The 115,343-nt window shown below is 44.8% G+C and carries 103 protein-coding genes (2 of these 103 only partly in view); 96 read left to right on the top strand and 7 right to left on the bottom strand.

Features of this window, described 5'->3' with window-relative positions:
- Positions 1–824, bottom strand: the 5' portion of a protein-coding gene (gene ychF / locus BMW45_RS26600; RefSeq protein WP_092250964.1) for a redox-regulated ATPase YchF. The gene continues 274 nt to the left of window position 1, outside the view; the window shows 824 of its 1,098 coding nt (coding positions 1–824); the start codon lies at positions 822–824; its stop codon lies off the left edge, out of view.
- 205 nt (positions 825–1,029) lie between these two features.
- On the opposite strand from ychF, the gene lgt reads away from it, so the two are divergent.
- The 30 genes from lgt (at position 1,030) to BMW45_RS26450 (ending at position 35,452) form a co-directional block, all read left to right on the top strand.
- Positions 1,030–1,914 carry a prolipoprotein diacylglyceryl transferase gene (gene lgt / locus BMW45_RS26595; RefSeq protein WP_092250962.1) on the top strand — a complete coding sequence of 295 codons (885 nt, stop codon included), beginning with the start codon at positions 1,030–1,032 and terminating at the stop codon, positions 1,912–1,914.
- On the top strand, positions 1,911–2,063 hold the full coding sequence (locus BMW45_RS26590; protein WP_207649158.1) for an aspartyl-phosphate phosphatase Spo0E family protein: 153 nt from the start codon (positions 1,911–1,913) through the stop codon (positions 2,061–2,063). The genes lgt and BMW45_RS26590 overlap by 4 nt, the downstream gene beginning before the upstream one ends.
- A 195-nt stretch (positions 2,064–2,258) precedes the next feature.
- Positions 2,259–4,079: a cache domain-containing sensor histidine kinase gene (locus BMW45_RS26585; RefSeq protein ID WP_092250960.1), complete on the top strand. Its 1,821-nt coding sequence runs from the start codon at positions 2,259–2,261 to the stop codon at positions 4,077–4,079.
- Positions 4,057–4,815, top strand: a complete 759-nt coding sequence (locus BMW45_RS26580; protein ID WP_025233643.1) for a response regulator transcription factor — start codon at positions 4,057–4,059, stop codon at positions 4,813–4,815. Before BMW45_RS26585 ends, BMW45_RS26580 begins: the two co-directional genes overlap by 23 nt.
- Positions 4,816–5,049: 234 nt before the next feature.
- Positions 5,050–6,093: a BMP family protein gene (locus BMW45_RS26575; RefSeq protein ID WP_092250958.1), complete on the top strand. Its 1,044-nt coding sequence runs from the start codon at positions 5,050–5,052 to the stop codon at positions 6,091–6,093.
- Positions 6,094–6,175: 82 nt separating this feature from the next.
- On the top strand, positions 6,176–7,696 hold the full coding sequence (locus tag BMW45_RS26570; RefSeq protein WP_092250956.1) for an ABC transporter ATP-binding protein: 1,521 nt from the start codon (positions 6,176–6,178) through the stop codon (positions 7,694–7,696).
- A 3-nt stretch (positions 7,697–7,699) separates the two neighbouring features.
- A complete protein-coding gene (locus tag BMW45_RS26565; protein WP_092250954.1) occupies positions 7,700–8,764 on the top strand; it encodes an ABC transporter permease in 1,065 nt (354 codons plus the stop codon).
- An 8-nt stretch (positions 8,765–8,772) separates the two neighbouring features.
- Positions 8,773–9,690 (top strand): ABC transporter permease, encoded by a 918-nt coding sequence (locus tag BMW45_RS26560; RefSeq protein WP_092251203.1) that lies wholly within the window; start codon positions 8,773–8,775, stop codon positions 9,688–9,690.
- 269 nt (positions 9,691–9,959) lie between these two features.
- Positions 9,960–10,385 (top strand): division/cell wall cluster transcriptional repressor MraZ, encoded by a 426-nt coding sequence (mraZ, locus tag BMW45_RS26555; protein ID WP_025233638.1) that lies wholly within the window; start codon positions 9,960–9,962, stop codon positions 10,383–10,385.
- Positions 10,382–11,320, top strand: coding sequence for a 16S rRNA (cytosine(1402)-N(4))-methyltransferase RsmH (rsmH, locus tag BMW45_RS26550; protein ID WP_092250952.1), 939 nt, complete (start codon positions 10,382–10,384; stop codon positions 11,318–11,320). Before mraZ ends, rsmH begins: the two co-directional genes overlap by 4 nt.
- A 17-nt stretch (positions 11,321–11,337) precedes the next feature.
- Positions 11,338–11,820, top strand: a complete 483-nt coding sequence (locus BMW45_RS26545; RefSeq protein WP_025233636.1) for a hypothetical protein — start codon at positions 11,338–11,340, stop codon at positions 11,818–11,820.
- A 40-nt stretch (positions 11,821–11,860) separates the two neighbouring features.
- Complete coding sequence (locus BMW45_RS26540) at positions 11,861–14,017, top strand: peptidoglycan D,D-transpeptidase FtsI family protein (protein WP_092250950.1); 2,157 nt, start codon at positions 11,861–11,863, stop codon at positions 14,015–14,017.
- 73 nt (positions 14,018–14,090) lie between these two features.
- Positions 14,091–15,851, top strand: a complete 1,761-nt coding sequence (locus BMW45_RS26535) for a peptidoglycan D,D-transpeptidase FtsI family protein (RefSeq protein WP_092250948.1) — start codon at positions 14,091–14,093, stop codon at positions 15,849–15,851.
- A 75-nt stretch (positions 15,852–15,926) separates the two neighbouring features.
- Positions 15,927–16,895: a phospho-N-acetylmuramoyl-pentapeptide-transferase gene (gene mraY / locus BMW45_RS26530; RefSeq protein WP_092250946.1), complete on the top strand. Its 969-nt coding sequence runs from the start codon at positions 15,927–15,929 to the stop codon at positions 16,893–16,895.
- A 12-nt stretch (positions 16,896–16,907) separates the two neighbouring features.
- Entirely contained in the window at positions 16,908–18,254 is a 1,347-nt protein-coding gene (gene murD, locus BMW45_RS26525; RefSeq protein WP_092250944.1) for a UDP-N-acetylmuramoyl-L-alanine--D-glutamate ligase, read from the top strand.
- Between the two features lie 100 nt (positions 18,255–18,354).
- Entirely contained in the window at positions 18,355–19,506 is a 1,152-nt protein-coding gene (locus tag BMW45_RS26520; RefSeq protein ID WP_025233631.1) for an FtsW/RodA/SpoVE family cell cycle protein, read from the top strand.
- Between the two features lie 68 nt (positions 19,507–19,574).
- A complete protein-coding gene (gene murA / locus BMW45_RS26515) occupies positions 19,575–20,825 on the top strand; it encodes a UDP-N-acetylglucosamine 1-carboxyvinyltransferase (RefSeq protein ID WP_092250942.1) in 1,251 nt (416 codons plus the stop codon).
- Positions 20,822–21,547: a cell division protein FtsQ/DivIB gene (locus tag BMW45_RS26510; RefSeq protein ID WP_025233629.1), complete on the top strand. Its 726-nt coding sequence runs from the start codon at positions 20,822–20,824 to the stop codon at positions 21,545–21,547. Before murA ends, BMW45_RS26510 begins: the two co-directional genes overlap by 4 nt.
- A 121-nt stretch (positions 21,548–21,668) precedes the next feature.
- Entirely contained in the window at positions 21,669–23,009 is a 1,341-nt protein-coding gene (ftsZ, locus tag BMW45_RS26505; protein WP_092250940.1) for a cell division protein FtsZ, read from the top strand.
- A gap of 145 nt (positions 23,010–23,154) precedes the next feature.
- Positions 23,155–23,481 (top strand): hypothetical protein, encoded by a 327-nt coding sequence (locus BMW45_RS26500; RefSeq protein WP_092250938.1) that lies wholly within the window; start codon positions 23,155–23,157, stop codon positions 23,479–23,481.
- A 15-nt stretch (positions 23,482–23,496) separates the two neighbouring features.
- On the top strand, positions 23,497–24,561 hold the full coding sequence (locus tag BMW45_RS26495; protein ID WP_092250936.1) for a hypothetical protein: 1,065 nt from the start codon (positions 23,497–23,499) through the stop codon (positions 24,559–24,561).
- A gap of 200 nt (positions 24,562–24,761) precedes the next feature.
- A complete protein-coding gene (gene metF, locus BMW45_RS26490; protein ID WP_025233625.1) occupies positions 24,762–25,619 on the top strand; it encodes a methylenetetrahydrofolate reductase [NAD(P)H] in 858 nt (285 codons plus the stop codon).
- 73 nt (positions 25,620–25,692) lie between these two features.
- Positions 25,693–26,337, top strand: a complete 645-nt coding sequence (locus BMW45_RS26485) for a vitamin B12 dependent-methionine synthase activation domain-containing protein (protein ID WP_092250934.1) — start codon at positions 25,693–25,695, stop codon at positions 26,335–26,337.
- Positions 26,338–26,365: 28 nt separating this feature from the next.
- Entirely contained in the window at positions 26,366–28,804 is a 2,439-nt protein-coding gene (locus BMW45_RS26480; RefSeq protein ID WP_092250932.1) for a homocysteine S-methyltransferase family protein, read from the top strand.
- Between the two features lie 212 nt (positions 28,805–29,016).
- Positions 29,017–30,108 carry a tryptophan--tRNA ligase gene (trpS, locus tag BMW45_RS26475; protein ID WP_092250930.1) on the top strand — a complete coding sequence of 364 codons (1,092 nt, stop codon included), beginning with the start codon at positions 29,017–29,019 and terminating at the stop codon, positions 30,106–30,108.
- Positions 30,109–30,116: 8 nt separating this feature from the next.
- Positions 30,117–30,359, top strand: coding sequence for an RDAC family protein (locus BMW45_RS26470; RefSeq protein ID WP_092250928.1), 243 nt, complete (start codon positions 30,117–30,119; stop codon positions 30,357–30,359).
- A 376-nt stretch (positions 30,360–30,735) separates the two neighbouring features.
- Complete coding sequence (locus tag BMW45_RS26465) at positions 30,736–32,091, top strand: NCS2 family permease (protein WP_092250926.1); 1,356 nt, start codon at positions 30,736–30,738, stop codon at positions 32,089–32,091.
- Positions 32,092–32,475: 384 nt separating this feature from the next.
- The gene (gene eno / locus BMW45_RS26460; protein ID WP_092250924.1) at positions 32,476–33,774 is read left to right on the top strand and encodes a phosphopyruvate hydratase; all 1,299 of its coding nucleotides are present in this window, start codon (positions 32,476–32,478) and stop codon (positions 33,772–33,774) included.
- A gap of 370 nt (positions 33,775–34,144) precedes the next feature.
- Positions 34,145–34,792 (top strand): MBL fold metallo-hydrolase, encoded by a 648-nt coding sequence (locus BMW45_RS26455; RefSeq protein ID WP_092251202.1) that lies wholly within the window; start codon positions 34,145–34,147, stop codon positions 34,790–34,792.
- An 18-nt stretch (positions 34,793–34,810) separates the two neighbouring features.
- The gene (locus tag BMW45_RS26450; RefSeq protein ID WP_092250922.1) at positions 34,811–35,452 is read left to right on the top strand and encodes a 4'-phosphopantetheinyl transferase family protein; all 642 of its coding nucleotides are present in this window, start codon (positions 34,811–34,813) and stop codon (positions 35,450–35,452) included.
- On the opposite strand, the gene BMW45_RS26445 is transcribed toward BMW45_RS26450, so the two are convergent.
- Positions 35,376–36,308, bottom strand: a complete 933-nt coding sequence (locus tag BMW45_RS26445; protein WP_092250920.1) for a DMT family transporter — start codon at positions 36,306–36,308, stop codon at positions 35,376–35,378. The genes BMW45_RS26450 and BMW45_RS26445 overlap by 77 nt on opposite strands.
- A 174-nt stretch (positions 36,309–36,482) precedes the next feature.
- Here BMW45_RS26445 and BMW45_RS26440 point away from each other — a divergent pair, with 174 nt between their 5' ends.
- From BMW45_RS26440 to BMW45_RS26375, 14 genes are all read left to right on the top strand, one after another.
- Positions 36,483–37,655, top strand: coding sequence for an SAM-dependent methyltransferase (locus BMW45_RS26440; protein WP_092250918.1), 1,173 nt, complete (start codon positions 36,483–36,485; stop codon positions 37,653–37,655).
- Between the two features lie 124 nt (positions 37,656–37,779).
- Positions 37,780–39,324 carry a metallophosphoesterase gene (locus tag BMW45_RS26435; RefSeq protein WP_092250916.1) on the top strand — a complete coding sequence of 515 codons (1,545 nt, stop codon included), beginning with the start codon at positions 37,780–37,782 and terminating at the stop codon, positions 39,322–39,324.
- Between the two features lie 109 nt (positions 39,325–39,433).
- On the top strand, positions 39,434–40,288 hold the full coding sequence (locus tag BMW45_RS26430; RefSeq protein WP_092250914.1) for a MurR/RpiR family transcriptional regulator: 855 nt from the start codon (positions 39,434–39,436) through the stop codon (positions 40,286–40,288).
- Positions 40,289–40,589: 301 nt separating this feature from the next.
- Complete coding sequence (locus BMW45_RS26425; RefSeq protein ID WP_092250912.1) at positions 40,590–42,656, top strand: methyl-accepting chemotaxis protein; 2,067 nt, start codon at positions 40,590–40,592, stop codon at positions 42,654–42,656.
- 327 nt (positions 42,657–42,983) lie between these two features.
- Positions 42,984–43,901 (top strand): 1-phosphofructokinase, encoded by a 918-nt coding sequence (gene pfkB, locus BMW45_RS26420; RefSeq protein ID WP_092250910.1) that lies wholly within the window; start codon positions 42,984–42,986, stop codon positions 43,899–43,901.
- A complete protein-coding gene (locus tag BMW45_RS26415; protein WP_092250909.1) occupies positions 43,901–45,820 on the top strand; it encodes a PTS fructose transporter subunit IIABC in 1,920 nt (639 codons plus the stop codon). Before pfkB ends, BMW45_RS26415 begins: the two co-directional genes overlap by 1 nt.
- A gap of 145 nt (positions 45,821–45,965) precedes the next feature.
- Positions 45,966–46,619 carry an HAD family hydrolase gene (locus tag BMW45_RS26410; RefSeq protein WP_092250908.1) on the top strand — a complete coding sequence of 218 codons (654 nt, stop codon included), beginning with the start codon at positions 45,966–45,968 and terminating at the stop codon, positions 46,617–46,619.
- Positions 46,620–46,651: 32 nt separating this feature from the next.
- Positions 46,652–47,719 (top strand): LCP family protein, encoded by a 1,068-nt coding sequence (locus tag BMW45_RS26405; RefSeq protein ID WP_242883257.1) that lies wholly within the window; start codon positions 46,652–46,654, stop codon positions 47,717–47,719.
- A 120-nt stretch (positions 47,720–47,839) separates the two neighbouring features.
- Positions 47,840–48,847, top strand: coding sequence for a metal ABC transporter substrate-binding protein (locus tag BMW45_RS26400; protein ID WP_416388676.1), 1,008 nt, complete (start codon positions 47,840–47,842; stop codon positions 48,845–48,847).
- Entirely contained in the window at positions 48,844–49,548 is a 705-nt protein-coding gene (locus BMW45_RS26395) for a metal ABC transporter ATP-binding protein (protein ID WP_025233606.1), read from the top strand. Before BMW45_RS26400 ends, BMW45_RS26395 begins: the two co-directional genes overlap by 4 nt.
- 2 nt (positions 49,549–49,550) lie before the next feature.
- The gene (locus BMW45_RS26390) at positions 49,551–50,414 is read left to right on the top strand and encodes a metal ABC transporter permease (protein WP_092250906.1); all 864 of its coding nucleotides are present in this window, start codon (positions 49,551–49,553) and stop codon (positions 50,412–50,414) included.
- Positions 50,415–50,421: 7 nt separating this feature from the next.
- Positions 50,422–51,783: a TrkH family potassium uptake protein gene (locus BMW45_RS26385; RefSeq protein ID WP_092250905.1), complete on the top strand. Its 1,362-nt coding sequence runs from the start codon at positions 50,422–50,424 to the stop codon at positions 51,781–51,783.
- 18 nt (positions 51,784–51,801) lie between these two features.
- On the top strand, positions 51,802–52,455 hold the full coding sequence (locus tag BMW45_RS26380; protein ID WP_025233603.1) for a potassium channel family protein: 654 nt from the start codon (positions 51,802–51,804) through the stop codon (positions 52,453–52,455).
- 21 nt (positions 52,456–52,476) lie between these two features.
- Complete coding sequence (locus BMW45_RS26375) at positions 52,477–52,677, top strand: FeoB-associated Cys-rich membrane protein (RefSeq protein WP_092250904.1); 201 nt, start codon at positions 52,477–52,479, stop codon at positions 52,675–52,677.
- Between the two features lie 65 nt (positions 52,678–52,742).
- Here the strand turns inward: BMW45_RS26375 and BMW45_RS26370 are convergent, their stop codons facing one another.
- Entirely contained in the window at positions 52,743–53,768 is a 1,026-nt protein-coding gene (locus tag BMW45_RS26370; protein ID WP_092250902.1) for a PTS sugar transporter subunit IIC, read from the bottom strand.
- 247 nt (positions 53,769–54,015) lie between these two features.
- Here BMW45_RS26370 and BMW45_RS26365 point away from each other — a divergent pair, with 247 nt between their 5' ends.
- Together BMW45_RS26365 and BMW45_RS26360 are read left to right on the top strand one after the other, a co-directional pair.
- On the top strand, positions 54,016–55,296 hold the full coding sequence (locus BMW45_RS26365; RefSeq protein ID WP_092250900.1) for a CobW family GTP-binding protein: 1,281 nt from the start codon (positions 54,016–54,018) through the stop codon (positions 55,294–55,296).
- A 68-nt stretch (positions 55,297–55,364) separates the two neighbouring features.
- Positions 55,365–56,318 carry a TIGR03943 family putative permease subunit gene (locus tag BMW45_RS26360; protein ID WP_242883254.1) on the top strand — a complete coding sequence of 318 codons (954 nt, stop codon included), beginning with the start codon at positions 55,365–55,367 and terminating at the stop codon, positions 56,316–56,318.
- Positions 56,319–56,432: 114 nt separating this feature from the next.
- Here BMW45_RS26360 and BMW45_RS26355 read toward each other — a convergent pair whose 3' ends face one another.
- Complete coding sequence (locus tag BMW45_RS26355) at positions 56,433–56,819, bottom strand: VOC family protein (RefSeq protein WP_092250898.1); 387 nt, start codon at positions 56,817–56,819, stop codon at positions 56,433–56,435.
- A gap of 131 nt (positions 56,820–56,950) precedes the next feature.
- Positions 56,951–58,360 carry a polysaccharide deacetylase family protein gene (locus tag BMW45_RS26350; protein WP_092250896.1) on the bottom strand — a complete coding sequence of 470 codons (1,410 nt, stop codon included), beginning with the start codon at positions 58,358–58,360 and terminating at the stop codon, positions 56,951–56,953.
- Positions 58,361–58,548: 188 nt separating this feature from the next.
- On the opposite strand from BMW45_RS26350, the gene BMW45_RS26345 reads away from it, so the two are divergent.
- The 44 genes from BMW45_RS26345 (at position 58,549) to BMW45_RS26140 (ending at position 106,300) form a co-directional block, all read left to right on the top strand.
- Positions 58,549–59,784 carry a D-alanyl-D-alanine carboxypeptidase family protein gene (locus BMW45_RS26345; RefSeq protein WP_092250894.1) on the top strand — a complete coding sequence of 412 codons (1,236 nt, stop codon included), beginning with the start codon at positions 58,549–58,551 and terminating at the stop codon, positions 59,782–59,784.
- Positions 59,785–59,932: 148 nt separating this feature from the next.
- On the top strand, positions 59,933–61,450 hold the full coding sequence (locus BMW45_RS26340) for a sensor histidine kinase (protein WP_092250892.1): 1,518 nt from the start codon (positions 59,933–59,935) through the stop codon (positions 61,448–61,450).
- Positions 61,422–62,231, top strand: coding sequence for a response regulator transcription factor (locus BMW45_RS26335; RefSeq protein ID WP_092250890.1), 810 nt, complete (start codon positions 61,422–61,424; stop codon positions 62,229–62,231). Before BMW45_RS26340 ends, BMW45_RS26335 begins: the two co-directional genes overlap by 29 nt.
- 177 nt (positions 62,232–62,408) lie before the next feature.
- Positions 62,409–63,953, top strand: a complete 1,545-nt coding sequence (locus tag BMW45_RS26330; protein ID WP_025233593.1) for a sugar ABC transporter ATP-binding protein — start codon at positions 62,409–62,411, stop codon at positions 63,951–63,953.
- Between the two features lie 2 nt (positions 63,954–63,955).
- On the top strand, positions 63,956–65,005 hold the full coding sequence (locus BMW45_RS26325) for an ABC transporter permease (protein ID WP_092250887.1): 1,050 nt from the start codon (positions 63,956–63,958) through the stop codon (positions 65,003–65,005).
- Between the two features lie 27 nt (positions 65,006–65,032).
- On the top strand, positions 65,033–66,109 hold the full coding sequence (locus tag BMW45_RS26320; RefSeq protein ID WP_092250884.1) for an ABC transporter substrate-binding protein: 1,077 nt from the start codon (positions 65,033–65,035) through the stop codon (positions 66,107–66,109).
- Positions 66,110–66,175: 66 nt separating this feature from the next.
- Positions 66,176–67,216 (top strand): TRAP transporter substrate-binding protein, encoded by a 1,041-nt coding sequence (locus tag BMW45_RS26315; RefSeq protein WP_092251200.1) that lies wholly within the window; start codon positions 66,176–66,178, stop codon positions 67,214–67,216.
- A 196-nt stretch (positions 67,217–67,412) separates the two neighbouring features.
- Positions 67,413–67,661: a PspC domain-containing protein gene (locus BMW45_RS26310; RefSeq protein ID WP_025233589.1), complete on the top strand. Its 249-nt coding sequence runs from the start codon at positions 67,413–67,415 to the stop codon at positions 67,659–67,661.
- 189 nt (positions 67,662–67,850) lie between these two features.
- A complete protein-coding gene (locus BMW45_RS26305) occupies positions 67,851–68,171 on the top strand; it encodes a PadR family transcriptional regulator (RefSeq protein ID WP_025233588.1) in 321 nt (106 codons plus the stop codon).
- Entirely contained in the window at positions 68,168–68,911 is a 744-nt protein-coding gene (locus tag BMW45_RS26300; protein ID WP_092250881.1) for a DUF1700 domain-containing protein, read from the top strand. The genes BMW45_RS26305 and BMW45_RS26300 overlap by 4 nt, the downstream gene beginning before the upstream one ends.
- Positions 68,908–69,810, top strand: a complete 903-nt coding sequence (locus tag BMW45_RS26295) for a DUF4097 family beta strand repeat-containing protein (RefSeq protein ID WP_092250878.1) — start codon at positions 68,908–68,910, stop codon at positions 69,808–69,810. Before BMW45_RS26300 ends, BMW45_RS26295 begins: the two co-directional genes overlap by 4 nt.
- A gap of 158 nt (positions 69,811–69,968) precedes the next feature.
- Positions 69,969–70,157: a PspC domain-containing protein gene (locus tag BMW45_RS26290; RefSeq protein ID WP_025233585.1), complete on the top strand. Its 189-nt coding sequence runs from the start codon at positions 69,969–69,971 to the stop codon at positions 70,155–70,157.
- A 157-nt stretch (positions 70,158–70,314) separates the two neighbouring features.
- Complete coding sequence (locus BMW45_RS26285; RefSeq protein WP_092250875.1) at positions 70,315–70,536, top strand: small, acid-soluble spore protein, alpha/beta type; 222 nt, start codon at positions 70,315–70,317, stop codon at positions 70,534–70,536.
- A 144-nt stretch (positions 70,537–70,680) separates the two neighbouring features.
- The gene (gene cbiD / locus BMW45_RS26280; protein ID WP_242883253.1) at positions 70,681–72,000 is read left to right on the top strand and encodes a cobalt-precorrin-5B (C(1))-methyltransferase CbiD; all 1,320 of its coding nucleotides are present in this window, start codon (positions 70,681–70,683) and stop codon (positions 71,998–72,000) included.
- A 3-nt stretch (positions 72,001–72,003) separates the two neighbouring features.
- On the top strand, positions 72,004–72,681 hold the full coding sequence (gene cobI / locus BMW45_RS26275) for a precorrin-2 C(20)-methyltransferase (protein WP_092250873.1): 678 nt from the start codon (positions 72,004–72,006) through the stop codon (positions 72,679–72,681).
- Between the two features lie 2 nt (positions 72,682–72,683).
- On the top strand, positions 72,684–73,448 hold the full coding sequence (gene cobM / locus BMW45_RS26270; protein ID WP_092250870.1) for a precorrin-4 C(11)-methyltransferase: 765 nt from the start codon (positions 72,684–72,686) through the stop codon (positions 73,446–73,448).
- Positions 73,445–74,539 (top strand): cobalt-precorrin 5A hydrolase, encoded by a 1,095-nt coding sequence (locus BMW45_RS26265; protein ID WP_242883252.1) that lies wholly within the window; start codon positions 73,445–73,447, stop codon positions 74,537–74,539. The genes cobM and BMW45_RS26265 overlap by 4 nt, the downstream gene beginning before the upstream one ends.
- Positions 74,536–75,276: a precorrin-3B C(17)-methyltransferase gene (cobJ, locus tag BMW45_RS26260; RefSeq protein ID WP_092250864.1), complete on the top strand. Its 741-nt coding sequence runs from the start codon at positions 74,536–74,538 to the stop codon at positions 75,274–75,276. Before BMW45_RS26265 ends, cobJ begins: the two co-directional genes overlap by 4 nt.
- Entirely contained in the window at positions 75,269–76,729 is a 1,461-nt protein-coding gene (gene cobK, locus BMW45_RS26255; protein WP_092250861.1) for a precorrin-6A reductase, read from the top strand. The genes cobJ and cobK overlap by 8 nt, the downstream gene beginning before the upstream one ends.
- 61 nt (positions 76,730–76,790) lie before the next feature.
- Positions 76,791–77,363, top strand: a complete 573-nt coding sequence (cbiT, locus tag BMW45_RS28645) for a precorrin-6Y C5,15-methyltransferase (decarboxylating) subunit CbiT (RefSeq protein WP_242883251.1) — start codon at positions 76,791–76,793, stop codon at positions 77,361–77,363.
- Entirely contained in the window at positions 77,356–78,744 is a 1,389-nt protein-coding gene (locus BMW45_RS26250; RefSeq protein ID WP_242883250.1) for a cobyrinate a,c-diamide synthase, read from the top strand. Before cbiT ends, BMW45_RS26250 begins: the two co-directional genes overlap by 8 nt.
- Before the next feature lie 38 nt (positions 78,745–78,782).
- Positions 78,783–79,862: a nicotinate-nucleotide--dimethylbenzimidazole phosphoribosyltransferase gene (cobT, locus tag BMW45_RS26245; protein WP_092250858.1), complete on the top strand. Its 1,080-nt coding sequence runs from the start codon at positions 78,783–78,785 to the stop codon at positions 79,860–79,862.
- Positions 79,862–80,437, top strand: coding sequence for a bifunctional adenosylcobinamide kinase/adenosylcobinamide-phosphate guanylyltransferase (locus BMW45_RS26240; protein ID WP_092250855.1), 576 nt, complete (start codon positions 79,862–79,864; stop codon positions 80,435–80,437). Before cobT ends, BMW45_RS26240 begins: the two co-directional genes overlap by 1 nt.
- Positions 80,438–80,674: 237 nt before the next feature.
- Entirely contained in the window at positions 80,675–82,312 is a 1,638-nt protein-coding gene (locus tag BMW45_RS26235) for a response regulator transcription factor (protein ID WP_092250852.1), read from the top strand.
- A complete protein-coding gene (locus BMW45_RS28640; protein ID WP_242883249.1) occupies positions 82,299–84,176 on the top strand; it encodes a sensor histidine kinase in 1,878 nt (625 codons plus the stop codon). The genes BMW45_RS26235 and BMW45_RS28640 overlap by 14 nt, the downstream gene beginning before the upstream one ends.
- Before the next feature lie 146 nt (positions 84,177–84,322).
- Positions 84,323–85,246, top strand: a complete 924-nt coding sequence (locus BMW45_RS26225; RefSeq protein ID WP_025233572.1) for a carbohydrate ABC transporter permease — start codon at positions 84,323–84,325, stop codon at positions 85,244–85,246.
- 14 nt (positions 85,247–85,260) lie between these two features.
- On the top strand, positions 85,261–86,094 hold the full coding sequence (locus tag BMW45_RS26220) for a carbohydrate ABC transporter permease (protein ID WP_092250849.1): 834 nt from the start codon (positions 85,261–85,263) through the stop codon (positions 86,092–86,094).
- A 68-nt stretch (positions 86,095–86,162) separates the two neighbouring features.
- Positions 86,163–88,328 carry a 1,3-beta-galactosyl-N-acetylhexosamine phosphorylase gene (gene gnpA / locus BMW45_RS26215; protein ID WP_092250846.1) on the top strand — a complete coding sequence of 722 codons (2,166 nt, stop codon included), beginning with the start codon at positions 86,163–86,165 and terminating at the stop codon, positions 88,326–88,328.
- 92 nt (positions 88,329–88,420) lie between these two features.
- On the top strand, positions 88,421–89,596 hold the full coding sequence (locus BMW45_RS26210) for a glycoside hydrolase family 88 protein (protein ID WP_092250843.1): 1,176 nt from the start codon (positions 88,421–88,423) through the stop codon (positions 89,594–89,596).
- A gap of 13 nt (positions 89,597–89,609) precedes the next feature.
- A complete protein-coding gene (locus BMW45_RS26205) occupies positions 89,610–91,019 on the top strand; it encodes an alpha-L-fucosidase (RefSeq protein WP_092250840.1) in 1,410 nt (469 codons plus the stop codon).
- Between the two features lie 129 nt (positions 91,020–91,148).
- Positions 91,149–92,531 carry an ABC transporter substrate-binding protein gene (locus tag BMW45_RS26200; RefSeq protein WP_092250837.1) on the top strand — a complete coding sequence of 461 codons (1,383 nt, stop codon included), beginning with the start codon at positions 91,149–91,151 and terminating at the stop codon, positions 92,529–92,531.
- 78 nt (positions 92,532–92,609) lie between these two features.
- The gene (locus BMW45_RS26195) at positions 92,610–93,608 is read left to right on the top strand and encodes a PHP domain-containing protein (protein ID WP_092250835.1); all 999 of its coding nucleotides are present in this window, start codon (positions 92,610–92,612) and stop codon (positions 93,606–93,608) included.
- Positions 93,609–93,619: 11 nt separating this feature from the next.
- Positions 93,620–94,879 carry an MFS transporter gene (locus tag BMW45_RS26190; RefSeq protein ID WP_242883328.1) on the top strand — a complete coding sequence of 420 codons (1,260 nt, stop codon included), beginning with the start codon at positions 93,620–93,622 and terminating at the stop codon, positions 94,877–94,879.
- Between the two features lie 19 nt (positions 94,880–94,898).
- The gene (locus BMW45_RS26185; protein ID WP_092250829.1) at positions 94,899–95,870 is read left to right on the top strand and encodes a PHP domain-containing protein; all 972 of its coding nucleotides are present in this window, start codon (positions 94,899–94,901) and stop codon (positions 95,868–95,870) included.
- 324 nt (positions 95,871–96,194) lie between these two features.
- Positions 96,195–96,635: an OsmC family protein gene (locus BMW45_RS26180; RefSeq protein ID WP_092250826.1), complete on the top strand. Its 441-nt coding sequence runs from the start codon at positions 96,195–96,197 to the stop codon at positions 96,633–96,635.
- A gap of 69 nt (positions 96,636–96,704) precedes the next feature.
- Positions 96,705–98,387 (top strand): dihydrolipoyl dehydrogenase, encoded by a 1,683-nt coding sequence (gene lpdA, locus BMW45_RS26175; RefSeq protein ID WP_092250823.1) that lies wholly within the window; start codon positions 96,705–96,707, stop codon positions 98,385–98,387.
- A complete protein-coding gene (locus tag BMW45_RS26170; RefSeq protein WP_092250820.1) occupies positions 98,387–99,307 on the top strand; it encodes a lipoate--protein ligase in 921 nt (306 codons plus the stop codon). The genes lpdA and BMW45_RS26170 overlap by 1 nt, the downstream gene beginning before the upstream one ends.
- An 84-nt stretch (positions 99,308–99,391) precedes the next feature.
- A complete protein-coding gene (locus tag BMW45_RS26165) occupies positions 99,392–99,826 on the top strand; it encodes a MarR family winged helix-turn-helix transcriptional regulator (protein WP_025233560.1) in 435 nt (144 codons plus the stop codon).
- A gap of 247 nt (positions 99,827–100,073) precedes the next feature.
- Positions 100,074–100,325: a TM1266 family iron-only hydrogenase system putative regulator gene (locus tag BMW45_RS26160; protein ID WP_025233559.1), complete on the top strand. Its 252-nt coding sequence runs from the start codon at positions 100,074–100,076 to the stop codon at positions 100,323–100,325.
- Between the two features lie 103 nt (positions 100,326–100,428).
- Positions 100,429–101,844, top strand: a complete 1,416-nt coding sequence (gene hydG, locus BMW45_RS26155; RefSeq protein ID WP_207649155.1) for a [FeFe] hydrogenase H-cluster radical SAM maturase HydG — start codon at positions 100,429–100,431, stop codon at positions 101,842–101,844.
- 85 nt (positions 101,845–101,929) lie between these two features.
- Positions 101,930–103,126: a [FeFe] hydrogenase H-cluster maturation GTPase HydF gene (gene hydF, locus BMW45_RS26150; protein ID WP_092250817.1), complete on the top strand. Its 1,197-nt coding sequence runs from the start codon at positions 101,930–101,932 to the stop codon at positions 103,124–103,126.
- Between the two features lie 314 nt (positions 103,127–103,440).
- A complete protein-coding gene (locus BMW45_RS26145) occupies positions 103,441–104,577 on the top strand; it encodes a sodium ion-translocating decarboxylase subunit beta (RefSeq protein ID WP_092250814.1) in 1,137 nt (378 codons plus the stop codon).
- A gap of 49 nt (positions 104,578–104,626) precedes the next feature.
- Positions 104,627–104,779 carry a hypothetical protein gene (locus tag BMW45_RS28180; RefSeq protein ID WP_157724404.1) on the top strand — a complete coding sequence of 51 codons (153 nt, stop codon included), beginning with the start codon at positions 104,627–104,629 and terminating at the stop codon, positions 104,777–104,779.
- Positions 104,780–104,974: 195 nt separating this feature from the next.
- Complete coding sequence (locus BMW45_RS26140) at positions 104,975–106,300, top strand: MATE family efflux transporter (RefSeq protein WP_092250811.1); 1,326 nt, start codon at positions 104,975–104,977, stop codon at positions 106,298–106,300.
- Here BMW45_RS26140 and BMW45_RS26135 read toward each other — a convergent pair.
- Positions 106,282–107,814: a response regulator transcription factor gene (locus tag BMW45_RS26135; protein ID WP_092250807.1), complete on the bottom strand. Its 1,533-nt coding sequence runs from the start codon at positions 107,812–107,814 to the stop codon at positions 106,282–106,284. The two genes, BMW45_RS26140 and BMW45_RS26135, sit on opposite strands and share 19 nt — an antisense overlap.
- A 32-nt stretch (positions 107,815–107,846) precedes the next feature.
- Positions 107,847–109,478 (bottom strand): sensor histidine kinase, encoded by a 1,632-nt coding sequence (locus BMW45_RS26130; RefSeq protein WP_092250804.1) that lies wholly within the window; start codon positions 109,476–109,478, stop codon positions 107,847–107,849.
- 230 nt (positions 109,479–109,708) lie between these two features.
- On the opposite strand from BMW45_RS26130, the gene BMW45_RS26125 reads away from it, so the two are divergent.
- The 6 genes from BMW45_RS26125 to BMW45_RS26100 form a co-directional block, all read left to right on the top strand.
- Entirely contained in the window at positions 109,709–111,022 is a 1,314-nt protein-coding gene (locus tag BMW45_RS26125) for an ABC transporter substrate-binding protein (protein ID WP_092250801.1), read from the top strand.
- A gap of 109 nt (positions 111,023–111,131) precedes the next feature.
- Positions 111,132–112,028: a carbohydrate ABC transporter permease gene (locus BMW45_RS26120; RefSeq protein WP_092250798.1), complete on the top strand. Its 897-nt coding sequence runs from the start codon at positions 111,132–111,134 to the stop codon at positions 112,026–112,028.
- On the top strand, positions 112,025–112,855 hold the full coding sequence (locus tag BMW45_RS26115) for a carbohydrate ABC transporter permease (RefSeq protein ID WP_092250795.1): 831 nt from the start codon (positions 112,025–112,027) through the stop codon (positions 112,853–112,855). The genes BMW45_RS26120 and BMW45_RS26115 overlap by 4 nt, the downstream gene beginning before the upstream one ends.
- A gap of 26 nt (positions 112,856–112,881) precedes the next feature.
- A complete protein-coding gene (locus BMW45_RS26110) occupies positions 112,882–114,180 on the top strand; it encodes an MFS transporter (RefSeq protein ID WP_092250792.1) in 1,299 nt (432 codons plus the stop codon).
- Complete coding sequence (locus tag BMW45_RS26105; RefSeq protein ID WP_092250789.1) at positions 114,177–115,088, top strand: sugar phosphate isomerase/epimerase family protein; 912 nt, start codon at positions 114,177–114,179, stop codon at positions 115,086–115,088. Before BMW45_RS26110 ends, BMW45_RS26105 begins: the two co-directional genes overlap by 4 nt.
- A 196-nt stretch (positions 115,089–115,284) precedes the next feature.
- Positions 115,285–115,343, top strand: partial view of an adenosylcobinamide-GDP ribazoletransferase gene (locus BMW45_RS26100; RefSeq protein WP_092250786.1) — the 5' portion only. Its footprint extends 709 nt past the window's final position; the window shows 59 of its 768 coding nt (coding positions 1–59); its start codon is at positions 115,285–115,287; its stop codon lies off the right edge, out of view.

Raw genomic sequence — 115,343 nt, 5'->3', positions numbered from 1 at the left:
CTGGCTGCGATCAGTTTTTCCAGGCCGGATTCTGTAAGTCCCAGATCTTCCAAGAACATCTTTTTCTCGTCTTCTTCTAATTCAGCGATTTCCTGTTCGATCTGCGCGCAGATAACGAAAACTTCACTGTTGTTTTCTTCTGCAAACTTGCGGACCTTTCCCACGTAATCATTGGAAGCTCCGTCATCAGCTAAGTCGTCCTCGCAGACATTAGCAGCGAAGATCACAGGTTTAAAGGTGAGAAGATTAAGGGTGGAAATAAATTCTCTTTCATCCTCATCCTCAATTTCTAAGCTTCGTGCCAGATTTCCATCCTCTAAATGGGCTTTGATCCTCTTTAAAATTCCCAGTTCCTTTGCAAGAGACTTATCGTTCATAGCGCCTTTGGTGGACTTGGAGATGCGGCGGTCTAAAATTTCCAAATCGGAAAAGATCAGTTCCAAATCTATGGTTTCAATATCACGCAGAGGATCGACACTTCCATCCACATGGATTACATTGGTATCCTCAAAGCAGCGTACCACGTGGACGATGGCATCTACTTCACGGATATTGGAAAGAAACTGATTGCCCAGACCCTCTCCTTTGGAAGCTCCTTTTACAAGTCCTGCAATATCGACAAATTCGATAACAGCAGGGGTGATTTTTGCGGAATCATAAAGGGCGGACAGCTGACCTAAGCGCACATCCGGAACAGGAACTACTCCTACATTGGGATCAATGGTACAAAATGGATAGTTCGCAGATTCCGCACCGGCCTTTGTAAGAGAATTGAACAAGGTGCTTTTACCTACGTTTGGCAATCCGACAATACCTAATTTCATAGCAATTACCTTCCTAATATTGTTAATATTCATAGTTGATTTTTATCTGCAACTAATATAGAATAGCATATTATCCGTAAAAATAAAAGAGAAAAACACAAGAATCAAAGCTTTGTCGAATTATAGTTGAATATGTCGGGCGAATCTGTTTGATTTTTGTGTTTTCCCGGGGTAAAATAAAGAAAACATCGAAAGGAGAAGACGAATGGCAAATACGGCAGATATTAGTTTTGTTCATTTGGGGATTACAATCGACCATTTGCAAAATAGTATCTCAATATTTGGATTCCGCATTGCATTTTACGGGATTATCATTGGGTTTGGAATATTAGCAGGTCTCTGGGTTGCGACAAGGGATGCAAAACGCAGGGGGCAGGACCCGGATATTTATCTGGATTTTGTTCTGTATGCAATCATAATTTCTATCATGGGAGCCCGAATCTATTATGTTATGTTTGATTGGGACAATTATAAAGATGATCTGCTTCAAATTTTAAATCTCAGGGCAGGAGGATTGGCCATCTATGGAGGTGTCATAGGGGCCGTTATAACTCTGATTGTTTATGCTAGGGTAAAGAAATTATCATTTTTTTCCTTGGCTGACACTGGATGCCTAGGATTGATAACCGGCCAGATTATAGGAAGATGGGGAAACTTCTTTAATTGCGAGGCGTTTGGCGGATATACCGACAGCCTGTTTGCTATGAGAATCAGAAGAGCGCTGGTTAATGAGAATATGATATCGAAAGAGCTTTTGAACCATTTGATCGTAAGGGACGGTGTAGAATATATACAAGTGCATCCTACCTTCTTTTATGAATCAATCTGGAATCTCTGTGTACTTGTATTTATGCTTTGGTACAGGAAACGTAAGAGATTTGATGGAGAGATGCTTTTTATATACCTGCTTGGCTATGGTTTGGGACGAGTGTGGATAGAGGGACTCCGCACGGACCAGCTAATATTCTTTAGTACTGGCATTCCGGTGTCTCAGGCACTGTCATTATTTCTGGTAGTGATATCTACTCTTGTGCTCTTCTGCAAACACAGACAGATACGAAAAAAGAGCAAAGGAGAAGTAATGATATGATGATGTCAAAAGAAGAGTTAATACACGATATTGAAGAAGCAAGAGAAAGATTAAATAAAAGCATTGATCATGATGATGAAGATGTTATTTATCACAGGAGTGTAGAACTGGATAAATTGATTGAACAATATATTGCCGCAGGCTTCTGATACCGTGAGCCTGTGATGTGTTTTGTGCAAATTTAAGAAAGACGTGGAAAGAGAAGGAGCTCTTTCCGCGTCTTTTTTTATGGATGGACAATTTTTGCAAAAGTGATTTGACACAATTCACAGTGGGATGTAATATTTATCTATGAATTGTAGAAAACTGTTACAAAAAGGTAATATATGTCCGGAGGTGGGGAAATGAAGCATTTGTCGTTCCGAATGAAATTGACTCTGGTGTTTATTATAACAGCCATGATCGAAGGGGCTATTATAGGGAGTCTCTCCTTTTCCCATAGCAAAGCTATTGTTGTAAAGAATAAAAAACAGGAGATGTCGGATACCATAAACCGCATTGATATCAATATCAATGTCAAGGTCCGCTATATCATGGAAATCCTTGACAATGCGGTGACCAGCCAGCTTGTGCGTGATGCATGTACCCCTGGATGGGACGATGGGGATAAGGGAGTCAGCCGTACCTACCTTGATGATTACTGCAGAAGTCTCATTAAATCTGTAGGGGAACAGATGGAAATCTCCATCATCAATGCCTCTCAGGTAATGTATACTACAGTTGATACCGATGGGGCAGCCCCCAAAGATATTTCGGTAAAAACATTTAAAAGTTATGATGATGCCGTAGGTGGCAGAATCAATAAGACTGTCTGGCTGGGTATTATGCCAAAGCTTTTTTCAGATCCAATGGAAGATCATCAGGCAGTTACCGTGGTCAGGGCCATACAGGACAGGAATGAAGAGAAGAGTCTGGGAATCATGGTCATTGAGCTGGATCCTGACATGTTCAGCAATCTGCTTTTAGGGAATCAGGGACTGTTTCAGTATCAGTACTTGTTTATTTTAGACCAGAAGGGACAGGTGATCTGCAGCAATCCTAAGATAAACAATGGGTGGCAGGAAGAGATTAATGACCGGTTCGAGCGGGGTATTCGGCGTTTTGAGCTGATATGGAACGATAAGAGGTATTATGTCTGCGGACAATATAACGGCATCACTGGCTGGAGATCTTATTCGGCGATACCTTTTGAAGGGCTGTTTCCCCAGGCGGGAGATTTGAAAAAAGCAATTTGGCTGGTAGCAGTAGTGAGTACCTTGGGCATTGCCGGAGTCATTGCTCTTCTGGTTTATGCCATGGCGAGACCCATCAAGCGTCTTTCAAAGGCTATGGGACAGGTTCAGAAGGGAGATTTTGCCGTTCGGGTTCCCAATAAGAGAAAGGATGAAATCGGCGAACTGACAGAATCATTCAATTACATGCTGGAAGAGATCAATACCCTGATCAGGCAGGTCTATCAGGAAAAGATCGCTCAGAAAAATGCGGAGGTACAGGCGCTTCAGGCACAGATCAATCCTCATTTTCTCTATAACACCCTGGATTCTGTCAACTGGATGCTGATTGACCGGGGAGATTATGATATCAGCGACATCATCCTTTCACTGGCAGGCCTTATGCGATACAGCATCGAAGATGAAAATGCCTTTGTACCTCTTGAAAAGGAAATCGGATATGTGCTGTGTTATCTGAAAATACAAAAGAACCGCCTGGAAGAACGGCTGGAATATTCTGTGGAGTCAGAGGAATCCCTGGCAGCTGAGCGGGTTCCAAAGCTTATCCTGCAGCCCATTGTGGAAAATGCCATCACTCATGGAATTGAGCCGAGAAAGAGGAAGGGAACCATCCGCATCGTCTTAAAAGATCTTGGAGATGAAATGCTTATTTCGGTTGAAGACAATGGAATCGGCATGACTCCGGAACAGCTTAACCACTTAAGGGAAGAAGTGCCTGATGTAGAGAAGGAAGGGCATACAGGAATCGGAGTAAGGAATGTGGATCGGCGGATCCGGCTTCATTATGGAGAAGCCTATGGAATTTCTATAGAAAGCATATATGGAGAAGGAACGATTGTAAACCTGCGCATACCCAAAGATCATGAAATTGTGACAGAGGGCGGAGGAAGGAAAGGAGAGAGCGAAAGACATGAAGCTGATCATCGTGGATGACGAACCGAAAATCAGAAAAGGGCTTTTTAAGCTGTTGGATGCCCAGGAAGGATTTCAGGTTACAGGGGTGTTTGAAGACGTCCATTCGGCTCTCAAGGCTCTGTATGAATTGGAAGCTGACGTAATCATTACAGATATCAAGATGCCGGAAGTATCCGGCCTTGAGCTGATCCGCCAGATCCGGGAAAGAAACTTAAATATCCGCATTATTATTTTAAGCGGGTACAGCAATTTTTCCTATGCCCAGAAGGCCATTGAGCTGGGAGTGACCAGATATTTGTTAAAACCCACGGATCCGAGAGAGCTGCTATCCGTATTAAGAGAATTGGAACAGGAGCTTTTTCCGGCAACCCATGAAAAAGAAGAAAGGCAGGACCGGCCTGCAGAAGGAGAAAATGAGGTTGGCAATTTATTGGTTTTAAAAGCTATTCAATATATTGCAGTTCACTATGGTGGCAGGATTACGTTAACAGATATGGCCGGGGAGCTTCATCTCTCCCCCAATTACCTTTGTGAACTTTTTAAACGTCATACAGGAAAAAATCTCATGGAATACGTTACGGAATACCGGATGCAAAAGGCGAAGTCATACCTAAACCATGTGGAATATAAGGTGGCAGATGTGGCGGAGATGGTAGGTTACAAAGAGGCGAAATATTTCAGCAGCGCTTTTAAGAAAGCATATGGGATCACACCTCTGGAGTATCGGAACAGGCGTCAGAGCCATTTGATTTAGTGTGAATAAGACGGGAAAATGACCAAAAAGTCTCTCCTGTCTTTATTTTATTTGGTCATAATCACAAATAACTTAATATTTTGGTATAAATAGTAATCTTATAGAATTGCGATGGTTGCCAGAAAATGATAATCTATTACTACAAACAACACGCTAACGTCTGTGAATCGTGTCAATAACTGAAGAAATGTCAGATATTAATGTGAACGGACGCAAAAAAAGGAGGAACTTAGTATGAAGAAAAGATTTGGCGCATTACTCATGGCAGCTATAACAGTAGCAGCACTCGTACTCAGTGGCTGCAGTACTGGCGGTAAGACAGAGGGTGCAGCTGAAACTAAGGCTCAGGCAGGAGGGAAAAGCGCGGCGGATTATAAAATTGTCCTCATTCTTCCCGGGCCCATCAATGACCAGAGCTGGAACGCAACAAACTATGCGGGTCTTACAGCCTGCAACGAAAAACTGGGCACCAAAATGGAATACGTAGAGAACGTGCAGGCATCTGACTATGAGTCAACCTTCCGTGAATATGCGGAACGAGGCTATGACCTCATTATGGCAGCCGGTTCCCAGTTTGACGAGGCGGTAGCAGCAGTAGCGCCCAATTATAAGGACACAACTTTTTGTGCGGTAAACGGCTCCAAATGTGACGGAGACAATGTGGCTCCCATTTTCCCAAAAGAATATGAAGCCAGCTATATTGCTTCCATTCTTGCAGGAAATATAACAGAGAACGGAAACTTCGCAACCATCGGAGGCTTCCCCAATGAACCAATGGAGCATTTGATGGATGTATATGAGAAAAATTCTGTTAAGATCGCAGAAAGCCGTGGCATATCCGGTGCAAAGGCTACAAGAGCTTATGCCAACAGCTGGAACGACGTAGCCCTTGGCAAACAGATGGCAGAGCAGATGATCGACAACGGTGCAGACACCATGTTTGTATACGCCAACGAAGTAGGTCTTGGCAGCATTGAGGCAGCTAAGGCAAAAGGCGCTAAATTCATAGGTTTTTCCAGTGACCAGACAACCATTGATCCGAATACCGTTGTAGCTTCTGTAAATTTTGATTTCAAGAATTTCTATATTTGGGCTCTGGGCCAATATATGGATGGCAAGCTTTCCGGAAATATGGTGCATGAAGCCGGTATTAATGAAGATATCTTTGTACCGGTATATACCGATAATATTTCCCAGGAAGTAAAGGATGCGGTAGACCAGGGAATCAAGGATTTTAAGGACGGCAAGGTAGATTTACAGGCGTTTTTTGAGAAGTAAGATATAACCGGAGGGCTGACACAGGAGAAAAACAGGATTGTTTTAACTGGGTCGCCCTCATCGTATGAAGAGGAGGAGCTTCGTGAATACACCATTTTTTGAATTAAAGAATGTATCAAAATATTTTGCCAGGGTCGTGGCAAACAAGGACATTTCTTTTTCTGTAAATAGGGGAGAGGTGTTGGCATTATTGGGAGAAAACGGGGCAGGGAAAAGCACGGTAATGAAAATCCTCTATGGCCTTTATAAGGCGGATGAGGGGCAGATCCTGATGGAGGGAAAGGAACAGAGGATCACTTCCCCTAAAGATGCCATGGCTTTGGGAATCTCCATGATCCAGCAGCATTTTTCTCTGGTGTCCGCCCATACGGTTACGGAAAATATTATTTTAGGCAATGTGAACGGTGTGATTGATTACGAAAAATGCAAAAAGGAAGTTGAAGAGCTTTCTGCCCAGTACGGGTTTCAAATTCCTGTTGAGGCAAAAGTGGAGGAGCTTGCGGTTGGAGTGCAGCAGAAGGTGGAAATCCTTAAGGCCCTTTATTTAAAGACAAGCCTCCTGATTATGGATGAGCCTACGGCAGTGCTGACACCCCAGGAGGCGGAAACACTGATGGAGTTTGTAAAAGAGTATACGTCCAGGGGAAATTCTGTTATTTTCATCACCCATAAGATGAAGGAAGTCATGGAGGTGGCGGACAGGATCATCGTTATGCGAAACGGAAGGCTTACGGGTGACCTTTCTGCAAAGGATACCAATGAGGTGGAGCTGACAAGGCTCATGATGGGGAAAGAAATGGTGCCCCCAAAGAAGGAGCAGGCAGAAGAGCAAAAAGAAAGAAAGGTCTGTCTGGAGCTGTCTTCCGTTACTGTGCAGCGCAAAGGAGAACCCCCTCTTTTAAGTGATTTGTCATTTCAGATCATGGAAGGTGAAGTTTTTGGAGTGGCAGGAGTGAGCGGAAACGGGCAGGAGGAGTTATGCGAGGTGGTTTGCGGTGCCCTTCCTGTGACCTCAGGAAAAGTGCTTTTAAATGGCACGGATATTACCTCCACTTCCATCAGGGAACGCATTGATAAGGGAATCGGATACGTTCCGGTAGACCGATACCGGGATGCCATGGTAGGAGAGATGACCCTGGCTGAAAATATTATGCTAAAAACAAGCTTTGATAAGAAGTGGATCTCACATGGCTTTTTAAATAAGAAGAAACTTCAAAATGATACACAAAAAGCCATTGATGAATTTGATATCAAGGCGCCGGGACCGGATGCCCAGATCAAGGGATTATCAGGAGGCAACCAGCAGAAAGTGATTCTTGCCAGAGAAGTGGGAAACGCAGGAAAGGTGCTGATCATGGACCAGCCTACCAGGGGACTGGATCTGGGAGCCATCAATAATATTCATAACAACATCCTGGCAGAGCGGAAGAATGGAAAGGGGATTCTGCTGGTATCCACCGAATTGTCGGAGATTTTCCAGCTATGCGACAGGATTGCCGTTATCTACAAGGGCTCCTTTATGGGAATCTACGACCATGACCAGCTTAACACAGAACGGATCGGTCTATTAATGGCCGGCTACAAAGAGGAGAAGGAGGCGTAAAGCATGAATACAAAAGTCAGGGACTTAATTGTGACAAATGCTGCTGCCATCATTGCCGGCTTGCTCTTAAGCGGCCTCATGCTTTTGCTGCTGCATATCAACCCGGTCGAAGTATTTGTATATTCCATCAATGCCATGTTTACGGATAAATATACCATGGGGGAAGTGTTTTTAAAGGCGACACCCCTTATATTTACAGCGCTGGCCTTTGCGTTTACGTTTAAGGCAAATCTGTTTAATATCGGCGCACAGGGACAGTTTTATATGGGTTCTATTGCCGCAATCGCCTTATCTTTGCAGCTTGACGGAAAGGTTCCCACAGCAGTGCTTTTAATTCTTGTGTGCCTGACAGCGGCACTGGCAGGTGGGCTTATGGGCGCTTTGATCGGATTTTTAAAGGCACGCTTTAAAGCAAATGAATTCCTTGTCAGCATGATGTCTACTTACGTTGCTTTGGCAGTCATGAATTATCTGCTGCGCACATTTTTAAAAGAATCCAAGGGAGAGTATCCCCAGACCGATGCCATAACAAGGTCAGCATGGCTTCCTGTTATCGTAAAGGGGACCAGACTGCATATCGGATTTGTGCTGGCGGTTCTGGCGGCCGTGGGTATCTGGGTGCTGCTTTATAAAACCCCCCTGGGATACCGGATCCGGGCAGTGGGAAGCAATGCCTCTGCATCCAGGATGTCAGGAATTGATTCAAACAAGATCTTTGTGGCCGCATTTTTTATCAGCGGCGCCCTGGCAGGTGCAGCCGGATTTACGGAAGTAAACGGTGTTCAGCATATGTTGATTCAGGATTTTAACAGCGGAGTGGGCTCCGCAGGCCTGGGAATCGCAATTCTTGCTAATGCCAATCCCATCGGAATCATATTCGCCTCGCTCCTGTTCGGCGCTTTAAGTGTCATGGGGAATTTAATGGGGCGCATGCCGGGAGTCAATGTTCCTGCAAGCATTGTGGATCTGATGCAGGGGTTTGTCATGCTGTTCGTTATCATATCCTATTTCTTCCGGCATTATCTGGAAAACAGGAGAGAGAAGCGCAGACTGCAGAAAGGAGCGTGAAACAGGTTATGATCATAAGCTTATTAAAACGTGCACTGATGATGAGTACGCCCCTGCTGTTTGGCTCCATTGCAGAAGTCATAGCGGAGCGTTCGGGCATGATGGTTACCGCAATCGAAGGGATCTTCCTTATGGGAGCCTGGGGTGGATTCGTGGGAACCTATTTAACCGGCAGTGCGTTCATCGGAATTCTTGCCGCCATCTTTTCAGGACTTGTTGCGGCAGCCGTGTATGGCGTGGTATGTATTTATTTAAAACAGCACCAGGTTGTAACAGGAACGGCCATTAATGTGCTGGCAGCCGGAATCTGCACTTACCTTCAGCGGGTATTGTTCGGCGTTCCCACCGCGCCCCTTAAAATTAGCCCTCTGCCTGAGATCGCTATTCCCGTTCTCAGTAAGATTCCTGTTATGGGTCCGGTGTTTTTCCAGCAGAATATATTGACCTATGTGGTTTATTTACTCATTCCTGCGTCCTATTTTCTCTTATTCAAGACATCCTTAGGACTGACAATCCGTTCAACGGGGGAAAATCCGGAGGCAGTGGATGTAGCCGGTATCAATGTAAATGCAGTCCGGTTCTTTACGGTCCTTTTGGCCGGAGTGATGGGAGGTATTGCAGGCGCATTTTACTCCGTGGGATATTTGGGAATGTTTACCACAAATATCATCGGCGGACGCGGCTGGATCGCATTTGCCATATGCTTTTTGGGCAACTGGAATCCCAAAGGAGCTGTTTTGGGAACCGTGGTATTCGGGCTTACGGAAGCCATTGCCATTTATATGCAGTCAGTGGGAGGAGGAAGCTACTTCCCCAATGAATTATTCATTGCCCTGCCTTATCTGCTGACCATTATATTGACCGTATCCAGAAGAAATTTCAATGTACCCGCTAAGCTGGGAGTCGCATACAGCAAAGAAAATTAATAATGAAAAAGACAGGCATTCCCTGGTCAGTTTGTTCCAATTTACTGACTTAGGGAATGCCTTTTTTCCATTATATGGAAATACTTATAGAACAGCTGTTCACAGTTACATGCAGGCAGGATCAAATTGAAAATTCTTCGAAATTGTTCTTGCTATTTCACGGTAAATGTACTAGAATTAAACCATAAGTGGTGGAAAGTGGTGCAAAGTGGTAGAAAATGGTGGGATAGTGGTCCAAAACCCTACCGATGTACAAGCAGGTGATTGGTATGTTCATGGGTGAATACAATCATACAGTCGATGCAAAGGGGCGTCTCATAGTCCCATCGAAGTTCAGAGAGCAGCTGGGAGAAGAATTCGTCGTTACGAAGGGTTTGGATGGCTGTTTATTTGTGTATGATAATGATGAGTGGACTGCCCTGGAAAATAAATTAAAAAGCCTGCCGCTGACCAACACCAATGCCAGAAAGTTTTCCAGATTCTTTCTGGCCGGAGCAAGTGCCTGTGAAGTGGACAAGCAGGGAAGAATTCTGCTTCCAGCAGTTTTAAGAGAACATGCGGGAATCGAAAAAGACGCAGTTCTTGTAGGAGTGGGAAGCCGTATCGAAATCTGGAACAAGGATGCATGGATCGCAGCCAATACCTATGAAGATATGGAAGAAATCGCGGAAGCTATGGAAGGACTTGGTATATGATGTTTGAACACAAGTCAGTGCTGCTATATGAGACCATTGACAGCCTGAATGTAAAACCAGACGGAATCTATGTAGATGGAACGCTGGGAGGAGGCGGACATGCTTTAGAAGTGTGCAAGCGCCTTGGAACTTACGGAAGATTAATCGGAATTGATCAGGATGGGGATGCCATTAAGGCAGCCTCGGAACGGCTGAAGGCTTATGAAGATAAGGTGACGGTCGTAAGAAGCAATTACGAAAACATACAGACAGTATTAAAGGATTTAGGAATCGAACGAGTGGACGGAATTTACCTGGACCTTGGGGTATCCTCTTACCAGCTTGACATACCGGAAAGAGGATTTACCTACAGGGAAGAAGATGCGCCTTTGGACATGCGTATGGATCAGAGGAATGAACAGACAGCAGCCGATATCATCAATACCTACAGTGAATTTGACTTATACCGGATCATAAGGGATTACGGAGAAGATAAGTTTGCAAAAAATATTGCAAAGCACATTGTAAGGGAAAGGCAGATAAAGCCCATCGAGACAACAGGAGAGCTGTCGGAGATCATCAAAGGGGCGATTCCTGCAAAGGTAAGGGCAGTGGGTGGACATCCTTCCAAACGGACATTTCAGGCGATACGGATCGAACTGAATAAGGAACTGGAAGTTTTAATGAAGTCCCTTGATACCATGATCGATCTGTTGAATCCGGGCGGACGGTTATCCGTTATCACCTTTCATTCTCTGGAAGACAGGATCGTAAAAACAAGATTTAAGACCAACGAGGACCCATGTATCTGCCCGTCTAATTTTCCGATCTGTGTTTGCGGAAAAAAGAGCAAAGGCAGGGTGATTACAAGAAAACCAATCGTACCGTCGGAAGAAGAGATTGAAGAAAACAAGCGTTCAAAGAGTTCAAAGCTTCGGGTATTTGAACGAATTTAAAAAGGGAGGAAGAGAGAGTGGCTGCAAGAAAGAATGTGCGTTCCTATGGGAGCTCCACTTACGTACAGGGGAATACTGTCCGTAAAACCATGCCGGTTCCTATGCCGGTTCATACACCAGAAGAAATCCGTCGTCCATCAGTTAACCATCAGGTCAGAAGAAATCGTGAAAAGGCCTTGCAGATGGATTTGCCTTATGTGATTATGCTGACCATCGCCGCAGTCTGCACCCTCTGCCTGTGCGTGAATTATCTGCATTTGCAATCCTCTATTACAGCCAGCATTCATGGCGTTGAGCTTTTAGAAGCAAAACTGGAACATTTGAAAACTGAAAATAATGCATTGGAAATGAATATCAACACTTCTGTCGATTTGGATCATGTGTATAAAGTGGCTACTGAGGAACTTGGTATGGTCTATGCGAATAAGGACCAGATCCTTCACTATGATAAGACGGAAAGTGAGTATGTAAGACAGAATGAGGATATCCCGAAGCACTAATAAAAACAGGAATAAAAAGAGTAAGGTATTTCCCCGTTATATGCAGGAAAAGCTGGCGATTACTGTACTGGTAATTACGCTGGCTTTGTTTGCATTAGTTATGACGCTGTATAATCTGATGACAAATAAAAAGGAAGATTACAATCAGATCGTGCTGTCCCAGCAGGAATATGACAGCCGCATCATACCCTTTAAGCGCGGGGACATCATGGACCGCAACGGAACCTATCTGGCGACCAGTGAAAAGGTATATAACTTAATCCTGGATCCCAAACAGATCATGTCAGACCAGGATTCTTACCTCGAGCCGAGCGTAACGGCTCTGACAGAATGCTTTGGCTATGACCGGACGGAAATCATGAACCTCATACAGGAAAAGAAAGATAAGCAGTATGTACGCTATGCGAAGCAGCTGACTTATGACGATAAACAAAAATATGATAAGTACAAGGCAGACCAGGCGGATGCGCTGAAAAAAAGCGGGAAGGCCATTAAGGGAATCTGGTTTGAGGATGAGTACAAAAGGGTGTATCCCTATAACTCCATGGGCTGCAATGTCATTGGCTTTGCCAACGGTGACGGCATGGATGGAACCGGAGGGATCGAGCAGTTTTATAATACGACCCTTATGGGAATCAACGGAAGGGAATACGGATACTTAAATGATGACTCCAACTTAGAGAGAGTCATAAAGCCTGCCTCCAATGGCAGCACCGTGGTTTCCACCATGGATGTCAACATACAGAAGATCGTAGAAAAATATATTAATGAATGGGAACAGAATACAGGAAGCAAACGGGTAGGCGTTATCGTTATGGATCCCAATAACGGCGAGGTCCTTGCCATGGCAAATGACAAGGCATTTGATTTAAACAATCCAAGAACCTTAAGGCCGGAGTACACAGGTGATGTACTGCGGCAGCTTGGGATCAAGGAAGCCATGGACGATTACAAGAGAAAGAATAAAAACGCCCAGCCATTAACGGAAGCAAACGTTTCAGAGCACTATTCGAATGAAGAGATCATGTCTCTGGGGACTCAGGTGGCATGGAACCAGACCTGGCGTAATTTCTGCATCAGTGACGGATTTGAGCCGGGCTCAACAGAAAAGATTTTTACCATATCTGCCGCCATGGAAGAAGGGGCGATTACCGGAAAGGAAACTTATGAGTGCAACAAGTTCCTTGAAGTGGGAGGGCATAAGATCAACTGTGTCAGCAGATATGGACATGGCCTGATCACTGTAGAGGAAGGCCTGATGAAATCCTGCAACGTGGTCATGATGCGGATTGCTCAGCAGATGGGAAAAGAAAAGTTCTACAAGTATCAGCAGATTTTCGGTTTCGGCTCCAAGACTGGAATTGATCTGCCTGGAGAAGCGGACAATAAGACTCTTGTTTATACTCAGAATACGGCGGGACCTACGGATCTTGCAACCAACTCCTTTGGACAGAATTTCAGCACGACCATGATCCAGATGGCTGCTGCTTATAGCTCTGTGATCAATGGAGGTTCCTATTATGAACCTCATGTGGTGAAGCAGATCCTTAACGAACAGGGTTCTGTCATTAAAAAGGTAGAACCAGTTCTTGTCAGGGAAACAGTATCGGAATCAACCACCAAATTCATCAATGAAGCACTGTTTAAGACTGTCAATGCTGAGGGAGGAACAGGAGGTGCTGCAAGGGTGGTAGGATATAAAGTTGCCGGTAAAACCGGTACTGCGGAGAAGATCCCCCGTGATAAGACCAATTATGTGGTATCCTTCTGCGGTTACGCTCCGGCGGACAATCCTCAGGTTTTAGTTTATGTTGTGGTTGATGAGCCTCATGTGGAGGATCAGCCTCACAGTACTTATGCCAGCCAGATTTTCCAGAAGATTATGGCGGAGATTCTTCCTTATATAAATGTATTTCCGGAAACAGACCCAGAAACCTCTCCATTGCCGGAAGAAGCAGCAAAACTTCCTGAGCAGGAAGGGATAACCAGTGAAACAGAAAGCGCATCCCAGGGAGAAAATACGTCTGAAGAATCAGGTGCAGAAGAGACCACTGGGCAGGCTCCTACCATGGAAAACGGAAATCCGATTCCAGATGAGTATTTAAATCCTTCGGAAGAATACGTCAACAGGGAAGAAGGGGATGACGGTTCTGATCTCCCGGCCGCACTTCCGACCGAAGAGACCACGGCCCAATAAGGAACTTTTTTAAAGAACTCATAAAAAGTCCTGAAATTCATATACTGTAGAAATAATGGTGATGGAGCAGTGCATGAGTTCAAATAAGACACATCACAGAGAAAAAATAGCCATCCTGTTTTTCCTGTTATTTCTTGCCATGACAGGGCTTATGGGGCGGCTTATTTTTCTAATGATCTTTCGTTCGGAACATTACAGTGCCATGGCATTGGACCTTCATGAACGGGAAAGGACCATTAAAGCCGCCAGGGGAAATATCATTGATGCCAATGGAACCGTCATTGCCACCAACCGGACGGTGTGCACCATATCGGTCATACATAACCAGATCAAAAAAGCAGATGAGGTTGTGGCAGTCCTTTCCAAGGAGCTTGGTCTTCAGGAGGAGGAAGTTCGGAAAAAGGTAGAAAAGTACAGTTCAAGGGAAATTATTAAAACCAATGTAGACAAGGCTATGGGAGACATGATCCGGTCCTACCATTTAGACGGGGTAAAAGTGGATGAGGATTACAAGCGTTATTATCCCTATGATACCCTTGCCTCCACAGTTCTTGGCTTTACGGGAGGAGATAATCAGGGCATTATCGGCCTGGAGGTAAAATACGAACCATATTTAAAGGGCCTTAACGGAAAGATCCTGACCATGTCCGACGCAGCAGGAATAGAAATAGAAAATGCGGCGGAGGATAGGATCGAGCCTGTGGCTGGGCAGGATCTGCATATCAGCCTGGATGTCAATGTCCAGCGTTATTGTGAGCAGGCAGCCTATCAGGTTATGGAGAAAAAAGGCGCAAAAAGAGTGTCAATTATTGTTATGAATCCTCAGAATGGGGAAATTATGGCAATGGTAAATGCACCTGAATTTAATTTAAATGATCCGTTTACACTAAGTGCAGACGCCGGAGTCCCGGCATCTGACAAAGAAAAGCAGGATCTGCTAAACAAGATGTGGAGAAATCCCTGTATTAACGACACCTATGAACCAGGATCCACCTTTAAGATCGTTACCGCAGCCGCAGGGCTGGAAGCCGGAGTTGTGAAGCTTGATGACCATTTTTCATGTCCGGGCTTCCGGGTCGTAGAGGACCGTAAAATCAGGTGTCACAAAGTGGGAGGCCATGGCTCGGAAACGTTTCTCCAGGGCATGATGAATTCCTGCAACCCTGTTCTCATCGACGTAGGACAGCGCCTTGGCGTAGACAATTATTATAAGTATTTTGAGCAGTTCGGCTTAAAGGGAAAGACTGGAATCGATCTTCCCGGCGAGGCATCCACCATTATGCATAAAAAAGATAATATGGGGCTTGTGGAGCTGGCAACCGTTTCATTTGGCCAGTCCTTCCAGATCACGCCGCTGCAGCTGATTACGACCGCTTCTGCTATAATTAATGGCGGAAACCGTGTGACACCACATTTTGGAGTGAAGTCAGTAAGCACCGACGGAGCTTCGGTCCATGAATTTACTTACCCGGTAAGCGAAGGGATTATATCTGCCCAGACCAGTGAGACCATGCGTTATATCCTGGAACAAGTTGTGGCGGAAGGAAGCGGAAAAAGAGGGCAGGTCGACGGCTATCGGGTGGGCGGAAAAACAGCGACCTCCGAAAAACTTCCAAGAAGTTTAAAAAAGTACATTTCATCCTTTATAGGCTTTGCACCGGCGGATAATCCACAGGTGATTGCACTCATTACGATCGATGAACCTGAGGGGATTTATTACGGCGGAACCATAGCTGCACCGGTGATTGCCGACATTTTTAAGAATATTCTTCCATACCTGGGAATAGAGCCAACAGAGGAAAAAACTGCTTCGGCGTTTCGAATCTATGGTTGATTATTCAGGCAAAAAGACGTATACTACTTACTGTGTACTTTTGAAATACAAATACATAAAATATTGAGGTGTGACATGATTAACGAAACGATTCTGGCAATCATCATAGCATTTGCAATCAGCGCCATGCTGTGTCCCATTGTAATACCATTTCTTCACAGATTAAAATTTGGCCAGGAGGTCCGCAAGGAAGGACCTGAAAGCCATTTGAAAAAGCAGGGTACTCCGACCATGGGAGGGCTTATCATATTGACCAGCATCATCATTACATCGCTGTTCTATGTGAGGGAATATCCGAAGATCATTCCTGTGCTTTTTGTGACAGTTGGATTTGGTATCGTTGGGTTTCTTGATGATTACATTAAGATCGTAATGAAGCGGTCAGAGGGGCTTACGCCTGTTCAAAAGATGGCAGGGCAGTTAATCATTACAGGCATCTTTGCCTATTATCTGCTTCATTCAAAGGATGTGGGAACGGGAATGTTAATTCCCTTTACCGGAGGCTTTGAAAAAGGGCTGTATCTGAATTTAGGAATATTCTTCGTACCGGCAGTATTTTTTCTCGTAATAGGGACTGATAATGGCGTGAATTTTACCGATGGCCTGGATGGGCTTTGCACCAGCGTGACCATTCTGGTGGCGACCTTCTTAACCGTGGTTTCTATCGGGGAAAATACCGGCATCAGTCCCATTACCGGAGCGGTTGTGGGAAGTCTTTTGGGATTTCTGCTGTTTAATGTGTATCCTGCCAGGGTGTTTATGGGGGATACAGGTTCCCTGGGACTTGGAGGATTTGTCGCTTCCAGCGCCTTTATGATGCAGATTCCTATTTTCCTTGCCATTATCGGTTTTATTTATATGATCGAAGTATTATCCGTTATCATTCAGGTGACATATTTTAAAAGAACAGGCGGAAAGAGGATATTTAAGATGGCCCCCATCCACCACCATTTTGAACTGAGCGGCTGGTCGGAAACACGGGTGGTAGCGGTATTTGCTATCGTGACTGCGGTTCTTTGCATGCTTGCATACCTTGGATTATAGGAGAGAAACCATATGAATCAGAAAATTTTAGTTGCCGGCAGCGGAAAAAGCGGCATTGCCGCCGTGGGCCTGATCCTTAAAACAGGTGATGAAGTAATTCTTTACGACAGCAATGCTGCCCTTCATAAGGATGAGCTCCTTCATCAGTTTGAAGAAGAGGGAAGGATTTCAGTTTTATTGGGAGAGCTTAAAAAGGAAGATCTTAAAGGGGTAAGCTTATGTGTCATAAGCCCTGGTATTTCCTTAGAGGCCCCCTTTGTGGCTGTCCTTAAGGAGGCGGATATCCCGGTTTGGAGTGAAATTCAGCTGGCTTATCACCATGCCAAAGGAAAGCTGGCGGCAATCACTGGGACCAATGGTAAGACAACCACTACGGCCCTTATCGGGCAAATCATGAAAGCATATTATGACCATGTGTTTGTAGTGGGCAATATTGGGGTCCCGTATACAGAGGAAGCGTTAAAGACGACTGAGGATTCGGTAACGGTAGCAGAGGTCAGCAGCTTTCAGCTGGAGACGATCACCGACTTCCGTCCTGATGTGAGCGCGATCCTGAACATAACGCCAGACCACCTGGATCGTCATAAAACAATGGAATGCTACATAGAAGTAAAGGAACGAATAACATCAAACCAGAGACCTCAGGATTTTTGTATCTTAAATTACGATGATCCTGTTTTGCGTGAGTTTGGAAAAACCATCAGACCAAAGGCTGTCTATTTTAGCAGCCGCCAGTCTTTAGTAGAAGGCTACTGCATGGATGGGGATAAGATGATCCACAACCATGATGGGGAGAGGGCAGAGATCGCAGACATTCGCGAGGTACAGCTCTTAGGCCGCCATAACCATGAGAACATCATGGCTGCAGTCGCTGTATCTGCTGAAATGGGAGTTCCCATGGAGATCATCGCTCAGGTGATCAGGGAATTCAAGGCGGTAGAGCATCGGATTGAATTTGTTGCGGAAAAGGCTGGAGTGAAATATTACAATGATTCCAAGGGAACCAATCCGGACGCAGCGATCCAGGCAATAAAAGCCATGCCAGGGCCAACGTTACTCATTGCAGGAGGTTATGATAAGAACTCCCAGTATGATGAGTGGATTGAATCCTTTGACGGTAAGGTTAAATATATGGTGCTTCTGGGGCAGACCAGGGAAAAGATCGCTGAGTGTGCAGCCAGACATGGTTTTAACAATGTAATGTATGCAGAAGATATGCAGGAAGCAGTAAAAGTATGCGCTTCTTATGCCAACAGAGGAGATCATGTGCTCTTATCACCGGCCTGCGCCAGCTGGGGGATGTTTAAGTGCTATGAAGAACGCGGCGAAATCTTTAAGGAAAGTGTCAGAAATTTATAAAAGCAATGAACCATTTGGCGGTGCCCTTCCGCCAAATGATGAATGCATGGTGGATGATATATAAATAAAAATGAATCAACAGTTGGCGAGGAGGAATGATATGGCAGAAAAAGGGCCAGTGAAGAAAAAAAACAAACCGCGCCGTTTTTATGATTACAGTCTTCTGTTTACTGTTATATTTCTGTCTGTTTTTGGTTTGGTCATGATTTACAGCGCCAGCTCTTATGCAGCCCAGCTTAAATTCAATGACGCCGCTTATTTCATGATGAGGCAGGCCAAGATAGCCCTGGCAGGCTTTGTTATCATGATTGTGATATCCAAACTGGATTACCACTGGTACGCGAAGTTCGCTGTGTTTGCTTATGCTCTTTCTTATGTCTTGATGATTACCGTATCCTTAGTTGGGCGTAAAGTAAACGGTAAGAGAAGGTGGCTGGGAGTGGGAAGCCTTTCCTTTCAGCCTACGGAATTTGTAAAAATTGCTCTGATTGTCATGCTTGCTGTTCTGATTGTTCAGATGGGAAGGAATATTAACACGAGAAATGGCGTTCTTCTGGTTATTGTGACGACCCTTCCCATAGCGGGAATCGTAGCGGCAAATAACTTAAGCTCCGGAATCATCATCATTGGGATCGCTTTTGTCATGCTGTTTGTGGCGTGTAAAAAGAAATGGCCGTTTTTTGCCTGTGGTCTTGCAGGTGTAGGCGCGCTGGCCTTTGCCGGACCTATGGCTGCTGTTCTGGAAAAGCTTAATATTCTTCATGATTACCAGCTGGGCCGTATCCTGGTATGGCTGGAGCCGGAGGCTTATCCCTCGACCGGAGGTTATCAGGTGCTTCAGGGGCTGTATGCCATAGGTTCCGGCGGCCTGGTAGGTAGAGGGCTGGGAGAGAGCATACAGAAGATGGGGTTTGTACCGGAAGCACAAAATGATATGATTTTTTCCATCATCTGTGAAGAACTTGGGCTTTTTGGAGCGGTTTCTGTAATTTTGATATTCCTTTTCATGATCTACCGGTTCATGCTCATTGCGGATAATGCACCGGATTTGTTTGGGGCTTTGCTTGTTGTAGGTGTTATGGGACATATTGCCATACAGGTTATCTTAAATATTGCGGTTGTAACCAATACCATACCAAATACCGGTATCACCCTTCCTTTTATCAGTTATGGAGGTACCTCTGTCCTTTTTTTGATGATGGAAATGGGCATGGTTTTAAGCGTTTCCAACCAGATAAAGCTGGAAAAATAATGGGATGTGAAAACATTCTCTCACTTTTAACATAGGATAGTATATAAGAAGCCATGGGAGGTACCGGATTGTCAGTCATACAGGTCCAGGGGTTACGATCCTTAAAAGGTGAGATAAAAATTCAGGGTTCCAAGAATGCTGTTCTGCCCATGATGGCAGCGGCGGTTCTCCATAAAGGTACAACAGTGATTCATAATGTCCCCAGGATACAGGATGTGTTCTGTATGCTGGGGATACTTGAGCATATTGGATGTATATGCTGCTTTGACGGCCATTCCTTGACAATTGATGCTCGGGATTTGACACAGGCGGAGATACCGGAAGAGTATGTAAAAAGCATGCGTTCTTCTATCATGCTCTCCGGTCCCTTGCTTGGAAGGACTGGCAATGCGGTCACCAGCTTCCCTGGAGGATGTTCCATAGGAGAGCGACCCATAGACTTACACTTATCTGCCTTTCGGAAACTTGGTGCTATCATTGAGGAGAAGGGTGATAAGCTTATGGTGTCCGCAAATCAGTTGACGGGCAACCATATTTATTTTCCCTTTCCCAGCGTGGGAGCCACGGAAAATGCCCTGATGGCAGCTGTGTATGCCCAGGGGATTACCGTGATACATGGAGCCGCAAAGGAGCCGGAGATCATCACCCTATGTGAATTTTTAAACAATATGGGGGCTAAAATACATGGAACCGGTACTTCCATTCTGGCAGTTACAGGCGTAAGCGAGCTTTGTGACTCTGAATTTACTGTGGCAGGGGACAGAATTGTCGCAGGAACCTATTTAATGGCTGTCATGGCTGCTGAGGGAGATGTCGTAATACAGGGAATACAACCCGGACATTTAGCTTCCGCCATCTCACTTGCCGATAGAATGGGCGCGGAGCTGAAACGGTATGAAAGCTGCCTGGAAGTATCCATGAGGGGACGCCCCGATTGTGTAGATGTCATAACAGAACCCTATCCGGGCTTTCCCACGGACCTTCAGTCTCAGCTAATGGCGGTCATGGCATCCGCAAAAGGTACCGGCAGAATTAAAGAAACAATCTTTGAGGGAAGATTTGGAACTGCAAAGGAGTTGCATAAGCTTGGCGCAGATATTATAATAGAGGGGAAGCGTGCTGACATACGGGGACTTTTTCCTTTAAAGGGAAACCGTGTAACAGCTACGGACCTGCGGGGAGGCGCGGCTCTTGTAGTTGCAGGGCTGGCATGTGAGGGCGTGACTGAGATTCATGAGTGCCATCATATTGAACGAGGATATGAAGACATCTGCCGTGACTTGAGCAGTCTTGGTGCAGCGATCAGAGGGATGCAATGAATGATTTAAAAAAGAGCAGAAGAAAAATTAAGTTTGGAATTACAGCTGCCGTGATCTTGTTGGGAACTGCCATCTTTTTGTCACTGCAGATCAGGAATATTACGGTGAGCGGTAATAAAAAGTATACATCGGAACAGATCGTTGATATTTTGTTCAAGGACAGCTGGGACCGGAATGCGGTTTTTTGTCTCTATAAGGATCGTTTTAAAAAACATGAACAGATCCCTTTTGTAGAAGATTACAAAATCGTATTCTTAAGCCCGGTAAGAGTGGAAGTGATCGTCTATGAGAAATCGGTGGTAGGCTATGTATCCTATATGGGCAGTTATATGTATTTTGATAAGGACGGGATCGTGGTAGAGAGCTCCAGCGGAAAGCTGGAAGGAGTTCCTTGGGTCACGGGGCTGCAGTTCGGGCATATTGCCCTGCACCAGCCCCTTCCGGTGGAAAAGGGGAAGATTTTCAATGAAATTCTGAACCTGACTCAGCTTTTATCAACGAAGGCAATTCCTGTAGACCAGATCCGTTATGATTCCCGGGGGGATGCTACTCTTGTTATGGGAGATATCCGTGTTTTCCTTGGAAGCTATGACCAGATGAATGGAAAAATCTCTGAGCTGAAGGATCAGCTTCCTGTTTTAGAAGGTTTGTCAGGGACTCTGTATCTGGATACTTATGATGAGGCGGAAACAGTCACATCTTACCGTTTTGTGAAGAATTAATGAATTTACATAATTTGCTTGGAATTTTGTTTAAAAAGTGGTTGATATTTTTGGTAAAATCAAATATTATATTAATTAGGTTTATAGAGTAAGCTGTTTATGGTTAAAGGAGGATATAATCTTGTTAGAGATTAAGATAAATGAGGCGGACAATGCCGCAAGAATTCTGGTAATCGGAGTAGGCGGTGCTGGAAATAATGCGGTCAACCGCATGATAGATGAGAATATAGCTGGTGTGGAATTTCTAGGAATCAACACGGACAAGCAGGCTTTACAGTTTTGTAAGGCTCCTACAGCCATGCAGATCGGAGAGAAGCTGACCAAAGGTCTTGGTGCAGGTGCCAAGCCTGAGATCGGTGAAAAAGCGGCAGAGGAGAATGCGGACGAGCTGGCTCAGACCATGAAGGGCGCGGATATGGTATTCGTTACCTGCGGAATGGGAGGCGGTACCGGTACCGGAGCTGCACCTGTTGTGGCTAAGATCGCAAAAGATATGGGCATTCTGACCGTTGGTGTTGTAACAAAGCCTTTCCGCTTTGAAGCAAGAACCCGTATGAGCAATGCCGTTAACGGTATTGAACGTTTAAAAGAGAGTGTAGATACATTAATCGTTATCCCTAATGACCGTCTTCTGGAAATCGTAGACAGACGTACTACCATGCCGGATGCCTTAAAGAAGGCAGATGAAGTTCTTCAGCAGGCCGTACAGGGTATTACGGATTTAATTAATGTACCCGGACTTATTAACCTGGACTTTGCAGATGTACAGACTGTCATGACAGATAAGGGCATTGCCCACATCGGTATCGGCAGGGCAAAGGGTGATGAGAAGGCATTAGAAGCCGTGAAGCAGGCGGTATCCAGTCCATTGCTTGAAACTACCATTGAGGGCGCTTCTCACGTCATCATCAACATTTCCGGTGATATCAGCTTGGTTGAAGCCAATGAAGCAGCCAGCTACGTTCAGGAGATGGCAGGAGATGATGCCAATATTATCTTTGGAGCAATGTATGATGAGAATGCTCATGATGAAGCCAGCATCACCGTGATCGCCACAGGTCTGGACATGCAGTCTGAGACTCCGGTATCCAAGGTTATGACGAATTTTTCCAACCCTAACTTTAAACAGCCGAAAGCAGCACCTCAGACCCAGCCCGGGAATCAGGAGGCTGCCGCCACTGCAGCAACCCCTGGATATAACCAGAATTATAATCCTAATTACGGGAATGCGAATTATTCCAATCCAGCTTACAACAATCAGAATTATCCAAATAATAACAGTAACTATAATAACCAGAATTATGCAAATCAGAACTACGGTGCAGGGAATTATCAGAAGCCGAATTATGCAGGGCAGAATAACCCTCAGGGTACTCCCCAGGGAGGCGGACAGCCTTATCGTCCGACTGTGAATAAGGAAGTTCAGATCAATATTCCTGATTTTTTGAGAAATAAAAGATAAAATTTATCAGATTACATAATCAGGCAGGTTCCGATGAACCTGTCTGTTTTTGAAATACCCTGCATGGGCAGATAAGATGAAACACCCTACAGGTATAACTTTATGCCCAAAAAGCATGGGCAGATAAGATGAAAGGAGTGGCAGAATGTCAGAGAGAGAACAGGATTGGGAGATTTCAGAGGATTACTACAACAGCGGAGAAGATGAAAGAAGCCTGTCTCTGGAAGATTTTATCACAGAGTCAGATAAAGAAGCGGCTGACCTTGAGCCTTTCGGTCTATCGGATGAGTTGTTGAAAAAGACAATAGCAGATGTTCATCAGGTGCTGGTGCTGGCTCAGGAAGGAAAGAATATTGCTGAGATTGCTTTCATTACCGGACTACAGGAGAAATATGTTTATGATATACAGGTTTGTGCCCAGGGATTCAGGGAGGATGACGAGATTGCCGTGGCTCATCTGGTACTGGGATAAAGGAGGGATTTTGGGATGATGAAGAAGATTTGTCCGATTTGTGATCATCCGGTTAATGAGGCGAATTATTGCCCGATGTGCAGGAAGTTGATCCGCCAGCCCCTTTTGTGGAATTCGGAGTATTATTTGAATGAAAGGCGCCCGGATAATAACAGCCATGATGTTCATAATCCAGATGGAGCCGGAAAGCCGCAGAAAAGGAATGTACAGGGAGCGGCAGGACGGAAAAGTACGATTGAGAGGCCGGTAAACCCCAGGCAAAATGTGGGAAGACCTTCCTCTAAGCCGGCAGGCAGCCATAATCCGTCACAGCCTTCCCGGCCAGGCCAGGAAAAAGGAAAGAAGAATTCCACTGTGCCTGTGGTGATATCCATTGCTCTGTTTGCTATTATCAATATTCTTCCAAGGATCATTGGAACGGTAAACCGGACCATAACGGACGAAAAGATCAGTAACTATGAGACAGCCGTTCCATATGATGATTCCGGCTTTACGGAGCTTTTAGAAGAGGATGTAAAGGCAATTGGGGAGTCTTGTAACGGCTATGATCATTTTCCAGTTGACGGTAGACAGGTCGCAGCTTCCATGGAGCAGTTTTTTAACGAAACCAACTATGGCTATGAGATAGAAGAGGGTGCTGTTTATTCTGATAATTATCAGTTTGAAGATGAGGGCGGCCCCATATCCTATTATGAGACCGTGGAAAGCTTCACCTTTGAAGATGAGGCAACCAGTCAGCTGGATCCAGGAGATGAAGATTACGTATATCAGTATGTAGATATTAATTATGATACTGCTACCGGAGAACTTCATGATTATATTTCTTCCCTGAAAGACCGGGAAAATTCCCTTGTCTTTTTAGGAGAGTTTTTAAGTCTTGTAGAAACAGGAGCAGGTATTCCTCAGGAAGAAAGCAGCATTCCTGCTATTATGGAACAGGCCGGAACAGGAGAATGGCAGGAAGATGGAGCGTTCATTACAGAAGGGATGTTTGATATCAACCTTTATCTTACCAAGGATGGGGTCAGAATTTACGTTTCTTACAGCAATCCTCAGGTGATGGAAAGCCAGGAGACGTAAGCAGAATCTATTGCGGGAAGCAGTTTTTTGTGGTAAAGTGTTAAAATAATAAAAAGTAGCTTTTTGGGCATGCCATTATGCCCAAAGGGCTACTATGTCCAAAGTGCATGGGCGTTAATGTTGAAACACCCTTAGGGTATACCTTTATGCCCAAAATATATAGGCGCTAATGATGAAACGAAAGATAGGAGACAGACAGCATGAAAATTAAAGATATATTGAGCCAGGGAAAGCCAACCCTATCCTTTGAAGTGTTTCCTCCCAAAACTGAGGATAAATATGAGTCAGTGGAACAGGCTGCGTCAGAGATCGCAAAGCTGAAACCAGCTTTTATGAGCGTCACTTATGGAGCAGGCGGAGGAACCAGCCAATATACCGTTGATATCGCTTCTGCACTCCATCACCAGCATCATGTGACGGCTCTGGCTCATTTAACCTGTGTAACCTCTACAAAAGAAAAGGTACACCAGGTTCTTGGTGAACTGAAAGAGGCTGGAATTGAAAATGTGCTTGCTCTCAGGGGAGATATGCCTACCGATGCTCCTGCTAAAAAGGAATACCATTACGCCTCTGAGCTGATCAGGGAGATAAAGGAAGCCGGGGATTTCTGCATTGGCGCGGCCTGCTATCCGGAAGGTCATGTGGAATCCGTCAGCAAGACCATTGATATGGATTACTTAAAACAGAAGGTGGAAGCAGGCTGCGATTTCGTTACCACCCAGATGTTTTTTGACAATAACATTTTATACAATTACCTCTACCGCATCCGGGAAAAAGGAATCACGGTTCCGGTCGTCGCAGGAATCATGCCTGTCACCAATGTAAAGCAGATCATCCGAAGCTGCCAACTGTCAGGTACCTATCTGCCTTCCCGTTTCAAGGCCATAGTGGACAGGTTCGGAGATAATCCGGCAGCCATGAAGCAGGCGGGAATTGCTTATGCCACAGAACAGATCATTGACCTTATCGCCAACGGAGTGAATGCCATCCATGTTTATTCCATGAATAAGCCGGATGTGGCGTTAAAAATCAAGGAGAACCTTTCCGAGATATTGTGATTCTTTTAACCAGGGTCCGGCTCCTTTAAAAAAGGGGCGGACCCATTTAAAATGAAAAAACGGAGGAACAGCAATGGAAATCAGCCGAAGAGAGATCCGGCGATATCTGGGATACGGGAAAAATGAAGGTGATGAAGCCGTAAATACCCTGATTGAGGAATGTATCAGGGAGCTAATGGCTGCGGCATCTCCTAAAAGCATAAGCCGGGTATATCCCCTGGAGCTGCTTTCTGATGACTGGATCGATTTTACCGTATTTAAGACCCGAAGCCGGAATTTAAGCCGGAATTTACAGGATTGTGAACAGGTGATCTTATTTGCTGCTACGTTAGGTGCAGGGGTGGATGTGCTGTTGCATAAGTATACAAAACTGCAGATGAGCAAGGCGGTCACCATGCAGGCAGCGGCCACCGCCATGATTGAGGAATATTGTGATGAAGAGAACCGGAAGCTGAAGGAGGAGTATGAGGACAGGCAGCTGTATTTAAGGCCCAGGTTCAGCCCGGGCTACGGAGACTTCCCCTTAGAATGCCAGAAGGATATTACGACAGTTTTAGAAACGCCTAAAAGGATCGGTATCATGCTGACGGACAGCCTTCTCATGACCCCTTCCAAGTCTGTCACAGCGGTGATGGGAGTCAGCGGAAAGCCTTACCGCTGTGAGATAAAGGGATGCGAATCCTGTGGAAAAACGGACTGTGCATACCGGAGAGATTAGAAGATACAAACGCAGATGGAGGGAATGTATGGCAGCGATTTTAGAAGAGATAAAGAAGAGGATTGTATTTTTTGACGGTGGAACGGGAAGCCTTTTGCAGGCAAACGGCCTGGAACCGGGAGAACTGCCGGAAACATGGAATGTAAAGCATCCGGATATCATTACAAAGCTTCACCGTGATTATCTGGAAGCAGGTGCAGACATCATAAAAACAAATACCTTTGGAGCCAATGGGCTGAAATTTTATAAAGGTGCGGAATTCGATCTGGAAGAGGTAGTGACTGCAGCCTTAAAAAATGCAAAGAATGCGGTGGAGACAGCTTCTTATCCGGCCGGAAAGGAAAAGGGGTATATTGCCCTTGATTTAGGCCCTACAGGAAAGCTTTTAAAGCCTTTAGGGGATCTGGCCTTTGAGGATGCTTACAAAATGTTTTCCCAGGTAGTTAAAATCGGAGAGCGGGAGGGAGCTGACCTGGTGCTCATTGAGACCATGAGCGACAGCTACGAGGCCAAGGCGGCTGTACTGGCTGCAAAGGAAAACTGCAGTCTTCCCGTATTCGTGACCACGATTTTTGATGATAAAGGAAAGCTTTTAACCGGAGGAAATGTTGAATCTACCGTTGCCCTTTTAGAAGGCCTGGGAGTTGACGCCCTGGGAATCAACTGCGGCCTGGGTCCGATACAGATGAAGGGCATTTTAAGGGATATCATGAAGGTGGTTTCCATACCGGTCATCGTCAATCCCAATGCAGGACTTCCAAGAAGCGAAGGCGGAAAAACGGTATATGATATCGATGCGGCTGAGTTTGCGGCTGCTATGAAGGAAATTGCAGAGGAAGGAGCCTGTGTGATCGGCGGCTGCTGCGGAACCACGCCGGAACATATTGAGAAAACAGTGGCTCTCTGCAAAGACCTTCCTGTGAGACTGCCGGATAAGAAAAACCGTACCGTGATCTCTTCCTATGCACAGGCGGTTGTGATTGACAGGGAACCGATCATCATCGGAGAGAGGATCAATCCAACGGGAAAATCGAAATTCAAGCAGGCCCTTCGGGATCATAACCTGGAATATATTCTCCGTGAGGGAGTGGCTCAGCAGGACAATGGAGCACATGTCCTGGATGTGAATGTGGGACTTCCTGAAATTGATGAGCCTTCCATGATGGTGGAAGTGATAGGGGAGCTTCAGAGCATCATCGACCTGCCTCTTCAGATCGATACCTCCAATATAGAGGCAATGGAACGGGCAATGAGGGTTTATAATGGAAAGCCTCTTATTAATTCCGTAAATGGGAAAAAAGAAGTGATGGAGGCTATTTTTCCTCTGGTAAAACAATATGGAGGCGTTGTGGTCGCTCTTGCCCTTGATGAAGACGGCATTCCTGAAACAGCAGAGGGCAGGATCGCTGTTGCAAAGAAAATCTACAATAAGGCCGCAGAATATGGAATTGATAAGAAAGATATTATAATAGATGCCCTCTGCATGACCGTAAGCTCTGACAGCCGGGGAGCACTGACGACCCTTGAAACTTTAAGACGGGTCAGAGATGAGCTGGGAGGCAGGACCATACTTGGCGTTTCCAACATTTCCTTCGGGCTTCCGCAGAGAGAAATCATCAATGCCGCCTTTTTCACAATGGCCCTACAAAACGGCCTAAGCGCAGCCATCATAAACCCCAAATCAGAAGCCATGATGCGTTCCTATTACAGCTTCCTGACTCTTGCAGATATGGATCCACAGTGCAGTGGCTACATCACGGTTTACAGCGGCCAGGTAGCTACTCTGGGTGAGACCGTGAGGCCAGGGACCTCTTCTCTGTCAGGAGGCGTTTCCGGAGGGGAGATGTCCCTGTCAGAAAGCATTGCAAAAGGCCTTAAAGATCGTGCATATGCAGCAGTAACAGAGCTTTTAAGAGAGCAGGAGCCTTTAACCATTATAAATGGGGAGATGATACCGGCACTTGACCGGGTAGGAAAGGGCTTTGAAAATGGAACAGTATTCCTTCCACAGCTTCTGATGAGCGCAGAAGCGGCCAAGGCAGCCTTTGAAGTCATAAAAGAGAAGATGGCGGAAGGCGGCGTAGCACAGGAGAAAAAGGGAAAGATCATCCTGGCTACGGTCAAGGGAGATATTCACGATATCGGAAAGAATATTGTTAAGGTCCTCCTGGAAAACTACGGCTATGACGTTATTGACCTGGGAAAAGATGTTCCTCCGGAAAGGATCGTGGAAACCGCAGTGAAGGATGAAGTAAAGCTGGTAGGCTTAAGCGCCCTCATGACCACCACCGTCCCCAGCATGGAAGAGACCATCAGGCAGCTTAGGGAAACCGCTCCTTCCACAAAAGTGATGGTAGGAGGTGCGGTTCTTACGGAAGGATATGCAAAAACCATTGGTGCGGATCAGTACTGCAGGGATGCCATGGCTTCAGTGAATTATGCGGAAGGACTATTTCAGGTAAAATAAGACGTTCGATTGACAAATATCGAATGAATGGTATAATATCCACGAAAGCAATGAGTAGTGCGAAACAGGGCATGAAAAGATTTTCGTTGTGCTCGCACATAAGAAAATCTTTTCATGGCTTGTTTCATAGGGCGAATGCCCGTGAGGGATCGAATCCTCCGGATTCGATCCCTGCACTACGGATTTACGATACAAAATATCTGGAGGTAAAAATGGGAAAGATTATTTTAACAGGGGACCGGCCCACCGGTAAGCTCCATATCGGCCACTACGTTGGTTCATTAAAGCGCAGGGTGGAGCTGCAGAATTCCGGTGAATTTGACGAGATTTTTATCATGATAGCGGATGCACAGGCACTTACGGACAATGCCGATAATCCGGAAAAAGTTCGTCAAAATATCATAGAGGTTGCGCTGGATTACCTTTCCTGCGGTCTGGACCCGAAGAAATGCACCCTTTTCATCCAGTCCCAGATCCCGGAGCTTACGGAATTGTCCTTTTACTATATGAACCTGGTAACCGTATCCAGGCTGCAGCGGAATCCTACGGTAAAATCTGAGATCGCCATGAGAAACTTTGAAACCAGCATCCCAGTAGGCTTCTTCACCTATCCGATCAGCCAGGCAGCTGACATTACGGCGTTCCAGGCCACCACAGTGCCCGTAGGAGAGGATCAGGAGCCCATGATTGAGCAGACCAGGGAAATTGTACGGAAGTTCAATTCCGTCTACGGCGAAGCCCTTGTGGAGCCGGAGATCCTGCTTCCGAATAATAAGGCCTGCTTACGTCTTCCAGGAACCGACGGAAAAGCCAAGATGAGCAAGTCCCTTGGAAACTGCATCTATTTATCCGATCCGGAAGAAGAAGTAAAGAAAAAGGTCATGAGCATGTATACAGACCCGAATCACATCCAGGTTTCCGACCCAGGAGAGGTGGAAGGAAATACGGTATTCACCTACCTTGATGCATTCTGCAAAGATGAAGATTTTGAAATATATCTGCCGGATTATAAGAATCTTGACGAGCTTAAAGACCACTACAAACGGGGCGGCTTAGGCGATGTGAAGGTGAAGCGGTTCTTAAACAGCATCCTTCAGGCAGAGTTAGAGCCTATCCGCAGAAGAAGAAAAGAATACGAGGCAAACATCCCTTACGTATACCAGATATTAAAAGAGGGAAGTGACAAAGCTGAGGCAATGGCAGCCCGGACCTTAAAGGGTGTGAAAGATGCCATGAAGATCAATTATTTTGATGATCTGGAGTACATTGAGGAGCAGGCAAGGAAGTATAAGGGCCAGGAATAGAGGCGTATATGAAGATTGTTTCTATCACCGAGATCTTACAATGCAATGAATTTATCAAAAACAAAGGCCTGGAATTTAAGATCCATTTAAGGGACGCCTGTGGGAAACAGTCGTGCTGGATCGAAACATTCCAGGAAACAACCAGCAGCGGACAATGGGAGGAGCTTTATGAGGCTCTGGAGGAGTTTTTTGGCAGACTTCGTTTTAAGCTGGAATATGGAGAAGGTAAAACAGACTTCTGGCTGTTGTGATATCTGAGACAGGAAAGCCGGGAAGGTATAATAGAATCTTATTCTATGTACCTTCCCGGCTTTTTCAATACCAAAAACAAGACCTAAACGATGAGCTTTTCACATCCTAACGCCTACCTATCCCCTCATACATTCGGGCTCCCACTGAAATAGCAGTTAAACTGTAAAAATGCGCGCCAGCAACCCATGTTAAATAAGCAGTATTAATTATTACTTTTTAAATATTAAATATGCTAATAAATCAAATTAAAAATAATAATAAACAAAACATTAAAATTTTATTAAATTTTCTTGAAGAGATGAGAAAAAATAGATATAATAGAGAGGTAACTAAAAAACGAGAATCTCTCAAAATAAAATGAAAAGGAGTTTTACCATGGAGCAGTTTTTTAAACTCAAGGAAAATGGAACGAATGTTACTACTGAGATTATTGCTGGAATCACCACATTTTTTGCCATGGCGTACATAATTATCGTGAATCCGAATACCTTAAGCCAGGCAGGTATGGAGTGGGGAGCTGTATTTTTAGCAACCATTATTTCTGCGATTATAGGGACTTTAGTTATGGGGCTTGTAGCCAATGTACCCTATGCTCAGGCACCAGGTATGGGTTTAAATGCATTTTTTGTTTACACTGTTTGCTTTGGACTGAAATTTACATGGCAGCAGGCTTTATCAATGGTTTTCGTCTGCGGACTCCTTAACATTTTCATCACAGTAACCAGGATACGTAAGTATATCATCAAGGCCATTCCTGTAAGTCTGCAGAATGCCATCGGCGGAGGCATTGGTATCTTCATTGCTTACATAGGTCTTTTGAATGCAGGTGCCATCAATTTTGCAGCAGGCGTTCCAGCAATGTCAGTGATTTCAACAAAAGCTCTTATTTTATTTATTATTGGTCTTATATTAATTGTTATATTAACTGTTATGGATGTAAAGGGCGGTATATTAATCGGTATTATTTTAACAACTATGATCGGTATTCCGTTAGGCATTACAAAGACAGGAGATACCGTGAACTTTTCAGAAGCTTTATCAGTGCTTCCAACGACGTTCGGAGTAATTTTTACGGCAGAAGGACTTCCCGCCTTATTTAGCGATGCGGCTAAGCTTCCTCTGGTATTAATAACTATTTTCTCATTCAGCTTATCCGATACCTTTGACACCATCGGAACTTTTATTGGAACAGGCCGCAGAAGCGGAATCTTTAGTGCGGAAGATGAAGCTTCCTTAGAGTCAGGCAAAGGGTTCTCTTCCAAGATGGATAAAGCGTTATTTGCAGATGCAACAGCGACTTCCATTGGAGCCATTTTTGGTACCTCAAACACAACCACTTATGTGGAAAGTGCAGCAGGTATCGGAGCTGGCGGACGTACCGGGCTAACTTCCGTAGTTGTAGCTGTTTGTTTTGCCATAAGTGCATTCTTAGCCTCCTTTATCAGTGCAATTCCATCTGTAGCAACGGCTCCGGCTCTTGTTATTGTTGGCTGTATGATGATTTCTTCGTTCAAGGAGATTGACTGGAGTCAGTTAGAAGAATCAGTTCCTGCCTTCTTTGCAGGCGTGTTTATGGCACTTTGCTACAGCATTTCCTATGGAATTGCAACAGCATTTATTTTCTACTGCATCGTAAAGATCTGTAAAAAGAAAGCAAATGAGTTAAATCCTATTATTATAATAGCAACCATTCTGTTTATTGTAAACTTTGCATTACAGGCTTTTCTGTAAGTTCAGGTTTTAGAATATTCATTGGTGGATTCTGCAGAAATTTTAAGCTTTTGTCCCAGTATCACGCTGGGGCAGAAGCTTTTTTTCTCATTAAAGGAAAAATCAGTAATAATTATCAATGTCAGTGTTGAAATTTCTGGTAAAATGTGATATGATCATTCTATGAATTAGGACAAACTAACTCATAATAATAATGGAAATAAGCCATATTAATGGAGTATGGCTGCCAAGGCGGATCAAAATTTTGATTAAGTCAGCAGCTTAGAGAACGGCATCAGAAGTGTAACCTTTATGATGATGAAAGATGATAAGGTAAATTGAAAAGAATTCCAGTAAGGGATCCTTTCCATAGTGGAAAACATTTAAAAGAAAAGGAGATAAACCATGAATTATCTGGAGATTGAAAAAGTAATAGGTAGAGAAATAATTGATTCCAGAGGAAATCCTACCGTAGAGGCTGAGGTACATCTTGCAGATGGGACTATGGCCAGGGGAGCGGCGCCAAGCGGTGCTTCTACCGGTGAGTTTGAGGCTCTGGAGCTTCGGGATGGGGACAAGGCCCGTTATGGCGGAAAAGGTGTCTTAAATGCGGTTCATAATATTAACACAGTGATCCATTACGCGATCACGGGAATGGATGCTTCCGACATTTACGCCATTGACCAGGCAATGATTACCGCAGATGGGACACAGGATAAGTCCAGACTGGGAGCCAATGCCATATTGGCAGTATCCATCGCCTGTGCCAGGGCGGCGGCTATGAGCATGGGAATTCCCCTTTACCGTTTCTTAGGCGGAATAACCGGCAATCGTCTCCCGGTTCCTATGATGAATATTATAAACGGTGGAGCTCATGCTGCCAATACCGTAGATGTACAGGAATTTATGATCATGCCAGCAGGAGCCTCCAGTTTTAAAGAAGGTCTCCGGTGGTGTACAGAAGTATTCCATTGCCTGGCGTCCATATTAAAGGCAAAGGGCCTGGCTACCGCAGTAGGAGATGAAGGCGGTTTTGCTCCGGATGTAGATAGTGACGAGGCTGCTATTGAATTGATTCTTGAGGCCATCAGAAAAGCAGGATATGAACCGGGGCGTGATTTTGTTCTGGCTATGGACGCGGCTTCCAGCGAGTGGAAGGGTGCAAAGAAGGGCGAGTATATCCTTCCTAAGTGCGGCAAGCATTTTACCTCAGCAGAACTCATCGAACACTGGAAAAAACTGTGTGAAAAATATCCTATTTATTCCATTGAGGATGCTCTTGATGAAGAAGACTGGGAAGGCTGGGAATTGCTTACGAAAGAACTGGGCAGCAAGATCCAGCTGGTTGGTGATGACCTGTTTGTTACGAATACAGAGCGTTTAAAGAGAGGAATCTTAAACGGATGCGGCAATTCCATTCTGATTAAGCTGAACCAGATCGGTTCCGTATCGGAAACTCTTGAAGCGATTAAGATGGCTCACAGTGCAGGTTACACGGCCATTGCTTCCCACCGTTCTGGTGAAACGGAAGATACCACCATTGCAGATCTGGCGGTTGCTCTTAATACGTGTCAGATCAAGACGGGAGCACCTAGCAGAAGCGAACGTGTGGCAAAGTATAACCAGCTGCTTCGGATCGAAGAAGAGCTGGGAGAAAGCGCGGTTTATCCGGGAATGGATGCGTTCCATATCCGGCGGTCATAAGGAATGGAGAAAGGCCCGGCAGGTCTGGCATTTTAGACCTGCCGGGCCTTTTTTACTTCTGAAGCAGCGAAACTAAAGCGCGGTATTTTATTTCGCAGACTCTTTGTTCCGGATTGGAAAATGAATTGATGAAAGGGACAAAGGATGATATGCTATAAGCCGTAAGAAGCCAAAGCCTGTTTGAAAAAACGGGAAAACAGGTGCGATCCGCGAAGACGGTAAACGGAGTAATTGATTGTATTTACAGAAAAAGATAGAGGAAAAATCGGGAATATACAAGGCTTTCTTTCAATACAATGAACAATAGCGTAATGGTGCCAAGGGCATTTTCCGGCAGAGAAATAATGTATTTGAAAGTGAGATGAAAAAGTTGGCAGAAGTAAAAAGGATCAGATGCGGAAGTGTGAACACCTATCTGATTGAGGAACATGGAAGAGCCGTTCTTGTAGATACTGGAAGGAACGGATTTGAAGAAAAAGTACTGGCCCAGTGCCGGAAAACGAAGGTGGAACTGATTGTGCTCACCCATGGTCATGCGGACCATGTGCAGAATACAGCCTATCTTAGGAAGGAACTGGGAGTACCGGTGGCCCTTCATAAAGAAGATTTAAGCCTTATAAAGGACAATTTTAAGGAACCCCTCCGTTTTCAGGGAATGTTAGGAATGACGGTTGCGGAGGTTACGGCGAAAAGCTTTGAAACGGACCGGATACCGGAGTTTACTCCGGAAATCTTTATCGGTGAAGGTGACTGGCTGAAGGATTATGGAATCAATGCCAGGATCATGGGGCTGCCGGGGCATACCAGAGGGTCCATAGGAATTGATCTTGATGAAAAGGCTGTCATAGTAGGTGATGCGCTGATGAATATGTTTTATCCCGGGCTGTCCCTGGTGTATTGGAACAGGGCGGAGATGTTAAAAAGCGCGGATAAGATTAGCGCTCTTGGCGCAAGAAAGGTATATTTCGGTCATGGAAGTCCGGTGGAAAACCGGGCGTGGAACAGGACAGGGATTTAGACAAAGGTTTAAGACGGTATGGTACGGATTTATCTGGAAAAGTATGAAGCAACCCAGAGAAAGGAAAAGAGGGAGCAGGAGCACGGGCTTGGAAAAGAGCTTCTTCGAATGGGACTTAAGGATTTATATGGATTGGACTCTGAATTAAATGACCAGCCGGTCATTTTAAAAGAAGAGCATGGCAAACCATATTTAAAGGACTTTCCTCACATCCATTATAACATCAGCCACACAGATGGCCTGGTAGCCTGCGCAATTGGAGACAGGCAGGTGGGGATCGATGTGGAGAGGATACGGCCCTTCCGGCAAAATATCCTTAAAAAGGTTTTTTCTGATGCCGAAAGACACCGTATGGAGGAAATACCGGAGTCAGAGCGTTCCCAGTATTTCTTTCGCATATGGACATTAAAGGAAAGCTACTTAAAAGCGGCAGGCCTAGGTATTACCGTCCCCCTGACTTCCATTTCTTTTGAATGGAAGGAGGAGGCTTCTTTTGCATGCTCTGTCCCAGGTGCATCCTTCCATCAGACCATGCTGAAGGGGGGCTATGTATTTTCCATATGCACTCTGGGAGATGAGGAAATTAATTTTGGGCAGAACCTTGTTTTTTCTGCCGGAGCTGAAAGCCTTTTGACCGGGCCTTACTTTCAGAAACCATAAGGCCGACCAGGGTCATCACGATTCCGCAGGCAGACTGGAAACTGATGCGTTCGTCAAGCAGCAGCATAGATGAGATCACGGTGATTACCGGGACTGCATAGATGTAGACGCTGGTCTTTACAGAGCCCAGCTCCTTTACGGCAAAATTCCAGGTGGCAAAGCATAGGGCGGAAGCGCCCAGGCCCAAAAACAGAATATTTAATAAATTCTTTGTGTCAGCAAGGCGGTAAAAGCCCAGACGGAAAGGGAGGATTGCCAGCGCAGGAACCATGAACAGAAGGCCGTAGAAGAAAATACGCCTTGTTGTTTCAACGGTCCCATGGCCGTATTCTCCTATTTTTTTTGTGATTACGGAATATGCGGCCCAGGTAACAGCGGCAGCAAGTGCAAGAAAATCTCCCTTGGGGTTTATCTTCATGCCGGCTGACTTCTGAAAGCTGATCAGGCTGATTCCAATGATAGCTATTAAAAATCCAGCCAGAAACCGGGGGCCGGGTTTATCCCCTTTTAAGAACAGCCAGTCAAACAGGGCTGTAAAAAATGGGGCTACGGCAATGATTACGCTGACGTTGGCAGCGAGGGTTATGGTGAGCGCAAAATTTTCCATAAGAAAATATAAAGTAACGCCACATATTCCGGCGGCTGCGAAAAGACATTCCTGTTTTTTGCTTTTTGTCCGCAAAAGGCGGGGACAAGCCAGCCATAAGGCAACATAGCCGATGAGAAAGCGGAAAAACAAAATTTCAAGAGGAGTAAAAGCCTCAAGAAGAACTTTGGTTGAGATAAAAGTGGTTCCCCATACGAATATGGAGAATCCGGCGGCCAGATGTCCGTATAAATTGTTCTGCTTATTCATGATTGTCTTCTCCTGTAAGTAATTTTATTAGATTCTAACACAGATTATTAAAAATGTCTTGCAGAATGCCTCTGATATTGAAAAAATGGAACTTTGCTGAAAACAAGGCTTATGAAATCACAAAAATCGGGCATAAATCTCATTAGGAATAAAGAGCAGATTGGAGGAAAAGCCATGAAAACCATGACAGATAACTTTTTAATTTCCTTTCTTCAGAGATTTGACGAGCACCCTTTTGATGTTAATCTTCGCGGAGAGACTTATCATATCGGGGAAGGGAATCCGGCGTTTATTGTGAACTTAAAAGAGGATATTGAGGGCAAGGATTTACTGACCAGCACTTCGCTGGCACTTGGAGAAGCCTATATGAAAGGAAACCTTGACGTGGAAGGGGATCTGTATCACGCTTTGAATCATTTCCTTGGCCAGATGGGGAAATTTTCAATGGATCAGGGAAAGCTTAGAAAGCTGATTTTTTCATCCCAGTCCAAAAAGAATCAGGAGAAGGAGGTCACTTCCCATTACGATATCGGCAATGATTTCTACCGCCTTTGGCTTGATGATTCCTTAAGCTATTCCTGTGGATATTTTAAGACGGAAAGTGATACCTTGCACGATGCCCAGTGCAATAAGGTGGAGAGGATATTAAAGAAGCTGTACTTAAAAAAGGATATGACTCTTTTGGATATCGGCTGCGGCTGGGGATTTTTACTGATTAAGGCGGCCAAGGAATACGGGGTGCAGGGAGTTGGGATCACCTTAAGCAAAGAGCAGAAAAAGAAATTTGAAGAACGGATCGAAGAGGAAGGCTTAACGGGCAGAGTGTCTGTGGAATTAATGGATTACCGGGATTTAAAAAGCTGGGGCAGAACCTTTGACCGGGTCGTCAGCGTTGGCATGTTGGAACACGTGGGAAGGGATAATTACGAGCTGTTTGTAAAAAATGCGGAGTCGGTACTAAATCCCGGCGGATTGCTTCTTCTTCACTACATCAGCGCTCTGAAGGAATATCCCGGTGATCCGTGGATGAAGAAATATATTTTCCCGGGAGGCACCATACCAAGTCTCCGGGAAATGATCAATATTCTAAGCGAACACCGGTTTTACACCCTGGACGTGGAAAGCCTTCGCCGTCATTATTGTAAGACATTGCTTTTATGGGGACAGAATTTTAATGAGCACCTTCCGGAAATCGAGGAGAAAATGGGTACAGAGTTTGCCAGAATGTGGGACCTATATTTAAGCTCCTGTGCCGCCACGTTTAACAATGGGGTCATTGATCTCCACCAGATTCTTGTATCCAAAGGGATAAACAATCACCTGCCTATGACAAGGTGGTATGAATAGCTAAGAAAAACCGTGCCTGTCCTGCCGTTTACTGAGGAGAAATAGTTGCCGTATTTGTGAAAGCATGTTATGATTCCTTAGGATAAAATTGACAGGAAGTGGAAAGGGATCTTTGTGTAACCGCATGAACAAAAGAAAAAAGAACTGGCTCCTGGTCCTGATTTATACAATCATGATTCTCCTTTGCTTTGGCATTGTCATGGTTGTGGATCACCTGGATACCTCCGATCGTGACAGGAGGGAAACGTCCGGAAGTCCTTATGAGGAAAGCTCAGATAAATCAGGACAGGAAGAAAGTACAGAAATAAATGATCATATAAACCCTGATCCAGAGATAAATGGTGAAACGGCGAAGCCGGAAACCAGGAAAGAGATTAGGAAAAAGCAGCCGGCTAAGCCGCCTGTGATAGAAGAAGAGGAAGAGCCGGAGGAATATAAACCTCCTGTGATCGTGGTCGCCTCTGATGTCCATTATTATTCTCCGGATCTGACAGATTATGGGGAAGCCTTTGAAGAGATGGAAAAAGGTGACGATGGAAAGCTGGTCCATTATATTCCTCAGCTCATGGATGCATTTACGGCTGAAATGGAGGAACTTAAGCCATCTGCCGTGATTCTGAGCGGGGATCTTACTCTTAATGGGGAAAAGGCAGGGCATGAGGCATTGGCTCAGAAACTTGAGATACTGGAAGAAAAGGGCGTAAAGGTGCTTGTCATACCTGGAAACCATGATATCAACAATTATTTTTCAGCCTCCTATTTCGGCAAAGAGAAGGAGGTGGCGGATATCGTGGATCCTGAAGGCTTTTATAACATTTACCGCAACTTTGGATATGACCAGGCAAGGAGCCGGGATGAGGATTCCTTAAGCTATGTTTATGAGCTGGATAAAAAAAACTGGCTTTTAATGCTTGACTCCGCCCAGTATGAACCCCTTAATAAAGTAGGGGGAAGAATCAAAGAAGAAACCCTTAAGTGGATGAATGAACAACTTGTAGAGGCAAAGGATCTGGGGATAACCGTGATACCGGTGGCTCATCATAACCTGTTAAAGGAAAGTATTCTCTATCCAAACGACTGCACCCTGGAAAACAGCCAGAATGTGATAGAGCTTTTGGAATCTTACCGGGTTCCTCTTTACATAAGCGGTCATCTGCATTTGCAGAGGACAAAGAAGCATAAGCCGGAACCGGGAGAGCGGGAAGATGCATACCACATCAGTGAGGTGGTGGCGGACTCCTTCGCTATCTCTCCCTGCAGATACGGCATTCTTAAATGGACGGAGGATGGAAGACTGGTTTATACTACCAGGGAAACGGATGTGGAACGCTGGGCAAAAAGTGCGGGAGTTTCCGATGAAAACCTTCTGAAGTTTAAGGAATACGGCATGAAATTTCTTATAGATGTGATCAGCAGCCAGGTTTCCGGCAAAATCAAAAACCTGCCGGAGGAGCAGGTGGAAAAGATGGCAGGATTATATGGGGATATTAATAAAGCCTATTGTGAAGGGATTCCTGTTAATGCAAAGGAGATACGGTCAGAGGAAGCCTTCCGTCTATGGCAGAGGAATCTGCCTGACAGCAGGATGTTTGCTGAAATCGGCATGATTCTTAAGGATACAGGTAACGATCACAATACCTGGGAGTATGATCTTCAGAAAAAGGAGTGAAACAGAAGGGAAAAGCAGGGGACGCCTCTTTACAATTAATTTCATATCGTGATATAATTATGAAATAATATTACACAAAATATTGCACAAAGTTTGAGGTGGTTTGTTTATGCAGGAAAATATTAGCGTATCCGGTGTTCTCTGCTCATCCTATGATTCGTTTTTTGAAGCGGAAAAAAAGATTGCGGATTATATTCTGGCACATAAAAGTGAAATAATCGATATGACAGTAGCGGAACTGGCCTTAGCAAGCGGAACAAGCGATGCCACTGTATCCAGATTCTGCAGAAGGTGCGGGTTTAACGGTTTTCATCACTTAAAGATCAATCTGGCAAAAGAGGTGGCAGAGGAAAGAGGTAATTCCATTGAAGTTTCCAATGACATCAGCCGGGACAGCATTGCTCAGTCCCTTCAGAATATATTGGCCAATAAGGTAGCGGAACTGACCCAGACCATATCCATGATGGATCCGGATGAGTTAGACCGGATTTTGTCTGTGATTGAACATGCCAGAACCGTACAGCTGGTTGCTGTGGGAAATACCATACCGGTCGCTCTGGATGGCTCTTTTAAATTCAACCAACTGGGGATTCCGACCGTATCCGGTACCATCTGGGAGACACAGATGGCTTATACCTGCAATCTTAAGGAAGAGGATGCGATCATCATCATATCCAATTCCGGCTTTTCCAAGCGTTTAATGACTCTGGTGGCAGTTGCAAAGGAAAACCATACGCCAACCATTGCCATTACGAATAATTCGTCATCTCCTCTTGGACGTGCCTGTGATTACCATATTACGACTGCCACCAGAGAAAAGCTTCTTCTGGGAGAATTCTGTTTTTCCAGAGTGTCGGCTACGACAGTGATTGAAATATTGTATCTGTTTTTATCTGTCAGCAAAAAAGATTCCCATGACCGCATCAGGCGTCATGAGATCGCTATTTCCGATGATAAGAAGTAAATCAGTGCCGCCGGTAAAACCGGCGGTTTATTTTATGGAAAGACCCGTCTTACCTACCACATGCATACCACATTCTTTCGCTGGCCCTTCCGGGCCTTTTTCTATGCAGTTTTTTCCAAAATCCCCTTTATATTATAAATAGGATATTAAATTTCAAGAAAAGATGAAACTGAAAATCTTATAAATATACTCATTTATGTCGATATAATACACAAGAAGCTGGAAAAGGAAGGGATAAAGAGAGAATATATGCAGAAGATTTTACAATTACCTGAGAAAAAAATTTAAAGGAGATGTTAAGATGAACGAAGGAAAATTACTATGGAAAAACAGACTTTCAGTAAAGATTCCAATTACAATGGCTATTATAATCTTAATTGTCATTGTAGCAATGTGCTCCTGTTTAAGTTTGTTAGCAGGTACTACCGTAACCAGAATGACGGAGAAGGAGCTGAACTATATTGCAGATGAAAATGCAAAAGAAGTGCAGTCGTATTTAGACAGTATGCTTGTATTTTCCCAGGCGTTATCCTTAGAGGTGCAGAGATATCAGGCGCTTAACATGGATGAAGCAGACAAAATGCTGAAAGATTCTTTACAGGGGGTATTAAATAATAACAAGATATTTTCAGCATATTATGCGTTTGAACCAAACAAATATATGGCGAATACACCCAACGGACTTTCTTATTATGCATTCCGTGACGGCTCCGGTATAGGTCTTGATGTTTTGAATGATTTTGGAACATATGGAAATGAAGATTACTATTTACCTGCAAAGAACAATTTATCCGTTCATGTAACAGAACCGTATGAGTACCAGCTTTCCACCGGTGAAAAAGTCTGGCTGATTACATTGAGCAGCCCTATTGTAAATAAAAACGGTGAATTTTTAGGGGTTGCTAATTGTGACATCGATATGTCCAGTATTGCTGGCCTGGACTACGCAGACGGAGGATATAAAACTTCCTACAGCTATATAGTTACAAACAATGGAACCTGCCTGGCTCACACAATAGACAAAGGAATCGTTGGCAGCGTGCCGCAGTCTGTTTCAGATTATGAAGCGATTCGGAATGCAGTAGCAGGCGGAAATTCGGTAACAGATAAAATTAAGAATTCTTTTTCCCAGGGAAAACCAGCATTGGCTATTCATAAAGCACTTCATGTAGATGGGACTGATGTGAATTGGTCGAGTGCTTTTGTAGTGAATGAAAGCGAGGCAATGAACTCAGTAACAAATATGACTTTCGCACTAGCGGGTATTGGTTCGATTGGATTAATTGTACTGATATTAGTCAGTGTTATGGCACTTAAGAAAGGTCTTGCTCCAGTGGATTCCGTCATGGATCTGGCAGAAAAGATGAGAAACGGTGATCTTTCCCACAGCAATGGGGACATGATTTATAAAAATGATGAATTAGGATTGTTAGCTAAGATTTTTACGGAAACTTCGGAAGTATTGGGCGGCTATATCAATGAAATCTCGGAAGTGCTTGAACATGTAGCTTCAGGCAATCTGGTTGTTTCAATTGACAGGGACTTTATGGGAGATTTTAATAAAATAAAGATTGATTTAAGCCGTATATTAAATTCTCTAAATAGTACGTTCTACGAAATGAGGGCAGCTGCTGAACAGGTGGCATCCGGTGCCGGACAGTTTTCTGACAGCTCCCAGTCATTGAGTCAGGGGGCAATCGAACAGGCTAGCTCGGTAGAAGAACTTTCCGCAAAAATCATGGAAATCACCAATCAGGTTAAGGAAAGCGCAATGTACGCGAATAATGCAAATGAAAAGGCTGAGGCTGTAGGAGCAGAACTGGAAAAAAGCAATAAACAGATGAATGAACTTTTAAAAGCCATGAATGATATTACTGTAACATCAAGCCAGATTGGAATTATTATAAAGACGATAGAAGATATTGCATTCCAGACTAATATACTGGCTCTTAATGCGGCTGTTGAAGCTGCCAGAGCGGGAGAAGCAGGAAAAGGATTTGCAGTTGTTGCAGATGAAGTAAGAAACCTTGCATCAAAGAGTGCAGAGGCAGCTAAGAATACGACCGGATTAATTGAAAGTTCCCTTCATTCCGTAGAAGAAGGTGGTAGATTTGCTGAGATTACAGCGACTTCACTTGGAAAGGTTGTGGTAGGCGCCAAAGAAATTATTTCAGATATTGCTGAAATTTCAGAGAAATCAAAAGTGCAGTCTTCCTCCTTAGAAGAAGTTACTGCAGGCATTGATCAGATTTCAAATGTTGTTCAGAACAATGCGGCTATCGCTGAGGAAAGCGCAGCGACCAGTCAGGAATTATCGGCACAGGCTCAGATGCTTAAAGAACAGATTGCAAGATTTAGGATTAAATAAAAGTACATGAAAAAACAGGTTTGCACAAGGTCAGGATGGCTGTGCAAACCTGTTTTTTTATACAAAAGCTTTATTTAAGCGCAATTCCTATAATAAACAAAGCTGAAATTGCAGATATTATGAAATAGGCTTTCTGTTATGTTAACAAGTTAATTGATATAAAAGGACGGCTTTTTTCTTGCAATTATCATAGAAAAATAGTGCAAGATCTTGAAAAATGCAAGAAACATTATTTCTTGAAGAAACATATTGACGAAATAAATCAATCGTAGTATATTGTAAAAGAGGGAAGAAATAAAATTTTATATATAAAAGGAGAGGTGACATATGATTTACACCGTAACATTTAATCCGGCATTGGATTATGTCGTAAGGGTAGATCACTTTGCACTGGGAGCAGTCAATAGAACGGAGCAGGAAAGCATCTATTATGGGGGAAAAGGACTCAATGTATCTGCGGTTTTATCGACTTTGGGGTATGGAAATACCGCACTGGGCTTTGTGGCAGGGTTTACCGGAGACGAAATTGAACGGGGAGTGAAAGGGCTGGGATATCAGTCGGATTTTATCCGCGTTGAAAAGGGGCTGTCCAGAATCAATGTGAAGCTTAGATCCCAGGAAGAAACAGAAATCAACGGCATGGGTCCTGAGATCACCGGAGAAGACGTAAAGCAGCTTTTTGAAAAGCTGGACCGTCTGACAGCAGGGGATGTGCTGGTCTTATCTGGCAGCATTCCTAAATCCATTGACGATGACATCTATGAGCGGATCATGGAGTCTTTAGACGGAAGGGGAGTCCGTATCGTGGTGGATGCAACAAAGGATTTGCTTATTAATGTACTTCCTTATCATCCGTTCCTTATTAAGCCCAATAATCATGAGCTGGGAGAAATGTTTGGCGTAACCTTACATGGCCCGGAGGAGATCATTGATTACGGAAAACGTCTTCAGGAAAAAGGTGCCAAAAACGTTCTGATTTCCATGGCAGGAGACGGAGCGATCCTGATTACAGAAGAAGAGGAAGTGTTCCGGATGGGAGTGCCTAAAGGAACGGTGAAGAATTCCGTGGGAGCAGGAGATTCCATGGTGGCAGGATTTATTGCAGGTTACTTGGAAAAAGGCAGCTTTAAGCATGCCCTGCGTCTGGGAAGCGCAGCGGGAAGTGCCAGTGCCTTTTCTGAGGGTCTTGCAGGCAGGGAAGATATTATGAGATTGTTTGAAGAATTATCAAAGGAGGGGTTTTGATGAAAATTTCAGATTTGTTAAAAAAGGAAAGCATTGAGCTGGGAGTAAAGGTTACCACCAAGGAAGAAGCCATCGACAGGCTGGTCGGCTTAATGGAAGCTGGTGGAAGGCTTAAGGATCAGGCTGGATACAAGGAAGGGATTCTGGCAAGAGAGGCCCTTGGAAGTACGGCGGTTGGTGACGGAATCGCCATTCCCCATGCAAAGGTGGCAGCGGTAAAGGAGCCGGGCCTTTCTGCGATCGTAGTACCGGAAGGTGTGGATTATGAGGCTTTTGACGGTTCCCTTGCTCATTTGATTTTCATGATCGCGGCACCTGAGGGAGAAGCGGATGTTCACCTAGAGGCGCTGTCCAGGCTTTCCACTCTTCTTATGGACCCGGATTTTAAGAGTGATTTAACAAAAGCTCAATCAAAGGAAGAATTTTTACAGCTCATTGACGATAAAGAGTCAGAACGGTATCAGAAGAAGGAAGTAAAAGCGGAACCGGCGGCAAAGGTTCCCAGGGGATATCAGGTTTTGGCAGTGACTGCATGTCCCACTGGAATTGCCCATACCTTTATGGCTGCAGAGAACTTAGAGCAGCAGGGGAAGAAGCTTGGAATTCCCCTTAAGGCGGAAACCAACGGAGCAGAAGGAGTAGGCAATGCTCTGACAAAAGAAGAGATTGCCACAGCAGACGGAATCATCATAGCAGCGGATAAGAAGGTGGATATGGCCCGCTTTGACGGAAAGCGGGTGGTCGTGGCCACTGTAACAGAAGGAATCCAAAAGGGAGAAGAACTGGTCAAGCGGGCAGTCAGCCCGGAAACTCCTGTTTATCATCATTCCGGATCTGCTTCCTCATCAGAAAGCGGAGACCAGGAGAATGTCGGCCGCTCCATCTATAAACATTTGATGAACGGCGTTTCCCATATGCTTCCTTTTGTTATCGGCGGAGGTATTTTGATCGCCCTGGCGTTCCTGTTTGATGATTATTCCATTGATCCTTCTAATTTTGGAAAGAACACTCCCCTGGCCGCTTATTTAAAAACCATTGGGGAACAGGCCTTTGGAATGATGCTTCCGGTTCTGGCAGGATATATTGCCATGAGCATTGCAGACCGTCCGGGTCTGGCAGTGGGATTTGTCGGCGGGCTTATTGCTAAAATGGGTGCAACGTTTGCAAACCCGGCTGGCGGAAGTGTAAACTCAGGCTTCCTTGGAGCCTTGTTAGCCGGGTTTATCGGCGGATACATTGTAATCATGCTTAAAAAGGCATTTGGCAAGCTTCCAAAGTCCCTGGAAGGAATCAAACCTGTTCTTTTGTATCCTTTAATCGGTATTTTCCTTGTAGCTGTGGTAACGACCTTTATCAATCCTTTTGTAGGCGCTATTAACGATGGACTTACAGGCCTGTTAAACGGTATGGGCGGCACCAGCAAGATCATCCTTGGAGTTGTCGTGGGAGGCATGATGTCCGTAGATATGGGAGGTCCTGTAAATAAGGCTGCTTATGTGTTTGGCACGGCTCAGCTGGCGGAAGGCAATTTTGATATTATGGCAGCTGTTATGGCAGGCGGTATGGTTCCGCCAATTGCCGTCGCTCTCTGCACCACATTTTTCAAAAAGAAATTTACGGAGAAGGAGCGTCAGTCTGGCGTGGTCAACTATATTATGGGATTATCCTTTATTTCTGAGGGAGCCATCCCCTTTGCAGCTGCTGATCCCATCCGTGTGATTCCTTCCTGTATCGTCGGTTCTGCAATAGCAGGCGGCCTTTCCATGGCTCTTGGCTGTACCCTTCGGGCACCTCATGGCGGGATATTCGTCCTTCCTACCATTGGAAATCCCTTCGGATACTTATTAGCCATTGTCATTGGTTCTGCTGCAGGCTGCCTCGTAATGGCGGCATTAAAGAAGAATCTGGAAACAGAGTAAATTGTTTAAAGCGTCCCGGCATAACGGCTGGGGCGCTTTATGCTTACCGGTCAGGTATGGTTGGGGTGGATTTTTAGATGATTATGTTCTATAATTTAGAGAAGCAGGATAGAATCGCCCAAAAGAGAACAGGAAGGAGAACGATATGTACCAATGCTGTATATTTGATCTGGACGGAACCATTATCAACACCATTCATTCCCTGGCTTACAGTATAAGCCTGACCATGGAGCATTTTGGCTATGGATCAATCGATGTGGATCACACCAAGAAGTTTGTAGGGGATGGATTTAAAAAGCTGGTGGAACGGGCCCTTATTTATTCGGGAGATGATAAGCTGATCCATTATGAGGAAGCCCTTGCATTTTATGAGGAAACCTTTGAGAAAAACTGCCTTTACAAGGTGGAGCCATACGAAGGGATGACAGAGTTTCTGACATTTCTTAAGGATAAGGGAATCAAGATCGGGGTTCTGACCAACAAAGGTCATGAACGGGCCGTTGAATGCGTGGAAGCCGTTTACGGCAAAGGATTTTTTGATTTAATTACCGGAGAGGGCAATGGGGTCAAATGTAAGCCTGATCCATCAGGAGCCTTCATGACAGCAGAGTATTTTCATGCAAAGCCTTCGGAATGTCTTTATTTTGGAGATACCAATACCGATATGAAGACAGGTATCAATGCTGGAATGGACACGGCAGCCGTAACCTGGGGTTTTCGTGAACGGGCGGAACTGGAAGCATTTCATCCCAGGTACATTATAAATCATCCCAATGAGATTAAGTATGTTTTTGAATAAAATTTCAAAATAAAGGGAAATTAAGGAGAGATATGAATGAGTATCTCTTCTTTTTATTTGACAATATGGGAGGAACCATGACTAAACACTTAAAATGGGGATTGATTATGATAGCGGCCGTCTGGGCCGCCTTAATTGGGACGATGCTTGGATATGCCTGGAACATCATGCATATGCCCAAAGCTCCCAAGCTGCAGATGCCTCAGCTTCAAAATACGAATATAAGCATTGAGACCCAGGAAAAGATGGAGGGCTACTGGACGGTAGCGGTGTTTGGCGTGGATTCCAGGGAGGGGACCCTGGATAAAGGGACCCGGTCGGATATGCAGATGATCCTTAATGTAGATCTTGGAACAGGAGAAATACGCATTGTTTCAATCTACCGGGACACCTATTTACGGATAGACGAGAAGGAGCGCTATGATAAGATCAATGAGGCATATTTTAAAGGAGGACCGAAACAGGCCATAGAGGCCCTAAAGGATAATCTGGATCTGACCATTGACGATTACGCGTCATTTAGCTGGAAGGCCGTTGCTGATGCCATCAATCTTCTGGGAGGGATCGATGTGGATATCAGTCATGAGGAATTCCGGGTGATTAACGGCTTTATTACGGAAACGGTGGAATCAACGGGCGTAGGCTCCTATCACTTAAAAGAGGAAGGCCCTAACCATTTGGACGGAGTCCAGGCAGTTGCCTATGCAAGGCTCAGAAAAATGGATACAGACTTTAAACGGACGGAACGTCAGAGAGAAGTGGTCGACTTAGCGCTTAAAAAGGCCAGGGAAGCGGATGCCGCAACCTTAAGCAAGGTGGCTGCTGCCGTGCTTCCCCAGATATCCACCAGCGTCGGAATGAAGGATCTGCTTCCTCTGATGAAAAATATAAAAAGGTTTCATCTGACTGAAACGGAAGGATTTCCAACAAAGCTTAAGGATGTCATGATCGGTAAAAGAGACTGTGTTGTCCCGGTGACCCTGGAATCAAACGTAAAAAGGCTTCATCAGTTCCTGTTTGATGAAGAAAACTATGAACCCTCAGAGACGGTAAAAGAGATCAGCAGACAGATCGAGCTCCGGATAAAAAATAAGAAATAATAGGTGTTTGGCCTGTAGAGACAGGAGGAAGTTTTTCTTCTTATGCCTTTTACAGGCCTTTTCCTGTTTTAATAAAAAACTATCCTTTTCCTTCTGAATAAAATGTGCTATACTATGCTGATGGAATCAGATAGGAGAATGATAATGAATAAAAAAAGCTTAAAAAAACTCCTGTTTTTATGCCTTGCCATTCCTTTTGCAGCCGTGGCATTATTGGGCTGCAGCAGAAATGAAAGGCCCTCATATACGGGAGAATCTAAGCTCAAGGTTGTGACGACCCTGTTTCCATATTATGACTTTACAAGACAGGTGGCCGGTGACAAGGTGGAACTGACCATGGTGGTTCCGGCAGGAATGGACAGCCATTCCTTTGAGCCAACTCCCGCAGATGTACAGGTCATCCGGGAGGCAGATGTTTTAATATGCAACGGCGGAGCCTTAGAACACTGGCTTTCCCAGGTTCTCAATGCAGTTGATTCCGGCTCCATGACGGTTGTCACGGGAATGGACCAGGTGAATGCGGTGCAGGAAGAACTGGTGGAAGGGATGGAAGAGGAAAAACACCATGAAGATGATGACGGCCATGGCGGGGACATAGAATATGATGAGCATATCTGGACCTCTCCTGTGAATGCCATGATCCTGGTGGAGTCGATCCGGGATACCCTTTCAGAAAAAGATCCGGAAAACCGGAGTTATTATGAGGAGAGAGCAAAGTCATACCTTGAAAAGCTTAAAAAACTCGACGATGAGTTCCGTAAGGTGACAGAAAATAAAAAGCGGGATATGATCGTTGTAGGAGATAAATTTCCGTTCCGTTATCTGGCAGATGAATACGGCCTGTCTTACCGGGCAGCGTTTTCCGGCTGCAGCACGGATACGGAACCAAGTGCAAGAACCATTGCATATCTCATTGACAAAATGCGCTTGGAACAGATTCCGGTGATTTATTACCTGGAGCTTTCCAGTCATCGGGTGTCTGAGATCATTGCAGAGGAGACAGGGGCAGAACCCCTTTTGCTTCATTCCTGCCACAATGTTTCAAGAAGAGAGTTTGACAGCGGTGTCACCTATCTTGACCTTATGGAGCAGAATGTGATTAATTTAAAAAGAGGATTGGATGAATGAGCCCATTAATACAATGCAGTCATGTGGATTTTGGATATGAGAACCAGGATGCTGTAGTGGATGTGACTATGGACGTTAATCCGGGGGAGTATGTCTGCATCGTGGGAGAGAACGGTTCCGGAAAAAGTACTTTGATGAAGGGACTTTTAGGGCTGTTAAAGCCCACAGGTGGGGTCATATCCGTGTCCGATGAATTGAAAAAGAGCGGGATCGGCTATCTGCCTCAGCAGACTGCGGCTCAAAAGGATTTTCCGGCAACGGTCCGTGAGGTGGTCTTATCCGGCTGTTTAAGCCGCAGAGGAAGCTGGCCCTTTTATTCCGGAAAGGAAAAAAGGCTTGCAGTTAAAAATATGGAGCGGTTAGGAATTATGGGCATTGCCGGTAAATGCTACCGTGAATTATCAGGAGGCCAGCAGCAGAGAACCCTGATTGCAAGAGCTCTTTGCGCCACGGATAAGCTTCTGATCATGGATGAACCCATTACAGGTCTGGATCCCTCGGCTATTGCGGAATTCTATGAGATCATCCGTAAATTGAACCGTGAGGAAGGGGTTGCCATTCTGATGGTATCCCATGATGTTGCCAATGTTGTAAAAGAGGCGGACAAGATCCTTCATTTGAAACGGAAGGTCTTATTCTACGGGACGACAAAGGAGTATTTAAAAAGCAATGCCGGATATATTTATACAGGAGGTGCGTGAAGATGGGAATGATGAGTGAGATGCTGTCCTATCCGTTTCTGGTACGGGCCTTGGCAGGAGGAATCCTGGTTTCTTTATGTGCTTCTCTTTTAGGCGTCAGCCTGGTGTTAAAACGGTATTCCATGATTGGTGACGGACTGTCTCATGTCTCCTTTGGAGCCTTGTCCTTTGCAGTGGCTTTTGGCTGGTCTCCGTTAAAGATATCTGTTCCGGTGGTGGTGATTGCTGCATTTTTCCTGCTACGCATCAGGTCGAACGGAAAGATGAAAAGTGACGCAGCCATTGCCATGATATCCGCCGTTGCACTGGCGGCGGGCATTATCGTTACCTCCATGACGACCGGAATGACTACGGATGTAAGCAGCTATATGTTTGGAAGCATACTGGCTATGAGCAAGGAGGATGTCCGTTTAAGCGTGATCCTGTCCTTTTTTGTGCTGGGGCTGTTTTTGATTTGCTATAACAAAATTTTTGCAGTGACCTTTGACGAAAGCTTTGCAAGGGCAACGGGAGTGAATGTATCCTGGTACAATATTTTGATAGCAGTACTGACCGCTGTCACCATCGTTCTGGGTATGAGGATGATGGGAGCCATGCTGATCTCCAGCCTCATCATTTTCCCTTCCCTTACCTCGATGCGGGTATTTAAAAGCTTCCGTGGAGTGGTGATATCTTCCGGAATTTTATCAGTTGTTTGTTTTGTGATCGGCATGATGGCATCGTACCGTTATTCTACCCCGGCGGGAGCCAGCGTGGTTATGGTGAATCTGGCGGCATTTCTGATTTTCTCAGCTGCAGACTATGGAGTGAGAATGAGCCGGGCCGATAAAAAAGCGGGACAGGGTACCGCAGGAAAAGAGGAATGACAGTGAGATGAACGTGGAAGAAAAAAGATTAAAGCGTGCCAGGCGGCACGTGAGTCAGACACAGTTTATTGCTTATGGTTTTTTTTGCCTGATCTTAACAGGAGCCCTGCTTTTGATGCTTCCGATTTCCAGCAGAGATGGACAATCTGAAGATTTTTTAAGCTGTCTGTTTACTGCGACCAGCGCCTCCTGTGTGACGGGACTGATTGTCAGGGATACATGGACCCAGTGGTCTTTGTTTGGACAGATGGTGATAATTACAATGATACAGATCGGAGGCCTTGGGTTTGTTACGGTGGGCGTGTTTATCTCTATCGTACTCAGGCGGAAGATAGGCTTAAAAGAGAGAGGGCTTTTGCAGGAAAGCGTTAATACGCTGCAGATCGGCGGAGTTGTAAGGCTGGCGAAAGGGATTATAAAAGGAACCTTTCTCATCGAAGGAACAGGAGCCATTCTCCTGGCCCTCCGTTTTGTTCCTAAATACGGGTTCTGGAGAGGAACGTTTTATGGCATTTTCCACTCCATATCAGCCTTCTGCAATGCAGGATTTGATTTAATGGGAAATCAGAAACCTTTTAATTCCTTAGTTTCCTATTACGATGACTGGCTGGTGAATGTGGTCATTATGTCTTTAATCATCATAGGCGGCATCGGTTTTATCGTATGGGAAGATATCTATAAGAATAAGCTTCACTTTAAAAAATATATGCTGCATACCAAAATGGTTTTGGTGAGTACCACTGTTCTGGTTTTTGGAGGAGGATTCCTTTTCTATCTGCTGGAACGGAACAATCTTTTGGTGGGGATGAATGCAAGCGGACAGATTTTAACTTCCATGTTCAGTTCCGTAACTGCCAGAACAGCCGGTTTTAATACCACTGATACGGCATCATTGACCGACGGGAGTAAGCTCCTTACCATAATCCTCATGTTCATCGGAGGAAGCCCCGGGTCAACAGCGGGAGGTATTAAGACGACTACAATCTTTGTCCTTCTTATGTGCGTACATTCCAACATCAAACAGACCTACGGGGTCAATATATTCGGAAGACGTCTGGAAGAGGGTGTCATCAAGCGCGCAGGCGCTATTTTGACCATCAACCTGTTTTTGGCTCTCTCTGCTTCCCTGGCGATTATGGCAATTCAGCCTTTGGGATTTTCGGACATACTGTTTGAAACGGCATCAGCCATCGGAACAGTAGGTATGACCACAGGTATCACAAGGGATCTTTATTCTGTATCAAAGGTGATTATTATTATCCTCATGTACAGCGGAAGGATCGGAAGCTTGTCTTTTGCCCTGGCATTTGCTCAAAGTCATCGCAAGGCTCATGTGGAACAAGTAGCAGAAACCATTAATGTGGGTTAAAGGAAAGGGAGTAAAATCATGAAATCAGTATTAATTATTGGACTTGGCAGGTTTGGCCATCATCTGTGTCTTAATATGGCGAGGCTTGGAAATGATGTTATGATCGTGGACCAGAAGGAAGAGTGCCTGGAAGACTTACTTCCATATGTAACCAGCGCAAAGATTGGTGACTGCACCAATGAAACGGTATTAAAAAGCCTGGGAATCGCAAATTTCGATCTGTGTTTTGTGTGTATCGGAACGAATTTCCAGAGCAGTCTGGAGATCACCAGTCTGGTTAAGGAACTGGGAGGCAGAAGAGTGATCAGTAAGGCAAACCGTGATATCCATGCCAAATTCCTGTTGAGAAACGGAGCGGATGAAGTCATTTATCCGGACCGGGACATTGCAGAAAAGCTGGCTGTCCGCTACAGCACGGATCATGTGTTTGACTATATTGAGCTTACCCCGGAATACTCGATCTACGAGATCCCTCCTCTACCAGAATGGGTGCATAAATCCATAAGGGAAGCGGATATCAGAAACCGGTATCACATCAGTGTCCTGGGAATTAAGCGGGAGGGCAGAGCCCAGCTCATGCCGCCGGCAGACTATGTGATCCAGGCTCAGGAGCATTTGATGGTGATTGGCAAAAGAGAGCATATTGAGCATATATTAAAGGAACTAAAGTAAAGAAGCAATAGGAGGTTTGTTATGCCTGTATGGTTAGCTTCTAATGGTTCGACGGTTTTAGTAGCCCTTGTCCTATTGGTGCTGGTGTGTTTTTCAGTCAGACAATTCATAAAAAATAAGGGAAAAGGCGGCTGCGGACATTGCAGTGGAGGGTGCAGCCACTGCAGCGGTAGCTGCGGTCATTGTGTTTTTGGAAATGCGGATGATGAACAGAAGGAATGAGAAAGAGTAAAAAGCGGAAGGAGGATGCCTGATTTTTTTGCGGCATCCTCCTTCCTGTATTTTCTTTATTTTAAATCAAGTGTTAAGTCTCCGAATTTAATCCAGCCGATTTTTCTAAGTATTTCACCAAACAAGAGAGTGAGAACGGCGGGCAGTAGGAAGCAGACCATGAGGATTCCAAGCCACATAAAAGTCCCGCCTCTCATTGCCGTGTAGACACCGATGGGACCTACCAGTCCGCAGGTTCCCATACCGGAGCCAGCCGGAATGTTTTTTAGCTGGAATACCATGGTGGCGACGGGGCCGGTTATCATAGAAGTAAGGGTGGGGGCGATCCAGACCTTTGGATTCTTCACAATGTTTCCCATTTGCAGCATGCTGGTGCCAAGACCCTGAGCCATAAGGCCGCCTACCCCGTTTTCCCGGAAGGAAAGGACGGCAAAGCCGATCATCTGCGCACAGCAGCCAGCTGTGGCAGCTCCCCCTGCCAAACCGTCAAGAGATAAGGCGATACAGATGGCAGCGCTGCTGATGGGCAGGGTGAGGGCGATGCCGATCAGAGCAGATACCAGGATTCCCATAAAAAATGGCTGTAATTCAGTAGATGTTTTCACAAGTATGCCAAACCAGTTCATAAAGCCAGCCACGCCCGGTCCCACGGTCTGTGCAATGAGAACTCCGGAGATGATGGTCACTCCAGGGGTGACCAGAATGTCCAGCCTCGTTTCCTTTGAAACGATCTTTCCAAGTTCCGTGGCAACCACCGTTGCAGCGAGAGCGCCCACAGGCCCGCCAAGAGCATTGCCGGCAATTCCAACGGTTGCTGCGGAAAAAAGAACTAAAGCAGGGGCGTGGAGGGCATAGGCGATGGCGACTCCAAGGGCCGCGCCGGTAGCACTTTTCGCGTAATCCGCGATCACGTTGAAAATAGTGAGATTGAATTGCTGGCCCAGAGTACCGAATATGGTTCCGATCAAAAGAGACGCAAAAAGGCCAAATGCCATAGCACCCAATGCATCAATGAGATAGGTCTGGACAGTAATTGTGACGTTTTTCCTTTTCAGGAACTCTTTTACGCCGCATTTTTCCATATTAAAAATCTCCTTTAAATAGTTTGGTGCACACATTTGACCTTTGTCAAAGCAGTTGTCATGTATTCTACCATAAAATGATCGAATTGCAAGGTTTTTTGAAGATTTTCCTCGAAAATGATAATTTTTTAACAATATCTGCAGGAAAAACCCATGGCCCTCTGCTTGACTTTGCTAAAGGTTTGTGACACAATAAATAAATGTAATTTCATGTATAACCCTGGAAAGAAAAGAGGTACATTTAGATATGACAAAAATTGATATTATATCCGGTTTCCTTGGAGCCGGGAAAACAACTTTTATTAAGAAGCTGCTGCAGGAAGCCATAGCCGGAGAGCAGGTTGTCCTGATTGAAAATGAATTTGGTGAGATCGGTATTGACGGAGGTTTTTTAAAGGATGCGGGGGTTGAGATCCGGGAGATGAATTCCGGCTGTATCTGCTGCTCACTGGTAGGCGATTTCGGCAAATCTCTTGAGGAAGTGCTGACAAAGTACCATCCGGACCGTGTGATCATTGAGCCGTCAGGCGTGGGAAAGCTATCTGATGTGATGAAAGCGGTTATTGACGTTGCTTCTGATGTGGAGGTGACCTTAAACAGTGCGGTCACCATCGTGGATGCGCAGAAGTGCAGGATGTATAGAAAGAATTTCGGAGAGTTTTTCAATAACCAGATCGAAAATGCAGGAACTATCGTATTAAGCCGTACCGATATTGCTCCAGCCGACAAGGTGGAACAGGCACTCCAGATCATTAGGGAGCTGAATCCAAAGGCGTCTGTGGTAACGACTCCCTGTGATGAATTGAGCGGAAAACAGCTTCTTGAGATTATAGAAAAACCGGATACCATGGCAGAGGATTTGATGGAAGAATTGAAAGAACACCGCCATCATCAGGAAGAGGGCTGCGGCTGCGGAGGCCACCATCATGACCATGAGGAGTCAGAATGCGGCTGCGGAGGCCACCATCATGACCATGAGGAGTCAGAATGCGGCTGCGGAGGCCACCATCATGACCATGAGGAATCAGAATGCGGCTGCGGAGGTCACCATCATGACCACCACCACGAGCATGGTGAGGAATGCGGCTGCGGAGGCCACCATCATGACCACGAAGAGTCAGAATGCGGCTGCGGAGGCCACCATCATGACCACGAAGAGTCAGAATGCGGCTGTGGAGGCCATCATCATGACCACCACCACGAGCATGGTGAGGAATGCGGCTGCGGCCATGATCATGACCATCATGCAGATGAAGTATTCAGCAGCTGGGGCCTTGAGAATGTGGCGCCTATGAGCAAAGAAGAGTTGGACAAGATTCTTGATGAACTGGCTTACGGAGATAGCTTTGGAGATGTACTTCGTGCCAAGGGGATGATTCCAGGTGAAGAAAAAGGTGCATGGCATTATTTTGATCTGGTGCCGGAGCAATACGAGATCCGAAACGGAGCGCCGGAATATACCGGAAAGGTATGCGTGATCGGAGCGAATTTAAAGGAAGAGGAACTTAAGAAATCCTTTGAAAGATAACAGAATGGAGGGAACCCCTTACAGGGATACCTAAATGCCCTGAGAAAAAGGGCAGGAAAGAGGGAACCATGAGCAACACAGGTAAAATGGAAGACGACTTTATGCCGGTATTCCTCATAAATGGATTTTTGGAAGCTGGAAAAACCCAGTTCCTTCAGTTCACAATGGAGCAGGATTATTTTCAGTCTGACGAGAAGACTCTGCTGATTGTTTGTGAAGACGGTGAAACTGAATATGATCAGGCCCTGTTAAAGCGCACCAGGACAGCTGGAGTGTTTATAGAAAGCATAGAGGAACTGAACCCTGACAGACTATTGGAGCTGGAACTGCTTTATAATCCGGAGCGGGTTTTAATCGAGTGGAATGGAATGTGGAATCTGGATGAGCTAAAGCTTCCTGATGATTGGAGAATCTATCAGCAGATTACCCTGATCGATATGTCCACCTTTGAATTGTATTCTGCCAATATGAAACCTTTGCTGTATTCCATGGTCCGTAATTCTGAGATGGTTATTTGCAACCGCTGCGACGGAATCGAAGATTTATCCGGCTACCGGCGGACCCTAAAGGCCATGTGCCCCAAGGGAGAGATCGTATTTGAAGATTCTGAGGGAGAGGTCAATGAGATCCCGGAGGAAGATCTGCCTTATGATATGGGAGCAGACGTAGTGAGCATTTCACCGGAAGCCTATGGGATCTGGTATCTTGATTGTATGGAAAGACGGGACCGTTATGAGGGAAAGACTGTGGAATTTACCGCTATGGTTTTGAAAACTCCTGATTTCCCCAAAAATTATTTTGTGCCGGGACGTATGGCAATGACCTGCTGCGAGGATGATATGACCTTTTTAGGCTTTGTCACCAAGGCAAGGGAAGCCAAAGAGCTGGAAACAAAACAATGGGTCCGTGTCAAGGCAAAGATTGCATATGAGTTCTGGAGAGATTATGAAGGAGAGGGCCCCGTATTGTATGCGGAGTCTGTGGTCCCGGCTCAGCCGATTAAGGGATTTGTGCAGTTTTAGGAAAAACAGACGCGAATATCGCCGCTTGTTTCAAATAATATGATTTATATGATAAGAGGCCGCCATGCTGACAGAAAATCAGCAGGGCGGCCTTTCTATTCGTGCAATGAGGCATTAAACAAATAAACACCACCTGACTCCATATTTGTCAATAAAATCTGTCATCAGAGAACTGAATTCGCATGGCGCAAGCGGCATAAGAATTTTAGCATCCGTTTTCAGTATTTCATATGCTTTTCTCACCTTATCTTCATTTCCTTCTCCATAATGCAGACAGAACTGCATGACATTGCCTGTAATCGTTTCTTCGCCGATTATGGCAAATTCTGAGTTTCTTTCTGCCACAGCCAGTATTTCTCCCTGAATGTCAAGCTCGGCATGATAAAATGTTCCATCGCTATTTGGATAGCTGCTGATAAGAGCAGCATCAAAAGCCTTTTGATAAAGAGCTACAGCTTCATCGCTTCTTGTAACATATGCCTGCATCATTGACCTTTTCATAAAACCCCTCCTGTGTATGATACATGTTGTGTACGTGATCCGCCTGCCGCAATCTTCTGCACATTGAAAAGCTGCCTTTGCAGAAAAAAGCCGTAGATCTTTAAAAGTCTACGGTTTTTTTCAAGGACTGTTTACATTGGAGGAACCGGTGTCGGTCTTGCCGGGTCAAAAACATCAGGTACATTAAACAGATCCGTTAAGCTGTCAGGAGAATAAAACATCCGGTATCCGTCAAGGTTTCTGCGGGCCTGACGGAAGTAGTCGGTGCCCATCTGCATCCAGGTCGGCTTGCTGGCGTCAACGTTACAGAAATAACGGAAGCCAAGAGATTTTAAATATGTAAAACGTTCATTGTCATTGGTATAAGGGGTCCAACTTCCGATATCACTTCCAAAGGGAAAGAGGATAATATCTGTAGGTCCGGTTAAGGACTCAACGTTACGTTTCCATTTGTCACTGTCTGCCTTAAAATGGTTCATGGAAATCTGTCCCATGTTCCGGTGACCCCAGCTGTGGGAGGACAGCTCCCAGCCGTGATCCTTTAAGGACTGGGCTACCTTTGCAGCCTGCTCCCGGTCTGCTTCATAATTGGGATTGGTATCCTTGTAGGATTCATCTGTCCGGTATCCCAAGATCCCGTTATATCCGGTAAAGGCCAGAATTCCGCGCGCTCCTTTGTAGGAAAAGCCTGGATGGGTTTGTACGAAGCCTTCAAGTATCGGAACCAGATCATAATCGCCCACAGATACGCTGCCGTCAGCCATTGTCATCTCGCAGGTGGGATATCCATCCTCTCCGATGATCATGCGGGTGGCAAAGCCGTCACCCTGCATATATTCGTAATAGCACACATCATCCTGAGACAGGACAAAGGCTTTCTTGCCTGGAGGAAGCATGATATCTCCGTATACAAATTTAGGATTTCCGTTCTCATCCTTCGTCTCATATGCAAGATCATGGATCTTCACAAGAACATATCCCTTGTCATACATAGACTGCATCATCTTAAGGAATTCCGATTTGGTCGTCATCATCTGGTTGTAGCCCCCCTGCTTGGAATCTCCATCAAAGGCTTTTGAAGTGTCGATGATAAGAGAATGGAAAAAAACATGGGTCACATCCTGGGGATTGAACCGCACCAGGGCTTCCTTGGCGGTATTATAACCTGCAATGGCAGAGGTCACTTCTTCCTTTGCGCTGAACTCGGGGTCAGACTGGAGAAGACTGATTGCCCCATCGTAATCGTATTCAATAGAAAGGGCATCTGCCTGGGAAAGCAGGGACTTTAATTTTTCTTCTTCACTGGCTTGTCCGCTTGTGGCCTCTTCGGCGGAAGGATCCGGAGCTCCTTCATCGGAAGGGTGTTCTGCAACGGAAGTATCGGCAGGCAATGCCCTGTATTTCAACCTTTTGCTTATCGCAACCCCGCACAAAGTCAAAACGGCAACGATTAAAATTCCAAGAAGAACGATCAGGATAACCTGTAATGCATGGTCCCGGCCTCCTCCAGAATTTCGTCCACGAAAGTCATGTCTGTTCATAGTACAACCTCTTAATTCTGTAGTATTGGGGCAGTATTGATAGATTTTAAACATACCCGGTACAAGTATAGCATACTTTACCGGAAGATGAAACGAAAAGATGGCAATTATTTTTGGAAAAAATGGCATATGTAAGGGAAGCAGTCCCATACAATGGTACAAAGGAATTTTAGGGGATCGTGTATCATATGAAGAGAGTTACGGCATTTGTTTTAAGCTGTCTTCTGCTGTTTTTCTGTTTATGCTTTCCGGCGGCAGGGCAAGAGCCGGATGTGACGGTAGCCTCGGACATGATTATCCAGGCAGAAGAGGCGAAACGGGTGAATGCGGAGGGCGGTCCGGCTTTGCAGTCCCCCAGCGCCGTTCTGATGGAAGCGTCAACTGGACAGATTATTTTTGAAAAGAACGCGGATGAAAAAAGGAGCCCGGCGAGCATTACGAAAATTATGACTTTGATCCTTATTTTTGACGCGCTGGATTCCGGTAAAATCAAGCTGTCGGATGAGGTTGTTACAAGTGCCCACGCAAAGTCCATGGGAGGCTCCCAGGTGTTTCTGGAAGAAGGGGAAATTCAGACGGTGGAAACCCTGATTAAATGCATTGTTATCGCATCGGGGAATGACGCTTCGGTAGCCATGGCGGAATACATAGCAGGAACAGAAGACGAATTTATTAAGATGATGAATGAGCGTGCGGCAGGACTTGGGATGACAAACACTCATTTTGAAGATTGCTGCGGACTTACCGATTCTGCCACCCATGTGACAACGGCCAGGGATATTGCGATTATGTCCAGAGAATTAATCACCAAATATCCTCAGATTCATAACTATTCTACGATCTGGATGGAGAATATCACCCATGTGACAAAGCAGGGAACAAAGGAATTCGGCCTTTCCAATACCAATAAGCTATTAAAGATGGCTACGAATTTCACTGTGACCGGTTTAAAGACCGGTTCCACATCAGTGGCAAAGTATTGTCTTTCTGCAACTGCAGAGAAGGAGGGAGTCCGCCTCATTGCCTCAATCATGGCAGCTCCGGATTACAAAGTCAGGTTTGCCGATGCCCAGACTCTTTTAAACTATGGATATGCCAACTGCAAGCTGTATGAGGATAAGGAGATGCTTCCTCTTCCAGATATGGTGGTTGATAACGGAGTAACGGATCAGGTTCCGTTGAAGTATGGCGGTTCCTTTTCTTACTTGAGCCTTAAGGGAGAAGATTTCTCGGCCATTGAAAAGACGCTGGAGCTGGCACCTTCCATTTCTGCTCCGTTAGAAGAGGGACAGAAGGCCGGGAACCTTATTTATACCCTTGGAGGGAAACGGATTGGAGAAGTTCCCATATTAACTGCAGAGTCAGTCAGGGAAGCCAAATTTGCCGATTATTTTAAGCGACTTTGGAAGGCCTTTAACCTGTAGTATATTTATGAGATAAACACTGCCCTGTAAGCGGTACACAAAAAATATGTGTACTGCTTACAGGGTATTTTTTGTTATTGACGGAAGTTCAAGGAAAGGATAAGATTAGTTAGTGTATGTGTGAAAACGAATCGTTGGAGGTAAACAGGTGGGAGATCGATTGCTTGCCCTTTGGTATCAGATGTCTTTGAAAAGGAAACTATACGTGATCATAGGAAGCGTCGGGATCATTATGGCAGCTTCCATTTTCATCAATCTGAAAGTGGCATATATTTTTATCAACGATGTGAGCATTATCATGGATGATAACCTGGCCTGCTATAAGTTTCAGGAGTCCATGGAGAATGAAAGGGGATTGTTTGCCCAGGTGTTAGCAAACAATACTCCAGAAAATAAGGAGGCATACCGGCAGGGCTGCCAGGAAACCAGAGTATATTTAAACAGCCTGCCCTATGATTATGATAAAATCGGGGAAGAGCGCTATGGGATCACCTGGAACATCAAAAACGGTTATGATACCTATGAAAAGCAGCGGGAAAAAGTAGTGGAAATGAATCAGAATGACCCCAGCTATATCAGGGAACTTTACAAAACATATAATATGCAGAAATATCTGGACCTCTATGGAACACGTCTGACCAAGGTGGTTTTAATGGGAGGAAATGATTATTACGAAATTCAGATCCCTGTGCTTAAGCGCATGCCTTACATTCTGGTCGCCATCAGCATTTTCGCTTTTTTTGTACTTATGATCCTTTTGCGTTTTATTACCGGCAGCATTGTAAAAACAGTGGTGCAGTTGGCTACGGTCTCAGGTAAGATCGAGAAGAACGATTTTTCTTCCCCTGACGTCCATTGGGATGGAAGGGATGAGATCGGACAGCTGGTAAGCGCATTCAACAAGATGAAGCATGCCACCCGGGACTACATCACAGCGACGGAGGAGAAACGGCAGATGGAAGAAAAGCTGTACCGGCATGAACTGGAGAGGGCGGAGCTTGAGAAGCGGTTTTCCATGGCCCAGCTTCAGCTGATCAAAAGTCAGTTAAATCCCCACTTTCTCTTTAATACACTGAATATGATTACCAGGATGGCGCAGATGGAGGAAGCGCCGGTGACGGAGGAAATGCTTGTGGCAATCAGCAGCCTTCTTCGTTACAGCCTCCGGACGTCCAATGCCTTTGAACCTCTTGAGCAGGAGCTTAAGGTAGTAAAGGATTATATGTACATCCAGAAGATGCGTTTTGGAGACCGGATTCAATGGGGAATCAACTGCAGCATGGACCTATACAAGGAAGAGGTGCCGGTCTTCATGCTGCAGCCATTGGTGGAAAATGCGGTAATTCACGGGATCCAGGAAAAGGAGAACGGAGGAAGCATCAACATACGGATCGAGAAAAGAGGAGAACTTTTATGGATATCCGTAGCGGATACGGGAAAGGGCATGGACTTAGAAACCCTGACAGCTATCAGGAATGCCATTGAAACAAAGGGGACAGGCCTTGGAATCGGGCTGGGGAATATATATAGAAGGATTTCTTATTACTACGAATATGGAAAGGTGACCATTGACAGCGGAAAAAACAGCGGCACAGTGGTACAGATAGAATTTGGTCGGAGAAGGGATATAATGGATTATGTATCGGTTAATGATAGTGGAAGATGAAATGATAGAGCGAATTGTGCTTAAAAAGATGCTGCTGAAGAAATTCGGAGAGGAATGTCAGGTCTTTGAGGCTCAGAATGGAAAAGAGGCAGTAGACATTTTTAAAAGGGAAGATATCCAGGTGGTAATCCTGGATATTGGTATGCCGGGAATGAACGGAATCCAGGCTGCGGAAATCATGAGGAAGGAAAATAAGGATTGCTGCCTTATATTCCTGACAGCCTACGACCGCTTTGACTATGCGAAAAAGGCGATTTCCATCAGGGCTATGGAATATCTGCTGAAGCCTTATTCTCAGAAAGAGGTCTTGAACGTGGTTGAGGAGGCTCTGCGGATTGCCGGTGAACAGGAGGATCAGCAGGGGGAAATCAAACCGCATAAGGAAAGAGAAGAGGAGGAGGCCCATCCGGTTTTGGATGAGGAGTCTGATTTTAGCGGAAGCCGCTTGTCTGTAATGACATCCATGGTGGAGGAATATATCCGGTCCAATTATATGAATGATATTTCCATGAGCGAAACAGCCCGGGCCGTTGGGTATTCAGAGCCTTATTTTTGCAGGATGTTCAAGCTTCAGTTCGGGCAAAGCTTTACCTCTTATCTGGCGGAATACAGAGTGGAGGAAGCGAAAAAGCTGCTGGCCCAGCCCAATGTGATCGTAAAGGAGGTAGGAGTCAGAGTGGGTTACTTGGATTCCAATTATTTTACAAAGGTTTTCAAACGGCTGGAAGGGGTAAATCCTTCGGAGTACAGAATGTCCAGTCTGAAAGATCTCCAAAGTTAATCTGTTTGTTAAAATGCCTGTCATGATGAGATGACAGGTGTTTTTTTATGTAAATTTGGCTGAAAGGATAAAATTCTACTATGGATGATAAAAAGTTACGATAGAATCTGTCGGGGCCTGTCGTTATAATGAATTCAAACACAGAGAGTGTATATAAAGTAGAGAGGAGGAAGGGGCATGAAACAGGAATTGTTTCGAATGGAAGGGATAAGTAAAAGCTTCCCCGGAGTCAAGGCTCTCGATAAAGTAAGTTTGTCAGTGAATAAGGGTGAGGTCCTTGGGCTTGTCGGTGAAAACGGAGCCGGTAAATCCACCCTGATGAAGATTTTATCCGGTGTTCACCGGGCAGATGAAGGTGAAATATTCATTGAAGGTAATAAGGTGGACATTGATTCTGTTGCAAAGGCCCATGAGCTTGGTGTGTGTATCATCATGCAGGAGTTGAATATGTGCGGTCATCTTAGTGTGGCAGACAATATATTCATCGGCAGGGCCCATAAAAAAGGAATTTTTATCGATGACGGCAAGATGCATGAGGAAGCGCAGAAGATCCTTGATGATCTGGGTATTGAATTAAATACCTATGCCCATGTGGGAAGTTTAAGCATTGCTCAGCAGCAGATGGTAGAAATTGCAAAAGCGATCAGCTTTAATTCAAAAATACTGGTTCTTGATGAGCCGACAGCAACCCTTACAGAAAAGGAGATCGAGCAGTTGTTCGGTATCATCCGCCGCTTAAAAGAAAAGGGAGTGGGTATGGTTTATATTTCCCACCGAATGGCGGAACTTAATCAGATCTGTGAACGGGTTACGATTATCAGGGATGGCCAGTACATAGGCACCAGGAATCTTAATGAGATCACCATGGATGAACTGGTAAATATGATCGTTGGACGTTCTTTGGAGGATAAATATCCTAAATACAAGCGTAACATCGGAGAAATAGTACTTGAGGCCAGAAATGTCCGCAGAGGCACTAAAGTAAATGCGGATTATTTTTGTGTGAGAAAAGGAGAAATCCTTGGAATATCAGGACTGGTAGGAGCGGGAAGAACAGAGCTTATGCGCTGCATCTTCGGTGCGGATCAGGCGGATTCCATGGAGCTTACGCTGGAAGGAAAACCAATCAAGATCAACTCTGTGATCCAGGCCATTAAGCATGGGATCGGATATGCTACGGAGGACCGGAAGCGTGATGGTCTGGCTCTTGGCCTTGACATTAAATATAATACGAACATGGCCCATCTTCCAAACATCACTCATTATGGATTTATCAATGATAAGGAAGGGCTTAAGAATGCGGAAAAATATGTGGAGCTTCTGCGTACGAAAACCCCAAGCGTGCACCAGCTTTGCGGGAATCTTTCCGGAGGCAATCAGCAAAAGGTAGTTTTAGCCAAATGGCTGTGCAATGATGTAAAGGTGCTGATCGTTGACGAACCAACCAGAGGAATCGATGTAGGAGCCAAGTATGAGGTGTATGAGCTGTTTAACAAGCTGAGCGCCCAGGGAGTGTCCATTATCATGATTTCTTCTGAACTGCCGGAGATCCTTGGCATGAGCGACCGGATTCTGGTCATTCACCAGGGTGAAATCAACGGAGAATTAGATGCAAAGACCGCTACTCAGGAAGATATCCTGTATCTTGCGGCAGGTTATAACAAACTAGAAGGAAAACCGGCGCCCGTATTAACAGGCAGCGGTAATAGAAAGGGAGAGTAAGGATGGGAAACTTAAAAGCAATGGTGCAGGAAAAGAAAGGCGGTTCGTTCAACAAGCTAAATGCAGCCACACGGCGGGCAATCTACTCACTGTGCATCCTGGTCGGACTGTTTGTGCTGTTTTCGATTCTTCAGCCTGCTAAATTTTTAGCCCCGGCCAATCTGCAGAACCTACTGCAGCAGATCGTTACCTATACCATCATCGGCTGTGGCCTGACCTTCTGTCTGGTCTGCGGAGGAAACGATTTATCTGCCGGCGCTTCCATGGCACTGTCAGGCATTATTATGGTATCACTTCTGATGCAGGGACTGCCTCTTGTGGTATGTATCGCACTTTGCCTGATCATGGGTATCATGACAGGTATTATGAATGGATTTTTTATTGAAATTCTGGGCGTTGTGCCCTTTGTTGCAACTCTGGCAACCCAGTGGGTATACCGAGGCATGGCAAACGTGCTTGTAAACGGTGCACCTCTGTATACAACGAACATTCCTTCTAAGGAGATTCAGAAACAGTTTTACGTTCTGGGCGGCGGAAGGATCGGAGGGGATGGACTTCCCTACAGCGTTATCATTACTTTGGTTTATGCTATAGTGTTAGGGATTGTTCTTGCAAAAATGCGGATCGGACGTCAGATTTATGCCTGTGGTTCCAACTTAGAGGCTGCAAAGCTTTCCGGAATTAATGCAGTAAAGACACGTATGTTTGCATATTGTATTTCCGGTTTATCCGCAGCAATCTGCGGAATCCTGGTTGCTTCCCGTCTTTCCAGTGCCCAGCCTACGGCAGGAAACGGTTATGAGATGGAAGCGATTGCAGCGTCTGTATTGGGAGGTATCTCCATCCTGGGTGGAGAAGGAACGATTCTTAATACGGTAATCGGAGCATTGATGATGGGAGTAATCCGGAACGGACTGAACTTAAACGGTGTTAATTCCTTCTGGCAGCAGATGATCGTAGGTATTATCCTATTGATCGCAGTGGCATCTCAGACAGCGAAGAAGAGCGGAGACTTAGGGGCAATCAAGCGGTTTTTTGGCTTGAAAAAATAAAACAATCAATTCAGGAGGAAAAAAGAAATGAGAAAAGTAACGGCAGTTTTGTTGGCAGCGGCTATGGCAGTTGCCGGTCTGACCGGCTGTGGAAGCCAGTCAAGCAACGCTACCACCGCGGCAGCAGAATCCAGCCAGGGGGCGGCTACTGAAAAGGCGGAAGAATCAAAAGATTCCGCTAAGGGTGAAACAACAAAGGGAGAGAAAACCATTTACGTAATTGTAAAGGTTCTTGGAAACCAGTACTGGAGCGTGCTTCAGGCCGGTGCAGAACAGGCCGGTAAGGAACTGGGCTGCAACGTAGTAGTAGTAGGAACTGCTCTGGAATCAGATATCGAAGGCCAGCTTACCCTGCTGCAGAATGCAGTATCCGCACAGGCAGATGGAATCGTTATCGCTCCTTTAGACAGTGTATCCCTTGACGCTCCGATCACAGAGGCGTATAATTCAGGAATACCGGTAGTTCTGGTAGATACAGTGATCAATAGCGAAAACTACAGTGCTGCTCTTCTGACCAATAACGTAGAAGCAGGAAAAGTTGCTGCTGAGGAACTTATGCGCAGGCTGAAAGACAAAGGAGTTTCTGAAACAGAAGATGCTCAGATCGCCATTCAGGTTGGCTCCACCGGTTCTCAGACCATCAATGACCGTGTGAAGGGCTTTAACGAGTACTGGCAGGAAAATGCTCCTGAAAAATGGCAGGTATTAAACAACGATATTAAGGTAAACGATGGAGATATCAGCAAGGCAGTAGGTTTCTGCCAGGACTTTATCACCACATATCCGAACTTAAAAGCAGTGTTTGGTCCTAACAACGGTTCTACCGTAGGATTTGTAACTGGTCTTACAGAATCTGGACGCACCGACATCTCCATGGTTGGATTTGACTTCTCTGCAGAAATTGAAACCATGATCCGCAGCGGCGAATACGATGTGTCTTCTGTAGTACAGCGCCAGTTTTACATGGGATATGACGGCGTAAAGACAGCTCTTGAAATGTCTGCTGGAAACACCGTAAAAGAAAAGACAGTAGATACAGGTGTAATCCTGGTTAATACTGATAATGTAGATGACGCTGAAGTACAGAGCATCATCAATCCATAATCAAAAATAATATAAATAACAAGCGCTTCCTCTGTGCCCAGGGGAGGCGTTTTGGGGGTAAAAGGAATGGACAAACAGATTGCCAAAAGGGCGGCTTTGATTGTTTTCGCAGTGGCTGCAGCTTGCTTTTTAATCATTCTCCTGAAATCGGGAAATCCGGGGAAAGCTCTTTTTTTAGGGGGCAGGAAAGAAGCGCCGGAATATGTGCTTTCCTATGCGGATAACCAGCCGGAGGATTATCCAACCGTACAGGGAGCAAGTAAATTTGCAGAACTGGTGCAGGAAAAGACGTCCGGAAGGATCAAGATCAATGTGTTTGCCGGCGGTGAAATGGGGAGTGAAAACGAAGTGGTGGAACAGCTTCAATACGGCGGGATCGATTTTGCCCGGGTTTCGGTCATGATCCTGGCCGAAATAAAGCCTAAATTTAATGTACTGCAGCTGCCTTACCTGTACAGAGATGAAAAGCATATGTGGAAAGTGCTTGATGGAGAGATCGGAGAGGAATTTAAGGAGGATTTAAAGGAAAGCGATCTGGTGGCCCTTTCCTGGTATGATGCAGGTGCCAGACATTTTTACAATTCTTCCCGCCCTATAAAATGCGTAGAGGATATGAAAAAGATGCGCATTCGCGTTGCCAATTCCGACATGATGTCGGCTATGGTGGAGGCACTTGGTGCCAGAGCGGTGCCAATGGCTTATTCTGAAGTTTATGCAGCTTTAGAAACCAGCACCATCGATGGTGCGGAAAACAACTGGCCATCCTATGAAACCATGGGACATTATGAGGTGGCAAAATACATTACGCTGGATGCCCACACCAGGATCCCTGAGATGCAGGTGGCCTCCCAGGCTACCTGGGAGAAGTTAAGTGATGCGGACAGAAAGATCATTACAGCCTGCGCAGAAGAGTCTGCCAGGTATGAAAGAAGGCTGTGGGAGATTCGTGAGGAGAATGTCAGGCAGCGGCTGATAAAGGCCGGCTGCATTGTCACGGAGCTAAGCTCGTCAGAACAGGTGCGCTTTCGGGCAGCTGTCATGACAGTTTATCAAATGTATTGCAGCGAATATATTGATGTGGTAAACCGGATCGCCCAGATACGGTGATGAATGGACAACGGATGCTTTCAAGGTGAATTGCCTGAAGCATCCGTTTTTAGTTTTTTATGGGGGTTGAATAAATAATTTAATAGGTGTTGACAAGTAATATTATATGGCATATAATATTATTATACGACGTATAATATAGAGAATAAAATAATATTATATATCAGTTCAATAGAAGAAAGGAAGGTGGGCAATCGTGGAACCAAAACGTTTGTACCGGTCTGTAAAAAACAGAGTCCTCTGTGGTGTATGCGGCGGTATTGGAGAATATTTTCAGGTGGATCCTGTTATGATAAGGCTGATATGGGTTCTTTTAATGTTTCTTCAGTCATGGCGCCATTTGTTCCGTTCGTTCATGGGATTTTCTCTGGTAGGAGGAAGCCTGGTCCTTTACGTGATTGCTGCGGTCATCATACCTCAGGCGCCAAAGGATGAAATAAGATAACGTTGTTCAAGTATTAAGAATACACCCTTTGGGTATACATGTATACCCGGAGAATATGAGCAATCATAAGGATACACCCTTCGGGTATACCTGTATGCCCGGAAGGCTTGGGCAATCATAAGGATACACCCTTCGGGTATACCTGTATGCCCAGAAAGCGTGGGCAATTATAAGAATAGGAGTGGGCACATGGTTTTTAACACAGGAGCAGCATTATTGGACGCCATTGTCCTTGCAATAGTGTCAAGGGATCAGGAGGGTACCTATGGTTATAAAATCACGCAGGATGTGAGAAATGTCATTGAGATTTCAGAATCAACCCTTTATCCGGTACTCCGAAGATTGCAGAAGGAAGAGTGTTTGGAGGTTTATGATCTGGCATTTGATGGCAGGAACCGAAGATATTATAAGATTACGGAAAAAGGAAGGGTTCAATTGAATCTCTATAAAGGTGAGTGGGTAGGCTACTCCCAGAAAATATCCCGGATTTTTGAGGAGGCACATATATGAGCAGGGATGAGTTTATGAGAGAGCTGGAGTATCTGCTGTCAGATATTCCAGATGAAGAAAAGGCGGAGGCTATCGAATATTACAGGGATTATCTGGAAGAAGCGGGGCAGGAAAATGAAGAAAAGGTAATCAAAGAGTTTGAAAGCCCTGAGCGGATCGCAGCGATTATCCGCTCGGACATATCCGGGAATTTAGATGATGGAGGAGAATTCACGGAGACTGGCTATCGGGATGAACGGTTTAAAGATCCGAATTACCAGATGGCTAAGAGGTATGATCTTCCGGAGGTATCCGATGACGGCCGATACGGTCACGAAGGACAGGAGAAAAAGCATAACAGGCGAAGAAGAGGCATGGATGGTAACCGTACCGTAAAAACTGTTTTATGGATCATATTAATTATTGCAGCTTCGCCTATCCTTATGGGAATCGGAGGAGGTCTTGTTGGCTTGTTAGGAGGAATTTTAGGCTGCCTTGTGGCAGCAGTTGTTGGAGTCGGTGCGCTGACCTTTGCCCTTTTAGCGGCCGGGGTCGGTTTGATTTTGGGCAGTGTCGTCTCCATGGTGATTCATCCCTTAAGCGGAGCCCTGCTTTTAGGGTTGGGAATCCTGTTCCTTGGCTTAGGAATGATTGCACTAGCCCTCTGCGGTTCTTTTTATGGGAGCTTTCTTCCATTTCTTTTCAGAAGCTGTGTGAATGCCCTTAGCAGGTTATTACATGGAAGGAGAGGCCGTTTATGAAAAGGTTTGTAAAGATTTGTTTGATTGCCGGAAGTGTCTGCGTCCTGATCGGCGGGGGGATTTCAGCCGTAGCCGCTGTGCTGGGAGGAAATTTACGGGATATAGTCCCTCAAAGAGTCATTGAATGGGAAAGGGAAATTTCGGGAGTTACTCTGGATGGTATTTGGGAAGGGGTAAATTTTGATGATATTTACGTTCCGGAAGTTTTTAATTTAGGAGAAAAGGGGCAGGAAATTTTTTCTTCTCAGGAAGTAAAAAATCTGGATATAGTAATACGTACAGGAAATGTTGTTTTTGTGGAAGATCCCAAGGGAAATGAGGTTAAGATTTTTTGCAACAGAGATCAATCCTGTTTTATCCTGTACGAAGAGAATGGTGATTTGGAGCTTCAGGAATATGATGGCTGGAAAAGAAAGGATGGTCCGGATCTGCTTTTTACGGTTCAGGTTCCAAAGAATTACCGCTTTTCCGACGTTAACTTAAAATCAGTCCATTCAAGCCGTTTCTCAGGCTATGACGGTTCCGGTCCGGCGATGACGGCTCAGGCTCTTTCCGCAGAAGAACTGAATATTGAAACAAAGGCCGGTGCCATAAAGATCAATGGCGGCAGCGTGGGAAATCTTTCCGTGGAAACCAGTGCCGGTGCCGTGGAATTTTCCGGAATGACTTCCGGAGATGTCGAGGCGGTATGCCAGGTCGGTGCCATAAAGCTTGAACTAGCCGGGAAAAAGGAAGATTACAATTATGATATCTCGTGCAAAATGGGAGCTGTAAAGGTCGGAGATGAAGGCAGCGCGGCCTTAAAGGGCAGGAAGCAGATGGATAACGGGGCTGGAAAAGATATGGATCTGGAATGTAAGACAGGAGCGATCCAGGTGGATTTTATGAATGAATTATAATATAGTGCTTCGATAATATAGCCTATAATAACTTGCAAAGCAAGTTTCAATAAAAGGGCTGCTTTTTAGCCCGACCATCCGATTATCGGAAGTGTTTTTTGTTCCGATAATATTAATGATAGGATTTACAGGTCAAAGAACAGAAAGGAGATAAACAAATGGAAGACAATCAGAAGAAATTATACCGTTCCGATACGGACAAAATGCTTTGCGGGGTATGTGGCGGAATTGCGGAATATTTTAACGTGGATTCTACCCTTATCAGGCTTTTGTGGGCAGTGCTGGCCTGCACAGGCACGGGTATTGTGGCCTATTTCATTGCGGCTATCATCATCCCCAGAAGATAAAAGGGCATTGCAAAGGCAGGAAACTAAAAAACAGGCTGAAGCGGACCAGAGTTCCGCAGCAGCCTGTTTTTTTTGAAAATACTGGAAGGAATGTACGTTTAATTCTCCTGGTAGGGGGCATACTCTCTTTAGATTTAAGAAAAGGAGATTTGAAAATATGTCAAAGGGAAAGAGAAACGAACCATTTGATCCTCGTAATATGAAGCCGGAGGAAGTACTTAAATTTGAAATTGCATCAGAGCTTGGCCTTGGTGATAAGGTAATAGAGAGCGGCTGGCGTAGTCTGAGTGCAAAGGAAAGCGGCCGTATCGGAGGCCTGATTACAAAAAGAAAAAGAGAATTGAAAAACGAAGCTCTGTTAAAGGGTGAAGAAGTATAGGAAATGACCTGCGGGTATCCCTTAACACCCGATAGAGCGGGGTGGGCCCTGCCTGGAAAGCGTGGGCAGGAACGAAGAAAACTCAGGATTTTCTTGCACCGTAAGAGAAAATATTTTATAATAAACCTTAAAAGGAAATATCCTGTGGGTATCCCTTTACGTCCGGTAAAGCGGGACAGGCTCTGCACAGAAAGCATTGGCGGGAAAGAGGAGATACGTTTTGGATATTCCGTGATGCCTGGAAAGAATGGGCAGGAAAGATGCAGGAAGATGGAAAAACAGGAATTAAGAAGCGGATTCACAACAGGAACCTGTGCCGCTGTTGCTGCCAAAGCAGCAGCGGCCATGCTGTTAACCGGGAGTGAATTACAGCATATGACACTTATGACGCCAAAAGGAAGGTCGGCTGATCTTCCTCTTTTTCATGTTGTCCTGAGACAGCAAAAGGCGGTATGCGCTGTTAAAAAGGATGCAGGAGATGACCCGGATGTAACACATCAGGCCATGGTGTTTGCCAGCGTTCAATATTCTGATAAAAACGAAGAAGGACAGACCGGGGGTATCTACCGCAGAGACGGAGAGGAGGGGAAAGACCCTCTTTTTCTCACTGCCGGAGAAGGGATCGGCTGGGTGACAAAACCTGGATTATCCTGTCCTGTGGGCATGCCGGCCATTAATCCAGTTCCCCGTGACATGATCTTTTGCGGAGTGGAGGAAGCCAGAAAGGAAGCGGGCTTTGTTGGTTCCTTAACAATTACCATCTGGATGCCGGAAGGAAAAAAACTGGCGGAGAAAACTTTTAATTCCAGGCTGGGAATTGAAGGCGGGCTTTCTATACTGGGAACAACAGGAATCGTTAAACCCATGAGTGAAGAGGCGCTGATTGCCACCATACGTCTGGAATTACATATGAAGGCGGTATCAGGAAAGAAGCAGGTAATCCTGGTTCCGGGAAATTATGGTGAAGCTTTTATACAGGAAACACTTGGCCTTGACTTAAAGGATGGCGTGATCTGCAGCAATTTTATCGGAGAAGCTTTACAATCGGCGGGTGAGGAGGGATTTCACCAGATCCTGTTTGCAGGGCATATCGGGAAGCTGATTAAGACTGCAGGAGGTGTACCGAATACCCATTCCAAATATGGGGACCGCCGCATGGAAATATTGTGGGACTGCACTGCCCCTTTCTCAGAGGACGGGGACGGATTAAAAGATAAGATTCTGACAGCCAATACCATGGAGGAGGCCGCGGGAATCCTTAAAAGCTTAGGGATTTTAGAGCCTGTTATGGAAGAGGTGGTGGACAGAATCCAGGGATATATGACTCTCTGGTCAGGAGGGAGAAAGGTGGAAGTGGTGACATTTTCCACGATGTACGGTATACTGGGAATGAGCCGGGGAGCAATGGAGCTTATCGGCTTGTTTTCCGGTACAGAGTCCGGACGGAAAGAACAGGAGGAATAAACAATGGCTGGAATCATGTACGGGATCGGTGTAGGGCCGGGAGATCCGGAGCTTATGACATTAAAAGCGGTAAAAAGGATCAGGGAATTAAATGTCATTGCCATTCCCCATAAAAATAAAGAACAGTGTACGGCATATCAGATTGCAAGACAGGCAGTGCCGGAAATAGAAGAAAAAGAATGCCTTCATCTGCACATGCCCATGACAAAAGATGAAAATGTGCTTAAGGAAAGCCATGATCAGGCAGCCAGAACGGTAATGGAGTATTTAAACAGGGGAGAAGATGTGGGATTTATCACCCTGGGGGATGTAAGCATTTATTCCACCTTTACCTATCTGATGGAACGGCTTTGGAAGGAAGGCTATGAAACCCGCCTAGAAAGCGGAATTCCATCCTTTTGCGCCGTAGCGGCAAAGCTTGGAGTCCCTCTTGCATCAGGAGCAGAGGAGCTTCATATCATACCGGCCTCTTACCAGGTAAGAGATGCCTTAAAGCTGCCTGGAGTAAAAGTGCTTATGAAGGCCGGCAGGCAGATGGAAGCGGTGAAAAGAGAACTGAAAGACTGTGGGGCCAGCGCCGTGATGGTGGAAAACTGCGGAATGCCGGATGAACGGATTTATCGTTCCCTGGATGAGATTCCGGAAGATGCAGGCTATTATTCTTTGGTGATTGTGAGGTAAGTATGGTACATATCGTAGGAGCAGGTCCGGGAGCGCCGGACTTAATTACAGTGAGAGGCAAGGAGCTGCTTGAAAGGGCGGATGTGATCATTTACGCAGGCTCTTTGGTAAACCCAGCCCTTTTGGAATACAGAAAAACCCAGTGTCAGGTTTATGACAGTGCCAAAATGACCCTTGAGGAAGTAATTGCGGTTATGGCGGAGGCGGAGCGGCAAGGAAAGATGACGGTAAGGCTCCAAACCGGCGATCCCTGTATTTATGGCGCAATCAGAGAGCAGATGGATGAACTGGAGGAAAGAGGGATCCCTTATGATGTATGTCCGGGAGTCAGCTCTTTTTGCGGTGCAGCCTCCTCCCTTAAAATGGAATATACCCTTCCTAAAATTACCCAAAGCGTGATTATTACCCGCATGGCAGGCAGGACACCAGTGCCGGAGAGGGAATCCATCGCAGCCTTTGCGGCACATGGAGCTACTATGGTAATCTTTTTAAGTACCGGCATGCTGGATCAGCTGTCAGAGGAACTGATAAAGGGCGGTTATCTTCCGGATACTCCTGCCGCTATCGTCTATAAGGCCACCTGGGAGGACGAGAAGACCATAAGCTGTACGGTGGAAAGCTTAAGTGCAAGTGCCAGACGGGAGAATATAAAGAAGACAGCCCTGATTCTTGTGGGCAATGCGGTAGCCCAGAACGGCTATGAACGTTCCAAGCTTTATGACCCGGTTTTTACTACGGAATACCGGAAGGGAACGGGGGTTGAATGATGAAGCTTTCGATCATCTGCTTTACGGAAGCAGGAGCCAGGCTCAGCGTAAAGCTGGTTAAAGAATTATTAAAAGCAGGACAGCCTTGCGAAGCCTATGGACCGGAAGGGCTTCTTAAGTCCTGCCCTGACGGGGATCTCATGATCCCTGTTTCTGCATCCCTGTCAGAATGGACCAGGGAGCAGTTTTTACAGAAGGAAGGGATCGTGTTTATTGGAGCGGCTGGTATTGCAGTCCGGGCAATTGCCCCCTTTTTAAAGAGTAAGGCAGTAGACCCGGCCGTGGTGGTCATGGATGATATGGGCAGGTTTTCCATTTCCCTTTTATCCGGTCACCTGGGAGGAGCCAATGAGCTGGCAGAACGGCTGGCAGGAATGGCAGGCGGTCAGGCAGTTATTACCACTGCCACGGACATTCATGGAAGATTTGCAGTAGACCTGTTTGCCAAGGAGCAGGGACTGGTCATTACAGATTTAAGAAAGATAAAAATGATTTCCTCAGCCATTCTTAAGGGTGTTGTAGGATTTCACTGCGATTTTCCGGTTTCAGGAAAGCTTCCTTCCGGGCTTATCCCAGGGGAGGCCTGTGGTGCAAATCTTTGGATCACCATTAAGGAGAGCGGGAAAGAGGAGCCCCTTAAGGGATCCTTAAAGCTGGTTCCAAGGCTTCTGGTTCTGGGAATCGGATGCAGAAAAGGGGTTCCTGCCAAAACCATAGAAAGGGTTCTTGGCCGGTTTTTCAAGGAATGGGACTTATCCCCGGAAGCACTGGCCGCGTGTGCCAGCATTGATTTAAAGAAGGAAGAAGAGGGGATCTGCCAGTTCGCTGCTTCTAAAGGAGTCCCGTATTACACTTATCCGGCGGTCGTGCTTGAGGAAACTGAAGGGGAATTTACTTCCTCCTCCTTTGTCAAGCAGGTCACCGGAGTTGATAATGTATGCGAACGGGCGGCCCTTGCCTGCGTAAAGGAATTGGGCGGCGGTAAATTGCTGGTAAAAAAACAGGCGGCAGACGGGGTGACGGCAGCTGTGGCTGCCCGGGATTGGAAGGTGCAGCTAGATCCGCATAATTCATTAGGAGGTAACTTATGACAAAGTCAGGAAAACTTTACGTGGTAGGAATCGGACCAGGTTCCTATGAGGATATGACCATAAGGGCCATTAAGGCCCTGGAAGAGAGTGAGGTCATTGTAGGGTATACTGTATACATAGATTTGATCAAGGAGCATTTTCCGGATAAGGAGATGCTTACTACGCCGATGCGCAAGGAGCAGGAGCGTTGTTTGATGGCCATTGAGGAAGCAAAAAAGGGAAAAACCGCAGCCATGGTATGCAGCGGAGATTCAGGTGTTTACGGCATGAGCGGATTGATCCTTGAGATGGCCCAGCCAGAAGAAGACCTTGAGATTGAGATCATACCCGGAGTGACTGCTGCTTTAAGCGGAGGTGCCGTTTTAGGCGCTCCTCTGGGTCATGATTTTGCGGTTATCAGTTTAAGCGATCTGCTCACTCCCATGGAATTAATTGAAGACAGGCTTAAGGCTTCTGCCCAGGCAGACATGGTCATCTGTCTTTATAATCCTTCCAGTAAAAAGCGGGCCGGTTATTTGAAGCGGGCCTGTGAGATCGTAATGGAATACAAAAGCAGGTCAACAATCTGCGGCCTTGTAAAAAATATTGGCAGGGAAGAGGAAGAAATGGCGGTCATGACTCTGGAAGCACTAAGAGATACCCAGACAGATATGTTTACCACTGTTTATATAGGAAATTCCATGACAAAAGTGATCAATGACAGAATGGTAACACCACGAGGATATAAAAATGTGTAGAGTTTTAATATTTGGAGGCACCACGGAGGGCCGGATTCTGGCGGAATACTGCCATGAAAAGAAGATAAATGCATGGGTCAGTGTGGCTACCGGATATGGAAGGTCAGTACTTTTGGAAAGTCAGTATCTCCACATTCATGAGAAACCCATGACTGCCCATGAGATGGAAGGTTTTATCGGGCAAAACGACATCACTCTTGTGCTTGATGCCACTCACCCCTATGCCACGCTTGCAAGTGAGAACATACACACCGCCTGCAACCGTACAGGAACTTCCTGCATAAGGATTGTAAGAGAATCTTCCGAAGATTTAAAGCCGGAAGATCAGGGGGAAGGAAAGGTTGTGTGTGTCAGTGACTTAGAGGAAGCGGTCCTTGCCTTACAAAAAATACCTGGAAATATTCTTGTCACAACAGGAAGCAAGGAGCTTTCCGCCTTTACCAAACTGGACTCCTGGGAAGAACGGGTTTTTGCCAGAGTTCTTCCCGGCCTTTCCGTAATCTCTGCCTGTGAGCAGCTGGGGGTTAAGGGGAAACATTTGATTGCCATGCAAGGCCCTTTTACCGCCGAGATGAACCGGGCCATGATAAGACAGTATGACATTAGCTGTCTGGTGACAAAAGAAGCCGGACATGTGGGAGGTTTTCCGGAAAAGATGGAGGCAGCGGCAGAATGCGGGATAACGGCAGTTGTCATAGGAAGGCCTGGAAAAGAAGAAGGAATGACTGTCAGGGAGGCTAAGAAGCTTTTATCCGATTATAAAGAGGAGAACGCCCAGTCTCAGGCAATGCCGGAGCTTCAGATCCGGACTGAGAAGAGAACGGTATCCCTGATCGGAACCGGCATGGGCGGAGAGGATCAGATGACCGTAAAGGCGTGGAAGGAATTGCAGCAATGCGATGTGATCTTCGGTGCAGAGCGGATGCTCTCCGGCATCTCTCCTGTAGTTTCCCGTGCTGTTAAAATACCCTTTTATACCAGTAAAGACATTCTGCCCTGGCTTGAGGCGCATGAGGAGTATGCCAGGATCGGAATCCTGTATTCCGGTGACACAGGCTTTTACAGCGGGACCAAAAAGATGGCGGAAGCATTGGCCCAGGAACCATATTGTCAAAGATATGATACGGTGGTTCTGCCGGGAATCTCATCGGTTTCTTATTTGTGCTCCCGGCTGAAAACGGACTGGGAGGATGTGCGGCTTGTGAGCCTTCATGGCCGGACCTGCGACATAATAAAGGAATTAACCCTTAATCCCAGGGTATTTGCCTTATTAGACGGAACCAATACGGTGAAAAGTCTGTGCCGCCTTCTTAAGGAACAGGGATTTCATGAAGTCAGGCTGTCCGTAGGAGAGCGACTTTCCTATCCGGATGAACGGATAACCGTTGGAACCCCTGAGGAGCTGGAAGGGCAGGATTTTGATATGCTGTCTGCTGTGTTAATAGAGAGGTAAGGTTTAAAAGAATAACTAGATATGCAGGCATATCCGCATGAGATTCATTAGGAGGCAATTTATGAGAGATGAACTATTTATCCGGGGAGATGTGCCCATGACGAAAAGTGAGGTCAGGGCTGTCACCATATCAAAGCTGGAACTGAAACCTGACTCCGTCCTGTATGATATAGGGGCTGGAACCGGCTCCGTATCCATAGAAGCGTCCCGGTATCTTACAGAAGGCCGGGTATATGCAATTGAAAAGAAGGCGGAAGCCGTAGATCTTATAAAGGCCAATAAGGAAAGATTTGGAGCAAGCTGCCTGAAAATCGTTGAAGGAACCGCACCTGAGGCATTAGACGCTCTTGAAGCGCCTACTCACGTATTCATCGGAGGAACTTCCGGCACCATGGATCAAGTACTATCCCTGGTTTTAAAGAAGAATCCAGGGACCAGGATTGTAATCAATGTAATTGCTCTGGAGTCCCTTGCAGAAATCCTTTCCTGGCTGAAAATGCATTCTGTCAAGGCAGAAATCGTTCAGGTTCAGATATCCAAAGGAAGGGAAGCAGGGGACTACCATCTGATGATGGGGCAGAATCCGGTTTATGTGGTTTCCTTTGGCGGGGAAGGGAGGAACGACATTGGATAATTCCTATCCCAGACTGATGCTTGCGGCTCCTAAAAGCGGCAGCGGAAAGACCATGATGACCTGTGGGCTTTTAAATGCGTTACTGCTAAGGAAGCTGTCCTGCCGGTCTTTTAAATGCGGTCCGGATTACATTGATCCCATGTTTCATAAATATGTGCTTGGCATTGACGGTGGAAATCTGGATACATATTTCCTGGATAAAGAGCAGGTCAGGGAACAGTTTTTAGATCAGGCTAGAGGAGCAGGGATTTCCGTCATTGAGGGTGTTATGGGATATTACGACGGGGTGGGAGGAGACACCACCCAGGCTAGTTCCTATGAGGTAGCATGCGTCCTTGATGTGCCGGTGATCCTGGTTTTAGACTGCAAGGGAGCCAGCCTGTCCCTGGCCGCGGTGGTGAAAGGCTTCCTGGAATATAAGGATAACAGTCACATAAATGGCGTGATCTTAAACCGGACATCATCTGTCATGGCAGAACGGCTGAAACCGGCCATGGAAGAGCTGGGTGTACATGTTTACGGATATTTGCCGGAATGTGAGGAGGGGGCTTTGGACAGCCGCCACTTAGGGCTCGTTCTGCCAGGAGAACAAAAGGGTCTTAAAGATCAGCTGAATCATCTGGCTATGAAGCTGGAAACCACGATAGATATCGATGGACTGATAAAGCTGGCCCAGGATGCCAAGCCTTTGCCTTCTCTTCCAGGTGGATTAAAAAGTCAGGTTTTCCAGGCACCCCAGGATGAAGAAGTGCATATAGGACTTGCCTTAGATGAGGCTTTCTGCTTTTATTATCAGGAAAACTTAAGGCTTTTAAAAGAGATGGGTGCAAAGCTCATACCCTTTAGCCCGATCCACGATAATAAGCTGCCTTCAGGGATTTGCGGCCTTTTGCTTGGCGGCGGATATCCGGAGCTTTATTGCCGGGAGCTTTCGGAGAATGAATCCATGCTCCGGGAAATAAGGCGGGCGTCAGAACGCGGCCTTCCCATACTGGCTGAGTGCGGAGGATTCCTGTATCTTCATGAACAGCTGGAAACAAAGGACCATAAAACATATCCCATGTCCGGTATTATAAAAGGAAAGGCATTCCCTACAGAACGGTTGTTAAGGTTTGGTTATTTTGAGGCATTTCCCAATGCGGATACCCTATTTTTGAAAAAGGGTGAGCCCATCCGGGGGCATGAATTCCATTATTGGGACAGCGCGAATAACGGATCTTGTATGGAAGCAAAGAAACCAGGCGGGAAAAAAAGCTGGGACTGCGTTCATGGGGAAGGAAATCTCCTGGCAGGCTTTCCCCATTTTTATTACCCTTCCAACCCTGTACTGCCAAAGCGTTTTGTGGAGGCCTGCAAAGGATTCAGGGAAGGGGAAGAATAATCGATGGAAAAATCTTTGACTAGGAAAGGCTTCTAACAATGAATGATGAATTAAGTACATATCTTTCACAGATCCGTCCTTCCAGCGCTTCCTCCATGGAAATGGCCCGTAAACGGTGGTCGCAGGTGGCGAAGCCGCTTAACAGTTTAGGCGTTCTGGAAGATGATATCATAAAGATTGCAGGAATAAGAGAAACGACAAAGGCAGATATGGAGAAACGGGCCCTAGTCATCCTTTGCGCAGACAATGGGATCGTGGAGGAAGGCGTCACCCAGACCGGCAGGGAAGTGACCGCCCTAGTGGCTGAGAACATGACAAATGGAAACAGCAGTGTCTGCATCATGGCAGACCGGGCAGGAGTGGATGTATTTCCTGTGGATATAGGAGTTGCCAGGGATTTGATTCCCGGCTCCCGTCACCCTCTCCTTTGCCGGAAAATCGCTTACGGGACAAAAAATTTCCGGAATGAGCCTGCCATGTCACGGGAGGAGGCAATCCGGTCCATAGAAACCGGTATCAAACTGGTGGGGGAGCTTGCAGAAAAAGGCTATCAGCTCATCGCAACCGGAGAAATGGGCATAGGAAATACCACTACCAGCAGTGCGGTCGCTTCTATGCTTCTTAAAAAACCGCCGGAAGTACTGACCGGAAGAGGGGCAGGATTAAATGACGAAGGCTTAAAAAGGAAGCTTGAAGTGATAAAAGAGGCTGTGGAACAATATAGCCCGGCATGTCAGGATGTGGTGGATGTTCTTGCCTGCGTGGGAGGATTTGATCTGGCAGGGCTTACCGGTGTGTTTTTAGGCGGTGCCATTTACCGGATCCCAATACTGGTGGATGGATTTATTTCCGCCGTCGCTGCTCTTTCGGCTGACCATATGTATCCTGGCTGCCGGAACTTTATGCTGGCTTCCCATGTTTCAGCGGAGCCAGCAGGCAGGATGCTTCTTGATGAACTAGGGCTCAAACCCCTCATACAGGCAGGTATGTGTCTGGGAGAGGGGACCGGAGCAGTGGCTGCAATCCCCCTTCTTCTTATGGCGGCAGACGTTTATGGATCAATGAGTTCCTTTGAAGACATTCAGATCGAGGCGTACAAGCCCATGGGAGGCGTATAATGGTCACTCTGGTGATAGGCGGAAGCGGAAGCGGAAAGTCAGAATTTGCGGAAAGCCTGGTCATGAGCCTGGGACAGGGGAGGCGGATTTACATTGCTACCATGAAACCATGGGATGAGGAATGCAGGCGCAGGATTGAACGCCACAGGCAGATGAGGGCAAAAAAGCAGTTTGAAACCATAGAATGTTACCGCGATTTAAAGGAACTTAAACTGGATCTAGGCGGGCAGCCGTCGGTGGTTCTACTAGAATGCATGTCAAATCTGGTATCCAATGAGCTTTTTGGCCTGGGAGAAGAGGGGGAAGCCCCATGCTTAGAGGGAACTTTGGCTGCTGCGGAGATTTTAGAAGGAATCGGGAAGCTAAAGGAGGAAGCCGAACATATTGTCATCGTGACAAATGAGGTTTTCTCCGATGGAGATAACTACAGCATGGAGACTATGGCTTACCGCAAGGTTCTTGGGGAGATCAACCAGAAAATAGCAGAAATTTCCGATGAGGTGATTGAGGTAGTTGCCGGAATTCCCATTATGATGAAAAAGAGAAGGGACTTCAAGAAGCCAGGTAAGAAGTAAGGTAAAAAGAGTTACTATAATGATTTCTCAAAGAGGCATTGGCATAGGCTGAAAGGAGATACATCAGCTGGCTCTTCCACGGAATAAAATCGTTGTGCGATTGCTTACCGCAGCATTCGCATAACGATTTTTTTGACGATGAAAAGCAGCTGGAAGGTTTATCCGGCAGGTAAACTGAAAAGAAGCTTGAGATAATTACAGAGTTTGTTATATAATATGGCAGGATGGAGGGATGAGATGTATAAACTACTGGTGGTGGAAGATGAAAAGGCGATTGCATATGGAATCGCAAACAGCATTGAATGGGAAAAGTGGGGATTTGTTATCAGCGGCGTCTGCGGAAATGGAATTGAAGCCCTGGAACAAATAGAAAAAGATAAGCCCCATGTGGTACTTTCCGATATCCGGATGCCGGAAATGGATGGGATGGAGCTGATGCAGCATTTAAATCAGCATTACCCGGAAATCAAGATCATTATCTTAAGCGGATACAATGATTTTGAATATTTGCAGATGTCCATTAAAAACCGGGTCATGGAATACTTACTAAAGCCCACGGACCTTGATGAATTTGAAGTGACTTTCCGGAGAATAAAAGAACGTCTTGACGACGAACGAAAAAAGGAATTAGAAGAAAAAGAATTAAAGTCAGCCTATGAAGAGAGCAGGAATTTAAAGTTAAGAAGGAAATACAATGCTTTGATCAAGGGATATGGCTATCATGAAGAAGAGATGGAAGAAGAATTCTTCCGCCAGGGAGAAAACTGGTATGGCGTGATACTGTTCCATCTGGATGTGCCGAATACGGAAGATAAAAACGCCTATTATCAGGATCAGATGATGGTGGAGAAGACATTAAACGAATGGGTTTCCAAAGAAGGGATCGCCGGAACCTATATCTGGAACTTTGAGGAGAAGATAACCGGGATCTTAAGCGCCGGAGAGGAGCCCCGGGAAGAAGAACTGCATTCTTATGTAAAGAACATGGCAGAAGTGGTCTTACAGGAGAGCGGCATACCTATATATGCCGGTATCAGCAATTTTTATACGGATTTTCAGATGCTTCCCCAGTGCTATGAACAGGCCAAATGCTGTGCCAGCCAAAAAATCTACATTGAGGGGAAAAATCTGGTCATATCCTATAAGGAAATACAGGAAGCTGATTTTGATTACTACGCGATTTCCTTTGATACGGGCCAGATTTTAAAGGAAATCATGGAGCAGGAGGAAAATAAGGCTGAGGACATTTTAAATGGGATTTTTTCAGTATTTAAAGGAAAGGTGATTCTGGATTATGATTACATTAACCGCCTAAGCCTTGAGCTGCTGTTTAATCTGTCCCGTGCGTTATTGCGTTATGGTGTCCGCCTGGAAAAAGTGATGAAAAAGCTGGATTGCACCTATACCGACATTTATCCCTTAAAGAGTCTCCATGAGAAAAAGGAGTTTTTATCCAGGATCCTTCGGGAGGTTTCCAAAGAAATGGCCGGCATGAAGGGAGAATGGAAGAGTCAGAGCAGCCTTGCCCAGAAGATTCGGGAGATTGTGGATGAGGAGTACGATTCCAATCAGATATCCTTAGAATATGTAGGGGCAAAGGTGCATAAGAATTCTGCCTATATCTCCAAAATATTTAAAAATGAATTTGGGTGTAATTTCAGTGATTACATCATTACAAAAAGACTGGAAAAAAGCAAGGAGCTTCTTTCGGATCCAGGGAGGAAGATCTATGAAATTTCCGAGGAAATGGGCTGGGCAGACGTATCCAACTACATTAAGCTGTTTAAGAAAAAGTATGGGATAAGTCCGAAAGAGTACCGGAACATTCTCCAGCCGGAGGGAGGAAATACAGAGAAAAACAATGAAGATGAATAAGGGTAAGGGGCAGGCAAAGAAAAGGAATATCGGATTAAAGCGCAGGATGCTGTATGGCATTCTCCAGGTGCTGATTCCGGTTGTGGTAATCATCACCATACTGTTCTGGCATACCCGAAAGGTTATGAAACAGGAGTATATGCGGTCGACTCAGAGCCGGATCACGGATATTGCCAATAAAATTGATGCTAAGATTCAGGACATTTACAGTGTTTCCGACAATTTTGCGGCCAATGACCAGTTGAATAAATACATTGAAAAAGAATATTCTCCAACGGAACCAATGTATAAGAAGCTTGATATTGTGAGGATTTACAGCAATATTTTCGGCGCTTATGATATGTTAAACCAGCGGGCGAGGATCAGCGCCATGTATACTTACAAGGGAGAGTTATTTAATTTTCTGGACCCCAATAACGATACGGAAGAAGTGGTCAGGAAGCTGCAGGCTATGAACATAGAGGACCCCGACCTCTTAATGAAATTCCGCTGGTATCCCCTACAGGATAATTTCCTTCTCAGTGACCAGCCCGAGGAGGCCAGGGACAGAAAGGCTGTTATGGGCATCCGAAGAATCTATTCCTGGGAAAAGGGAAGATATGAATGTGTGCAGGTGTTTGCCTTAAAAGAGCGGGCTGTCTACGAACAATATAAGGAACTGGCAGAATCCATACCAGGCGATATTTATGTGATCACAGGAGACGGCAGTCTGATTTCCTCCAGTGATGAAAAGGTGGTGGAGGCAGGAACCATATCCGGGAAGCTGAAAGATGAGTTTCTGAAACAGACAGGCGATTTAGAAGATGGGTGGGATGCTTTGGGAAATCAAATGATCCAGGTAAAGTCCTCCGACGTAAATGACTGGAAGATCGTTATGGTAGTACCTGTAAAAGCTGTTACAAAGGAAGTGGATGTGCTGTATTACAGGATTTTCCTGGTTATGGTGGCATGCGTCGGCTTTTGCGCCATGATGATATTGTACTTATACAAAAGCTTCATGGATCCCATCGGAAAGCTTAACATCTCAATGAAAGAGGTGTATGGCGGAAATTTAAACGCTTATGTTGATGTGAAACAGAAAAATGAAGTGGGAGATATGGTCCGCTATTACAATTCCATGCTGGAACGGATCAATACCAATATCATTGAAAAACTTCAGTCTGACCGGAAGAAAAAAGAGCTGGAGCTGGAAGTGCTCATGAGCCAGATCAATCCCCATTTTCTCTATAATACCCTGGAGAACATCGTATGGATGTCCAATGATGCAGGAAGGCCGGACATTGGGCGCACGGCCGCTTCTCTTGGACGGATGTACCGCTTATCCATAAGCGGAGGGCAGGTAATCGTCCCAATGGAACATGAGATCGAGCACCTTATGGCATATGTAAAGATACAGAAAAACCGTTATAAGGATGAGTTTGAATTCGACCTTCGGACGGACATGCGGCAGATCCATGAACTGTTTTCCTTAAAGATAATTTTGCAGCCGGTGGTGGAAAATTCCTTCCTGTACGGCATGACAGGCCTAAAGCATCCCATGACGATCCACCTTACGGTCAAGGAAAAAGGCCAATGGGTCATGATTAAAGTTATGGATAATGGCCGTGGAATGGACCGGGAGAAGTTAAAGGAAATACGGGATCAGATCCGTTTTGGAAAAGCAGGAAAGGAAGAGGAAGAGCAGAACCGGCGCAGCAGCGGAATCGGGCTTCACAGCGTAGAATCCAGGATCAAGCTGTATTTTGGAGTGGACCGGGCTGTTTCCATCTACAGCAAAAAGGATGCAGGAACCTTAACCGTCATACGGATCCCCAGAATTACCGGTGAGGATATTGATGAGGAGGGCAATTTAAAGGAAAAATAAATAAAACAGGATAAAAAGCGAAAATAGCCAACAAATTCAAAAATCGGCCTATGTTTATCGGGAAAAAATCCGTTAGAATATAAGTAGGAGAAAGGTTATTTTCCCATAAGCCTTTCTCCCTAAAATAAAAAGCGAGAGGCAGGCCTATGAACAAGGAAATAAAACCAATATCCAAAACAAAAGAAAAGACATCACTAGCCCAGAAAAAAGAAGACAGGTATGGGTGGCTGTTTATTTCCCCCTACCTGATTTTTTTCACTGTATTCACCGGCATTCCTTTTGTCATTGCAGTTGTAATGTCATTTTTAAACGTGAAATATATTACAAGGTTGGATAACCTTAAATTTGTAGGGTTACAGAACTTTATAAAAATATTCACTAACAAGGAGATCTTAAATTCCCTGTTAAGAACCTTTCAATACTCCCTGGTTTATGTGCCGGTTATCATGATCCTTGGGTTTGTGCTGGCATTTATGCTGAACAATGGGATCTATATGAAAAAAGCAATGCGCTCCATGGTGTTTATGCCTTATGTGTCCAACATGGTGGCAGTAGCCGTAATTTTTAAGGTTTTGCTTGGGAATAACAGCCCCATGATCATTGCTCTAAGAAATATGGGATTTAACCCGCCGCTGCTTTTACAGAGCTTAAAGCTGGCTCTTCCCACAGTAGCCATGATATCCGTATGGAAGAGCGTGGGTCTTAACATGGTGGTATATCTTGGGGCTTTGCAGGAGGTGCCCTCCGAGCTCCTAGAGGCGGCGCAGATCGACGGAGCAACAAAATGGCAGAGAATTCGCAACATTATTATACCGATGATTTCTCCTACCACCTTTTTCCTCTTAATAAGTTCCATTATTGGTTCCTTCCAGAACTTTACCTGCATACAGGCCCTTACCGAGGGTGGTCCGGGACAGGCGACCACGGTTATGGCCGTAAATATTGTCCGTACTGCATTTACGAAATATGAGACAAGTCTGGCAAGTGCAATGGCTTTTGTCATGTTTGTGATTGTTATGATCGTAACACTGATCCAGTGGCGCGGGCAGAAAAAATGGGTTAATTATTAAGGGAGGATATTCAATTGAAAAGCAAAAAGAAAAGTATAAAGATAGCACTTACAGTATTTATCCTGTTGATCGGGCTGGCGTCAAATTTTCCGTTTCTGTTCATGATCTCCTCTTCCTTTAAGGTCAGCGGAGAAGTCATGAAGTTTCCATGGCATTTAATTCCGGATAACCCCACCTTGATGAACTTTAAAGCATTGTTTACAAATGGCATTTATAACTTTCAGAAATGGTATGTTAATACGGTGGTCATGACGGCTCTTACCATTGCGATCAAGATATTCTTTGTCAGCTTTACGGCATATGGATTTGCAAGAATTAAATTCAGGGGAAAAGACGTAATCTTTCTCATACTCCTGTCAGCCATGATGATCCCCAGCGACATTATGATCATACCGAGATACATGATCTTTAAAAATCTACATATTCTGGATAGCATGTGGGCGCTGATCCTGCCAAGCTGTGTGGATGTGTATTTTGTATTCCTGCTGCGCCAGTCCTTTATTTCGATTCCGGACTCCATCAGTGAAGCGGCAAAAATTGACGGCTGCAGCCATTTGCGGATTTACTGGAAAATCATTTTCCCATTGGCAAAACCGGCCATTGCTACCATGGCTCTGTTTTCCTTTACCTGGTCCTGGAATGACTATATGGGGCCGTATCTGTACATATCAACCATGGATAAGCAGATGCTGTCCGTTGGAGTGAAGCTGTTCTCCTCCGGACTGATCCAGGATTACGGAGCTCAGATGGCAGCAGCAACGGTAGTTCTTTTGCCGATTTTGGTTGCTTTCCTATTCTGCCAGAAATTTTTCATCGAAGGTGTTGCTTCCTCCGGTGTAAAGGGATAATATGGATATTTAAGGTGTATTAAAATGATCTGAAAATGAAAAAGGGATAAAAAGAAAGGGGATATAAGATGGAAAAAAAACTTACCGGAAGAGTCACTGTTCCCACGGATGTGGATATGATTCAGGAGACAAAGGAGATTGCCAATAGATGGGGAGCCGATGCTCTGCGGGATTGTGACGGAACGAATATGCCGGATGAGCTTAAGAAGATGCCCGTTAAGATCTACTCCACCTATTATACCACCAGAAAGGACAACGAATGGGCAAATGAAAACCCGGATGAGGTCCAGCAGGTATATTTGATGACGGAGTTTTACACGGCAATGGAAGAGGGAGAGCTTCGCATCCCGCTTATGAAGCATCTGTATAAAGATCAGTTAAAGCCCAACACCCTTCACGACATCAAACGCTGGTGGGAGGTAGTGGACCGTACAACAGGAGAGCCTTTGGCTGCAAGTGCATGGGGATATGATGAAAATACCCAGGAGGTCATAATCTCCAATCCGGAGAGATATCACGATTATACGGTAAGTTTCCTGGCGTTTATTATCTGGGATCCAGTTCATATGTATAATTTTATTACCAACGACTGGCAGGATGTGGAGCATCAGATCACTTTTGACGTGCGCCAGCCAAAAACCCAGGACCATGTAATTGAAAAATTAAAACTCTGGATGGAGGAAAACCCGGACAGCAATGTAGTACGCTTTACAACGTTTTTCCATCAGTTCACTCTTGTATTTAATGAATATGCAAAAGAAAAATTCGTTGACTGGTTTGGATACAGCGCCAGTATCAGCCCTTATATTTTAGAGCAATTTGAAAAAGAGGTGGGCTATCCCTTCCGTCCGGAATATATCATTGACCAAGGCTATCATAACAATACCAACCGGGTGCCCTCTAAGGAGTTCCGTGATTTCCAGGAATTTCAGCAGAGAGAGGTATCAAAGCTCATGAAGGTTCTTGTGGATATCTGCCACGATTGCGGTAAGGAAGCCATGATGTTCTTAGGAGATCATTGGATCGGTACGGAACCATTTGGAGAGTACTTTAAAAACGTAGGACTGGATGCGGTTGTGGGAAGCGTGGGCAACGGCACCACCCTTCGCCTGATTTCCGATATTCCGGGAGTAAAATATACAGAAGGCCGCTTTTTACCTTATTTCTTCCCTGATGTATTCTGTGAAGGCGGCGATCCGATCAAGGAGGCAAAGGTAAACTGGGTAACAGCAAGGCGGGCTATCTTAAGGAAACCGGTAGACCGGATTGGATATGGCGGATACTTAAAGCTGGCTTTGGAATTCCCTGATTTTATCCAGTATATAGAAGAGGTCTGCGATGAATTCCGCCTTCTTTATGAAAATGTGGGGGGACAAAGCCCGTACAGCCACTTTAAGGTGGGAGTGCTGAATTCCTGGGGAAAGATCCGTTCCTGGGGAACTCATATGGTAGCCCATGCCATTGATTATAAACAGACCTATTCCTATGCCGGAGTGCTGGAAGCCTTAAGCGGAATGCCGTTTGATGTGGAATTCTTAAGCTTTGAGGATGTGATCGCAGATCCGGATGTATTAAAGAAATGCAAGGTAGTCATCAATGTTGGCGATGCCTATACGGCTCCCAGCGGCGGAACCTATTGGACCAATCCTAAAGTCACCAGCGCTGTAAAGGCCTTTGTTGCACAGGGCGGCGGATTGATCGGAGTGGGAGAGCCGTCTGCCTGTGAATATCAGGGCAGGTATTTTACCCTGGCTAATGTGCTGGGCGTAAATAAAGAAGTGGGCTTTTCTATGTCAACAGATAAATACAACTGGGAAGAACACAGCCATTTTATTACAGAGGATTCCTCCGAAGCCATTGATTTCGGGGAGGGGATGAAGAACATCTATGCTCTTTCCGATGCAGAGATCTTAAAAAAGGAAGGGGAAGATGTCCAGATGGCTGTCAACCAGTTTGGAGACGGAAGAAGCGTATATATCAGCGGAATCCCCTATTCCTTTGAGAATTCCAGAATGCTTTACCGTGCAATCTTCTGGGCTGCAGGCATGGAGCAGGAGATGAAGAAATGGTATAGCAGCAACTATCATGTAGAAGTCAATTATTATCCGGCTACCGGCAAATATTGTATCGTAAACAATACGTATGAGCCTCAGGAAACCGTGATTTATGACGGAAATGGCCAGGCTTGCTCCATGCAGTTAAAGGCAAATGATATTTTGTGGTTTTCATTTTAACCTCATCAAGCAGCAATGCGGATTGTAAATATCCGATTGGCATCCGAGTGAATCAATCGGATATACAAGACTAGAAAGGGCCCGTTATCATTATGCAGACAAAGGAAACACTTGAAACATATGAGGCGATCACCGTAGAGGAAGCGCATCATGCGCTGGATCATGTGGTTGCCCGCATTAGAAATAATATTTCAAAATTTTATGATAGTTTCCCGGGGGCAAGCAGTGTAAACCAGATATATCCTGCCACAGAAAACAATGACTGGACCAATGGATTTTGGACCGGACAGCTGTGGCTTGCATATGAACAGACAAAGGAGGCGGCTTTTAAGGAAGCCGCCCTTTATCAAGTCCCAGGCTTTAGGGAACGGCTGATCAAAAGAATTGTAGTAGACCATCATGATATGGGCTTTTTATATACCCCCTCCTGTGTGGCTGCCTATAAACTTACTGGTGACATGCTGGCAAGGGAAACTGCACTGATGGCAGCAGACAACCTGATGGGACGTTTTCAGGATAAAGGAGAATTCTTTCAGGCCTGGGGAACTCTGGGGGATCCTAAGGAATACCGGTTAATTATTGATTGTCTTTTAAATATGCCGCTATTATTTTGGGCGTCTGAGGAAACGAAGGATTCAAAATACCGTGAAACTGCACTTCGCCATATTCGAACCAGCATGAACTATGTAGTCCGTGAAGACTCTTCTACATACCATACCTATTATTTTGACCCGGAGACTGGAAATCCGGTTCGCGGAGTAACGGCTCAAGGGTATAGAGATGGTTCCATATGGGCCAGAGGCCAGGCGTGGGGTATCTATGGTTCTGCAATCGCTTATAAATATTGTCCAGATCCAATGTATCTGGAAAGCTTTCGAAAGATCACAGCGTGTTTTCTGGAGCATTTACCAAAGGATCTGGTTCCTTATTGGGATTTTGATTTTACCGATGGCAGTGGGGAACCGAGAGATTCTTCTTCCGCAGCAATAGCAGCCTGCGGTATGCTTGAGATGGCAAAATATCTGGAACCGGAGGAAGCAAAGGATCTGCTTCAGCAGGCAAAACGTTTAATAAAAGCACTGACAAAGCACTGTTTATACCATTCCGGCGAAAATACCAACGGAATATTGCTCCATTCCACCTATGCCAAAAGTTCTCCCTATAACACGGTAATGGATAGCGGAGTTGATGAATGTACCCTGTGGGGGGATTACTTTTATACAGAAGCGCTTGTACGGATCATAGGACAGTGGAAGGTTTACTGGTAGAAAAGAGAGTAAAATGAGATTAGATGAAAGACTTATAAACATTGTACCGTCCGACAGGCAGGTCATGCTGCAGAAAACAGAATTTTATGCATTCTTTCATTTTACGGTAAATACGTTTACCGGAACGGAATGGGGATATGGAACCGAATCACCTGAAATTTTTAATCCTGATCAAATGGATGCAGATCAATGGATTCAAGCGATTAAGGCGGCAGGAATGAAAGGTGCAATCCTTACCTGTAAGCACCATGACGGATTTTGCTTATGGCCCAGTAAATACACCAATCATTCTGTGAAGTACAGTCCTTATGGGAATGGAGAAGGAGATATTGTTAAAGAAGTATCAGAGGCTTGTAAAAAAGCCGGTCTGAAATTTGGCATTTACCTTTCTCCATGGGATCGGAATCAGGAAACCTATGGACAGGGAAAGGCATATGATGATTATTTCGTAGCACAGCTTACAGAACTGCTTACCGGATATGGAGATATTTTTAGCGTATGGTTTGACGGTGCCTGCGGGGAAGGTCCGAATGGTAAAAAACAGGTTTATGACTGGCAGCGTTATTACGATACCGTAAGAAACTATATGCCGGAAGCCTGTATTTCCGTAAGCGGGCCTGATGTTCGCTGGTGCGGCAATGAGGCAGGTGATACCCGCCCCAGTGAATGGAGTGTTGTACCGGCAGATTTATCTGTGGCAGAGCGGATTGCAGCTTTAAGCCAGCATACGGATGATCCCTCTTTCCGGCAAAGAGTCATAAGCAATATGGAAGAGGATTTAGGAAGCAGGGAACGTTTAGCAGAAGAACAGAACTTGATCTGGTATCCGGCAGAAGTGGATGTATCCATAAGACCAGGCTGGTTTTATCATCCGGAAGAGGATGATAAAGTCCGGTCTCTGGAAAACTTAATTGATATTTATGAAAAATCCGTAGGGGGGAATACAACACTTCTTTTGAATATTCCCCCGATGCCAAACGGTCAGCTTCATGAGGAAGATGTAAAAAGGCTTCAGGAACTGGGCAGGGAAATAAATAATAGATATGGGAATAACCTGACAGAAGGAGCTGAAATTCTGGTCAAAGAAGAAAATGAATGGAATGCAGCTAAAAGCGTATATAAAGATGATTATGAAACCTGTTACCATGGAAACGGTCCAAAGGCAGAATTTAAGATTTCCTGGGATACGCCCCAAAAGATTTCAGCAGTTATTTTAAAAGAAAACATATTAAAAAGCCAGAGAATTGAGGCTTTTGAAATTTTATCAATGAGGAATGGAAGCCCTGTCAGCATATATAAGGGAACTACCGTCGGCTATAAAAAAATAGCCCGCTTTCCTCAGATAGAATCAGATATGCTGATTATACAAATTTTAGATTCAAGGATTGAACCCGTCCTTTCGTTTATTGGTATATATGAATAAAAAAATCGGTATTCTTTTGAAAAAACCAATAGAATGATAAAATTAACATATAAAGTTAAAATACAACCTATATAAACCAGATAAAATGTTAGCTATAATAGGGTTATAAACAAAAGGAGGGTAACAGATATGAAATTAAGAAGTGCATTAAGACGAGGCGTTGCTTTCAGCCTGGCTGCAACGATGGTTTTAGGTACTGCCGGATGTGGAGCATCCGATAATACTAAGGCCGGTGCGGACAGCAGTAAAGCAGCGGATACCACTCAAAAAGCAGACAGCGACAAACCCTACGATGGTGTTACCGTAAAATGGGCACTGACAGATAACGCTGCAACTGGCGCTGAAACAAAAGAGATGGTAGACTTAATCAAAGAAAAGACAGGCATTAATGTGGAGTTTTTCATCACACCTACTTCAAAAGCCGGTGAAATGGACAAGGTGCTTGTAAGCTTAATGGCTGGCGAAGAAATGGACATTGTAAACAGAACTCCGCTTCAATTAGAAGAATTCTACAAAGCTGCTGTTTTAGAGCCAATGGATGAGTTTGCAAAAGCAGATAATTATGATATGGAGACCGTATATGGTGGTCAAACAGTAAAATTTGAAGATCAGACATATGCAATTCCAGCAGAAAAAGATATCTGGCTGACCTATTATAACAAGAAGATTTTTGATGAAGCAAACGTTCCATATCCAACCGCTGAAGGCTGGACATGGGAAAAATATGTGGAGACCGCTCAAAAGCTTAACAATCCTGATAACAATGTCTGGGGCTCCTTTATGAGCGATGATGTTGCATGCAACTATTTGCAGGCAAACCAGAAGGGCTTATCCCCTTATAAGGCAGATGGAACTGCTAATTTTGATGATCCGGCATATGCGGATGCTATGAAGTGGTTCTATAGCCTGGGCAATGAATTAAAGATCCAGCCTAACTGCCTGGATCTGGCTTCCGGTACATATCCATATAACTCCTTTATGGTAAACGGAAACATCGGTATGTACGTATACGGCGGCTGGGTAGCAAGCGCCTTATCTGATAAGGAAAAATACCCAAGAGACTGGGAACTGGGAATTCTTCCGATGCCTTATCCGGAAGGCTCCGAACCTTCTTCCCTGACAATTACAAACTGCTATGCGATTCCTAAGACCTCTAAGAACAAAGAAGCAGCATTTGAAGCAATCAAAACAATTTGCGAAAACAAATATACTTTAGGTTATGGACGCGTTCCTGCAAAGATCTTAACAGAGGACGAAGCAAAATCCTATATTGAAAGCAGCCTGCTTCCTAAATTTAAAGATGACAACTTAACCGTAGAAGATTTTATGGCAGGCTGGTTTGACAACAGCAGACTGTATTTAAATGAAAAGATCATGGGTACCGCTGATACAACCATCGGACAGATCTATACCGAGGAGGGTCAGTTATACGGACAGGGACAAAAGTCACTGGAAGACACCATGAAATCCATTCAGGAAAGAGCGAATGAAGCAATAAAAGAAGCAGAGTAATAATAAGAAAGTGCTGCCATATATTATGGCAGTACTTTCTTTCCAATGTAGAAAGAACCGGCAGGAAAGGGAAGAGCAATGGAAGAACGGATTTATCTTCTCCCCAGGGAGGGGGATTTTTATAAAGCGAATATGCACTGCCATACAACAGTTTCCGATGGAAAGCTGACACCTGAAGAAGTGAAAGTGGAGTATCAGAAAAGGGGATACCAGATCGTAGCCTATACGGATCACGGGAAATATTGCCCTCACCCGGAATTGAACTCAAAGGATTTTCTGGCCCTGGCAGGCTTTGGGGCAGACATAAAGAATGATCCTATGAACGGAGTTCAGGCAGAAGAAAGAACGTTTCATATGAATTTCTATGACGGCAGCCCGGATGAGATGCAGGAAGAGAAGGCAGGAGACTGTGGACCGGAAAGCCAGAAGGATGGCGGCTTGGGCGCCAATGCTTACATAAAGAAAATGAAACAGCTGGGCTTTCTGGCTTGTGACTGCCACCCATACCGTTCTATGCAGAATTATGATGATTATACAAGACTTGAAGGACTTTTTGCCATGGAAATTTACCATTACCACAGCGACCTTGAGGGATTGAATGGCTATAATCCCCAGGCTTACGATGAGATGCTGCGCTGTCATAAGGAAATTTATTGCCTGGCATCAGACGGCAACAAGAATGAATATCCCATGGGACATCCGCTCAGTGATTCTTTCGGAGGCTTTATAAAGATCAGGGCAAGGGAGCTTACTTATCCGGCGGTGATGCAGGCCTTAAAAAGAGGAGACTTCTACAGCTCCATGGGTCCTGAGATTCATTCCCTCTACATCGAAGGCAAGGACCTGGTTGTAAAGACCAGCCCTGTAGAGAAGATTTATATGAAAATGGAAGGCAAGAACTGCCGCATGAAAATTGCGCTTAAAGGAGAATCATTGGAGGAAGCAAGGTTTCCTTTAACGGGAAGGGAAGGCTACATCCGCGTAGTCTGCCGCAGTGAAGACGGACTGTATGCAAATTCCAATGCATATTTTCTGAAGGATCTGCCTTTAAAATCTATCACAGAGCAGGAGACATAAGGTTGGACACAATGATACAACAGAAAAAGATCGGGTCAGAAAAAATGCAGTCCATGCTGTTCTGGTTATGCTGGGCAGCTTATTTTTCTACCTATCTTGGGAGGCTGAATTATTCGGCCTGCTTAACGGAAATTATCAGGGCAGAAGGTTTTGAAAAGGGAGCGGCAGGGTTTATAGGAACCGCATTCTTTTTTTCCTATGGAGTTGGGCAGCTTTTCAGCGGAATACTGGGAGATAAGAAAAAACCTTATAAGATGATCTTTGCAGGGGTTCTGGGTTCAGGAATCTGCAATGGAATCATGGGACTATCGGGAACCGTCTGGCAGATGGCGGTGGTATGGTGTGTCAATGGACTGTTTCAGTCGCTGATCTGGTCGCCGATCATCAAACTGTTTTCCGACTGGATTCCCACAGGCAGCCAGAAAAAGTTCTGTGTTAACATTAACAGCAGCGTTCCCATCGGTACGTTTGCAGCCTATGGGCTGACGGCACTCATTGTATGGAAATTCCATTGGAGAACGGTTTTTTTCTTCTCTTCCCTGTGTCTGGCGGCCATCAGCCTGATCTGGTTTATAGGCAGCCGAAAAATAAGAAAGGATTTGGAAGAAAACGGGATTTTAGAAGACCAGGTCCTTGTTTCACAGAATAAAAAACAGGCAGACGTTTCCATGTGGGAATTAGTTCTGGTTTCCGGAATGATTTTCTTTTGCTTTGGACTGATGTTTCAGGGAGTTTTAAAGGATGGAGTAACCACCTGGATTCCTACCTTTATCCGCGAAGAATATCATATGGAATCCGTAATTTCTATTATCAGCACCACGGTCATACCGATTTTTAACTTAAGCGGTGTATATCTGGCCTCCATTGCAAACAGGAAGATTTTCAAAAGTGAGACCGCCACATCCGCTTCATTTTTTGTCCTTTGCGCGGGTGCGCTGATTCTGCTACGGCTTTATCATGGAGGATCCGTGGTAACAGTGCTGATCTTATTTGGTCTTGCAACCACGGCGATGATGGCGGTGAATACCATGCTGGTCAGCATGGTGCCTATTTATTTCGCTCCTTACGGAAAATCCTCCACTGCTTCGGGGATTTTGAATTCCTCCGCATATGCGGGAGGAGCAGTCTCCGCCTATGGAATCGGAGTATTGTCTGAAAGCGTGGGCTGGGATGCCACCATTTTTATCTGGTTCATCATCGCCCTTTTGGGGGCAGTGGCCTGCACGGCCGGAAAAGCCCGGTGGAAGCGATTTTTGCAAAACGGTATATAAGGGATGGGAGGAAAACAGGTTGAATAGCAGAACTTATTTATTACCAGAGACCGGAAGGTTTTATAAAGCAAACCTTCACAGCCATACAGTCATATCAGATGGAAGATTGACGCCTGAAGAGGCTAAGGAACACTATAAGAAGCATGGGTATCAGATTATGGCGTTTACGGATCACAGGATCTATCGGAACCATGAAGAATTAAACGATGAGGAATTCCTGGCACTTGCTGCCGTAGAAGTGGATATCAATGAGGTAAGTTCGGACAGACTGCGTCCGGAGGACAAGACGTATCACATTAATTTGTACGATACTGCTCCCGGTTATGAGCGGGCCAGGAAGGAGCAGGGGATATGTCCGGAACGCAGGTACGGAGACTTTGATTACATAAACAGATATTTAGAGGAAATGAAGGAACTGGGATTTCTTGCCTGCTATAACCATCCTTACTGGTCTCTGCAGACCTATGACGATTACAAAGGCTTAAATGGGCTCTTTGCCATGGAAATCTACAATTACGGATGCGAGCTTGACGGACTGTATGGTTATAATCCCCAGTCTTATGATGAGATGCTTCATTTGGGAAAACGGCTGTGGTGCCTGGCAACAGACGATAATCACAACAGTCATCCGTTTGATGATCCCATGTGCGATTCGTTCGGAGGCTTCACCATGATAAAAACAGAAGATTTAAGCTATGCTGCTGTTATCAATGCGCTGGTGAAAGGCCATTTCTACAGCTCCATGGGACCGGAGATAAAAGAGATTTATGTAGAGGGCAGGGAGCTTGTGGTGAAGACCGGACCGGTTCAGGCCATCTGCGGAATCACGGACAGTGCCAGATTCTGCCAAAGAGCGGCTGTGCAGGGAGAACCCCTCACAGAAGCAAGGTTTCTCCTTGAAGGAAACGAAACCTATATCCGGGTGGAATGCAAGGATGAAAAGGGGCTTTTTGCTAACAGCAATGCTTATTTTCTTTCCGAGCTGGAGTGAATCCGGGTACTGCAGAGACGGCCCGGCTGATCATGCAACCGTTGCCATAGTCAATCGGATATTCGCAATACGCTTCGCTGCTTAATCATGTTAAAAAGTTCTTTTCCGATATTCATCGGAAAGGAACTTTTTTTATTTGAGTTACAGGTTATATTAGAAAGAATTTATCAGTCTTGATCTGACTTATTGCAGAAAAATATGCATCGTAGTAAAAAAGATTAAAAATATATGCTTAGCTAACTATTGATTTTTGTGTTCGTATGTGTTATATTATTAACAAATAGAAGTTACTATTGAATACATATTAAAAAAGGAGATGGTATTATGTTGACTACATTTAAAGCAACAGCAAAAGCATTGCCAGAGGGGTTACAGGTTGAAACAAATTCAAGAGGTTTTAAAATCCATTTTGACGAACCCGAAGATCTGGGTGGTACCGATACTGCTATGAACCCTGTGGAGGCCCTGTTATGCGCACTGGGCGCATGCCAGACCATTGTGGCAAAAGCATTTGCAGCAGCTCACAATATTACTTTTGAGGAATTCCATGTTGAGTTGGAAGGGGATCTTGATCCAGACGGATTTATGGGACTGGCTGATGTAAGAAATGGTTTTCAGGAGATTCGCTTTGTAATGCATTTTAAAACAAATGAACCAAAAGAAAAAATTGAAGAGTTTGCAAAGTTCATCGAGAATACCTGCCCTGTAGGTGATTGTTTATCTAACGGTGTAAAATTAGTTTTATCCGGTGTTGCAATTGATTAAATAGTATTAAAAGCAAAAAGAGCCTATCATATAAAATTGGCTCTTTTTCTATAGAAAAGGAGAAAATTTATGCTTATTAAAATGTCAATAATTCCTGGTGGAAAAACGGGCAAGGTAGGTAAAATAAATGTAAAAACAGGCGATAAGGTCGCTGCCGGCGATATCCTTGTACAAATAGAAACGGCGAAAGGAAACCGCCAGATTAAAGCCGCATCAGATGGAACAGTTAGTAAGATATTATGTGAAGAGGGCATGGACATAGCATCGAATGCTGAGATGTTTGAAATCGCGGAGGATCCTGAAGTCAAAGAGGCTGCGTTAACTGATTGTGATTGTGCCTCACAGAAAACCGCGAAAGAAACCACTGCCGATTTACTTATCATAGGAGCTGGTCCAGGCGGATATGTAGCTGCTATTTATGCCGCTAAAAGCGGCCTGAAGGTAACTCTGGTTGAGCAATCAGCATTAGGCGGCACCTGTCTTAATGTTGGCTGTATTCCTACAAAAGCACTTGTTAAATCTGCGGAAGTCTGCCACACGGTAAGGAATGCGTCAGCCTTTGGGATTGAATCAGGCAGCCCGGTTGCAGTAAATATGAAACAGGTCATTGACCGTAAGGATAAGATTAAGGACAAACTGGTTTCCGGAATTGACTTTCTCATGAAAAAAAATGAAATCAATGTAATCTCCGGCCAGGCATCCTTTATGGATAAAAATACAGTAACAATAAAAGGCGAAGAAAATTATATCATTAAGGCACAAAATATTATCGTTGCAACAGGCTCGAAAATCTCTAATATTGCAATTCCAGGTATAGAACTTCCGTTTGTGCTGAACAGCACAAAAGCGTTGTCTGATCATAAACTTCCCCAATCCATAACCATTATTGGCGGTGGTGTGATCGGAATGGAATTTGCATTTATCTATAAAAATTTAGGCGTTGATGTCCATGTGATTGAATTTATGGATCGATTACTGACCATGGTAGATAGTGATATCTCAAAAGAGATACAGGATATGGCAGAAGAAAATAACATTCACATTCACACCGGTTCAAAGGTTAAGAAAATTCAAAGTTCCGTTGACGGTATGGCAGTTATTACTTATGAAAACAATGCCGGGGAACATTTAGTGGTAAGTGAAAAGGTATTGGTGGCTATTGGCAGGGAGCCGAATCTGGACGGATTATCCATTGAAAAGAGCGGTGTCCTGTTAAATGGCAACGGGAAAGGGATTCAAGTGGATCATTCCATGCGTACAAATGTTGACAATATTTATGCAATTGGAGATGTAACAAATATCATTCAACTGGCCCACGTAGCTTCCCATCAGGGGATTGTTGCCGTAGAAAATATATTAGGAAAGCATAAAGAAATGAATTATTCAGCAGTCCCTAATGTAATATTTACTTCACCGGAAATCGCAAGCGTCGGCATCGGTGAAGACGAAGCAAAAAGCAAAGGCATTGATATTGATGTAAGCAAATTTTCCTTTGCCGGAAACGGAAAAGCTTTGACGATGAATGAGGCGAGAGGCTTTTTAAAACTGATTAAGAACAAAGAAACAGGAAAAATAATAGGCGGGTCAGTAATAGGTGCCGATGCATCTTCTTTAATCAGCTCATTAACCTTAGCGATTGCCAATGGATTTACTGATAAAGAAATCTCTGAAACCATATTCCCACACCCTACTACCAGTGAAACGATTCATGAAGCCGCACTGGATTTTGGAATTGGAGCCTTACATCAATAATGAAAAAAATAGTGATATCCGAAGAATTTGATCCCTGTTTTAATATAGCCGCAGAGCATCAGCTGTTTTTAACCTCCGAGGAAGATCTGCATCTGTTTCTATGGCAGAACGATTCTTCTGTGATTATAGGAAGGAACCAGAACCTATACGCAGAATGTGATTTAAATTATTTAAGGGAACATGGCATAAAAGCAGTCCGCAGATTTTCCGGGGGCGGGGCGGTGTATCATGACAAGGGCAATGTTAATTTTACCTTTATTACAAAAGAGGCAACAGCCAGTCGGGAGCATTTTATCAAGCTAATACAATCTGCAATGCAGCGGCTTGGGATCGACTGTGAATTTAGCGGCAGAAATGACTTATTATTCAAAAACCGAAAATTTTCCGGTCACGCTTATTATACGGACGGTGATAATTACATGTATCATGGTACAGTACTGGTCAACGTAAATTTTGAACAGCTGGAAAATGCCCTTACACCGTCAAAAATAAAGCTGGAGTCCAAAGGAGTCGAATCAGTAAGGAGCAGAGTTATCAATCTATCTGAAATAAACAGTGAAATCACTGCCAAGTCAGTGATCCAGGCTTTTATTGAAACCTTTGAATGCAATCATATAGAAACCATTAATAAAATGAATTTTCAGCCGCCATTAGAGAAAATACTCTCGTCTGACAATTGGATGTATGCCCAATCGCCTAAATTTGATGTTGAATTGGAACGCAGATATTCATTTGGAACGATGTCCGTTTCTATCTCTATCGCCGATAACCTGATCCAAAATGTAAAAATAAATACGGATAGTTTGAAGCTTTATGATTTTAATGCCTGTGAAAAGGAACTCTATCATACCCGTTTTAACGAACAGGAGATCTGGGACCATATCGAGGGATATCTCTCGAATCATCTTGATTTTTCATAATATCAGGAAAAGACCTTGAAAAATATTGTACACCAGGTCGTTTTATGTTAATATATGAAATAAAAAAATCAAATGGTGAGTACTATGTTTAATTTAGATGATTGCATTGCTTTTGTCACTTGTAAAGGGGCAAAGGATTTAGCGGATACCTTAGAAAAAAGGCTGAATAATTTTAATATAACAAGAAGCCAATGGATTGCACTTTATTATATTGAAAATAATAATATGATTACTCAAAAGCAGTTGGCCGATAAAATGTCTTTAAAAGAGCCTAGTGTTGTCAGGTTATTAGATAAGATGGAGCTATACGGCTGGGTTAATCGTATCAGCAGTAACGATGACAAAAGAATGAAGTTTTTAATGTTAACTGATAGCGGCAAAGAAATTGAGACAGCTATGCTAGATGTTGCAGAAAAATTTAAATCGGATGTGCTTAACGGCATATCTCATGAAGACCTCGATGTATTTAAATCAACGCTTAACAAAATGCTGATAAATATTGAGGACGGCAGCAAATAGGAAAAGTCAGTCGGATATTCCCGATCCGCGACCCTGCTTAATGAGGTTAAAATATACAATAAAACCAAATTGAAAAAATTTCTCATATATGTTATGATACAAACATAGCAGCATCCTGACACGAAAAACGCAGTTTGAAGTAGAAGGTTCGGCATATGAGGAGTCTTTGATTTGCCGCGCCTTAATGGCGCGGTTTTTTGCTTTTATAAAGCATTTATCGCCAGGATAAAAGAACGGAGGAAGAAGCATGGAAACGAGAATCGCCGTCATCGGCATCGTTGTGGAAGAGGAAGAATCTGTGGAACTGCTGAACGAAATCCTTCATGAATATCGGAAGTGTATCATTGGCCGCATGGGGATCCCTTATCCGAAAAAGCAGGTAAGCATCATAAGCATTGCTGTAGATGCGCCTCAGAGCACCATCTCCGCACTGACCGGTAAGATCGGGAAATTAAAGGGAGTCAGCTCCAAGACGGCCTATCAGGGTGTGAAAGGTTAAGTAAGATTAGAAATGAAACAGTTTTTTCCAGGGCAATACCTGTAAAATTAATAAACCACTGACGGAAAAGCAAATGCTGACCCTAAAGAAAGGAAGAATTAAAATGTATGATCCAAAATCGCTGAAAGCGGAAGAATTCATTTCCCACGAAGAAATTCTTGAAACTCTTGATTATGCGGAGAAAAACAAAGCCAATGTAGATCTGATCGACCAGATCATTGCAAAGGCAAGGCTGGCAAAAGGCCTGACCCACCGGGAGGCATCTGTCCTCCTTGCCTGTGACATTCCGGAGAAAATACAGGAAGTCTATGATCTGGCGGAACAGATCAAAAAGGATTTCTACGGAAGCCGCATCGTCATGTTTGCCCCTCTTTATCTTTCTAATTACTGTGTAAATGGCTGTACCTACTGTCCTTACCACTTAAAAAACAAGCACATTGCCAGGAAAAAACTGACCCTGGAAGAAGTGGAGAAGGAAGTCATTGCCCTTCAGGATATGGGACATAAACGCCTTGCCATTGAAGCAGGTGAGGATCCTGTGAATAATCCCATCGAGTACATCCTGGATTGCGTCAAAACCATATATTCCATCAAGCACAAAAACGGCGCCATCCGCCGGGTCAACATAAATATTGCGGCAACTACGGTAGAGAATTACCAGAAGTTAAAAGAGGCAGAGATCGGGACCTATATTCTCTTTCAGGAAACTTACCATAAAGAGAGCTATGAGAAGCTTCATCCAACAGGCCCCAAGCATAATTATTCCTATCATACAGAGGCCATGGACCGGGCCATGGAGGGCGGGATTGATGATGTAGGCCTGGGCGTTCTTTTTGGTCTTGAGCTGTACCAGTATGAATTTGCAGGACTTCTGATGCACGCGGAGCATCTGGAGGCAGTTCATGGAGTAGGACCTCATACCATTAGCGTTCCCCGTATCAAGAAAGCCGATGATATTGATCCTGGTGCTTTTGATAATGGGATCGATGATGAGATATTTGCAAAGATCTGTGCTTTGATCCGGATTTCGGTTCCTTATACCGGAATGATCATTTCAACCAGGGAAAGTCAGAAGGTAAGAGAAAAGGTGATCCGTTTGGGGGTATCCCAGATCAGCGGCGGTTCCAGAACCAGCGTTGGCGGTTACCAGGAGGACATCCGTCCCACAGATACGGAGCAGTTTGACGTATCCGACCAGCGCTCCCTTGATGAGGTGGTCCATTGGCTCATGGATATGGGCTATATTCCTTCCTTCTGTACCGCCTGTTACAGGGAGGGGCGTACGGGAGACCGTTTTATGAGTCTTTGCAAAAGCGGCCAGATCCAGAACTGCTGCCAGCCCAATGCCCTGATGACACTAAAAGAATATTTGATGGATTATGCTTCCGAGGATACAAAAAAAGTTGGTGAGGCCCTGATCGCAGCGGAGCTGAACCATATTCCAAAGGAAAAGGTTCGTTTGATCTGTGAAGATCATTTGCAGAAAATAGAAAAAGGTATCAGGGATTTCCGTTTTTGATCAAACAGGCAGTTGCCAGGGCAAAGTAAGCTTGGCTTTGGCTCGCTGCCATTGCAAAAATTGACAGTAGGGAGAGGTGACAGGCATGGGACTTAATGAAACACCATCCTCTGAGCGGGTGCATATCGGCTTTTTTGGCCGCCGCAATGCAGGAAAATCAAGCGTTGTCAATGCAGTGACAGGGCAGGAGCTGTCCGTTGTATCGGAAGTGAAAGGGACTACCACGGACCCTGTTTACAAATCCATGGAGCTTCTTCCCATGGGACCGGTGGTTATCATTGATACGCCGGGGTTTGACGATGAAGGCGCTCTGGGTGAGATGCGGGTAAGGAAAACAAAGCAGATTTTAAACCGGGCTGATTGCGCAGTCTTAGTTGTAGATGGGGCTGTTGGAAAGACAAAAACAGATGAAGAATTGATTCTTTTGTTTAAGGAAAAGAAGATTCCATATGTGGTTGCTTATAATAAGTGTGATCTGACCGGACCACAGGCCTATGATGACGGACTTTCTGTCAGTGCTTTTAAGAGCCTGTTCATCCACGAATTAAAGGAAAGGATCGGAAGCCTTGTAAACACCGGGGATACAAAAATGAGGATCGTAGGAGATTTGCTGAATCCATTCGACCTGGTGGTACTGGTGATCCCCATTGACAAGGCGGCGCCAAAAGGCCGCCTCATCCTGCCCCAGCAGCAGGTGATCCGGGATATCCTGGAGGCCGGTGCCATATCGGTGGCAGTGCGTGAAACGGAATTAAAGGAAACTCTTAAAAGGCTGGGAACCAGACCGGCCCTTGTCATTACGGACAGCCAGGTCTTTGAGCAGGTAAGTAAGGATACACCGGAAGAGATTCTTCTCACCTCGTTTTCTATCCTTCTGGCCAGGTATAAAGGCTTTTTAGAGGATGCGGTAAAGGGAGTGGGGGCCATTGGAGATTTAATGGATGGGGACAGGATCCTGATCTCAGAAGGTTGTACCCATCACAGACAGTGTGATGACATTGGTACCGTAAAGCTTCCCCGCTGGCTTCGGCAGTATACAGGAAAAGAGCTTCTCATAGAAACTTCCTCCGGACGGGAATTTCCGGAAGACTTGTCAGCCTATAAGCTGATCCTCCACTGCGGCGGCTGCATGTTAAATGAAAGGGAGATAGAATACCGAAGAAAGTGTGCGTCAGATGCCGGTGTACCATTTACCAATTATGGAATTGCAATCGCTTATATGAAGGGAATTTTAAAAAGGAGCTTAAAATTGCTTCCTGATTTGGAAGAGCTGCTGCCTTAACTGGAGATAGCTTTTCTTTTCCCGTATTTATATGTGTTAAGAGGTCATAAAAGTTCCTGACAACATTGACTTATGGCTATATTTATGATATGGTAAAGTCAATCAGATATGGGGGAGTAGTCAGCATGCGCCGGCTAAAAAAGGCCTTCTAAGTTATCAGCATGCAGTTAAATCAACATCCTGAACAGCAATGTTCTGGTTTAATTTGAAAAGACAAGACCTGTGTCCTAATTTTAGGGCCGAGTCTTGTCTTTTTGATTGTATATGATGACCTCACCGATACAAAAGAGCACTAGCATGAAGGGAGATTTAATATGAATTTTTTGCTGTCAGGTCTTACCTCTGTAACCGTTCCTCAGTTAATCATGTATCTCGTCGGATTTTTGCTGATCTATCTTGCTATTAAAAAAGGGTACGAGCCTTCGCTTCTTCTTCCCATGGGATTTGGGGCGATACTGGTCAATCTGCCCCTGTCCGGCGTGATCGATCAGACGCTGCCCGGCATAGGAAATACTCATGGTATTATCCAGTGGCTGTTTGAATCCGGGATCGAAGCCTCAGAAGCGCTGCCTCTTCTTTTATTTATCGGGATCGGGGCCATGATCGATTTTGGGCCTTTGTTATCCAATCCCATCATGATGCTGTTTGGTGCAGCGGCCCAATTTGGTATCTTTTTAACGATATCTATAGCTGTTTTACTTGGATTTGACCTTAGAGACGCGGCTTCCATAGGTATTATCGGTGCTGCTGACGGGCCGACTTCTATTCTGGTATCCCAGATACTCAAATCAAATTACATCGGGCCAATTGCGGTGGCGGCTTATTCCTATATGGCTCTGGTTCCTTTGGTCCAGCCATTTGCTATTCGGCTGGTTACCACCAAAAAGGAGCGCTTGATCCGGATGCCTTATAATCCAGTATCCGTATCCAAAAGGATCCGAATTATTTTCCCAATTGCAGTCACCATGATTGCAGGATTTGTAGCACCCCAGTCCGTTTCCCTGGTGGGCTTTCTGATGTTCGGAAATCTGTTAAGAGAATGCGGCGTTTTGCACAGCTTATCAGATGCGGCACAGAATATTCTTGCCAATCTGGTCACCCTGCTGCTGGGCATTACTGTTTCCTTCAGCATGAGAGCGGAAGCCTTTGTAACCTGGCAGACCCTTGTTATTCTCGTCCTTGGCCTTGTGGCATTTGTATTCGACACCATAGGAGGAGTGCTGTTTGCCAAGCTCATCAATTTATTCCGTAAGAACAAGATCAATCCTATGATAGGCGCAGCCGGTATTTCCGCTTTCCCTATGTCAGCCCGCGTTGTTCAGAAGATGTCCATAAAAGAAGACCCCACCAATCATTTGCTGATGCATGCCATCGGGGCAAATGTTTCCGGCCAGATTGCCTCTGTTTTGGCAGGCGGAATTGTCTTAAACCTTTTGACCACCTTATTATGACCAGTATCCGCCAATGGAAATTCGGCTATCGGATAGAAAGGAGCCAGTTATGCTTGATAAATTTCTTTTGTCCCTGGACATCATGTGGAAGGGAATGTTCAGTATATTTATCGTTATCATCATTATCACACTGCTTATTATGGCATTTCAGTGGTTTGAAAAAAACATTTTGGATAAAAAGGATGAGCAAAGTAATGTATGAAATATCATAAAGATAGGGTTAAAATTACAAAGGATTGACAAATAGTCAAAACTATATTATGATAACTCTGGTTTTAAATAAATAACCTGTTCTTTGCCACCGGGTAAAGAATTTTAAGGTGTTCTGAAATATTCCGTTAGGTCGTAGAAGGAATATTTTAAGAACACCTTTTTTATGTTCAAAGGAGGATATGAGATGGAACAATCTGTCTTAAAAGACTACACCAAGTATGTGAGCCTTAATATTTCGGGGATGATCGGGCTATCCTGCTATATCCTGGCAGACACCTTTTTTGTATCAAAGGCACTGGGCGCTGCAGGCCTGGCAGCACTGAATTTTTCAATTGGGATTTACAGCCTGATTAATGGTACTGGATTGATGATCGGTATAGGAGGTGCTACCCGCTACAGCATTCTGAAATCCCAGAATGGGGGGAAACGGATAAATACCGTTTTTACCACCAGTTTAAAGTTAGGAATTCTGGCGGGAGTGCTGTTTGCAATCACAGGAGTCCTGGGCACCGGGACTCTGGCTATATTATTGGGAGCCGACGCAGCTACATTGCCACTGACTAAGGCATATTTAAGCACCATACTCTACTTTGCTCCGTTTTTTATCCTGAACAATGTCATGCTGGCATTTGTGAGAAATGACAATAATCCTAAGTTGTCGATGATTGCAATGCTGACAGGAAGCCTATCCAATATAATTTTGGACTATGTATTTATGTTTCCGCTGGGGCTGGGGATGTTTGGTGCAGCCTTTGCCACCGGTCTGGCACCTGTCATCAGTCTTGTGGTTTTATCTGCCAACTTTATACAGGGGAAGAGCAGTCTCCGGTGGTTGCAAAGCAAAATTCAGTGGAAGGCTGTCCGCGATATTTTTGGTCTGGGTATGGCCGCATTTATTACGGAGGTGTCTTCGGCGATTGTTTTGATCACCTTTAATCTGGTCATCCTGGGGCTGGAGGGAAACTTAGGGGTTGCATCCTATGGGATTGTGGCCAATATAGCGTTGGTAGGAATCTCTGTATTTACGGGAATCGCACAGGGAATACAGCCGTTAATCAGCAAGGCTTATGGCTCAGGGAATGGTAATATTATAAAAAAACTGCTTCAATATGCGGTTATCACCTCCCTGGCAATAGCGTCAGCAATTTATTCACTGGTATTTTTCTGTTCGGATCAAATGATCAATGTGTTTAACAGTGAGCAGAATGCAGCAATTGTTCTTCTTGCCAGGGAGGGGCTCAGGATCTACTTCGCCGGTTTTTTCTTTGCGGGAATCAATATAATTGTATGCATGTATTTAAGCGCTGCCGAGCGTGGGCTGAATGCTTTTATTATTTCTGTGGCGCGGGGGTGTGTGGTTCTTGTTCCCATGGTGCTTATGCTGAGCCGGATTTGGGGAATGACAGGGGTATGGCTGGCATTTGTTATGACAGAAGGATTGGTAAGTGTTCTTGGTATGGTATTAGTGTTTTGGAAAAAGAGGACGGATGTTTATAAGGATACCTTATAATCACCGGGACTTTTTCCGGTTACCTCCTTGAAGGCACGGATAAAATGCGCGGAATCATTATAACCAACCGCCTGGGCTATCTCATAGATTTTCATATTGCTTTCCACAATGAGGCAAATGGATTTTTCTATGCGGTAATTGCGAAGATAATCACGGTAAGTGAGGCCGGCCTTGCTTTTAAAAAAGGAGGAAAAATAGCTTTTATTCATATAAACATGAGCTGCCACATCTTCCAGGCTGATGCATTCATTGTAGTTTCTTTCGATGTAGGATTTTGCCTTTTCAATGATGCAGTCCTCCTTATTTTGAAGGGAATGCAAAACTATTTCAACCAGATGATTCAGGGAACAGTATAATTCTTTTTCCAGAATTGAAAGGGAAGGAGCATTCTCGATTTGGCTGAACAGATCATGTTCACTGAATTTAAGTCCGCTGACCGGCTCAATAAATTTTGGATTCAGCCGGATCAATGAATAGATAGTGTTATTTAGTATTTTTTTAGTCTCTTTTACCGGCGGCTTCAGATGATTGATGGCGGCAAAGAAAAGGCGGAGATAATGCAGGGTACTCTTCATGTCATAAACCGACAGGGAATTTGTTGCCTGATGGATAAACTTTAAGATATCCTCAGCAGTACAACCTTCATAAGCAGGGGTATAGGGAAGGTCATAATAGCCGAATTCAAACCAGGTGAGGCAATCCTTAAACCCATCGGAGCACTGGTGGAAGGTGACATATCGTTTACTGAACTTAAACTTATAGCCCTGGTCAGCCAGATACTCCCCAAAAGAATGCAGGCTGTCCAGGCAGTTGGGGATATCCGTATCGGAAAACAGCATAAATACAAAGCAGGAGGCCATTTCCCCTGTTACGATAGTTCGGTATTGGATATGGGACCGGTTAAGACAGTGATAAAGGTCCTCACGCAGACCTTCCTGAAGCTGAAAAAGCTTTCCGGAATAAACCGCATCCAGCTTAATGCATCCGATGATACAGGCAGAGTCGGGGATCAGGGAATACTTTTCTTCAAATGCAAGCATATTCGCGGTCTTTTGCATGGGTTTCTGAAGATAAGACTCCAGTAATTGCTGCATGTTAATGGGATAGTTGCGTCCGGGAGAGCTGCTCTGCGCTGACATGACCTGAGCCAGCAAGCGGTACAAGAGCTGATACAGAACCGGAAAATCAACTGGTTTTAAAAGATAATCGGCTGCACCCAGACGAAGGACATCCCTTACCAGATTAAAATCGTCATAGCTGCTTAAGACAACACTTTTGCAGGTGATATGATGCTGCTTGATAAAGTCCAGCAATTCAATCCCGTTCATAACCGGCATCTTTATGTCGGTAATCAGGATATCAATGGTATTGCATCTTAAGATATCAGCCGCGATAACCCCGTTTCTGCAGCTTAGTACGTTTAGCTTGTTTTCAAATTCCTTTTCTACCGCATGGGTAAGTCCCTCCAGAATATCCGGATCATCATCTACGATTAAAATATAATTGCTTGTCATATGCGCCTCCTATCACTTTCTGCTCAAACAATTTATTCTTTTACGACTGGAATTTTAATTGTTACGGTTGTGCCCTGGTGAAGCCGGCTGTCAATGTATAAATCATACTCTTTTCCGTAATAGAGCTGAATTCGTTTTCGGATATTTTTTAAACCGATGCTGTGAAAAGCGGTATTCTTATCCTCCAGATAATCCCGCAGCAGGGCAAGGTGTTCTTCATCCATTCCATTTCCATTATCTGAAACTGTGAAAATCAATTCTCCGTCTTTTTCATATCCCCATATTTGAATTGAACCATTGGAAGCATCATCAATAATACCGTGGTTAATGCTGTTTTCTACCAACGGCTGCAGTAACAGCTTAAGCATTCGGTAGGAAAGGATTTCAGGATCCATGCTGGTGCTGATGGACACATTGGCATAGCTTAACTTGATTAAACGGATGTATTCCTCTAAATGGGCATGTTCCTCTTCTACGGTCACCAGTTTATTAGACTCAGAGACGCCAAAGCGGAGAATCTTTGCCAGCAGTTCACACATAGTCGCCAAATGGGGGTAGTTGGCATTGAGTGAGGCCATCCGCATCCGGTCCAGAGTATTGTACAAAAAATGGGGATTGATCTGCGATCGCAGCATCTGCAGATTTAAATCCTTTTCTGCCAGGTTCTTTTGGTATACCTGTTTTGTCATTTCCCCGTAGGATTTTATGACCCGCTTAGTTATCATCCAGGACAGCAGAAGATTGGATAAGAAAATAACCAGGATGATCATCAGAAAGACAGGACGCAGGAAGGAAGAAGACTGGGTGATATCCTTTTTATCCGTAACGATGACGCTGTATAAAGTATGATTATCATTGGCAGTCAGGTAATATGCATAGGGATCTTCGACCCTAGGGGACTGTATGTCCTGCCAGGTAATATCCTCAAATCCGTCGGAGGAAAATAGCAGCTTTTTATTGGCATCAAAACAGGCAAACTGCTGGGAATCAAATAATTTATTGTATTTAAAATCATACTGAAGGTCTGAGATGTTAATACCAGCTAAAATAATGGCCACCGGTCTGGAAGCGCTGATGTTATTCAAAACCCGTCCGGCAAACAAGAGCCTGTTATTCACCTGGTATCCCAAGTCCTCTGCTTCTTTTTGGGTGATAAAAGAAAGGGCTCCCCTGTTCTCCTTCAGGGTGGTGACCCAGTCGCTTTCGGGTAATTCCTGCAGCAGGTGGTATTTCTGGTCGTTGTATTTGTAGCTCATCAGATCCCCTTCCGGACGAAACAGGAAGAGACAGTTTAACTGAGGAAATAAGATGGTCAGCTGATAATATTTTTCTATAAATAATCCATCCACCCTCCCTGGATTTTCTTTTTGTCTTGCACGGGATTTTAAATAGCTCCAAAGAGAAGGGGACACCTCGTAGGCTTCACTGCTGATCAGGGATTTGGTAAGTGTGTCCAAGGCATTGGCGGTATGTTCGATATTGGTCATCAAGGTACCGTTTAGCTGCCTTACCGCTTCTTCGGTCTTATGCCGTTCCAGATTCTGGTACGCACCCGTGATAATGATGTATGCACCCATGAGTACGATAGCTTCCAGAATCAGCATCAGCTTCAGCTGATTGTTCATCTTCGGGAAAGAAAGTTGAAAATCCGATTTTTTCATCATGGCGGTGTCCTTTCTTCTTTGGTTTCCTAAGGGGCAGATTATCCAGGAAGGTCTCGGAATCTGCCTTTTTTGTATATTTATTATATCATAGAAAGGCTGGGAAGCAGAGCGCACTTTAATAGTTCAGAAGATATGGCAATAAGTTCAGAAGATATGGCAAGCATATTATGAAAGAATCCTCTATAATGAACACACAAACGAAAATACCAAGAGTTTAAAGGAGGTTTCTTATGAAAAAGAAAGTATTGGGTGTCGGGCTGGGGACTATGCTAATGGCGCTGACTCTGGTCGGATGCGGTCTGGCCAGCCAGACTGCGGAACAAAGCAATAAGGCTGAGGGAGGAGCTGCCGGTACCATTGGGGGAAATGGAAAAGCGGCTTCAGCTGATGGAAAGGTGGAGCTGGAATTTTTCAATTGTAAGGTCGAAGGAGAAGCGGTATTTAATAAAGTTATTGAAAAATTTGAAGAAGAATACCCTAATGTGGTAATAAAGCAGACAGCACCTGCAGATGCAGAGACGGTATTATTCACCAGAGTTTCTACTGGGGATGTTCCTGATATCATGTCCGTATACCCTGCAGAGACAGCCTATCACACCATGATGGATGATGGGGTGTATACAGAATTGACCAATGAGGAGTGGTTGAACAGGGCATCGGACAGTGCGCTGCAATTCTCTACCTGGAACGGTAAGATATATGCAATGCCCTTTGCTTTGAATTCGTTCGGCATTTATTGCAACAAGACCATGTTTGAAGAAGCAGGTTTGAAATTGCCCGCCACTTGGAGTGAATTGATTGCTGTATGTGAAGCCTTTCAGTCAAAAGGAATCACGCCTTTTACTTTTGTAGATAAAGATCCCGGCTATCTGGCACAGGAAGGAGAAAGAATCGTCGGTATTATTAAAAATGATGTATATACAGACACAGAGAATGTAGGAACGACCCAGGCCTCCTTCAGCGATGAGGATAAGCCCTATTTTAAGGAGCTTGCCAAGGCAATGCTAAAAACCAGGGAATATGCAGGAGATACCCTGTCCTATGGCATTGAACAGTGTGTTGCTGATTTTGCAAACGGGAAGATTCCAATGTTTATTGCAATAACGGCTAAATACACCGTAATTCAGCAAAACAACCCTGATTTGAACTTCACCTTAATTCCCTATCCCAGTCCGGTAAGAGATGACTATAAGACTCCAATCAATGTGGATATTGCTTATGGCGTATCCAGCAAGACCTCTCATCAGAAAGAGGCAAAAGCATTCATTGAATTCTTATCAAGGCCGGAAATCTATCAAATGGTAGCGGATGAAGAAGGAACCCCTCCAGTAATCAAAGGTGTAAATTATAATATAGAACCTTTAAAGGGCATCAAGGAAGTCATTGACAGCGGGAATACCTTCCTGACCATGGTGAACTTCTGGCCATCGGGATGGCGTTCTGAATGGTCTGTATATGTGCAGCAGCTTATCTCAGACAAGAATACAGACAATTTCCTTAAGGAGACGGATCGAATCTGTAAGGAAAAATATGCGGGCCAATAACAGCAGATAGTAGCGGGCAGTATCGACAGGCCGGATGCTTGCCAAAAATAAAATGGCTATTGTAGCGGAGTACTTACAGTAGCCATTTTTTAGAAAGGTAGAAGGATATATGAAAAAAAGGAAAGGGATGACTGAGAGAAATATTACAATGTTTGCTTTTTCTGTTCCGGCAACGGTATTATACATTCTCTTTTTTATCTATCCAGTAGGTGCGGGAATCTATTATAGCTTGACCGATTGGAACGGATTGACCAGTAATTATCAGTTTGTTGGAATAAAGAATTATATCAGAGTGCTGTTAAGCAGCCGCTTTCAGAATGCAATTTGGTTTAATTTCAAATATACGATTTTGTTAGTCGTAAGTATCGTTGGACTCAGCCTGGCCATGGCTCTTATCTTAAACAGTAAAATCAAGGCAAAGGATTTCTTTCGGGGAGCATACTTTTTCCCGGCGGTTGTCAGTATGCTGACGGTAGGCCTTATATTTAACGAGGTATTTTTCCAGGTCCTGCCCCAGATCGGACAGCTGCTTCATTGTGAATGGCTGAGCAGGAGTCTGCTGTCCAGTTCTAAATTGGCAATTTTTGCGGTCCTGATCACCAATGTATGGCAGGGAATTGCGATCCCCACGGTTTTATTAATGGCAGGCTTGCAGAATGTTCCTCAGGAGCTTGTAGAATCAGCTTCCCTTGACGGTGCCAGAAGATGGGATATATTCAAATTCATTACCTTTCCTTTTTTGCTTCCCGTACTTACTGTTGTTATGGTATTGGTGATTAAGGACGGTTTGACAATATATGATTATATTGTTGCTTTAACAAACGGAGGACCCGGCGGTGCAACGGAAAGTACGGCGCTGCTGATCTATAATCATGGCTTTAAGGAGGTTAACTTCTCCCTGGGTATTGCAGAAGCTGTGGTAGTGACCGTAATTATTTGTTTCATTTCATTTTTACAGATCGCTTTCAGCAATAAGAAAAGTGTATATCAGGAGGAAGAGGGATGAGCAGGAAATTGAATAGTACGGTATTGTATCTCTTTCTGATCATGGGCGTTATTATAATCGCATATCCGGTCTATTTAACGGTAATAACCTCCATGAAGACGCCTCAGGAATTGAGCCAAAGTTTTTTTGCTTTACCAAAGCGATTTAATTTTGATAATTTTAAAGCGATTGTAACGAATTCTGGTTATCCCAGGACTGTCTTAAATACCTTGGTGATTACGGTGTTTGCTTCCCTTGGGACAATAGCTGTTATACCCATGGTATCCTATGCAATTGCCAGGAACATGTGGGAAAAAGGATATTATAAATATCTATATTTCTTTTTACTGGCAGGTATTTTCGTACCGTTTACGGTAAAGATGCTTCCGTTAATTAAAGTTATGTCAGTGATGGATATGCTGAATATCCCCGGACTGATCATCGTATACATATCAAGCGCGGTATGTGAAGGTGTTTTCCTTTATGTGGCCTTCATACAAGGCATCCCCATGGAACTGGAAGAAGCGGCGTATATTGATGGAGCGTCGACCTGGAAGATTTATATCCATATAGTCTTCCCCCTTCTAAGCCCCATGACGGCAACGGTATTGATCAAAAACGGACTTTGGTACTGGAATGACTTCCTCCTCCCTCTGCTTTCCTTAAATAAGTCGCCAGATTACTGGACTCTTACTCTGTTCCAATATAACTTCAAGATGACACATGCTATTAACTATCCAATGATTTTTGCAGCTTTTTTACTGTCCATGCTGCCGATTATGGTATTTTATGTGTTTATGCAGAAAAAGATCATTGGCGGCTTGACTAACGGTGCGGTGAAAGGCTAGAGGCCGCCGGGAATGAAGGAGTGGATATGGATAGAGAAAAGGTATTGTGTAAAATCAGGAAGAGAAAGTATGTCAGAAGATTATTCCTGCTATGCTGGCTGGTATATTGTGTATCGTATATCGGAAGGTTGAATTATTCTTCTGCCATGGCTCAAATCATCTCAGAGCGGTTCCTGACCGCGTCTCAGGCCGGATTCATCAGCATGGTTTATTTTTTTGCCTACGGAACGGGGCAGATGATCAATGGGTTTTTGGGGGACCGGGTTAATCCCAAGCGGATGATATTTGTGTGGCTGTTTTGCTCCGGACTTGCCAATGTGGCTATGAGCATCAGCCATAGCGCCATATGGATGGCATTGTCCTGGGGAGCCAACGGATATTTTCAGGCAATGATCTGGGCGCCTATTATCCGCATTTTCGCAGAAATGCTTCAGGGTGAAGATCGGGTGAACTGTAGTGTGAATATCGTTTCGTCACAGATCATAGGAACCCTGATTGCATATCTGCTGTCTGCTGGAGTTCTGGCTGTTGCCGCCTGGCCTGGAGTATTTATTGCAGCGGCAATCCTGTTGGCAGCAGCCTCCATCTTGTGGAGTATCGGTTTTTGGGATGTATGCCGCCATGCTGAAAACGATTCTCCACAAGATGATGGAATTAAAGAAAAGAACAAACAAGAGGAAGCACCGGTTCAAATCTCCTTTGGAAAACTGATGGCAACTTCCGGTATCCTGACACTTCTGATACCAATTATGGTGCATGGTATGTTAAAGGACGGTGTGACTACCTGGGTGCCTACTTATATCAGTGACTCCTTTGGAATAGCAGCTTCCTTTTCCGTTTTGCTTACCTCCATACTGCCGGTCATCAATTTATCGGGGGCATACCTGGCCAGATTTGCCTACCACAAGACAGGGGAGAGGATAGGATTATCTATATTATTCTTTTTTACATGGGCTGCAGCAGGATTGCTTCTGTTATGTACGGCAGGAAACCTCTTTCCGGTTATAACGGCATGCATCCTGGCAATGATTACGGCTTCCATGATGGCAGTGAATACGCTGGTGGTTAATATTTACCCATTACGGTTCTTGCGGTACGGACGTGTGTCTGGGGTATCCGGTTTCCTGAATGCGATGGCATATTTGGGAACGGCAATTTCAACTTTTACCATTGGACTTATGGTAGAGTACCGGGGGTGGCAGACTACCATATATGTATGGCTGGTGGTGACGGTTTTGGCAGGCCTGCTCTGCTTATTATTTATAAAAATGGAAAGAAAAGGATCAATATGTGCCGTAGCAGGCGATGGAAAGGAGAGAATATGAGTACCTTACAGTTGGCGATAGCAACAGATTTTGCTGGAGAATTTTCCCAGATTGAAAAAATTGATGAAATATTATATAAAATATCACAGGCAGGCTTTACCCATATCCACTGGTGTTTTGAATGGGATGGAGATTATATTTATTCCTCTTATGAGATGGAGCAGATTAAGGAATGGCTGGATCAATACGGGATGAAGGCAAAAGCCCTCCATGCATCCAAGGGGTCTAAGCGGAATGTAAATCTGATTGATGGGCATTACCGCAAGGACTATACTTCTGATGTGGAGTATAACAGAAAAGCAGGAGTAGAGTTGATTAAGAACCGGGTTGATTTGGCGGCGTGCATGGGTGCAGAAGAGATCGTTCTCCATTTGTATGTCCCTCATTTTACGATACAGGAGAAGCCGGAGGCAGAAGAGCATTTTTATCAACAAGTATTCCAATCCTTTGATGAGCTTCAGCCTTATTGTACTCATAAGGGAGTACGCATCTGTATTGAGAATCTGTTTGATATGCCGGAGCGGTATGAGCTGGATCAGCTGGACAGACTCTTTGCCAGGTATCCATCGCAGTTTATGGGCTTTTGCCTGGATACAGGGCATGCGAACATGGTATGGGGCAGGAAGATGACCGATATAATTCATCGGTACAAAGACCACCTGTATGCAATCCACATTCATGATAACAGCGGTTCTGCTGATTTCCATCAGGTTCCAGGGGACGGTAATATTAATTGGCAGGAGGTCATGACAGCAGTTGCCACAACAACGTATGAGCTGCCCCTGGTTCTGGAATTAATGTGCTATGATGAAAATATGGAAGGGTTCCTGAAGAAAGCATATGAAGCGGGAGATAAGCTTACCGGCATGTATTGGAAAGCGAAAGGAAATCAGTATACCGGAATATAATTACTATGTGTACATATATTAAAACTTAAAGAGAAACGCTGTTTTATTTTGCAGCGTTTCTCTTTAAGTATAATTAATATTTTGTAAAAACAAAGATTGTACTTTTGAATGGAAATGACATTTTTCCTATTCTGTGATATGATAATTTTATGTTTCAGGCGTGTTGCCTGGTTCAAGCATTATGAGGAGGAGGAATATGAATTTATTTGGCAGTTTAGTAATTGCGTTTTCTATGTATTCCCGTATTCCAATGCC

The sequence above is a fragment of the Lacrimispora sphenoides genome, from assembly GCF_900105215.1.
GTDB classification, from domain to species: domain Bacteria; phylum Bacillota; class Clostridia; order Lachnospirales; family Lachnospiraceae; genus Lacrimispora; species Lacrimispora sphenoides_A.
The sequence above is the reverse complement of the archived record's forward strand: the minus strand, read 5'-3'. Positions and strand labels throughout refer to the sequence as shown.

Bases quoted from the DNA above. Each gene is read 5' to 3' on its own strand.
- BMW45_RS26465 (WP_092250926.1), top strand. From the start codon at position 30,736: ATGGAGCAGTTTTTTAAACTCAAGGAAAATGGAACGAATGTTACTACT.
- trpS (WP_092250930.1), top strand. From the start codon at position 29,017: ATGGGAAAGATTATTTTAACAGGGGACCGGCCCACCGGTAAGCTCCAT.
- BMW45_RS26390 (WP_092250906.1), top strand. From the start codon at position 49,551: ATGGGAATGATGAGTGAGATGCTGTCCTATCCGTTTCTGGTACGGGCC.
- BMW45_RS26370 (WP_092250902.1), bottom strand. From the start codon at position 53,768: ATGGAAAAATGCGGCGTAAAAGAGTTCCTGAAAAGGAAAAACGTCACA.
- BMW45_RS26165 (WP_025233560.1), top strand. From the start codon at position 99,392: ATGTTTAATTTAGATGATTGCATTGCTTTTGTCACTTGTAAAGGGGCA.
- cobK (WP_092250861.1), top strand. From the start codon at position 75,269: ATGTGTAGAGTTTTAATATTTGGAGGCACCACGGAGGGCCGGATTCTG.
- pfkB (WP_092250910.1), top strand. From the start codon at position 42,984: ATGATTTACACCGTAACATTTAATCCGGCATTGGATTATGTCGTAAGG.
- BMW45_RS26110 (WP_092250792.1), top strand. From the start codon at position 112,882: ATGGATAGAGAAAAGGTATTGTGTAAAATCAGGAAGAGAAAGTATGTC.
- BMW45_RS26315 (WP_092251200.1), top strand. From the start codon at position 66,176: ATGGACAAACAGATTGCCAAAAGGGCGGCTTTGATTGTTTTCGCAGTG.
- BMW45_RS26470 (WP_092250928.1), top strand. From the start codon at position 30,117: ATGAAGATTGTTTCTATCACCGAGATCTTACAATGCAATGAATTTATC.
- gnpA (WP_092250846.1), top strand. From the start codon at position 86,163: ATGGAAAAAAAACTTACCGGAAGAGTCACTGTTCCCACGGATGTGGAT.
- mraY (WP_092250946.1), top strand. From the start codon at position 15,927: ATGATTAACGAAACGATTCTGGCAATCATCATAGCATTTGCAATCAGC.
- eno (WP_092250924.1), top strand. From the start codon at position 32,476: ATGAATTATCTGGAGATTGAAAAAGTAATAGGTAGAGAAATAATTGAT.
- BMW45_RS26330 (WP_025233593.1), top strand. From the start codon at position 62,409: ATGAAACAGGAATTGTTTCGAATGGAAGGGATAAGTAAAAGCTTCCCC.
- BMW45_RS26285 (WP_092250875.1), top strand. From the start codon at position 70,315: ATGTCAAAGGGAAAGAGAAACGAACCATTTGATCCTCGTAATATGAAG.
- BMW45_RS26130 (WP_092250804.1), bottom strand. From the start codon at position 109,478: ATGATGAAAAAATCGGATTTTCAACTTTCTTTCCCGAAGATGAACAAT.
- BMW45_RS26235 (WP_092250852.1), top strand. From the start codon at position 80,675: ATGTATAAACTACTGGTGGTGGAAGATGAAAAGGCGATTGCATATGGA.
- BMW45_RS26580 (WP_025233643.1), top strand. From the start codon at position 4,057: ATGAAGCTGATCATCGTGGATGACGAACCGAAAATCAGAAAAGGGCTT.
- BMW45_RS26430 (WP_092250914.1), top strand. From the start codon at position 39,434: ATGCAGGAAAATATTAGCGTATCCGGTGTTCTCTGCTCATCCTATGAT.
- BMW45_RS26125 (WP_092250801.1), top strand. From the start codon at position 109,709: ATGAAAAAGAAAGTATTGGGTGTCGGGCTGGGGACTATGCTAATGGCG.
- BMW45_RS26195 (WP_092250835.1), top strand. From the start codon at position 92,610: ATGGAAGAACGGATTTATCTTCTCCCCAGGGAGGGGGATTTTTATAAA.
- BMW45_RS26325 (WP_092250887.1), top strand. From the start codon at position 63,956: ATGGGAAACTTAAAAGCAATGGTGCAGGAAAAGAAAGGCGGTTCGTTC.
- BMW45_RS26450 (WP_092250922.1), top strand. From the start codon at position 34,811: ATGGTACGGATTTATCTGGAAAAGTATGAAGCAACCCAGAGAAAGGAA.
- BMW45_RS26160 (WP_025233559.1), top strand. From the start codon at position 100,074: ATGGAAACGAGAATCGCCGTCATCGGCATCGTTGTGGAAGAGGAAGAA.
- lpdA (WP_092250823.1), top strand. From the start codon at position 96,705: ATGCTTATTAAAATGTCAATAATTCCTGGTGGAAAAACGGGCAAGGTA.
- BMW45_RS26585 (WP_092250960.1), top strand. From the start codon at position 2,259: ATGAAGCATTTGTCGTTCCGAATGAAATTGACTCTGGTGTTTATTATA.
- BMW45_RS26510 (WP_025233629.1), top strand. From the start codon at position 20,822: ATGAATGATTTAAAAAAGAGCAGAAGAAAAATTAAGTTTGGAATTACA.
- cbiT (WP_242883251.1), top strand. From the start codon at position 76,791: ATGAGAGATGAACTATTTATCCGGGGAGATGTGCCCATGACGAAAAGT.
- BMW45_RS26415 (WP_092250909.1), top strand. From the start codon at position 43,901: ATGAAAATTTCAGATTTGTTAAAAAAGGAAAGCATTGAGCTGGGAGTA.
- BMW45_RS26445 (WP_092250920.1), bottom strand. From the start codon at position 36,308: ATGAATAAGCAGAACAATTTATACGGACATCTGGCCGCCGGATTCTCC.
- BMW45_RS26105 (WP_092250789.1), top strand. From the start codon at position 114,177: ATGAGTACCTTACAGTTGGCGATAGCAACAGATTTTGCTGGAGAATTT.
- BMW45_RS26575 (WP_092250958.1), top strand. From the start codon at position 5,050: ATGAAGAAAAGATTTGGCGCATTACTCATGGCAGCTATAACAGTAGCA.
- BMW45_RS26495 (WP_092250936.1), top strand. From the start codon at position 23,497: ATGATGAAGAAGATTTGTCCGATTTGTGATCATCCGGTTAATGAGGCG.
- BMW45_RS28180 (WP_157724404.1), top strand. From the start codon at position 104,627: ATGCTTGATAAATTTCTTTTGTCCCTGGACATCATGTGGAAGGGAATG.
- BMW45_RS26360 (WP_242883254.1), top strand. From the start codon at position 55,365: ATGAGCAACACAGGTAAAATGGAAGACGACTTTATGCCGGTATTCCTC.
- hydG (WP_207649155.1), top strand. From the start codon at position 100,429: ATGTATGATCCAAAATCGCTGAAAGCGGAAGAATTCATTTCCCACGAA.
- BMW45_RS26560 (WP_092251203.1), top strand. From the start codon at position 8,773: ATGATCATAAGCTTATTAAAACGTGCACTGATGATGAGTACGCCCCTG.
- BMW45_RS26380 (WP_025233603.1), top strand. From the start codon at position 51,802: ATGAAATCAGTATTAATTATTGGACTTGGCAGGTTTGGCCATCATCTG.
- BMW45_RS26210 (WP_092250843.1), top strand. From the start codon at position 88,421: ATGCAGACAAAGGAAACACTTGAAACATATGAGGCGATCACCGTAGAG.
- BMW45_RS26480 (WP_092250932.1), top strand. From the start codon at position 26,366: ATGGCAGCGATTTTAGAAGAGATAAAGAAGAGGATTGTATTTTTTGAC.
- BMW45_RS26295 (WP_092250878.1), top strand. From the start codon at position 68,908: ATGAAAAGGTTTGTAAAGATTTGTTTGATTGCCGGAAGTGTCTGCGTC.
- BMW45_RS26180 (WP_092250826.1), top strand. From the start codon at position 96,195: ATGTTGACTACATTTAAAGCAACAGCAAAAGCATTGCCAGAGGGGTTA.
- BMW45_RS26335 (WP_092250890.1), top strand. From the start codon at position 61,422: ATGTATCGGTTAATGATAGTGGAAGATGAAATGATAGAGCGAATTGTG.
- BMW45_RS26140 (WP_092250811.1), top strand. From the start codon at position 104,975: ATGGAACAATCTGTCTTAAAAGACTACACCAAGTATGTGAGCCTTAAT.
- cobI (WP_092250873.1), top strand. From the start codon at position 72,004: ATGGCTGGAATCATGTACGGGATCGGTGTAGGGCCGGGAGATCCGGAG.
- BMW45_RS28640 (WP_242883249.1), top strand. From the start codon at position 82,299: ATGAAGATGAATAAGGGTAAGGGGCAGGCAAAGAAAAGGAATATCGGA.
- BMW45_RS26435 (WP_092250916.1), top strand. From the start codon at position 37,780: ATGAACAAAAGAAAAAAGAACTGGCTCCTGGTCCTGATTTATACAATC.
- BMW45_RS26225 (WP_025233572.1), top strand. From the start codon at position 84,323: ATGAACAAGGAAATAAAACCAATATCCAAAACAAAAGAAAAGACATCA.
- BMW45_RS26440 (WP_092250918.1), top strand. From the start codon at position 36,483: ATGAAAACCATGACAGATAACTTTTTAATTTCCTTTCTTCAGAGATTT.
- BMW45_RS26410 (WP_092250908.1), top strand. From the start codon at position 45,966: ATGTACCAATGCTGTATATTTGATCTGGACGGAACCATTATCAACACC.
- BMW45_RS26520 (WP_025233631.1), top strand. From the start codon at position 18,355: ATGGCAGAAAAAGGGCCAGTGAAGAAAAAAAACAAACCGCGCCGTTTT.
- mraZ (WP_025233638.1), top strand. From the start codon at position 9,960: ATGTTCATGGGTGAATACAATCATACAGTCGATGCAAAGGGGCGTCTC.
- BMW45_RS26355 (WP_092250898.1), bottom strand. From the start codon at position 56,819: ATGAAAAGGTCAATGATGCAGGCATATGTTACAAGAAGCGATGAAGCT.
- BMW45_RS26120 (WP_092250798.1), top strand. From the start codon at position 111,132: ATGAAAAAAAGGAAAGGGATGACTGAGAGAAATATTACAATGTTTGCT.
- BMW45_RS26345 (WP_092250894.1), top strand. From the start codon at position 58,549: ATGAAGAGAGTTACGGCATTTGTTTTAAGCTGTCTTCTGCTGTTTTTC.
- BMW45_RS26590 (WP_207649158.1), top strand. From the start codon at position 1,911: ATGATGATGTCAAAAGAAGAGTTAATACACGATATTGAAGAAGCAAGA.
- rsmH (WP_092250952.1), top strand. From the start codon at position 10,382: ATGATGTTTGAACACAAGTCAGTGCTGCTATATGAGACCATTGACAGC.
- BMW45_RS26485 (WP_092250934.1), top strand. From the start codon at position 25,693: ATGGAAATCAGCCGAAGAGAGATCCGGCGATATCTGGGATACGGGAAA.
- BMW45_RS26405 (WP_242883257.1), top strand. From the start codon at position 46,652: ATGAATGAGTATCTCTTCTTTTTATTTGACAATATGGGAGGAACCATG.
- BMW45_RS26385 (WP_092250905.1), top strand. From the start codon at position 50,422: ATGAACGTGGAAGAAAAAAGATTAAAGCGTGCCAGGCGGCACGTGAGT.
- cobT (WP_092250858.1), top strand. From the start codon at position 78,783: ATGAATGATGAATTAAGTACATATCTTTCACAGATCCGTCCTTCCAGC.
- cobM (WP_092250870.1), top strand. From the start codon at position 72,684: ATGGTACATATCGTAGGAGCAGGTCCGGGAGCGCCGGACTTAATTACA.
- hydF (WP_092250817.1), top strand. From the start codon at position 101,930: ATGGGACTTAATGAAACACCATCCTCTGAGCGGGTGCATATCGGCTTT.
- BMW45_RS26425 (WP_092250912.1), top strand. From the start codon at position 40,590: ATGAACGAAGGAAAATTACTATGGAAAAACAGACTTTCAGTAAAGATT.
- murD (WP_092250944.1), top strand. From the start codon at position 16,908: ATGAATCAGAAAATTTTAGTTGCCGGCAGCGGAAAAAGCGGCATTGCC.
- BMW45_RS26170 (WP_092250820.1), top strand. From the start codon at position 98,387: ATGAAAAAAATAGTGATATCCGAAGAATTTGATCCCTGTTTTAATATA.
- BMW45_RS26365 (WP_092250900.1), top strand. From the start codon at position 54,016: ATGACAAAAATTGATATTATATCCGGTTTCCTTGGAGCCGGGAAAACA.
- BMW45_RS26350 (WP_092250896.1), bottom strand. From the start codon at position 58,360: ATGAACAGACATGACTTTCGTGGACGAAATTCTGGAGGAGGCCGGGAC.
- BMW45_RS26375 (WP_092250904.1), top strand. From the start codon at position 52,477: ATGCCTGTATGGTTAGCTTCTAATGGTTCGACGGTTTTAGTAGCCCTT.
- BMW45_RS26305 (WP_025233588.1), top strand. From the start codon at position 67,851: ATGGTTTTTAACACAGGAGCAGCATTATTGGACGCCATTGTCCTTGCA.
- BMW45_RS26320 (WP_092250884.1), top strand. From the start codon at position 65,033: ATGAGAAAAGTAACGGCAGTTTTGTTGGCAGCGGCTATGGCAGTTGCC.
- BMW45_RS26240 (WP_092250855.1), top strand. From the start codon at position 79,862: ATGGTCACTCTGGTGATAGGCGGAAGCGGAAGCGGAAAGTCAGAATTT.
- BMW45_RS26200 (WP_092250837.1), top strand. From the start codon at position 91,149: ATGAAATTAAGAAGTGCATTAAGACGAGGCGTTGCTTTCAGCCTGGCT.
- metF (WP_025233625.1), top strand. From the start codon at position 24,762: ATGAAAATTAAAGATATATTGAGCCAGGGAAAGCCAACCCTATCCTTT.
- BMW45_RS26135 (WP_092250807.1), bottom strand. From the start codon at position 107,814: ATGACAAGCAATTATATTTTAATCGTAGATGATGATCCGGATATTCTG.
- BMW45_RS26500 (WP_092250938.1), top strand. From the start codon at position 23,155: ATGTCAGAGAGAGAACAGGATTGGGAGATTTCAGAGGATTACTACAAC.
- BMW45_RS26300 (WP_092250881.1), top strand. From the start codon at position 68,168: ATGAGCAGGGATGAGTTTATGAGAGAGCTGGAGTATCTGCTGTCAGAT.
- BMW45_RS26190 (WP_242883328.1), top strand. From the start codon at position 93,620: ATGATACAACAGAAAAAGATCGGGTCAGAAAAAATGCAGTCCATGCTG.
- BMW45_RS26205 (WP_092250840.1), top strand. From the start codon at position 89,610: ATGAGATTAGATGAAAGACTTATAAACATTGTACCGTCCGACAGGCAG.
- BMW45_RS26540 (WP_092250950.1), top strand. From the start codon at position 11,861: ATGCAGGAAAAGCTGGCGATTACTGTACTGGTAATTACGCTGGCTTTG.
- BMW45_RS26400 (WP_416388676.1), top strand. From the start codon at position 47,840: ATGGAATCAGATAGGAGAATGATAATGAATAAAAAAAGCTTAAAAAAA.
- BMW45_RS26115 (WP_092250795.1), top strand. From the start codon at position 112,025: ATGAGCAGGAAATTGAATAGTACGGTATTGTATCTCTTTCTGATCATG.
- BMW45_RS26395 (WP_025233606.1), top strand. From the start codon at position 48,844: ATGAGCCCATTAATACAATGCAGTCATGTGGATTTTGGATATGAGAAC.
- BMW45_RS26265 (WP_242883252.1), top strand. From the start codon at position 73,445: ATGATGAAGCTTTCGATCATCTGCTTTACGGAAGCAGGAGCCAGGCTC.
- BMW45_RS26535 (WP_092250948.1), top strand. From the start codon at position 14,091: ATGAGTTCAAATAAGACACATCACAGAGAAAAAATAGCCATCCTGTTT.
- BMW45_RS26565 (WP_092250954.1), top strand. From the start codon at position 7,700: ATGAATACAAAAGTCAGGGACTTAATTGTGACAAATGCTGCTGCCATC.
- BMW45_RS26145 (WP_092250814.1), top strand. From the start codon at position 103,441: ATGAATTTTTTGCTGTCAGGTCTTACCTCTGTAACCGTTCCTCAGTTA.
- BMW45_RS26290 (WP_025233585.1), top strand. From the start codon at position 69,969: ATGGAAGACAATCAGAAGAAATTATACCGTTCCGATACGGACAAAATG.
- cobJ (WP_092250864.1), top strand. From the start codon at position 74,536: ATGACAAAGTCAGGAAAACTTTACGTGGTAGGAATCGGACCAGGTTCC.
- lgt (WP_092250962.1), top strand. From the start codon at position 1,030: ATGGCAAATACGGCAGATATTAGTTTTGTTCATTTGGGGATTACAATC.